At 64.3% G+C, this 115343-nt stretch carries 93 protein-coding genes and 1 pseudogene (2 of these 94 running past the window's edge); 48 read left to right on the top strand and 46 right to left on the bottom strand.

Going from position 1 to position 115343, the window contains the following annotated elements; translation table 11 throughout:
- The 5 genes in view from N551_RS0133335 to N551_RS0133315 are tightly spaced (at most 58 nt apart) and all read right to left on the bottom strand, a layout consistent with a single transcriptional unit that may run on beyond the window.
- A protein-coding gene (locus N551_RS0133335) for a glyoxylate/hydroxypyruvate reductase A (protein ID WP_027570604.1) crosses the window boundary here: on the bottom strand, window positions 1-495 show its 5' portion. The gene continues 432 nt to the left of window position 1, outside the view; 495 of the gene's 927 nt are visible here — the first part of the coding sequence; its start codon is at window positions 493-495; the stop codon falls past the left edge of the window.
- A gap of 12 nt (window positions 496-507) precedes the next feature.
- Window positions 508-1836 (bottom strand): FAD-binding oxidoreductase, encoded by a 1329-nt coding sequence (locus N551_RS0133330; protein ID WP_027570603.1) that lies wholly within the window; start codon window positions 1834-1836, stop codon window positions 508-510.
- 58 nt (window positions 1837-1894) lie between these two features.
- Complete coding sequence (locus N551_RS0133325; RefSeq protein WP_027570602.1) at window positions 1895-2770, bottom strand: ABC transporter permease; 876 nt, start codon at window positions 2768-2770, stop codon at window positions 1895-1897.
- 2 nt (window positions 2771-2772) lie between these two features.
- Window positions 2773-3723: an ABC transporter permease gene (locus tag N551_RS0133320; RefSeq protein WP_027570601.1), complete on the bottom strand. Its 951-nt coding sequence runs from the start codon at window positions 3721-3723 to the stop codon at window positions 2773-2775.
- A 27-nt stretch (window positions 3724-3750) separates the two neighbouring features.
- Entirely contained in the window at window positions 3751-5442 is a 1692-nt protein-coding gene (locus N551_RS0133315; protein ID WP_027570600.1) for a peptide ABC transporter substrate-binding protein, read from the bottom strand.
- A gap of 219 nt (window positions 5443-5661) precedes the next feature.
- Between N551_RS0133315 and N551_RS0133310 the strand changes: the two genes are divergently transcribed.
- The 5 genes from N551_RS0133310 to N551_RS0133290 all read left to right on the top strand — a co-directional run bounded on the left by N551_RS0133310 (window position 5662) and on the right by N551_RS0133290 (window position 11246).
- A complete protein-coding gene (locus N551_RS0133310; protein WP_027570599.1) occupies window positions 5662-6294 on the top strand; it encodes a cupin domain-containing protein in 633 nt (210 codons plus the stop codon).
- A 139-nt stretch (window positions 6295-6433) separates the two neighbouring features.
- Window positions 6434-8275 carry an ATP-binding protein gene (locus N551_RS0133305; RefSeq protein ID WP_027570598.1) on the top strand — a complete coding sequence of 614 codons (1842 nt, stop codon included), beginning with the start codon at window positions 6434-6436 and terminating at the stop codon, window positions 8273-8275.
- A 77-nt stretch (window positions 8276-8352) separates the two neighbouring features.
- Complete coding sequence (locus N551_RS0133300; protein ID WP_027570597.1) at window positions 8353-8802, top strand: cupin domain-containing protein; 450 nt, start codon at window positions 8353-8355, stop codon at window positions 8800-8802.
- Between the two features lie 41 nt (window positions 8803-8843).
- Window positions 8844-9917: a hypothetical protein gene (locus tag N551_RS0133295; RefSeq protein WP_027570596.1), complete on the top strand. Its 1074-nt coding sequence runs from the start codon at window positions 8844-8846 to the stop codon at window positions 9915-9917.
- 153 nt (window positions 9918-10070) lie between these two features.
- Window positions 10071-11246 carry a YncE family protein gene (locus tag N551_RS0133290; RefSeq protein WP_027570595.1) on the top strand — a complete coding sequence of 392 codons (1176 nt, stop codon included), beginning with the start codon at window positions 10071-10073 and terminating at the stop codon, window positions 11244-11246.
- A 36-nt stretch (window positions 11247-11282) separates the two neighbouring features.
- On the opposite strand, the gene N551_RS0133285 is transcribed toward N551_RS0133290, so the two are convergent.
- Window positions 11283-12101, bottom strand: coding sequence for an ABC transporter substrate-binding protein (locus N551_RS0133285; protein ID WP_027570594.1), 819 nt, complete (start codon window positions 12099-12101; stop codon window positions 11283-11285).
- A 255-nt stretch (window positions 12102-12356) separates the two neighbouring features.
- Here N551_RS0133285 and N551_RS0133280 point away from each other — a divergent pair, with 255 nt between their 5' ends.
- Both N551_RS0133280 and N551_RS0133275 read left to right on the top strand, forming a co-directional pair.
- Window positions 12357-13550: an efflux RND transporter periplasmic adaptor subunit gene (locus tag N551_RS0133280; RefSeq protein WP_027570593.1), complete on the top strand. Its 1194-nt coding sequence runs from the start codon at window positions 12357-12359 to the stop codon at window positions 13548-13550.
- 24 nt (window positions 13551-13574) lie between these two features.
- A complete protein-coding gene (locus tag N551_RS0133275) occupies window positions 13575-16733 on the top strand; it encodes an efflux RND transporter permease subunit (RefSeq protein ID WP_027570592.1) in 3159 nt (1052 codons plus the stop codon).
- Here N551_RS0133275 and N551_RS0133270 read toward each other — a convergent pair.
- Both N551_RS0133270 and N551_RS0133265 read right to left on the bottom strand, forming a co-directional pair.
- Window positions 16730-18997, bottom strand: a complete 2268-nt coding sequence (locus tag N551_RS0133270) for a cation:proton antiporter (RefSeq protein ID WP_035963396.1) — start codon at window positions 18995-18997, stop codon at window positions 16730-16732. The two genes, N551_RS0133275 and N551_RS0133270, sit on opposite strands and share 4 nt — an antisense overlap.
- A gap of 430 nt (window positions 18998-19427) precedes the next feature.
- Window positions 19428-20600, bottom strand: coding sequence for an MFS transporter (locus tag N551_RS0133265; RefSeq protein WP_027570590.1), 1173 nt, complete (start codon window positions 20598-20600; stop codon window positions 19428-19430).
- A gap of 59 nt (window positions 20601-20659) precedes the next feature.
- Here N551_RS0133265 and N551_RS0133260 point away from each other — a divergent pair, with 59 nt between their 5' ends.
- Window positions 20660-21511: a helix-turn-helix transcriptional regulator gene (locus tag N551_RS0133260; RefSeq protein WP_027570589.1), complete on the top strand. Its 852-nt coding sequence runs from the start codon at window positions 20660-20662 to the stop codon at window positions 21509-21511.
- A 181-nt stretch (window positions 21512-21692) separates the two neighbouring features.
- Window positions 21693-23045, top strand: a complete 1353-nt coding sequence (locus N551_RS0133255) for a malonyl-CoA decarboxylase (RefSeq protein WP_027570588.1) — start codon at window positions 21693-21695, stop codon at window positions 23043-23045.
- 169 nt (window positions 23046-23214) lie between these two features.
- Here the strand turns inward: N551_RS0133255 and tarD are convergent, their stop codons facing one another.
- From tarD to N551_RS0133230, 5 genes are all read right to left on the bottom strand, one after another.
- Window positions 23215-24384: a D(-)-tartrate dehydratase gene (gene tarD / locus N551_RS0133250; RefSeq protein WP_027570587.1), complete on the bottom strand. Its 1170-nt coding sequence runs from the start codon at window positions 24382-24384 to the stop codon at window positions 23215-23217.
- 147 nt (window positions 24385-24531) lie between these two features.
- Entirely contained in the window at window positions 24532-24789 is a 258-nt protein-coding gene (locus N551_RS0133245) for a DUF3297 family protein (RefSeq protein WP_007613756.1), read from the bottom strand.
- Window positions 24786-25262 (bottom strand): glutathione peroxidase, encoded by a 477-nt coding sequence (locus tag N551_RS0133240; protein WP_027519751.1) that lies wholly within the window; start codon window positions 25260-25262, stop codon window positions 24786-24788. The genes N551_RS0133245 and N551_RS0133240 overlap by 4 nt, the downstream gene beginning before the upstream one ends.
- 2 nt (window positions 25263-25264) lie before the next feature.
- A complete protein-coding gene (locus N551_RS0133235) occupies window positions 25265-26665 on the bottom strand; it encodes an amidase family protein (RefSeq protein WP_027570586.1) in 1401 nt (466 codons plus the stop codon).
- A 207-nt stretch (window positions 26666-26872) separates the two neighbouring features.
- Window positions 26873-27130 (bottom strand): hypothetical protein, encoded by a 258-nt coding sequence (locus tag N551_RS0133230; protein ID WP_007613759.1) that lies wholly within the window; start codon window positions 27128-27130, stop codon window positions 26873-26875.
- Between the two features lie 249 nt (window positions 27131-27379).
- Here N551_RS0133230 and pqqA point away from each other — a divergent pair, with 249 nt between their 5' ends.
- The 10 genes from pqqA (at window position 27380) to N551_RS0133180 (ending at window position 37386) form a co-directional block, all read left to right on the top strand.
- A complete protein-coding gene (pqqA, locus tag N551_RS36480; protein ID WP_007595659.1) occupies window positions 27380-27460 on the top strand; it encodes a pyrroloquinoline quinone precursor peptide PqqA in 81 nt (26 codons plus the stop codon).
- 118 nt (window positions 27461-27578) lie between these two features.
- Entirely contained in the window at window positions 27579-28508 is a 930-nt protein-coding gene (gene pqqB, locus N551_RS0133220; protein WP_027570585.1) for a pyrroloquinoline quinone biosynthesis protein PqqB, read from the top strand.
- Between the two features lie 20 nt (window positions 28509-28528).
- Entirely contained in the window at window positions 28529-29296 is a 768-nt protein-coding gene (gene pqqC / locus N551_RS0133215; protein ID WP_249800176.1) for a pyrroloquinoline-quinone synthase PqqC, read from the top strand.
- A 10-nt stretch (window positions 29297-29306) separates the two neighbouring features.
- Window positions 29307-29618 carry a pyrroloquinoline quinone biosynthesis peptide chaperone PqqD gene (gene pqqD / locus N551_RS0133210; RefSeq protein WP_007613770.1) on the top strand — a complete coding sequence of 104 codons (312 nt, stop codon included), beginning with the start codon at window positions 29307-29309 and terminating at the stop codon, window positions 29616-29618.
- Complete coding sequence (gene pqqE, locus N551_RS0133205) at window positions 29615-30814, top strand: pyrroloquinoline quinone biosynthesis protein PqqE (RefSeq protein WP_027570583.1); 1200 nt, start codon at window positions 29615-29617, stop codon at window positions 30812-30814. The genes pqqD and pqqE overlap by 4 nt, the downstream gene beginning before the upstream one ends.
- Window positions 30804-31790 (top strand): prolyl aminopeptidase, encoded by a 987-nt coding sequence (gene pip / locus N551_RS0133200; protein WP_027570582.1) that lies wholly within the window; start codon window positions 30804-30806, stop codon window positions 31788-31790. Before pqqE ends, pip begins: the two co-directional genes overlap by 11 nt.
- A 15-nt stretch (window positions 31791-31805) precedes the next feature.
- Window positions 31806-32483, top strand: a complete 678-nt coding sequence (locus N551_RS0133195) for a DUF4286 family protein (RefSeq protein ID WP_027570581.1) — start codon at window positions 31806-31808, stop codon at window positions 32481-32483.
- A gap of 234 nt (window positions 32484-32717) precedes the next feature.
- The gene (locus N551_RS0133190) at window positions 32718-34517 is read left to right on the top strand and encodes an FAD-dependent oxidoreductase (protein ID WP_027570580.1); all 1800 of its coding nucleotides are present in this window, start codon (window positions 32718-32720) and stop codon (window positions 34515-34517) included.
- On the top strand, window positions 34487-36334 hold the full coding sequence (locus N551_RS0133185; RefSeq protein WP_027570579.1) for a 2-oxoacid:acceptor oxidoreductase subunit alpha: 1848 nt from the start codon (window positions 34487-34489) through the stop codon (window positions 36332-36334). Before N551_RS0133190 ends, N551_RS0133185 begins: the two co-directional genes overlap by 31 nt.
- On the top strand, window positions 36331-37386 hold the full coding sequence (locus tag N551_RS0133180; protein ID WP_018454076.1) for a 2-oxoacid:ferredoxin oxidoreductase subunit beta: 1056 nt from the start codon (window positions 36331-36333) through the stop codon (window positions 37384-37386). The genes N551_RS0133185 and N551_RS0133180 overlap by 4 nt, the downstream gene beginning before the upstream one ends.
- 4 nt (window positions 37387-37390) lie before the next feature.
- On the opposite strand, the gene N551_RS0133175 is transcribed toward N551_RS0133180, so the two are convergent.
- Together N551_RS0133175 and N551_RS0133170 are read right to left on the bottom strand one after the other, a co-directional pair.
- Window positions 37391-37834 (bottom strand): DUF4399 domain-containing protein, encoded by a 444-nt coding sequence (locus tag N551_RS0133175; protein WP_027570578.1) that lies wholly within the window; start codon window positions 37832-37834, stop codon window positions 37391-37393.
- A gap of 17 nt (window positions 37835-37851) precedes the next feature.
- The gene (locus N551_RS0133170) at window positions 37852-39414 is read right to left on the bottom strand and encodes an SUMF1/EgtB/PvdO family nonheme iron enzyme (RefSeq protein ID WP_027570577.1); all 1563 of its coding nucleotides are present in this window, start codon (window positions 39412-39414) and stop codon (window positions 37852-37854) included.
- A 300-nt stretch (window positions 39415-39714) separates the two neighbouring features.
- Here N551_RS0133170 and N551_RS36475 point away from each other — a divergent pair.
- The 6 genes and pseudogenes from N551_RS36475 to N551_RS0133140 all read left to right on the top strand — a co-directional run bounded on the left by N551_RS36475 (window position 39715) and on the right by N551_RS0133140 (window position 42497).
- Window positions 39715-40337, top strand: a pseudogene (locus tag N551_RS36475) (hypothetical protein).
- 31 nt (window positions 40338-40368) lie between these two features.
- Complete coding sequence (locus tag N551_RS0133160; protein WP_027570576.1) at window positions 40369-40818, top strand: DsrE family protein; 450 nt, start codon at window positions 40369-40371, stop codon at window positions 40816-40818.
- 215 nt (window positions 40819-41033) lie between these two features.
- Window positions 41034-41360 carry a helix-turn-helix transcriptional regulator gene (locus tag N551_RS0133155; RefSeq protein ID WP_027570575.1) on the top strand — a complete coding sequence of 109 codons (327 nt, stop codon included), beginning with the start codon at window positions 41034-41036 and terminating at the stop codon, window positions 41358-41360.
- A complete protein-coding gene (locus tag N551_RS0133150) occupies window positions 41357-41788 on the top strand; it encodes an SRPBCC domain-containing protein (RefSeq protein ID WP_027570574.1) in 432 nt (143 codons plus the stop codon). Before N551_RS0133155 ends, N551_RS0133150 begins: the two co-directional genes overlap by 4 nt.
- A 44-nt stretch (window positions 41789-41832) precedes the next feature.
- Entirely contained in the window at window positions 41833-42051 is a 219-nt protein-coding gene (locus tag N551_RS0133145) for a hypothetical protein (RefSeq protein WP_027570573.1), read from the top strand.
- Window positions 42052-42053: 2 nt separating this feature from the next.
- Window positions 42054-42497 carry a DUF1801 domain-containing protein gene (locus N551_RS0133140; RefSeq protein WP_027570572.1) on the top strand — a complete coding sequence of 148 codons (444 nt, stop codon included), beginning with the start codon at window positions 42054-42056 and terminating at the stop codon, window positions 42495-42497.
- 215 nt (window positions 42498-42712) lie between these two features.
- Here N551_RS0133140 and N551_RS0133135 read toward each other — a convergent pair whose 3' ends face one another.
- From N551_RS0133135 to N551_RS0133120, 4 genes are all read right to left on the bottom strand, one after another.
- Window positions 42713-44248 (bottom strand): SpoVR family protein, encoded by a 1536-nt coding sequence (locus tag N551_RS0133135; protein WP_027570571.1) that lies wholly within the window; start codon window positions 44246-44248, stop codon window positions 42713-42715.
- Window positions 44245-45522 (bottom strand): YeaH/YhbH family protein, encoded by a 1278-nt coding sequence (locus tag N551_RS0133130; RefSeq protein WP_027570570.1) that lies wholly within the window; start codon window positions 45520-45522, stop codon window positions 44245-44247. The genes N551_RS0133135 and N551_RS0133130 overlap by 4 nt, the downstream gene beginning before the upstream one ends.
- Before the next feature lie 19 nt (window positions 45523-45541).
- Window positions 45542-47485, bottom strand: coding sequence for a PrkA family serine protein kinase (locus tag N551_RS0133125; protein WP_007595704.1), 1944 nt, complete (start codon window positions 47483-47485; stop codon window positions 45542-45544).
- Between the two features lie 299 nt (window positions 47486-47784).
- Complete coding sequence (locus tag N551_RS0133120) at window positions 47785-48447, bottom strand: hypothetical protein (RefSeq protein WP_027570569.1); 663 nt, start codon at window positions 48445-48447, stop codon at window positions 47785-47787.
- A 307-nt stretch (window positions 48448-48754) separates the two neighbouring features.
- Here N551_RS0133120 and N551_RS0133115 point away from each other — a divergent pair, with 307 nt between their 5' ends.
- From N551_RS0133115 to N551_RS0133090, 6 genes are read left to right on the top strand one after another with little or no spacing between them, the layout of a single operon-like run.
- Window positions 48755-51604, top strand: coding sequence for a bifunctional transaldolase/phosoglucose isomerase (locus tag N551_RS0133115; protein WP_027570568.1), 2850 nt, complete (start codon window positions 48755-48757; stop codon window positions 51602-51604).
- A gap of 13 nt (window positions 51605-51617) precedes the next feature.
- On the top strand, window positions 51618-52616 hold the full coding sequence (gene gnd, locus N551_RS0133110) for a phosphogluconate dehydrogenase (NAD(+)-dependent, decarboxylating) (protein ID WP_027570567.1): 999 nt from the start codon (window positions 51618-51620) through the stop codon (window positions 52614-52616).
- Between the two features lie 43 nt (window positions 52617-52659).
- Window positions 52660-54171, top strand: a complete 1512-nt coding sequence (gene zwf, locus N551_RS0133105; RefSeq protein WP_027570566.1) for a glucose-6-phosphate dehydrogenase — start codon at window positions 52660-52662, stop codon at window positions 54169-54171.
- Entirely contained in the window at window positions 54168-54917 is a 750-nt protein-coding gene (gene pgl / locus N551_RS0133100; RefSeq protein WP_027570565.1) for a 6-phosphogluconolactonase, read from the top strand. The genes zwf and pgl overlap by 4 nt, the downstream gene beginning before the upstream one ends.
- Window positions 54904-55434, top strand: coding sequence for a gluconokinase (locus N551_RS0133095; protein WP_007595717.1), 531 nt, complete (start codon window positions 54904-54906; stop codon window positions 55432-55434). Before pgl ends, N551_RS0133095 begins: the two co-directional genes overlap by 14 nt.
- 34 nt (window positions 55435-55468) lie before the next feature.
- Entirely contained in the window at window positions 55469-56281 is an 813-nt protein-coding gene (locus N551_RS0133090) for a Cof-type HAD-IIB family hydrolase (RefSeq protein WP_027570564.1), read from the top strand.
- 4 nt (window positions 56282-56285) lie between these two features.
- Here the strand turns inward: N551_RS0133090 and N551_RS0133085 are convergent, their stop codons facing one another.
- Window positions 56286-58085, bottom strand: coding sequence for a glycoside hydrolase family 15 protein (locus N551_RS0133085; RefSeq protein WP_027570563.1), 1800 nt, complete (start codon window positions 58083-58085; stop codon window positions 56286-56288).
- Between the two features lie 42 nt (window positions 58086-58127).
- Entirely contained in the window at window positions 58128-60089 is a 1962-nt protein-coding gene (malQ, locus tag N551_RS0133080) for a 4-alpha-glucanotransferase (protein ID WP_027570562.1), read from the bottom strand.
- Window positions 60090-60293: 204 nt separating this feature from the next.
- Between malQ and N551_RS0133075 the strand changes: the two genes are divergently transcribed.
- The 6 genes from N551_RS0133075 to treY are packed head-to-tail and all read left to right on the top strand — an operon-like array spanning window position 60294 to window position 74293.
- The gene (locus N551_RS0133075; RefSeq protein ID WP_027570561.1) at window positions 60294-62240 is read left to right on the top strand and encodes a maltotransferase domain-containing protein; all 1947 of its coding nucleotides are present in this window, start codon (window positions 60294-60296) and stop codon (window positions 62238-62240) included.
- A gap of 11 nt (window positions 62241-62251) precedes the next feature.
- A complete protein-coding gene (treS, locus tag N551_RS0133070) occupies window positions 62252-65545 on the top strand; it encodes a maltose alpha-D-glucosyltransferase (protein ID WP_027570560.1) in 3294 nt (1097 codons plus the stop codon).
- Window positions 65538-67676 carry a 1,4-alpha-glucan branching protein GlgB gene (glgB, locus tag N551_RS0133065; RefSeq protein WP_027570559.1) on the top strand — a complete coding sequence of 713 codons (2139 nt, stop codon included), beginning with the start codon at window positions 65538-65540 and terminating at the stop codon, window positions 67674-67676. Before treS ends, glgB begins: the two co-directional genes overlap by 8 nt.
- 2 nt (window positions 67677-67678) lie before the next feature.
- Window positions 67679-69757, top strand: coding sequence for a glycogen debranching protein GlgX (gene glgX / locus N551_RS0133060; RefSeq protein WP_027570558.1), 2079 nt, complete (start codon window positions 67679-67681; stop codon window positions 69755-69757).
- Window positions 69754-71505, top strand: coding sequence for a malto-oligosyltrehalose trehalohydrolase (treZ, locus tag N551_RS0133055; RefSeq protein WP_027570557.1), 1752 nt, complete (start codon window positions 69754-69756; stop codon window positions 71503-71505). Before glgX ends, treZ begins: the two co-directional genes overlap by 4 nt.
- A gap of 1 nt (window position 71506) precedes the next feature.
- Window positions 71507-74293, top strand: coding sequence for a malto-oligosyltrehalose synthase (gene treY / locus N551_RS0133050; RefSeq protein WP_027570556.1), 2787 nt, complete (start codon window positions 71507-71509; stop codon window positions 74291-74293).
- A 3-nt stretch (window positions 74294-74296) separates the two neighbouring features.
- On the opposite strand, the gene N551_RS0133045 is transcribed toward treY, so the two are convergent.
- On the bottom strand, window positions 74297-74614 hold the full coding sequence (locus tag N551_RS0133045) for a polyhydroxyalkanoic acid system family protein (RefSeq protein ID WP_027570555.1): 318 nt from the start codon (window positions 74612-74614) through the stop codon (window positions 74297-74299).
- Between the two features lie 184 nt (window positions 74615-74798).
- Between N551_RS0133045 and N551_RS37600 the strand changes: the two genes are divergently transcribed.
- The gene (locus N551_RS37600; protein WP_007595743.1) at window positions 74799-74963 is read left to right on the top strand and encodes a DUF3309 family protein; all 165 of its coding nucleotides are present in this window, start codon (window positions 74799-74801) and stop codon (window positions 74961-74963) included.
- Between the two features lie 126 nt (window positions 74964-75089).
- Here the strand turns inward: N551_RS37600 and ligD are convergent, their stop codons facing one another.
- Window positions 75090-77780: a DNA ligase D gene (gene ligD, locus N551_RS0133035; RefSeq protein ID WP_027570554.1), complete on the bottom strand. Its 2691-nt coding sequence runs from the start codon at window positions 77778-77780 to the stop codon at window positions 75090-75092.
- A gap of 118 nt (window positions 77781-77898) precedes the next feature.
- Here ligD and N551_RS0133030 point away from each other — a divergent pair, with 118 nt between their 5' ends.
- Window positions 77899-78783: a Ku protein gene (locus N551_RS0133030; protein WP_027570553.1), complete on the top strand. Its 885-nt coding sequence runs from the start codon at window positions 77899-77901 to the stop codon at window positions 78781-78783.
- Between the two features lie 218 nt (window positions 78784-79001).
- On the opposite strand, the gene N551_RS0133025 is transcribed toward N551_RS0133030, so the two are convergent.
- The 6 genes from N551_RS0133025 to N551_RS36465 all read right to left on the bottom strand — a co-directional run bounded on the left by N551_RS0133025 (window position 79002) and on the right by N551_RS36465 (window position 87166).
- The gene (locus tag N551_RS0133025; RefSeq protein ID WP_027570552.1) at window positions 79002-79691 is read right to left on the bottom strand and encodes a response regulator; all 690 of its coding nucleotides are present in this window, start codon (window positions 79689-79691) and stop codon (window positions 79002-79004) included.
- Window positions 79688-82411 carry a sensor histidine kinase KdpD gene (locus N551_RS0133020; protein WP_027570551.1) on the bottom strand — a complete coding sequence of 908 codons (2724 nt, stop codon included), beginning with the start codon at window positions 82409-82411 and terminating at the stop codon, window positions 79688-79690. Before N551_RS0133020 ends, N551_RS0133025 begins: the two co-directional genes overlap by 4 nt.
- Before the next feature lie 37 nt (window positions 82412-82448).
- Entirely contained in the window at window positions 82449-83051 is a 603-nt protein-coding gene (locus N551_RS0133015; RefSeq protein WP_027570550.1) for a K(+)-transporting ATPase subunit C, read from the bottom strand.
- A gap of 110 nt (window positions 83052-83161) precedes the next feature.
- The gene (kdpB, locus tag N551_RS0133010) at window positions 83162-85276 is read right to left on the bottom strand and encodes a potassium-transporting ATPase subunit KdpB (RefSeq protein WP_027570549.1); all 2115 of its coding nucleotides are present in this window, start codon (window positions 85274-85276) and stop codon (window positions 83162-83164) included.
- A gap of 65 nt (window positions 85277-85341) precedes the next feature.
- Window positions 85342-87045, bottom strand: coding sequence for a potassium-transporting ATPase subunit KdpA (kdpA, locus tag N551_RS0133005; RefSeq protein ID WP_027570548.1), 1704 nt, complete (start codon window positions 87043-87045; stop codon window positions 85342-85344).
- Window positions 87046-87076: 31 nt separating this feature from the next.
- Window positions 87077-87166, bottom strand: a complete 90-nt coding sequence (locus tag N551_RS36465) for a K(+)-transporting ATPase subunit F (protein WP_007595755.1) — start codon at window positions 87164-87166, stop codon at window positions 87077-87079.
- 493 nt (window positions 87167-87659) lie between these two features.
- Between N551_RS36465 and N551_RS0132990 the strand changes: the two genes are divergently transcribed.
- The 3 genes from N551_RS0132990 to N551_RS0132980 all read left to right on the top strand — a co-directional run bounded on the left by N551_RS0132990 (window position 87660) and on the right by N551_RS0132980 (window position 90597).
- On the top strand, window positions 87660-88127 hold the full coding sequence (locus tag N551_RS0132990) for a hypothetical protein (RefSeq protein WP_027570547.1): 468 nt from the start codon (window positions 87660-87662) through the stop codon (window positions 88125-88127).
- A 214-nt stretch (window positions 88128-88341) separates the two neighbouring features.
- Window positions 88342-88977, top strand: coding sequence for a uracil phosphoribosyltransferase (gene upp / locus N551_RS0132985; RefSeq protein WP_027570546.1), 636 nt, complete (start codon window positions 88342-88344; stop codon window positions 88975-88977).
- 33 nt (window positions 88978-89010) lie between these two features.
- Window positions 89011-90597, top strand: coding sequence for an AMP-binding protein (locus N551_RS0132980; RefSeq protein ID WP_027570545.1), 1587 nt, complete (start codon window positions 89011-89013; stop codon window positions 90595-90597).
- A 55-nt stretch (window positions 90598-90652) separates the two neighbouring features.
- Here N551_RS0132980 and N551_RS0132975 read toward each other — a convergent pair whose 3' ends face one another.
- The gene (locus tag N551_RS0132975; protein WP_027570544.1) at window positions 90653-91819 is read right to left on the bottom strand and encodes an acyl-CoA dehydrogenase family protein; all 1167 of its coding nucleotides are present in this window, start codon (window positions 91817-91819) and stop codon (window positions 90653-90655) included.
- 227 nt (window positions 91820-92046) lie between these two features.
- Here N551_RS0132975 and N551_RS0132970 point away from each other — a divergent pair, with 227 nt between their 5' ends.
- Both N551_RS0132970 and N551_RS0132965 read left to right on the top strand, forming a co-directional pair.
- Complete coding sequence (locus N551_RS0132970) at window positions 92047-92499, top strand: MaoC family dehydratase (protein WP_007595761.1); 453 nt, start codon at window positions 92047-92049, stop codon at window positions 92497-92499.
- Window positions 92499-93350 carry a CoA ester lyase gene (locus N551_RS0132965; protein ID WP_027570543.1) on the top strand — a complete coding sequence of 284 codons (852 nt, stop codon included), beginning with the start codon at window positions 92499-92501 and terminating at the stop codon, window positions 93348-93350. Before N551_RS0132970 ends, N551_RS0132965 begins: the two co-directional genes overlap by 1 nt.
- A 189-nt stretch (window positions 93351-93539) precedes the next feature.
- On the opposite strand, the gene N551_RS0132960 is transcribed toward N551_RS0132965, so the two are convergent.
- On the bottom strand, window positions 93540-94337 hold the full coding sequence (locus N551_RS0132960; RefSeq protein ID WP_027570542.1) for a fumarylacetoacetate hydrolase family protein: 798 nt from the start codon (window positions 94335-94337) through the stop codon (window positions 93540-93542).
- A 202-nt stretch (window positions 94338-94539) separates the two neighbouring features.
- Between N551_RS0132960 and N551_RS0132955 the strand changes: the two genes are divergently transcribed.
- On the top strand, window positions 94540-95439 hold the full coding sequence (locus tag N551_RS0132955; protein WP_027570541.1) for a LysR substrate-binding domain-containing protein: 900 nt from the start codon (window positions 94540-94542) through the stop codon (window positions 95437-95439).
- 3 nt (window positions 95440-95442) lie between these two features.
- On the opposite strand, the gene N551_RS0132950 is transcribed toward N551_RS0132955, so the two are convergent.
- From N551_RS0132950 to N551_RS0132910, 9 genes are all read right to left on the bottom strand, one after another.
- Window positions 95443-96930 carry an amidase gene (locus N551_RS0132950; protein ID WP_027570540.1) on the bottom strand — a complete coding sequence of 496 codons (1488 nt, stop codon included), beginning with the start codon at window positions 96928-96930 and terminating at the stop codon, window positions 95443-95445.
- Window positions 96931-96946: 16 nt separating this feature from the next.
- Entirely contained in the window at window positions 96947-97744 is a 798-nt protein-coding gene (locus N551_RS0132945; protein ID WP_027570539.1) for a xanthine dehydrogenase family protein subunit M, read from the bottom strand.
- Window positions 97745-97755: 11 nt separating this feature from the next.
- The gene (locus tag N551_RS0132940; RefSeq protein WP_027570538.1) at window positions 97756-100143 is read right to left on the bottom strand and encodes a xanthine dehydrogenase family protein molybdopterin-binding subunit; all 2388 of its coding nucleotides are present in this window, start codon (window positions 100141-100143) and stop codon (window positions 97756-97758) included.
- 2 nt (window positions 100144-100145) lie between these two features.
- Window positions 100146-100637 (bottom strand): (2Fe-2S)-binding protein, encoded by a 492-nt coding sequence (locus N551_RS0132935; protein ID WP_027570537.1) that lies wholly within the window; start codon window positions 100635-100637, stop codon window positions 100146-100148.
- Window positions 100638-100657: 20 nt separating this feature from the next.
- Window positions 100658-101764 carry an ABC transporter ATP-binding protein gene (locus N551_RS0132930; RefSeq protein ID WP_027570536.1) on the bottom strand — a complete coding sequence of 369 codons (1107 nt, stop codon included), beginning with the start codon at window positions 101762-101764 and terminating at the stop codon, window positions 100658-100660.
- Window positions 101765-101772: 8 nt separating this feature from the next.
- On the bottom strand, window positions 101773-102693 hold the full coding sequence (locus tag N551_RS0132925; RefSeq protein WP_027570535.1) for an ABC transporter permease: 921 nt from the start codon (window positions 102691-102693) through the stop codon (window positions 101773-101775).
- On the bottom strand, window positions 102690-103607 hold the full coding sequence (locus N551_RS0132920; RefSeq protein WP_027570534.1) for an ABC transporter permease: 918 nt from the start codon (window positions 103605-103607) through the stop codon (window positions 102690-102692). Before N551_RS0132920 ends, N551_RS0132925 begins: the two co-directional genes overlap by 4 nt.
- Window positions 103608-103662: 55 nt before the next feature.
- Window positions 103663-105012: a PotD/PotF family extracellular solute-binding protein gene (locus N551_RS0132915; RefSeq protein ID WP_027570533.1), complete on the bottom strand. Its 1350-nt coding sequence runs from the start codon at window positions 105010-105012 to the stop codon at window positions 103663-103665.
- Between the two features lie 264 nt (window positions 105013-105276).
- A complete protein-coding gene (locus N551_RS0132910; protein ID WP_027570532.1) occupies window positions 105277-106578 on the bottom strand; it encodes an MFS transporter in 1302 nt (433 codons plus the stop codon).
- 347 nt (window positions 106579-106925) lie between these two features.
- On the opposite strand from N551_RS0132910, the gene N551_RS0132905 reads away from it, so the two are divergent.
- From N551_RS0132905 to N551_RS0132895, 3 genes are read left to right on the top strand one after another with little or no spacing between them, the layout of a single operon-like run.
- Window positions 106926-108140: an ABC transporter substrate-binding protein gene (locus tag N551_RS0132905; RefSeq protein ID WP_027570531.1), complete on the top strand. Its 1215-nt coding sequence runs from the start codon at window positions 106926-106928 to the stop codon at window positions 108138-108140.
- 7 nt (window positions 108141-108147) lie between these two features.
- On the top strand, window positions 108148-109881 hold the full coding sequence (locus N551_RS0132900) for an FAD-dependent oxidoreductase (protein ID WP_027570530.1): 1734 nt from the start codon (window positions 108148-108150) through the stop codon (window positions 109879-109881).
- A 17-nt stretch (window positions 109882-109898) separates the two neighbouring features.
- Window positions 109899-110693, top strand: a complete 795-nt coding sequence (locus N551_RS0132895) for an IclR family transcriptional regulator (RefSeq protein WP_027570529.1) — start codon at window positions 109899-109901, stop codon at window positions 110691-110693.
- Between the two features lie 144 nt (window positions 110694-110837).
- On the opposite strand, the gene N551_RS0132890 is transcribed toward N551_RS0132895, so the two are convergent.
- From N551_RS0132890 to N551_RS0132865, 6 genes are all read right to left on the bottom strand, one after another.
- Window positions 110838-111617 (bottom strand): SDR family NAD(P)-dependent oxidoreductase, encoded by a 780-nt coding sequence (locus N551_RS0132890; RefSeq protein ID WP_027570528.1) that lies wholly within the window; start codon window positions 111615-111617, stop codon window positions 110838-110840.
- A 57-nt stretch (window positions 111618-111674) separates the two neighbouring features.
- On the bottom strand, window positions 111675-112259 hold the full coding sequence (locus N551_RS0132885) for a thiamine pyrophosphate-dependent enzyme (protein ID WP_197031223.1): 585 nt from the start codon (window positions 112257-112259) through the stop codon (window positions 111675-111677).
- 5 nt (window positions 112260-112264) lie between these two features.
- A complete protein-coding gene (locus N551_RS0132880) occupies window positions 112265-112804 on the bottom strand; it encodes a thiamine pyrophosphate-binding protein (protein ID WP_027570526.1) in 540 nt (179 codons plus the stop codon).
- A 161-nt stretch (window positions 112805-112965) separates the two neighbouring features.
- Window positions 112966-113709: an aspartate/glutamate racemase family protein gene (locus N551_RS0132875; RefSeq protein WP_027570525.1), complete on the bottom strand. Its 744-nt coding sequence runs from the start codon at window positions 113707-113709 to the stop codon at window positions 112966-112968.
- 9 nt (window positions 113710-113718) lie between these two features.
- Window positions 113719-114984, bottom strand: a complete 1266-nt coding sequence (locus N551_RS0132870) for an FAD-binding oxidoreductase (protein ID WP_027570524.1) — start codon at window positions 114982-114984, stop codon at window positions 113719-113721.
- A 3-nt stretch (window positions 114985-114987) separates the two neighbouring features.
- Window positions 114988-115343, bottom strand: partial view of a thiamine pyrophosphate-binding protein gene (locus N551_RS0132865; RefSeq protein ID WP_027570523.1) — the 3' portion only. The gene runs 1306 nt beyond the window's last position; only the last 356 of its 1662 coding nucleotides appear in the window; its start codon lies beyond the right edge, outside the window; its stop codon occupies window positions 114988-114990.

Here is a 115343-nt window from a genome sequence, read left to right as displayed (position 1 = left end):
GAGTGAGCGGTTCCAGCCGAGAAGCGGAAAGCCGAACGCCGTGAGGCGTTCGAGCACGGCCTGGCCGAGCAGGCCAAGACCCATCACGCCGACGCGACGACGTTTGGCCGGCGTGATCCGGATCTCGCGCCAGACCTGCGCCTTCTGCTGGGCGATGAAGTGCAGGAGATCACGATGCAGGGCGAGCACCGCCATGGCGACGTATTCCACCATAGTCTCGGCGATGCCCGGCTCCAGCATACGCACCAGCGGAATGTGCGGCGGAACTTTTGACGCGTCGAACTGGTCGACGCCCGCACCGACCGAGAAGACCAGCTCGAGATTGGGGAAAGTCGTCGCGATGTCTTCCGGCGGCACCCACGCCACGAGATAGCGCACGTCGGCGGGATCGCCGATGTCGGGCCAGAGCCGGAATGGCACTTCGGGCGCGCGCTCGGCGAAGAAGCCCGCCCACTCCGCGCCGCGAACCATGTTGGCCTTGTAGAGAAGCGTCATGCCGCCAAACCCTCAGAACGGGCTGACCGGCGCGAGCCGGCGGCCGTCGATCAGGCGCCTGTGGCTGTAGGCCGCGGGATCGACCAGCGGCGTCGCGCCCGTCACGATGTCGGCGGCGAGCTTGCCGGCCGCTGGACCGATGCCAAAGCCGTGGCCGGAGAAGCCGGTGGCCAGGAAGAAGCCGGGCATGGCGTCGACCGACGAGATGACCGGAATGGTATCCGGCGTGCAGTCGATCGTCCCGCCCCAGGCTTCCGCGATCTCGATGTCCTTCAATTCAGGGTTCGACTTGATCAGCGAAGCCAGCGCTGCATTGACCAGCGACATGTCAGGCGCGGGATCGCGCACGCGCTCGGTCTCGAATGGCGACGGCTTGTCCAAGCTCCAGCTCGTGCCGCGCATGAGCTGGTCGAAGAAGGATTTGCCAAACGACAGTTTCAACCCGTTCTTGCGATGCAGATAGGTGGGCCAGAAGGTTCGCGCGTAGCGGAACAGGTCGGGTGACAGTTCGACCGTGCCGCGATTGCGCAGCGCCAGCGTAAAGCCGCCGTCGAGGCGGCGGCGGATGCAATAGAAGTCGGTGCCGAGCGCGCCGGAGGTGATCTCCGGCCCCGGCGTGGTCCGGCATGCGGTGGCGTTGACGAGACCGATCGGCAGCTCGATGCCGTGGCGTCGGCAGAACAGCGACGACCAGGCGCCGCCCGACAGCAGCACCGATTGCGTGCGAATGGTACCATTCTCGGTGACGACGGCGCTCACCCGTCCGCCTTGCGTCTCCAACCCACGCGCGGCGCAGCCCTGGTGAATGGTGACGCCGTGTTTTCGCGCGGCGGTCGCAAGCGCGGGCACAGCCATCGACGGCTCGGCGCGCCCGTCGCTCGGCGTGTGCAGGCCGCCGACCCATGTCTCGGAACTGCCGGGCAGACGCTCGGCGACCTCGGCCGGCGTCAGGACGGTCGAGTGCACCTGCATCTCGCGCGCCGTTGCGGCCCATCGCTCCCAACTCGCGAGCTCATCCTTGCTCTTGGTCAGGAACAGCACGCCGGTGCGGCGGAAGCCGGCATCGACGCCGGCATCGTTCTGCATGTCCTCCCACAGGCGCAGCGCCTCGCGGGCCAGCGGGATCTCCTCACGCGCGCGACCCTGCTGGCGGCACCAGCCCCAATTGCGGCTCGACTGCTCGCCGCCGACATGGCCCTTCTCGATCAGGGCGACGGAGAGGCCCTTCTTCGCGAGATGATAGGCCGCGGAAACGCCGATGACGCCGCCGCCGATGACGACGACATCCACCTGCGCCGGCAGGCGTTCGTCACTGTTTATACGGGTGAGCGGCGGGGACATAGGACACTCCAGATATTCAGTTCGATCGAGACAGCTCGGCTCGTCGCCAGTTTGCAGATCATGGGATGTTCATCCGCGGGTCGAGCGCGTCGCGCAAGCCGTCGCCGAGGAAGTTGAAGCTCGTCACCGCCAGCGTGATGGCAAGGCCCGGCGCAATCGCGAGCCAGGGCGCGCTGGTGAGATAGATCTGTGCGTTGTTGAGCATGTTGCCGAGGCTCGCGGCCGGCGGCTGGATGCCGTAACCGAGATAGCTGAGATAGGATTCCAGCAGAATTGCCTTGGCGACGTTCAGCGTCGCCGCCACCACGATCGGCGCAATCGCATTCGGTACGAGCTCGCGGAACATGATCCGCAGGTTCGACGAGCCGAACGCGAGTGCAGCAACCGCAAACTCGCGTTCCCGCAGCGAGCGCACCTGGGCCTCGACGACGCGGGCCACCCACATCCAGGCGGTTGCCGCGATCAGCACCGTGGTGGTGACGAAGCCGGGCTCGATGAGCGCCGCGAGCGCAAGCAGCAGGAAGATGGTCGGAAAGCACAGCATCGCATCGACGAGCCGCATCAGCACCGCGCCGACCACGCCGCCATAGAAGCCGGCGAAGGCGCCGACTACGATGCCAACCGCCATCGCGATCACCATCGCGACGAAGCCGATCGACAGCGAGACACGCGCGCCCATCATCAGCCGCGCCAGCACGTCGCGGCCGAGCTCGTCGGTGCCGAGGATGTGCGCGCCCGACAGCGGCGGTGCGAACCGCTTCATGATGTCGATATAGGTGTCGTCGAACGGCAGGAGGTACGGGCCGAATGCCGAACCGAGAACAAGGACGAGAATGATCACCGCGCCTGCAAGCGCAAGCCGGTGCCGACGAAATCGCCGCCACGCGGCCTGGCCCGGCGCAATTTGATCGGTGGAGAGGGCGGCAGTCGTCATCCCTAGCCCACCCGGATGCGCGGATCGACGACGGCATAGAGGATGTCAGCGAGCAGCGATCCGATCAGCACCATGACCGCCGAGAACATCAGGATGCCCATCACCACGGGATAGTCGCGATAGCCGATAGAATCGAGGAACAGCCGGCCCATGCCGGGCCAGGTGAACACGGTCTCGGCGACCAGCGCACCACCGAGCAGCGTCGGAAACTGAAGGCCGCCCACCGTGATCATCGGCAGCAGCGCGTTCCGCAAGGCGTGAACGGTAAGGATTCGCCATTCCGGCATGCCCTTGGCGCGCGCGGTGCGAATGTAGTCCTGGTTGATGACTTCGAGCATCGAGGAGCGCATGAAGCGGCCCCACATCGCGGTCTCGACCAGCGCCAGCACCAGCGCCGGCGCGATGAGATGATGAAGCAGATCGAGCGGCGAGCCATCGCCGACGGTCTGCCGGTTGCCCGCCGGCAGCCAGCCGAGCTTCACCGAGAACACATAGATGGTGACGAGGCCGAACCAGAAGGTCGGGATCGACAATGCGATCATGGCGCCGACGGTCGCCAGCGAATCGAACAGCGAATAGCGGCGCAGCGCACCGAGCACACCGATCCAGCAGCCGAGCAGGACCGCGATGATGGTCGCAGTCGCCATCAGTTCCAGAGTGGCGCCAAGATGCGACGAGATCACCGCCAGCACCGGCTCGCCGTCGCGATACGAGCGGCCCCAATCGCCCCTCAGCATCCGGCCGAACCAGTCGAGATACTGGATCGGCAGCGAACGATCGAGGCCAAGCTGCCTGGTGACGCGATCGAGATCCTCCTGGGTCATCTGCGCGGACGCCGCGAATTGCGAGAGCGGGCCGCCCGGCGCCAGATGCAGGATGGCGAAGCCGATCGCGGACACGATCACCAGCAACATGATCGCCTGCGCCAGGCGATTGGCGACGTAACGGGCCATCTCAGGCGATCTCGCGCACCTGAACCATCAGGCCCAATACCATTCGCGGATGTTCCAGCAGTTGATCGACATGTTGATGTTGGGGCGGAAACCCTGGAGTCCTTCCTTCACGCCTTCGGCAATGAAGCCCTGGAACAGCGGCAGGATCGCGAGGTCGTCGCGGATGAGCTTCTGCAGATTGCCATAGGTCGTCTTGCGCTGCGCCAGATCGAACTGCTTGGCACCTTCTGCGAGAAGTCGATCCGCCTCCGGGTTGCGATACTGATAGGTGTTGTAGCCGCGGCCACCCTTGGCAGGAATAGCGCCGGAGCCGAAGCGGGGCGTCACGTCGGGGTCGCTGCCGAGCATGAAATTCACCCCCACGATCACCGAGTTGAATTTCGATTGCTGCCAGAAGTCGCCCCAGATCACCGCGGCCGGCATGTTGTTGACGCGCATCGCGGCACCGATTGCGCGCCAGTCCTGGATCAGCAACTGCTGGGTCTGCTCACGCACCGCATTGCCCGAGGTCGTTGAATTGGTGAATTCGAGCTTGACGCCGCCTTTCTCGCGCACCCCGCCGGCGCCGCGAACCCAACCGGCGGCATCGAGCAGCGTGTTGGCCTTGGCCGGATCGTATTTGTGCTGCGGCAGTCCCTGCTGGAACGACCAGGCCTGTTGCGGCACGAAGCTTTCGGTCTGCGTCGGCAAGCCGTAGTTCAGCGCGTCGATAATCGCCTGCTTGTTGATCGCGAGATACAGCGCCTCGCGCACGGTGCGGTCCGCCAACGCGCCGAACTCCAGATTGGGCGCGATGTGCTCCACCGACGACGTCGAGGAGACGAAGATCTTGCGCCCCTTCAGCGTCTTCGCCTCCTGCACGAAGTTTGGCAGAATGCCTTGCAGGCCGGTGTAGTCGACCTGGCCGGTGCGGAACTGGGTGTAGAGGACGGTGAGATCGGGAATGTATTTGAACACCACGCGTTCGACGTACGGCCCCTTGCCGTGATAGCCGGTGTGAGCATTCAACTGAATGTGGTCGCCCGGCACGCGCTCGCCCCAGCGGAACGGTCCGGTGCCGACAGGCGCGTTGTGGAACGGCGAGGCGTTCGGATCGGTCACCTTCTCCAGGATGTGCTTGGGCACGATAAAGGTCAGCGATCCCAGGATCGACATGTAGGGCGAATAGGGAGCTTCCATGCGCCAGTGAATCTCGTCGGGCGCCACGACCTTGATGTCCTTCACGAGGCTATGGCCGACGCGGCTGCGCGCGCGGAAATCGGGATTGTTGATCAGCTCGAGCGAGAACTTGACGTCGTCGGCCGTGAACGGCGTGCCGTCGTGCCATTTCACGTCGCTGCGGAGCTTGATCTTCCAGGTCAGGCCGTCGGCCGACAGGCCGCCATTCTCAAGGGTCGGGACTTCGCGGGCGAGATCGGGAACGAACTTGCCGTCGGGATCGATGAACCAGAGCGGCGAGAACACCTGCCACCAGATGCCCTGATCGACTTCGATGCCCGGCATCAGGGGATGAAAGACCGTCGGCTCCTGCGACAGCGCCGCGATCACCTGCCCGCGCGGCTTGTCCGGCGGATTGGTCGGGCGTTCGGTCTGCGCGAATGCGTTGCCTGAAAGCGTCCATCCCGCCGCGGCGCCCGCGCCGAGCTGGAATATCTGACGGCGGTTCGGATTGCCGAGATGCAGTGCCCCAACGCCGAACTTCCCGGTGTCGTACGCCATGACCACTCTCCGTTGTCGCACGCGGCACCGTCTCCCGCGCCCCGAGATCCCCGGCAAAGGGACAGGAGTGGGCTTTAGTGCTTCTAAATTTTTCTATCAAAAGTTCATCACGACTAAATACAGCTGTCAATCGCATTGCTAGGATGCGCGACCTTTTCACTTCGACTGAAGCTCCAGACCGTCGTTGTCCGGGGCTGAGATGATGCACGGGAGAGCGACATGGATGGTCGCGGCGAGATCAGCGATCCGAAGGATGCTCCGGCGACCGAGGCCGACGATGCCGTCGACCAGCGCCTGGGCGAGACCGTGCGGCTGCTGCGGCAGCGTGCGGGCCTTTCGATCCAGGACGTTGCTAACAAGACCGGCCTCTCCAACGGCATGATCAGCCAGCTCGAACGCGCGCGTGCCATGCCGTCGATACGGACGTTGCGCCTGCTCAGCATCGCGCTCGACGTTCCCATCTCCTATTTCTTCGAGACCACCGATCCCGCCGATGTGCAGCGCTACATCGTGCGCAAGAACAGCCGGCGTCTGCTGCGGCTCACCGCCAGCGGTGTCGTCAAGGAGGCCTTGACGCCGGCAGACAAAGGCCAGCTCGAACTCTACGAGCTCACGCTCAATCCCGGCGCCTCGTCCGGCACTGATTTCCTACAGCACACCGGCGAGAAGGCGGGCTATATCCTCTCGGGAAGCCTGCGGCTGTGGCTCGACAACCAGGCCCATCTGCTCGAGGCCGGCGACAGCTTTCGCTTTCCGAGCATCGTTCCGCACATGTTCGACAACCCGACCCAGCAGACGGCCCGCGTGATCTGGGTGACCACGCTGCGCCAGACCGATTCGCCGGCAGGTTGAAGCGCCGCCGACCCGGCACCACCGCAAATTGCCCCTCGACGCCGCCGCGCGGAATCTGTAGCTCACATCTGTAGCTGACGTGGAGCCGGACATTGACAGGGCGCCACGGGGGCCGCGACTGACGCGTTGGTGTGAGACCATGAAACTCAGGGGGCTTCTGACACTCGCGATGGCCGCGCAGGTCATCGTGACCGCGGCGGCTCTCCTCGTCTCCTATGCCGCGACCGGAACCGGGTTCGGCATTGCCCAGATCGTCGCCCTGCTCGCAAGCGGCGCCATTGCGGTCCTGCTCGCTCGTCTGTGCACGCGCGCGATCGAAACCGCGCAGGAAAAACGCGCCGCCGCGCTACTGGCCGAGCAGGCGCAGGCCAGCGCGCAGATGACGCAAGCCGTCATCAAGACCGCGCTCGACGCCTTCATTCAGACCGACCAGAGCGGCACCGTGCTGGAATGGAGTCTTCAGGCCGAGGCCCTGACTGGATGGACGCGCAAGGAGGCGCTCGGCACCGACGTCGTCAACCTCCTCATCGCCGAGCCGCTGCGCGACGGCTTCAGGCAACGCATGATGCGGCTGCTGCCGGAATTGTCGGATACGCCGATCGGCATCCGGTTCGAAGCGACCCTGCTGCACCGGGACGGCGACGAGATCCTGATCGAGGCCTCCAGCACGGCGCTCCGCATCGGGGGGCGCACCCTCATCAACAATTTCGTCAAGGACGTCACCCAGAAGCGCGCCGCCGCGGAGCAGCTGATCCAGGCCCAGAAGATGGAGGCGATCGGCCAGCTCACCGGCGGCATCGCGCACGAATTCAACAACATGCTCACCGTGATCACGGGCACGATCGAGATCCTCGCCGACGCCGTGAAGGACAATCCGCCGCTTGCGACCATCACCAAGCTGATCAGCGACGCCGCCGACCGCGGCGCCGCGCTGACGTCGAGCCTGTTGTCCTTTGCCCGCAAGCAGGCGCTCAAGCCGGCCGAGAGCGATGTCAACGAACTGCTCGAAGAGCTCGCAAAGCTGCTTCGGGCAACGTTCGACAAGAAGATCGAGATCGTGACCCGGCTCGACGGCAACATCTGGCTCGCCCTCGTCGATCGCGGCCAATTGAGCTCGGCACTTCTCAACCTCGCGATCAACGCCCGCGACGCGATGCTGGACAGCGGCAGACTGACGTTGACGACGCGCAACGTCGTGTTCGGCGTCCGCGAGGCCGTGGCGGTCGGGGCCGGCTATGCCGGCGACTATGTCGAGATCGAGATAGCCGACACCGGCACCGGCATTCCGCCGGCCATTCTCGAGCGGATCTTCGATCCCTTCTTCTCGACCAAGGACGTCGGCAAGGGCACGGGGCTTGGGCTCAGCATGGTGTTCGGATTCATCAAGCAGTCCGGCGGCGGCATCAAGGTCGCTTCCGAAGAAGGACGCGGCACGATTTTCACGATCTACCTGCCGAAGGCGGAGGCGAGCACGCTTCGCCCGACCGGCTATGACGAGCGCAAGGTCGTGGGCGGGACGGAAACCATCCTTTGTGTCGAGGACGACCGCGACGTCCGCCAGTACGTTACGGTCCAGCTCGAAAGCCTCGGCTACAAGGTCATCCCGGCCGCCAATGCGGCCGAGGCACTCGCCATCGCGGCCGAAGGCACGCCCTTCGACCTGCTCTTCACCGACATCGTGATGGCCGGCAGCTTGAATGGACGAGAGCTCGCCGACGAGATGGTGGCAGCGCGCCCCTCGCTGCGGGTGCTGTTCACGTCGGGCTATGCCTACGACGCTCCGCATGCGCAGGGACGCGCCACCAAGGGCGCGCCGCTTCTGACAAAGCCCTATCGGAAGGCCGAACTCGCGCGCATGCTGCGCCGCTCTCTCGACACCGCCGTCGACGCGGTTGGCGATCCGATCCCGACGCCCTATTCGGTGCAGGCCGATCTCGAAGGCTTTCTGCGCAGGCAGGCCGCTGAACGCGACAGGCGTTAGGGCGCGTCTTGCGCATGGACAGCGCATGGCTGCTGCGCAACACTCCGTGTCAGTTACAATCCCATTGGAGGCGAGCCATGACGTCACTCGAAAAAGGCATCACCGCGAACGGTACGGGCTATGGCGGCAAGACCTGGAACATCCTCGGCCAGGTCTACTTCCCCAAGGCCGTCACCGAGTCCACTTTCGCGTTCGAGACCAACAGCGATCCCGGCCAGTTCGTGCCGGTGCACATCCATCCGACCCAGGACGAATTCATCCTGGTGCAGGAAGGCACGCTCGACCTCAAGCTCGACGGCAAATGGGTCAAGGCCCACGCCGGCGACCTCGTGCGCCTGCCGCGCGGCATCCCGCACGGCTATTTCAACAAATCCGACAAACCGGCCCGTGCGTTGTTCTGGGTCTCGCCGATGCAGAAGCTGGAGGCGTTGTTCAATCAGCTCCATGACCTGACCGACCCGGCCGAGGTCGTGCGCATCTCGGCGCTGCACGAGGTCGACTTCCTGCCGCCCGAAGCCAACGACTAGGCTACGATCCCCCGACCGACGAATCGTTGGGGGAACCGGCCATGCCTGCACGACGTCAACTCCTCGCAATCATCGCGGCGCTTGGGCTGCTCCTTACGACGCTGGTCCCGTGCCGGGCGCAAACGCTCACTGCCAGGCAATCGGAGGCGGTTGCGAACTACGACCGTGCGCTCGGCGACTTCAAGGCGATTCTGGCCGAGCGGCGCCGCCAGATCGACGCCAAGCAGCCGCTGCCGAATCTGCCGGGCCAGGCGCTGTATCTGGCACGCGTCGCCGTGATCAGTGCTTACAAGGATCTTACCGACGCCATGCCGTCGCGGATCGGCAGGCCCAACAAGTTCGAGATACCTCCGGCCTATTTCGATGCCGACATCGAGTCGCTGGTCGACGAATACTCAAAACTGTTCGAGATCATGGAAGCGCCGCCGGCCGGGGCGCAGAACTCGGCGACGCCGTTCAAGGACGTAGTCGATCTCGCGGGCGCGATCGCGCGCGCCAAGGGGCTTGCGCCTGACCACGCCGAAGCCGCGGGCCGGATCAGCCTCGGGCTGTTCTTCGCCGAGACCAACGGCAAGCAGAACGTCCGCAACGGGCGCTCGAACACCTATATGGGCAGCTTCCAGACCGGCCCATCCGAGGACCGCAACGGCCGCAGGAAATGGGAGACCATCAAGGCCGAGATCGCGGCCGCCGATCCCGGGTTAAGCGCGCGCGACGACAAGGAGGAGGCGCGCGCCCGCGGCACCGATCATCGCTTCAATCATTGGACCAACGTGCGCGACGGCCTGATGAACGCGCATGCGGATGTTTTCCGGGAGATCCCGGGAATCGTGAAGACGCTGCCCGACCCGATCGACCAGATGAAGCTGTTCGAGCTGATCCAGATCGTTCCTACGCCGACGCGGTCGGCGCTCAAGTCCGGCGATCTCCTGAACTACAGGGTGTTCAGTCCGACGATCATGAAGCACCTGCGCAACAACAGCATCTTCGCATTTGGACAGGCCGACCGGGCGCGCACCTCGGCAAGCTTCCGGGAAATCCTTGGCGCGATGTGGCTGTTCAAGCGAAAGTTCGAGAAGGCGATGGCGAAATATGCGGAGATCAAGCCGCGTTGAGGGGCGTCGCCGCGTGGCACGCGGGTGAGAGCTAGCTCCCGCCTTGTAGCCGTCCGTCGGCGTCTTCAAAGGCAAACGGTCGCCGCCTGGTCATTGCGTCCTGCGTCCGGTGCATTTAGCTTCTCCGGACAAGAACAAATCTCGGGGGGACACATGACAGCCGCTCTTCGCAAGCGCACGCACCGTGCCGCATGGGCCTTGATCTCAACATCGCTGGCCGGCCTGGCCAATTTCGCCGCGCATGCCGAGATCGTCGTCACGGCCAATGACGGCAAGATGGTGCTCGAGAACGGCAGCGCCGTGATGCGCAAGCAGCCGCTGCCCGACACGGTGAGCGTCATCGACTTCACCGACGGTGCCTTGAAACTTCTCGGCGAGGTGCCCGCCCCGGCCAGCGTCGTCGGCCCGCCTCCGAGCGTGGCCATTGCGCCGGATGGCGCGTTCGCCCTCGTCACCGGCGCGATGAAGCTCGATCCTGCGGATCCGGCCAAGACGGTGCCCGACGACAAGCTCTCGGTCATCGACCTGAAATCCGTACCCCCCAAAGTGCTGGCGACCTTGCAAGCAGGCGCCGGCGCTGCCGGCGTTTCGATCAACCGCGCGGGCACGCTGGCACTGGTCGCGAACCGCAGCGAAGGCACAGTCTCGGTCTTCACGATCAGCGGCGGCACGCTGGCGCCGGCCGGCAAGATCCAGCTCGGCGACGCCAAATCAGGACCCAGCCACGCCGTCTTTTCCCATGACGGCGCGACCGCGCTGGTCACGCGCGACGGAGACAGCAAGATCTCGCTTCTGACTGTGGACGGGAGCAAGGTCGAGTACGCCAAGCGCGATCTCTCCGCGGGCATCCGCCCCTACGACATCGACCTCACCGGCAGCGCCGCCGCCATCGTCGGCAATGTCGGCGCCAGCAGCGGCGACAACGACACGATCAGCCTGATCGACATGACGGCGAAACCGGTCCGCGTCGTCACGACGGTGAGCGTCGGCCAGACGCCGGAAGCCGTGAAGATGTCCCCGGACGGCAGCCATGTGGCCGTGACCGTCATGAACGGCTCGAACAAGCCGCCGGCCTCGCCGTTCTTCAACGATTTCGGCCTGCTCAAGGTCTACAAGATTTCGGGCACTGACCTTACGCCGGTGACGGAAGCCAAGATCGGCCATTGGTGCCAGGGCATGGTGTGGTCCAAGGACTCCAAATATGTCGTGGCCCAGTGCATGGTCGAAAACGAGCTGATCGCCTTCTCGTTCGACGGCAAGGCGCTGAACAAGACATCCACGCTCAAGATGCAAGTGAGCCCTGCGGGCATCCGCACCGCGGAGCCGTAGGGCCGGAGCGCGGCGCAGCCATCCTGCGCCGCCGTCTTATTCAGTGCGGATCGGCGTGTCCTTCAGGCCGTTGTTGTCATAGGCCTTGCGCAAGGTGCCGTTCGTCACCGCCTCGTTCATGAACTTGCTCACGTACGCCAAAGCCTGGCTGCGGCCGAGCGGGACAGCGACGGCCGTGACGGTCTTCTTGAAGGTCTCTTCGAGCACGCGCGTGCCCGGAATCTTCTGCGCCATCTTGTTGAGCTGGTCGCGCGAAAGCGCGAAGGCGTCGATCTCGCCGCTGCTGAGGAGGCCGAAGATCTCGTCGTAGGTCTGATAGCCCGTGACCTTCGCGTTCTTCAGATGCGCGACCGCGCCGCGCATCGTGGTCGTGGCGTTGACGGCCGCGACCTTGATGCCGGACTGGTCGAGCGTGGCAAAACTGGTGATGTTCGAACCGGCCTTAACGATGTAGGTGGCGTCCGCGACCTCGTAGATCGGGCCGAACATCATCCTGGTCTCGCGCTCGGGATCCTTGGGGAGCCAGGTAACGTCCCAAGCACCTTTTTCAAGAGTGCCTTTCGATGCCGCATCGGTGATCTGGCCGGAATTCTGGTGCACGACATATTCGACGGGGACGCCGAGCTGGGCGGCCATTTCCCTGCCGAGATCGACGGGCACGCCGGAATAACCGGCTTCGGTCTTGGTAGACCAGAATGCACCGCCCGCCGGACTGATTGCGATCGCGACCCGCAGCTTGCCGGTCGGTGCGATCTCGTCCTTCAGACCATCGGCTAGCGCGGGCATGGCAACGGCCGCGGCGAGAGCGAGGCCGGCAAGGACCGACTTAAGGACCGACTGGAGAGACGTGGGCATGTCATGATCTCCCGACCTTTTCTTCCTTTATTCTTCTCTTGTTCGTTCCGAACGCTTCGCGCGTCGTCGCTCGGCCTTTGAGATAATTGTGGTCGATCGTGCGCGCGATGAAAAGCGGTTTGTCATGACAAACCCCGTCAAAGGCCACACCGCCACTTGCAGTTCAAGGCCGCTGACTGCCATGGCTATGGTGTTCCATGGCCGGGTGTTTGTTGGTAGCCTGCCGCACCGAAAGATAGCAACCGGGGCCACCGAATGACGCGCGCGAATCTCGCATCACCAGCACAGCGCATTGGGGCCGGGAGGCATGTCGGGCCGGCAGTGGCCGCCGTCGCGGCCGTTGCCATCCTCGCCGGCTGTGAGGACAAGAATACGTTCGTCGCCCCGCCGCCGCCTAAGGTGGACGTCGCCGCGCCGGTGCAGCGCCCGGTGACGCGGTATGTCGAGGCCACCGGCAACACCGCGCCGGTCAAGAATGTCGATCTCGTCGCGCGCGTGCAAGGATTCCTTCAATCGATCGATTACCAGGACGGCGCGTTCGTCAAGCAAGGCACCCAGCTGTTCACGATCGAGCCTGAGACCTACAAGCTCAAGCTCGATCAGGCGCAGGCGGCCGAGGCCGGCGCGCAGGCCTCGCTCCGGCAGGCGGAAGCCGACTTCAAGCGGCAGGCCGAACTGGTGCAGCGCCAGGCGGTCTCGCAGGCGACCCTGGACACTTCGACCTCGAACCGCGACAACGCACAGGCCAACCTCCAGCAGGCCCAGGCCAACACCCGCCTCGCCGAAGTCAACGACGGCTACACCAAGGTGAGCGCACCATTCGACGGCGTCGTCAGCGCGCATATGGTCTCGATCGGCGAACTCGTCGGGGTCTCCTCCCCGACTCAACTCGCCTCCATCGTCGCGATGGATCCGATCTATGTGAACTTCACAGTCAACGAGCAGGACGTGCTGCGCATCCGTGCCGAGGCCGCTCGCCGCGGGCTCACCGCCGCCGACATGAAGCAATTTCCGATTCAAGTCGGCCTGCAGACCGAGGCCGGCTATCCGCATGAGGGCAAGCTCGACTATGTCGCCCCGACCCTCACCCAATCGACCGGCACGCTCGCGGTGCGCGGTCTCGTGCCCAACGACAAGCGGGTGCTGCTGCCCGGCTATTTCGTCCGCGTTCGCGTGCCCTTCACCCAGGAGAAGGACGCCCTGCTCGTGCCCGACACCGCGCTCGGCAGCGACCAGGGCGGCCGCTATCTCCTCGTCGTCAACGGCGACAACGTTGTCGAGCAGCGCAAGGTGCAGATCGGTCCCGTCGACAACGGCTTGCGCGTGATCGAAAGCGGCTTGAAGCCGGATGATCGCGTGGTGATCGCAGGGCTCTTGCGCGTGATTCCGGGCCAGAAGATCGACCCGCAGGTGACGAAGATCGAGCAACCGCAGGCGTCTGCCAAGTAAGATCCGCAAGTAGGAGCGCCGGCCATGATCTCAAAGTTCTTCATCGAGCGGCCGGTCCTCTCGAACGTCATCGCACTGCTGATGATCCTGATCGGCGGCGTCGCGCTGTTCAACCTCGCGATCGCGCAATATCCCGACGTGGTGCCGCCGACGGTACAGGTCACGACCCGCTATCCCGGCGCCAGCGCCAAGACCGTGATCGACACGGTTGCCTTGCCGATCGAACAACAGGTCAACGGCGTCGAGGACATGCTCTACATGCAGTCCTACAGCGGCTCCGACGGCACCTATACGCTGACCGTGACCTTCAAGATCGGCACCGACCTCAACTTCGCGCAGGTGCTGGTGCAGAACCGCGTCTCCAGCGCGCTGTCGCAACTGCCCCAGTCGGTGCAGAACCAGGGCGTCACCGTGCAGAAGCGGTCGACGTCCATCCTGCTGTTCGTGACGCTGACCTCGCCCGACAAGACGTTCGATAGCCTTTATTTGAGCAACTACGCCACCATCAACCTCCGCGACGAACTCTCGCGCCTGCCCGGCGTCGGCAACGTCACCGTGTTCGGTGCCGGTCAGTATTCGATGCGGGTGTGGCTCGATCCGAACAAGCTGCAGGTCCGTGGTCTGGTCCCGCAGGACGTCATCCAGGCGATCCAGCAGCAGAGCCAGCAGGTCTCCGCGGGCCAAGTCGGCGCACCGCCGACACCACCGGGACAGGCGTTCCAGTATACACTCAACGTCAACGGCAGGCTCGACGACACCACCGAGTTCGAGAACATCATCGTCAAATCGGGCACCAGCGGCGACGTCACGCGGGTGCGCGACGTCGGTTGGGTCGAATTGGGCGCGCAGACCTACAGCCAGATATTCTCCCTGAACAAGCAGCCGGCCACCGGCATCGGCGTGTTCCAGTCGCCAGGCGCCAATGCACTCCAGGTCGAGCAGGCCGTCGAGAAGAAGATGGCGGAGCTTGCAAAGGCCTTCCCGCAGGGCATGAAGTACGACACGCCGTTCGACACCACCAAATTCGTGCAGGCCTCGGTGCACGAGGTCTACATGACGCTGATCGAGGCCGGCCTGCTGGTGCTGGTCGTCATCCTGGTTTTCCTGCAGGACTGGCGCGCGATGCTGGTGCCGGCGACCACGGTGCCGGTGACCATCATCGGCGCCTTCGCCGCCATGGCGGCGCTCGGCTTCACCATCAACATGTCGACTTTGTTCGCGATCGTGCTCGCGATCGGCATCGTCGTCGACGACGCCATCGTCGTGGTCGAAGGCGCGGCTCACAACATCGAGCAGGGCATGAACGGCCACGACGCCGCGATCAAGGCGATGGACCAGCTGTTCGCGCCGATCGTCGGCATCACGCTCGTGCTGATCTCGGTGTTCCTGCCGGCCTCGTTCCTCGCCGGGCTCACCGGCCGCATCTATTCGCAATTCGCACTGGTGATCGCCGCGACCGCGCTTCTGTCCGCCATCAACGCGGCGACGCTGAAGCCGACGCAATGCGCACTGTGGCTGCGGCCGACGGTGCCGCCGGAGCAGCGCAACTTCTTCTATCGCGGCTTCAACGCGGTCTACAACCGCGTCGAGCGCGGCTACATCCGGCTGATCGGCGTGCTGTGCAGGAACAGCACGATCTCGGTCGCATTCGCGCTGGTGCTGATCGGGATCGGCGGCTATGGCCTGTCCCGGGTGCCGACCGGATTCCTGCCGATCGAGGACCAGGGCTACCTGATCGCCGCCGTGCAACTGCCCGACGGCGCCGCATTGGAGCGGACCCAGAAGGTGCTCGACAGAGCGAGCGAGCTCATCAAGGACACGCCGGGAGTCCAGCAGGTCATCACCATCGCCGGCATCTCCGCGCTCGACAACAGCGCCAGCCTTGCCAATGCCGGCGTCGCCTACATCATCCTGAAGGACTGGGGCGCGCGCAAAGGACCGGGCGAAGATCTGCGCTCGCTGGTCTACGGGCTGAACGACAAGCTCGCGGTCATCATGGAGGCGCGCACGCTGGTGCTGCCGCCGCCGCCGATCCAGGGCATCGGCAACGCCGCCGGTTTCTCGATGCAGGTCGAGCTGCGCGACGGCAACAGCGATTTCGCCAAGCTCCAGGCCATCACGGGCGCGATGGTCAGCAATGGCCAGAGCCAGAGCGCGCTCCAGCGCGTGCAATCCTCGTTCCGCTCGTCGGTGCCGCAGTTCAACGTCGAGATCGACCGCATCAAGACCCAGACCCTGCACGTCACGACCGACCAGGTGTTCGCCGCGCTGTCGACCTACCTCGGCTCGTCCTATGTCAACCAGTTCAACAAGTTCGGCCGCGTGTTCCAGGTCTACACCCAAGCCGATCCCGCCTTCCGCGTCACCGAGCGCGACATCGCCAACATGATGGTGCGCAACTCGAACGGCGACATGATCCCGATCGGCACCGTCGCCACGATCACGCCGGCCACCGGCCCCTCGCTGATCAGCCTTTACAATCTCTATCCGTCGTCGACCGTGATCGGCCTGCCCGCGCAAGGCTACTCCTCGGGCCAGTCGCTGAAGCTGATGGAGGAAATCGCGGACAAGACGCTGCCGCCGGGCACCGGCTTCGAATGGACCGCGATGTCCTATCAAGAGAAGGCCGTCTCCAACCAGATCTACTGGGTGTTCGGGCTCGCCATGCTGCTGGTCTATCTCGTGCTCGCCGGCCAGTACGAGAGCTGGTACGCACCGATCTCGGTGATCCTGGCGGTGCCGCTGTCGTTGCTCGGACCGATGCTGATCCTCAATGCCCTGAAGATCGACAACAATCTCTATTGCCAGATCGGCCTGATCCTCTTGATCGCGCTGTCGGCCAAGAACGCCATCCTGATCGTCGAGGTCGGGCTCGAGCTGCACGGCCGCGACGGCAAGCCGGTGCTGGAATCCGCGATTGAAGCCGCGCGCGCCCGCTTCCGCCCGATCCTGATGACGTCGTTCGCCTTCATCCTCGGCGTGGTGCCGCTGGTGATCGCGACCGGCGCCGGCGCCAGCGCGCGGAAGTCGATCGGCATCACCGTGTTCTCGGGCATGCTGGCCTCGACCTGCCTCGCGGTGCTGTTCGTGCCGGCGTTCTTCGTGGTGGTGCAGCGCTTCGAGAACTGGCGTGCGTCGAAGAAAACCCCGAAGGCGGTGGCGGTGGCCGAGGTGAAGTCCTAGGCCTTCTCCGCAGGGACCTGCCGCGCCTCACCGCTCGAGACCAGCAGCACCGAGACCTTCGCCTGCCTGAGGACGGCGTCGGCGACGCCGCCGAAGGAGAGGTGGTCGGCCTGGATGCGATCGACGCCCATCACCACGAGATCGACGTCGGTGGTCTCGATCTCGCGCAGGATCGCCGCTTCCGGCGCCCGGTTCGCGCGCAAGGTCGTGGTGATGTCGACCTCGTAGCGGGCGGCGAGATCGCTGGCGTCCTTCAGGATGCCGGCCTCGTGGCTCAGACCAGGAGAGGCGCCGCGTTGCGCGCCCTTGTCGCGCGTGGTCGCGACATAGATCACCCGGAGCGAGCCTGATCCCGCCTGCGCCAGCGCGACCGCGACCTCGGCGCCGCGCTTGGAGACGCCGCTGCCGGAGACCGGAACGAGGATGTTGAGCGCCTCGGGCGTCGGCTGCTTCAGGTGCTTGCCCTTGGCCGCCACGATCGCGAGCGGTCCTTCGAACTTCGCTGCAATGCCCTCGATCCTCCGATCGAAGCGATCCTTCGCGGCAGCAACCTTGTCGACGCCGATGACCAGGAGATCGAAGCCCTTGCGCGCTTCGTCGGCAATGGACTCGCCGAGCTCCGCACGCCTTGCCCGGGTGACGACGTCGACGCTGCCGGCATCGCCATCGCCATGGGCCGATACCGCCTCAGCGGCTTTCTTCACCACGGTTTCGGGGCTTTCCTCTTCGTCGCGACCCTTCTCCTGATCCTTGGCGCGCTTGCCGATGTGCAGCACGGTGATCGGCAGGCCGCGCATGCCGGCGATCAGGCCGGCGATGTGGGCGGCGAAGGTGGCGTTGACGCTTTCGTCCACTGCGAGCAACGGACGTTCGAGGTTGGCGACGAAGCCGCGCCTCTCGAACTCTTCGCGTTCCAGGCGCTCTTGCTCCTCCTTGTTCATCGGCAGCTTTGCTAGCGCCGCGCGCAGCATCGGCGGCATGGCCATCGTGGTCACGATCGCCATGGTGACAATCATCGTGAAAAGATTCTGGCTGAGCACGCCGATCGAAAGACCGATGGTGGCGATGATCACTTCGGTCGAGCCGCGCGCGTTCATCCCGCTTGCGAGCGCCAGCGACTCCCGCGTGTTCAGCCCGCCCACGGTTCCGCCGACGAAGGCGCCACCGAACTTGCCGACGCTGGCGATCACGACCAGCAGTCCCGTGAGCATCAGCAGATGGGGGTCGCGGAGCACCGTGAGGTCGGCGCTCAAGCCGGCCAGACCGAAGAACACCGGCATGAAGAAGCTCGAGATCAACCCGCGCAGGCGCTCGTCGATCTGCCGCGTCAGGATCGGGGACTCCCCGACCAGAATGCCGGCGACGAAGGCACCGAGCACGGTGTGGACGCCGATCAGATGGGTGATCAGCGCCATGGCGCACATCAGCAGCAGGATCACCGTGATGACCGGGGCGGTGCTGACGAGATTATCGTTGGCCCATCGAATGAGCTGGAACACGAGGCGGCGACCGATGGTGAAGCTGATGGCGAGGAAGGCCAGCGTGCCCAGCACGGCTTTCGCCACCGAGGCGATATCCAGCGTGCCGTGCGAGGCCAGACTGAATATGACGGCGATGATGATCCAGCCGATGGTGTCGTCGATGACGGCGGTGGCGACGATGATCTGGCCGACATTGCGGCGCATGAAGTTCATCTCGCGCACGACCACGGCGACGATCTTCACCGAGGAGATCGACAATGCCGTGCCCATGAACAGCGACGCAACCAGGCGGGCTTGCGGATTCGGCAACAGCGCGTCCGGCAGGAATTCACCGAGCGCGAAGCCGCAGGCGAAGGGCACGAGGATGCCCGCGATCGAGATCGCGATCGCGGCCTTGCCCACCTTCCTGACCAGCTTGAGGTCGGTCTCCATGCCGGTCAGCAGCAGCAGAAGCAGGATGCCGAACTGCGCGATGCCGTCGATCATCGCTTTCTGCTCGGGCGTTTTGGGGAAGATCGCGTGCTGTGCGTCAGGCCAGACCCAACCGAACAGCGACGGCCCCAGCAGGATGCCGGCGAGCAATTCGCCGATCACCGAGGGCTGGCCGAGGCGCTGCATGATCTCGCCGAGACCGCGGCCGACCGCGATCAACAGCACGATCTGGGCCACCAGCAGGAATTCGGACGGACCGGCCGATTTGCCGCCCTCGGCACTGGCCGCAACGGTGGTGAGGACGAGAGCCGCGGCGACAAGGCCGACCGGTCGGAGCAGGCTCCACTGCATGCAGGAATTTTCCCCCTTCATCTGCCCCGGCGAGGTGCCGGGATGACGGGGATAGAACCCGCGGTGGGCGCAGCGGGTTCCTGTCGCTTGCAGGGGGGTTGGGGGGCAACACAAAAAAACGCTAAAACAACCCCATGCACAGTAGAGATGAGGTTGAAAAGGCTGGAGAAAATTTTGTGTGCGCCGAAATCATATTTCGTATTTGCCGAAAACCGCTTGCTCCGTCGGGCAAAACACTGGCATGATGGCATGATCGAATGGCATGCGTGACTTGCCCCGACTCCCCGTCATTGCGAGCGAAGCGACTTGTCCGCCGAAGCTTTTAGCGAAGGCGGAAGCAATCCAGACTGCCGCCGCGGAAAGATTCTGGATTGCTTCGCTGCGCTCGCAATGACGACGTGGAGGCAGCCGCGCGCCTCACGCCGATCCCTCACACCGCCTGCGGTGTCCTGATCTCGCGCGGGAGAATGATCGCGGCTGCGATCGCGAGCAGGCAGAGGGCGGCGAAGGCATGCAGCATGGTGACGAAGCCGCCCTGCTCGTAGAGCCAGGCGACCAGGCCGACGGAGGCGCCGGCGGCGGTGAAGCCGATGAAATAGCGCACGGCATAGGCGCGCGAGCGCCATTCCTCGCTGGTGTATTTGCCGACCATGGCGTCGTTGACCGTGACCTGCCCGAACGCACCCATGACGATGCCGATCGAGACCAGGATCAGCGGCAAATTGGACAGGTTCGCGGCCAGATACAAAAACGGCGCCAGCGTGAAGGACAGCGGCAGCGCCACCGTCTTCAGCGAATAGCGATCGAGCAGCCGGCCGATCGTGTATTGCGTCATCGCGCCGAACACATAGACGCAGGCCGCGATGACGCCAAGCAGCGCCGGGCTTTTGGTGAGATCGGCAAGCCGCTCCGCGAACAGCTTTGGCAGCGCCACAGTGACGGCATTGAACGTGGTGGAGATCGCTATCACCACGATCAGCAGCGACAGGATCACGCGCCACATGTCCTGCTTGGCCACGCGCGCCTGCGCTGCCGCCTGCTTCGAGCCCTTGCGGTCCTCGTGCACGACCATCATCGCAAACGCGATGCCGATCAGGATGGTGACGATGCCGGGGACGATGAAGGCGAAGCGCCAGCCGAGATATTGGCCGATCACGCCGGTGACCAGCGCCGACGATGCGACGCCGAGATTGCCCCAGACGCCGTTGATGCCCATCTCGCGGCCGAGCCTGTCAGCGTAGGACACGATCATGGCGGTGCCGACGGGATGATAGATCGAGGCAAAAATGCCGATCGCGAACAGCGCCGCGCCGAGCTGCGCCGGGGTCTGCACGAAGCCGACCGAGATCATGGAGGCGCCGATGCCGACGAAGAAGATCAGCATCATGTGGCGGCGGCTCCAGCGGTCCCCAAGCCAGCCGGTGAGCAGCGACCCAGCGCCAAAGGCGACGAAGCCCGGCGTCGCATAAGGCAAGAGCTCCGAATAGGCCATGCCGAGCGCCGGTCCCATGATGATCACTGCGGCGGCGAAAATCAGCATCGCGTAATGATCGATGAAATGGCCCGCGTTGACGAAACTGATCACCCGGCTGGGGCTGTTCATGGGAATCCTCTCCTGCTCCGAAATGAGTTATATGTCTTGGGCATGACGGGATGCTGCCAATGACTGTCGTCGAGACGCCAATCCTCCGGGCGGTCCGGAGCAATCATCGCTCGCCCGCGGGCGTGCATTTGGTCGCGCGCGACTACCCCAAGGGCATGCGGATCGATCCGCATTTGCACCGCGAGGCGCAGCTGATCTATGCCGCCAGGGGCACCATGCAGGTGACGACGCCCGGGGGACGCTGGCTGGTGCCGCCGGACCGCGCGGTGTGGGTGCCGGCCGGGCTCCAGCACGCCATCGATCTGCTGGCCGACATCGAGATGCGGACGCTCTATTTCGACCTCGCCTGGCTGAAGCGCGAGCAGCGCCATGAGGGACTAACTAGGGAATTCGTGGTGCGGGTGTCGCCGCTGCTGAACCAGGCGATCCTCGCGCTGTTCGATGCGCGCAATACCGAGGAGCGGACCGATCTGCTGGTTCGGCTGGTGATGCTGGAACTGGTCCAGGCCGAGGATTCCGCGACCTTCGTGCCGCTGCCACACGAGCCGCGCTGCCGGCGCGCGGCCATGATCGTGCTCGACGATCCCACCGGCCTGCACGACATCGACGCGCTGGCGCGCGAGGTCGGAACCTCCGCGCGCACGCTGTCGCGGCTGTTTTCGACAGAGACGCAGCTGAGCTTCAAGAGCTGGTGCCAGCGCGCAAGAATTGCGGCGGCGATCCAGCGGCTGTCCACCGATGCCAATGTGTCGGTGAAGCAGCTCGCGACCCAGCTCGGCTATGCCAGCGTGCCTGCGTTTTCCGCGGCGTTCCGTCAGGTGACGGGGCGGACCCCGACGGAGTTTGCTACACACTCGGTGTCATCGCCCGGCTTGACCGGGCGATCCAGTACTCCGGGACGGCGCGGCTAGAACCGAAAAGCTGCGGCATTACTGGATGTCCCGGTCAAGCCGGGGCATGACAACTTTCTTTGGGTTTTCGAAACGCACGCCCCCGCTAAACTTGCCAAACTCCCCCGCTTGATTGTGATCGGCTTCCGCCCAAATCCCGTGTAAGATTCCCGCACCGCACAAACCCGACACGAAAGCCCCGATGGCCAACGCCTTCTTCTCCGACTTGCTCACCACCATCTCCGAGCGCGGCCGCACGCTGCTTCGCCGCGGGGATTCTGCCGACACCAAGCCAGACGCCGACGGGCTCATCGAGCTCTGCGGCGCGCTGCTGTCGGGCCGGGGCGAAGCGTCGGGCACGGCGATGGCGCGTGAGGTGCTCGACATCTACCAGGAGCTGGATGCGGCGGGACGTCGCGCTTTCTTCGAAGCCCTGGTGCGCGATTTCGGCCCGGATCGGGAACGCCTGTCCAAGGCGATCGAGACATGGCGTGCCAAGCCGGCCGACGAGGATGCCAGCGCGCTTCATTTCGCCTCCGAGCCGCGCCGGCAGGAGCTGATCCGCCGCCTCAACCGCGCGCCCGGTGGCACCGGCGATCTCGTCAAGATGCGCGCCGACCTGCTCGACATGAGGAACGGGCACACCGATCTCGCCGCACTCGATCGCGACGTTTCGCATCTTCTCTCGTCATGGTTCAACAGGGGGTTTCTCGTGCTGCGCAGGATCGACTGGTCGACCCCGGCCAACATCCTCGAAAAGATCATCCGTTACGAGGCCGTGCACGAGATCAGCGACTGGGACGATCTGCGCCGCCGCATCGATCCGGTCGACCGCCGCTGCTACGCCTTCTTCCATCCCGCAATGGTGGACGAGCCCCTGATCTTCGTCGAGGTGGCGCTGACGGAGACGATCCCCGGGGCGATCGCGCCGCTGCTCGCCGTCGATCGCCCCTCCGTCCCGATCGAGCGCGCCCGCACCGCCGTGTTCTACTCGATCTCCAACACCCAGCGCGGTCTCGGCGGCATCTCGTTCGGCAGCTTCCTGATCAAGCAGGTGGTGGAGGAGCTGCGCCGCGAATTGCCCAAGCTCGACAATTTCGTGACGCTGTCGCCGGTACCGGGCTTCATGCCATGGGTGAAGCAGGACAAGGATTTGCCGCTGTCGGATGAGGACCGCGAAGTGCTGAAGCGCCTCGACGATCCCAAATGGTTCGAGAACCCCGAGACGACCACGCTGCTGCGTGGCGTGATCGAACCGCTCGCGGCGCACTACTTCCTCAAGGCGCGCACGCCGAAAGGCAAGCTGATCGACTCCGTCGCCCGCTTCCATCTCGGCAACGGCGCCCGCCTCGAGCGCATCAACTGGTTAGGCGATCTCTCGCCCAAGGGCGTGCGCGAGTCCGCCGGCGTGATGGTCAACTACCTCTACCGCCTCGACGACATCGAGAAGAACCACGAAGCCTACGCCAATGACGGCGAGGTCGTGGCCTCGAGCGCGGTGAAGAAGCTCTTGAAGGGCGAAGGACGGCGGCTGCTGGATATGCGGCTGTCGTAGCGATGCTGTCGTCCCGGCGAAGGCCGGGACCCATAACCACCAAAGACAGTTTGATGAAGACCCGGAGTTGCCAACTCCCTCCATAACCTCTCCCTGGGGTTATGGGTCCCGGGCTTCGCCGGGACGACACCGAATAATTAGCGCGGCCGTCGCCCCTAACATGCGCCTCCTACTCCGCCAGCGCCTTCATTTCCTTGTAGAGATCCGATTTGCCCTCGAAGCCGATGCCCGGCAGGTCGGGCATGGTGATGTGGCCGTTCTCGACGCGGACGCCGTCGGGGAAGCCGCCATAGGGCTGGAACAGGTCGGGATAGCTCTCATTGCCGCCGAGGCCCAAGCCGGCTGCGATGTTGAGCGACATCTGGTGGCCGCCGTGCGGGATGCAGCGGCTCGGCGACCAGCCATACGTTTTCAGCACCTCCAGCGTGCGCTGGTATTCGCACAGGCCGTAGGACAACGCGCAGTCGAATTGCAGCCAGTCGCGGTCGGGGCGCATGCCGCCGTAGCGTATCAAATTGCGGGCGTCCTGGTGGCTGAACAGGTTTTCGCCCGTTGCCATCGGTCCCGGATAGAATTCGGCGAGGGCTGCCTGCAGCGCGTAGTCGAGGGGATCGCCGACTTCCTCGTACCAGAACAGGGGATAATCCCGCAGCATCTTGGCATAGGCGATCCCGGTCTCGAGATCGAAGCGGCCGTTGGCGTCCACGGCGAGCTGCGCGTCCTTGCCGATCTCCTTCAGCACCGCCTCGATGCGGGCGCGGTCGTCCTCGATATCGGCGCCGCCGATCTTCATCTTCACGACGTTGTAGCCGCGATCGAGATAGCCGCGCATCTCGCCGCGCAGCATCGAGAGGTCCTTGCCCGGATAGTAATAGCCGCCGGCGGCGTAGACGAACACGCGTGGATTGGCTTTGACGCCATGACGCTCGGCGAGCAGGCGGAACAGCGGTTGGCCCGCGATCTTCGCCACCGCATCCCACACCGCCATGTCGATGGTGCCGACCGCGACGGAGCGCTCGCCATGGCCGCCCGGCTTCTCGTTGGTCATCATCGCGCCCCAGACCTTGTCGGGATCGAGATTGTCGCCGGCCGCGTTCAGCAGCGATTTCGAGTCGGCCTCCAGGATGCGCGCGGCAAAACGCTCGCGGATCAGGCCGCCCTGCCCGTACCGGCCGTTGGAGTTGAAGCCGTAGCCGACGACGCGCTTGCCGTCGCGGACGACGTCGGTGACGACGGCAACCAGGCTCGTCGTCATCTTGGTGAAATCGATATAGGCGTTGCGGATCGGCGAAGAGATCGGTTTCGTGATCTCGCGGACGTCGACGATGCGGACGGACATGGGGTTGGCCTTTCACTTTCGTCATTGCGAGGAGCTCTTGCGACGAAGCAATCCAGACTGCCTTCGCGGAAAGATCCTGGATTGCTTCGCTACGCTCGCAATGACAAGGAGAGAGCGCGCTCGATGACGGGTGGAGAGCGCGCGCTCCTACTTCTTATCCCTGAAATACGGCTCGACCGGGCCGTGCACCTTGATGGTCAGCGGGTTGCCGTGGCGGTCCTTGGCGTTGCCTGCGGTGACGCGAACCCAGCCTTCGCTGATGCAGTATTCCTCGACATTGGTCTTCTCGACACCCTTGAAGCGGATGCCGACGTCGCGCGCCAGGATGTCCGCATTGTAAAAGGGGCTGTTCGGATCGACCGAGAGGCGGTCCGGAAATTCGTCGCTCATGATTGTCTCGCTCATAACAGGGTCTCGATTTGCTGCCGCAATCCTTCGGGCCGCGCGGTCGGCGCATAGCGCGAAACCACCTTGCCGGCGCGATCCACCAGGAATTTGGTGAAATTCCATTTGATGGAGGCGCCGAGCAGGCCGGATTGCTGGCGTTTCAGGTACTCATACAACGGATGCGCATTGCTGCCGTTGACGTCGATCTTCTCGAACAGGGGAAAGGTGACGTCGTAATTGGTCGAGCAGAACGCCTGGATCTCGCTCGCCGGTCCAGGCTCCTGCGCACCGAACTGGTTACAGGGAAAGCCGAGCACCGAGAAGCCGCGCGGATTGAGATCGCGATGCAGATCCTCCAGCCCGCGATATTGCGGCGTGAAGCCGCATTTGCTCGCGGTGTTGACGATCAGCAGCACCTGCCCCTCGAAGCTGCGCATGGGCACTTCTTCGCCGAGAAGCGAGTTGGCCTTGAAGTCGTAGATCACCGACATCGCTAACCCACGGGATCGATCGGCGACGGCGGCACGCCGCCCGCCTCGATCGCTTCGCCGGCAAGGAGACAGAGATCCTCGCGATAGCGGCCGGACACGATGTGCACGCCAACGGGCGCCTTGCCGACGAGGCCGGTGGAGACCACGAGGCCCGGCAGGCCCATGAAGGGAATGGCGATCTGCGGCAGCTGTGCTTCCCAGACGCGTTTGAAGGCGTCGTCGTCCTTGCGGTCGAGATGATCGGGAAACGGCAATTCGCCGGAGACCGGCGTCAGCAGCACGGCATAGGTCTCGAAGAACAACATCCAGTCGCGGGTCAGCGTGGCGCGGCGGGTCAAAGCCTTGGCGTAATTTGCCTGGTCCATCGGCGTAAGCCTGGCGCGATTGCCGCGCAGGCACGCCAGAGCGCCCGGATCGCCCTCACGCTCGGCCATCTCGAGCTGCGCCTCGTAGCCGTCGCCCAGCCAGAGCTTGATCTGCCACTCGACGGCCTCGCGCATCGGCGGGGTGTTCTCGATTGTGTCGACGGTCCAGCCGGCACGCTCGAGCCGCTTGCCGGCGTCGATGACGGCGGCCTTCACCTCGGGCGCGGTGGCCAGGCCGTCCGGATTGAGACACAGCGCGGCGCGCTTGGGCCGCGCAGGGCCTTCCAGCGGCACCGGCACAAACCAGGGATCGCGGATGTCGCGGGCGGACATGGCCGCGAGCGAAATCCTGATGTCGTTGACGGTGCGGGCCAGCGGTCCCGACACCGCCATGATCTGCGGCCCGATCGGGCGCTCCGACAGGGCCGGATTGAAGGCCGGGATGCGGCCGAGCGTCGGGCGCAAGCCATGCACGCCGCAGGCATAGGCGGGATAGCGGATCGAGCCGGCGATATCGGTGCCGTGGGCGATGTGGCCGATGCCGGCCGCGACCGCGGAACCGGCGCCGCCGGACGAGCCGCCCGGCGTCAGCGAGGCGTCGCGGGGATTCTTGGTGTCGCCGTGGACCAGATTGGTGGTGAACCAGCGATAGGAGAAGGCCGGGCAATTGGTGCGCCCAAGGAGAATGGCGCCGGCTTTGCGGAAATTGGCAACCACCGGATTGTCCTCGCGCGCGATCAGGTCGCGCTGGAGCTTGAGGCCATTGGTGGTGGCAAAGCCCGCCTGGTCGACATTGGCTTTGATGGTGACGGGCACGCCGGCCAGCACACCGGGGTCCTCACCCCGCGCAATGGCGGCATCGACGGCGTCGGCCTGCTTGAGCACGTCCTCCGGGCGGTGGTCGATCACGGCGTTGAGGCTGGGATTGACGGCGTCGAGCCGGGCCAAGCCGGCCTGCGCGGCCTCCCTGGCGGAGACCTTTTTGGTTTTGACGAGGTTGGCGAGGTCGGCCGCCGACAGGCGCCAGAGATCTTGCATGGCTTGCTCCGTTTAACCGGCGTCTTTTAGCCCCGGGAACGCGGCAAAGCCATGCGGATTTCGCAGGGGCGAAGGGCGGGGGATGCCGGGTGAGGCTCATTCTCCGTCATTGCGAGCGAAGCGAAGCAATCCAGACTGCCTCCGCGGAAGCAGTCTGGATTGCTTCGTCGCAAGGGCTCGTCGCAATGACGGGGAGAGGGTCGGGGGCTAGTGCCGCGTCGCGGACTGGTCCGGGATGTCCAGCAATGCCTCGGTGAAGGGGAATTCGAGCACGATCTCGCCTTCGCGGTCGGTGACCTCGATGACGGCCTCAAGTAGGGCCGGCTGGGTGCCTTCCGATCTCAGCACCTCCAGAATCATCTGGCGGGCAACCTCCCAGGCGCGATCGGGATTGCGCAAATCCTCTCCCTCAGGATCCACGATCAGTTCGTCGCCGATACGGGTGTTGAAGAAATATCTGGGCATCACGAAGTTCCAGTTGGGTCGCCTGTACCGGATTGAAAGCTGCACTGCACTCACAACTGCTTTATCAGGACAGGGTTCGCGACCGAATGCGCCAAGCGCAGGGCTGCATCACCAGAAAGTACCGTTCCCCGGGCTTTTCTCGCGGCGCAATATGCTCTTGTTCGGGAAAATTTCACTGGCGAACTTTTGTGCTCGCAGTAACTTAGCCCCGGGCGGATACGTCCGAAATCTCGAAAATGGAGAGCCGAAATGGCCTGGAAAGCCCCGAAGATCGTCGAAGTGCCCTGTGGCATGGAAATCAACATGTATGTGAGCGCCACCCGCAAGTAAGCGGTTGGTGAATTCGCGTTCTGCGCAGGTGGATCTTTCGGTCACGATGCATGTCCGGAAGACGGGATTTGTGTTTGCGTGAGGTCCACCTCGCGACATTGCTTCCAGGAGACGGATCATGCTTCGCGTCGTCGTCCTGGGCGCCGCAGCCGGCGGCGGAGTGCCGCAATGGAATTGCGGCTGCGAGGGCTGCCGGACGGCCCGTGAAAACGGCCAAGAGCTGCAACGGACCCAAGCCTCGGTCGCCTTCAGTGGCGACGGCGAGCATTGGTTCTTGATCAACGCCTCCCCCGACCTCCGCCAGCAACTGAATGCCACGCCACAGCTGCATCCGAAGGCAGGCGCGCTGCGCCATACGCCGATCGCAGGCGTGATCCTGACCAACAGTGAAGTGGACGCGGTGGCAGGCCTGCTGTCGATGCGCGAGGGCTCGCCCTTCACGGTCTATGCGCATGAGAAGGTGCTGGCGATCCTGAAGGCCAACAGCATCTTCAACGTGCTGAACGAGAAGAACGTGCAGCGCCAGCCAGTCGACACCAACGAGCCGTTCGAGCCGCGGCTGCCGGACGGGGCGCGCTCAGGCATCGAGGTGCTGCCCTTCGCGGTCTCGGGCAAATCGGCCTGGTACCTGGAAGGCAAGGCGCATCCGGGCGGCGACGCCGGCGAGGGCGATACGCTGGGGCTGAAGATCACCGATAAATCGACCGGCAAATGCTTCTACTTCATCGCCGCCTGCGCCGAGGTCACCGACGCGCTCAAGGCCGAGATCGACGGCGCCGCGCTGGTGTTCTTCGACGGCACGGTGTGGCAGGACGACGAGATGATCAAGGCCGGGCTTAGCCACAAGACCGGCAAGAGCATGGGCCATGTCGCGATGTCCGGCGACCACGGCGCCATCGCGCGGCTCGCCGACCTCACTCTCGACAGGAAAATATTTCTGCATATCAATAACTCGAACCCGGCGCTGCTGCCCGCTTCCCCCGAGCGCAAGGCCGCTGAAGCGGCGGGCTGGCAGATACCCGCTGACGGAACGGAGATCGTGCTGTGAATGCCGCCTCACTGAGTGGAATGACCGCGCTCTCGGTCGGCAAGGACATCAGGCTCACTAGCGCCGAGGAGCTGGAGGCGGCGCTGCGCCATATCGGTGCGACGCGCTATCACAGCCTGCATCCGTTCCATAAGATGCTGCACGGCGGCAAGCTGAACAAGGGCCAGGTCCAGGCCTGGGCGCTGAACCGCTACTATTACCAGAGCACCATCCCGATCAAGGACGCGGTGGTGATCTCGCGCTTCCGCGACCGCGCCACGCGCGTGGAATGGCGCCACCGCATCGAGGATCATGACGGCGATATCGGCTCCGAAGGCGGTATCGAGCGCTGGCTGAAGCTGACCGACGGCCTCGGGCTGGACACAGCTTACGTGGAATCGACCGAAGGCATCCTGCCCGCGACGCGCTTTGCGGTGGAAGCCTATGTGCACTATTGCCGCGAGAAGTCGCCGCTGGAGGCAATCGCCTCCTCGCTCACCGAATTGTTCGCGCCGAACCTGCACGAAGAACGCATCTCCGGAATGCTGGAGCACTACGACTTCGTCAATCCTGATATCATGAGCTACTTCAAGCGCCGGCTGGCGCAGGCGCCGCGCGACGCCGGCTTTGCGCTCGACTATGTCAAGGCGCATGCCACCACGCCCGAGCAACGCGCGTCCGTCTGCAACGCGCTGATCTTCAAGACCAACGTGTTATGGGTGCAGCTCGACGCGCTCCAGCACGCCTATGTCGAAGGCCACATTCCGCCGGGCGCGTTCGTGCCCCAAGAACACCAAAAAGCGAGCTGAGGAACAAGCGATGGCCGGGCCGCGTCACATCAGCGTCAGCGAGACCAGCCGGCCGGTGCTGCCGCGGCACGCCAAGCTGAAATATGACGAGACGCGAAAGGTCTGGGTGATCCTGGCGCCCGAACGCGTGCTGGCGCCGGACGAGATCGCGGTCGAGGTCTTGCAGCTCTGCGACGGCGAGCGCAATGTCGGCGAAATGTCCGACCAGCTCGCGGCAAAATACGCCGCGCCGCGCGAGGCGATCCTGGCCGACGTCATTGTCATGCTGCAGGATCTCGCCGACAAGGGCTTTCTCACGGAGGCCCGGGAGAAGACGTCATGAGCGATGTGCTCGGCAATCCCACCATCCCGCCCGACGCCAGCGACAGCCTCGCGGTGCTGGAGAAGAGCCGCTCGACGGCAGAGACGTTCGGCATTCCGCTCGCCGTGCTGCTCGAAATCACCCATCGCTGCCCGCTGCAATGCCCCTATTGCTCCAACCCGGTCGAGCTCGACCGCTCGGGCAAGGAGCTGACCACCGAGGAATGGAAGAAGGTATTGAGCGAGCTCGCCGAGATCGGCGTGCTCCAGGTGCATTTCTCCGGCGGCGAGCCGACCGCGCGCAAGGACCTGGTCGAGCTGGTCAAGCATGCCAGCGATGTCGGCCTCTACACCAACCTCATCACCTCGGCGGTGCTGCTGTCGCGCGAGCGGCTGAGCGAGCTTGCCGATGCCGGGCTCTGCCACGTCCAGATCAGCTTCCAGGGCGTTGAAGAAGCCCTCGCCGATCGCGTCGGCGGCTACAAAAACGGGCACCGCAAGAAGCTCGAAGTGGCAAAATGGACGCGCGAGCTCGATTTGCCGCTCACCGTGAATGCGGTGATGCACCGGCAGAACCTGCACCAGTTGCCTGATATCATCCAGATGTCGGTCGACCTCGACGCCGACCGGCTCGAGGTCGCCAACGTCCAATATTACGGCTGGGCGCTGAAGAACCGCGCCGCCTTGATGCCGACGGTGGCGCAGCTCGACGAGTGCACCCGCATCGTCGAAGAAGCGCGCGAGCGGCTGAAGGGCCGGCTGACGATCGACTATGTGGTGCCCGATTATTACGCGCTGCGGCCGAAGAAGTGCATGGGCGGCTGGGGCCGGCAGTTCTTCAACATTTCGCCGGCCGGCAAGGTGCTGCCCTGCCACGCCGCCGAGAGCATCACCGGGCTCGACTTCGAATCGGTGCGCTCCAACCATTCGATCGCCTGGATCTGGCAGAACTCGGAGGCCTTCAACCGCTATCGCGGCACCGGCTGGATGAAGGAGCCGTGCAAGAGTTGCGAATTCCGCGAGGTCGATTTCGGCGGCTGCCGCTGCCAGGCCTTTGCGCTGACCGGTGATGCCGCCAACACCGATCCTGCCTGTGCGCTGTCGCCGCTGCACGAGACCATCTTCAAGCAGGCCGAGCGCGAGGCCGAGGGCGAAACCAACCGCTTCGTCTATCGCAATTTCGCCGGCGGCACTCTGGAATCCGGGAATGATGCCTGACGCCGACGCGGCCAGCTCAGTCAAGCGCGCCGATCCCTTTGCGCCGCTGACCTCCGAAATGCTCGACGTCGGCGACGGCCACGAGCTCTATGTCGAGAGCGTCGGCCGCACCGACGGAATCCCCGCGGTCTATCTGCATGGCGGCCCCGGCAGCGGCTGCCAACCCGACCATCGCCGCCTCTTTGATCCCGACCGTTTCCATGCCGTGCTGTTCGACCAGCGCGGCTGCGGCCGCAGCCGGCCGAAGGGATCGCGCGCACACAACACCACGCAGCATCTGATCGCGGACATGGAACAGATCCGCGAGAAATTCGGGGTCGCGCGCTGGATGGTGGTCGGCGGCTCCTGGGGCGCGACGCTGGCGCTGGCTTATGCGCAGGCCCATCCTACGCGCGTCTCCGGGATTGCGCTCCGCGCGACGTTTCTCGGCACGCGTGCTGAAGTCGAGATCGCCTTCACCTCGCGCCTGTCGCAATTCTACCCCGCCCTCTACGAGGATTTCCTCAGCGTGCTGCCGGTCGAGGAACGCGCGCGGCCAGTGGAGGCCTATTATCGCCGCATCCTCGATCCCGATCCGGCCGTGCATGGCCCCGCATCGCGCGCCTGGCACGACACCGAGCGCGCCCTGTCGGAGCACAAGGCGGCAAAGACTCGCCTGGACCTGGCGTCGCTGAACGTGTGGCGCACATTGCCGGCGACGCCGTTCATGGAGGCGCATTATTTCGTCCAGGACAGCTTCATGACGGAGAACCAGTTGTTGCGGAACGCCGGCAAGCTCGACGGCATCCCCGGCATCATCGTCCAGGGCCGCTACGATCTGTTGTGCCCTCCCGAGACATCGCAGGCGCTCGCGAAAGCGTGGCCGGGTTCCGAGATTCGCGTCGTGGAAGAAGCCGGACATTCGCTCTATGATGCCGGCGTGCGGGACGCGGTCATGAAGTCGATCGCGGATATCGCTTCGAAGATTTCGCGATAGCGGGACAACAAGAAAATGCCACTCGCCGGGAAGGGCATGCTGCTGACGTCGATGAACATCGATGCGGCCGCCGAAGCCGATTTCAATCGCTGGTACGATCGCGAGCATCTGGAAGAGCGCGTTGCGATCGAGGGTTTTCTGGAGGCGCGGCGCTATGTCGCGCACGCCGCCAATCCCAAATACCTCTCGCTGTATTCGACCGCGACACTCGACGTGCTCGACAGTCCCGCCTACCGGGCGCGGCTCGCCAACCAGACTGAATGGTCGCGGCGGAGCATGGCGCATTTCAAGGACATGCTGCGCGTGGTCGCCCGCATCACGATCAGCAATGGTACCGGACGCAGCGCGGCGCTCGGCCTCGTGCGGCTGCGGCCGACGCCGGACAATGCAGCCGCGTGGCGTGACGCACTGCAAGAACGGCTGGCGCCGGACAAGCACGACGGTATCATCTCGATGCATCTGCTCGAGAGCGAGCCGGAATTGTCGGGCGCAACGGCGGATGTTCCGGCAGTACGCAATGAAGGCGCGCGCGACTGGTTCGTGCTGATCGACGGCACGCATGTCGGCGCGGTCTCGGCCGTGATCGCTGCGCGCTTCACCGGCCCTGCCGCCTCGCCATTCCCGCTTCCCGTGTCGGTCGGCACCTACAGCCTGATGTGGGACCTCGCCAAGAGCGACATCGCGCGCAACTAAGCCGTCGCACGCATTGCAACATGTTGCACCGCCACATACTGCGCGCGGCCGTTAATGCTGTGTGCGCGTGGCGCCCATGAAAGAGGGGAAGCGCGAAATTTGCCGTTGTACTTCGGAACGGTTCTAATAAGCTAACCCAATGACGTCATTCAGAAACCAGATCGCCGCGCGTTAGCGTTCGCCAAGCTCAAGAAAAGGCCGCCGGGTCTTTGAGCCTGCGCGGACAGGGTAGGAATGAAACCGACCGATATTGCGGCCCCCGACTACTTTCACAAAGTGGTCGATTGCCAATGGGCCTGTCCTGCGCACACCCCCGTTCCCGAATACATCCGACTGATCGCCCAAGGCCGCTACAGCGACGCCTATATGATCAATTGGAAATCGAACGTGTTTCCCGGAATTCTGGGACGCACCTGCGATCGCCCATGCGAGCCGGCGTGCCGCCGCGGACGTGTCGAGGAGACGCCGGTCGCGATCTGCCGCCTGAAGCGCGTCGCCGCCGACTTCAAGGACGACATCACGCAACGCCTGCCGCGGCCCGCGGCCAAGAACGGCAAGCGCGTTGCCTTCGTCGGCGGCGGTCCCGCTTCGCTGACGGTGGCGCGCGATCTCGCGCCGCTCGGCTATCATTGCACCGTGTTCGACGCCGATCCCCAAGCCGGCGGCATGATGCGCTCGCAGATCCCGAAATTCCGCCTGCCCGACTCGGTCATCGACGAGGAGACCGGCTACATCCTGGGTCTCGGGGTCGACTTCAAGGGCGGCCACCGCATCGAGAGCATGAAGGCGCTGCTCGCGGAGAAGTACGACGCGATCTTCGTCGGCTCCGGCGCACCGCGCGGCCGCGAGCTCGACATTCCCGGACGCAAGGAAGCCGCCGCCAACGTCCATATCGGCATCGATTGGCTGTCCTCGGTCTCGTTCGGCCATACCGACAAGATCGGCAAGCGCGTCATCGTGCTCGGCGGCGGCAACACCGCGATGGATTGCTGCCGCACCGCGCGCCGCCTCGGCGGCGAAGAGGTGAAGGTCGTCGTGCGCTCCGGCTTCGAGGAAATGAAGGCCTCGCCCTGGGAAAAGGAAGACGCGCTCCACGAGGACATCCCGATCCTCAACTTCCTCGTGCCCACGGCTTTCGTCCACGATAACGGCAAGCTCACCGGTATCACCTTCCAGAAGGTGAAGGCCGAATACGACGCCAAGGGCCGCCGCAATCTCGTGCCCTCGGGCGAGCCGGACCAGACCATCGAATGCGACGACGTGCTGGTCGCGGTCGGCCAGGAGAACGCTTTCCCCTGGATTGAGCAGGATTGCGGCATCGAGTTCGACAAATGGCACATGCCCAAGGTCGATCCGAAGACGTTCGTATCCACCAATCCAAAAGTGTTCTTCGGCGGCGACGCCGCGTTCGGGCCGAAGAACATCATCTGGGCGGTGGCGCAGGGCCATGACGCCGCGCTGTCGATCCACAAAATGCTCTCGGGCGAGGACGTCACCGAGCGGCCATTGCCGGAGGTGCACGTCTCCTCGCAGAAGATGGGCATCCACGAATGGAGCTATGACAACGACATCTCCAACGACAAGCGCTACAAGGTGCCGCATCGCGACAAGGTGATCGCGCTGAAGGACATCCGCACCGAGGTCGAACTCGGCTACGACGTCAAGCTCGCGCTCGGCGAAGCCCATCGCTGCCTGAACTGCGACGTCCAGACCGTGTTCTCGACATCGCTCTGCATCGAGTGCGATGCCTGCGTCGACATCTGTCCGATGGATTGCATCACCTTCACGGAAAATGGCGAGGAAACCGATCTGCGCCAGCGCCTGAAGGCGCCGTCACTGCATCCCGACCAGGACCTCTACGTGTCCTCTGATCTCAAGACCGGGCGCGTGATGGTGAAGGACGAGGACGTCTGCCTGCATTGCGGGCTGTGCGCCGAGCGTTGTCCCACCGGCGCCTGGGACATGCAGAAATATTTGATCGAAATGACTCAAGCGGGTTCGACATGTCCGACAAAAAGCCGATCAGCAGCGTAAACGACTTCGTCGTCCGCTTCGCCAACGTCAACGGATCGGGCTCGGCCAGCGCCAACGAGATGTTCGCGCGCGCGATCCTGCGCCATGGCGTTCCGGTCAGCCCGCGCAACATTTTCCCCTCCAACATCCAGGGCCTGCCGACCTGGTACGAGGTGCGGGTGACCGAAGATGGCCATCTCGGCGCCCGCGGCGGCGTCGACATGATGGTCGCCATGAACCCGCAGACCTGGGACAAGGACGTGGCTGGCATCGAGCCCGGCGGCTATCTGTTCTATGATTCCACCAAGCCGATGCCGTCGACGAAATTCCGCGACGACATCACCGTGATCGGCGTTCCCTTGACTGCGATCACCAACTCGACCTACACCGATCCGCGCCAGCGCCAGCTGTTCAAGAACATCATCTATCTCGGGGCACTCTCGGCGCTGCTCGACATGGATCCGAAGCTGATCGAGCAGCTCATCGGCGAACAGTACAAGGGCAAGGAGAAGCTCTTGTCCTCCAACGTCCACGCGCTGCATCTCGGCCGCGACTGGGCGCTGCAAAACCTGAAATGCCCGACCGGGCTGCGGGTGAAGAAGTCCGACAAGGTCGGCGACCGCATCTTCATCGAGGGCAACAGCGCGGCCGCGCTCGGCGCCGTCTATGGCGGCGCCACGGTATGCGCCTGGTATCCGATCACGCCATCCTCGTCGGTAGCGGAGGCTTTCACCGCCCACTGCAAGAAGTACCGGCACGATCCCGAGACCGGCAAGGCCAAATACGCCATCGTGCAGGGCGAGGACGAGCTCGCTTCGATCGGCATCGTGATCGGCGCCTCCTGGAACGGCGCCCGCGCCTTCACCGCGACCTCAGGCCCCGGCATCTCGTTGATGACCGAGTTCATTGGACTTTCGTACTTCGCCGAAATCCCGGCCGTGATCATGAACATCCAGCGCGCCGGTCCCTCGACCGGCATGCCGACCCGCACCCAGCAATGCGACATCATCGCCTGCGCCTATGCTTCGCATGGCGACACCAAGCATGTGCTGCTGTTCCCCGAAGATCCCGCTGAAGCGTTCGAGTTCGCGGCCGCGGCCTTCGATCTCGCCGAGCGGCTCCAAACCACCATCTTCCTGATGCTGGACCTCGACATCGGCATGAACCACCGGCTCTGCCGTCCGCTGAAGTGGGACGATTCCAAGCAATATGACCGCGGCAAGGTGATGACGGCGGAGATGCTGGACGAAGGCCGCGACTTCGGCCGCTATCTCGACGTCGACGGCGACGGCATCCCCTACCGCACCTATCCCGGCACGCATCCGACCAAGGGGTCCTATTTCACCCGCGGCACGTCGCGTGACCGCTATGCGCGTTACTCCGAGGAAGGCTCGGTCTACGCCGACAACATGCAGCGGCTCATGCGCAAGTTCGAGTCCGCGCAGGACATGGTGCCGCGGCCGCTCCAGGCCAATGCGGAACGGCCGACCAAATACGGCGTGATCTATTTCGGCTCAACCTCGCCGGCGATGGACGAGGCGATCGGGCTGCTGGAAACGCGCGGGCACCAGCTCGACCGCCTGCGCATCCGAGCCTTCCCGTTTCACTCCAGCGTGGCGAGCTTCCTCGCCGAGCACGATTTCGTCTACGTCGTCGAGCAGAATCGCGACAGCCAGCTGCGCCAGTTGATCGTCAACGAGAACGGCATCGACCCGGTGCGGCTGGTGCCGATCGTGCATTACGACGGCTCACCGATCACCGCCCGCTTCATCGCAAAAGCCATTGGCGACCACCAGGATCACCTCAAGGTGACCCCGCTCCGCAAGGCCGTGTCATGACCTACATTGCAAAGCCGAAATTCCACCATCCCGGGCTGAAGAAGAACGAGCTCGGCTACACCCATCGCGACTACGAAGGCAAGATCTCGACGCTGTGCGCCGGCTGCGGCCATGATTCGATCACGGCCTCGATCATCGAGGCCTGCTATGAGCTCTCGATCGAGCCGCACCGGGTGGCAAAAATCTCGGGCATCGGCTGCTCGTCCAAGACGCCCGACTATTTCCTCGGCAATTCGCACGGCTTCAACTCCGTGCACGGCCGCATGCCGTCGGTCCTGACCGGAGCCAACCTCGCCAATCGCGATTTGATCTATCTCGGCGTCTCCGGCGACGGCGATTCCGCCTCGATCGGCTTCGGCCAGTTCGCGCATTCGATCCGGCGCGGCGTCAACATGACCTATATCGTCGAGAACAACGGGGTCTACGGCCTGACCAAGGGCCAGTTCTCGGCGACCGCCGACCGCGGCTCGAAGAGCAAAAAGGGCGTCACCAACACCGACAACGCCATCGACCTCGTCGCGATCGCGCTGCAGTTGGGCGCGACTTTCGTCGCGCGCTCGTTCTCCGGCGACAAGACCCAGCTCGTGCCGCTGATCGCGGCCGCGATCCGCCACAAGGGCGCTTCGTTCATCGACGTCATCAGCCCCTGCATCGCCTTCAACAACCACGCCGGCTCGACCAAGAGCTTCGACTATGTCCGCGAGCACAATGACGCGGTGAACCGGCTCGACGTGCTGGTTGGCCGCGATCCGATCGCGGTGGATTACGCACCAGGCACGGTGCAGATGGTCGAGCAGCATGACGGCAGCAGGATCGCGCTGCGCAAGATCGACGCCGACTACGATCCGCATGACCGGCTCGGCGCCCAGACCTTTCTGCAAAAGCACGCCGCCAAGGGACAGATCGTCACCGGCCTGCTCTACGTCGACCCTGATGCGGAAGATCTGCACGAGCATCTCAACACGGTCGAGACGCCGCTCAACACGCTGGAAGCGGACACGCTCTGCCCGGGCTCGGCGGCGCTGGACAAGTTCAACGCCAGCCTGCGGTGATCGCCTATCGCGCCGCGGCCGGCTGCCGGACGCGTATGGCGATTTTCTCCGACACGATGGGCGGCTCGAACGGATAGTGCCTGGCATCGCCCAGCACGAGCTGAAGCGTGTGCGTTCCGGGCGGAAGCTCGAGCAGCGTTTCGGTCTGCCCTGCCCCGAAATGCAGATGCGACTTGTCCTGCAGGATCGGCTCCTTGGGATCGATGGGATCGTTGACGTCGATCAGCAGATGATGGTGGCCGGCGTTCTGATACTCGTCGCCGGCATGGGTCACTCCCATGTTGCGCAAGCCGAACCGGACCCAGAATCCGCCGCGGACCTTCTGCCCGTCATGCGGGGTGATGAAATAGAGCTTTGCGTCCTTGGGCGCTGCCTTGCCTTGCGAGAAGGCTACCGCCGGGAGCAATGCAAGCGCCGCCGCCAGCGCGACGCAACGAAATATCTGCATCAAACCAACTCCACCACTTAGGGACTGAGCGCCACGCGGAATCCGTGCGTGGGATAACGAACATTGGTGTCGTAGCCGTCGCGGTTGGACGGCCGCACATATCTCGAATCGTTCTTCCAGGAGCCCGAGCGCAGGACATGAGCGCTGCAGTCCCCGCTGCTCCATGCCGAGCCGTCGCCGGGCGCGCCCTGATAGGTCTTGTGCCAGCAGTCCTCGACCCACTGATCGACGCCCCCGCCCATGTCGTGGAGCCCGAACGGATTCGGCCTGAAGCTGCCGACCTTCGCGGGCTGCTCGGCCGCGAGATCACCGCAATCCTTGCAGCCGGCCATGCCCGGCTGCAGCTTGTCGCCCCACCAATATTTGGTCTGCGTTCCGCCCCGCGCGGCATATTCCCATTCGGCTTCGCTCGGAAGCCGATAAGTCTTCTTCGTCGCCTGAGCGAGATAGGCCGCATATTGCTGCGCGTCGGTCCAGCTCACATTGCTGACAGGCGCATCGTCCTTGCCGATCGCCGTGAAGCCGCACGCCTTTGCAGCGGCGCACTCGTTCCATTCCTGCACGGTCACCGGATATTTTCCGATCGAGAACGGCTTGACCGTCACCTGATGGACAGGACGCTCGGTCGGGTCGTCGTTGCTTCCCATCGCAAAGCTGCCGCCGCGAATGGCGACCATCTCGGGTTCGCGGACGGGAATTGGCGATTGACTTGCCGATTGACTCGTCGATTGAATTGGCGCCGGAGCGGGCGATGGAGATGACGAAGCCGCGGAGGGAGACGGCTGCGGCGTCTGCGGCGCCGCTTCGCGCGGCGGAGGCTGCGGGCTCGGCGGTGCGGCCGGAGAAGTGGCAGGAGAAACGGTAGTGACGGCGGCCTGCTCGCCCACCCTGCCCGGCGTCTGAGCCAGCAGATACCACAGCACGCCGGCGGCCATCACCGACAGCGTGATTCCCAGGAGAAAGATCAGAGCATTCTCGCGCCGCCCGCGCGTCCTGCCGACCGCGTCTGCATCCGGCAGCACTTTATAGACGCGCACGGGATCGGTGATGTTCTTGACTTTGCGGTCCCCGAGCGACTCGTAACCGCACACGACCTTGTGCTTTATCTGCTCGTAGATCGCGCCGGAGATAAAGACCTGGCCTGGCTCTGCGATGCCCTCGATGCGCGTCGCGATGTTGACGCCATCGCCGTAGACGTCATCAGGCTCCACGATGACGTCACCGAGATTGACGCCGATCCGGTACTCGATCCGGGTCTCCTTCGGAAGCGAGGCGTTGCGGCCGATGAGATTTTGCTGGATGACGATGCTGCATCGCACGGCCTCGACCGGACTGTCGAAGATCGCGATGAAGCCATCGCCCGTCGTCTTCACCAGACTTCCGTGGTGCTCGACGATGCTGGGCTGGATGAGATCCCGCTCGATCCGCTTGACGCGGACGTGCGTGCCCTCCTCGTCGGCCTGCATCAGGCGGCTGTAGGAAGCGATGTCACCGACAATGATGGCCGCGAGACGACGAGGCACAGGGCCGTGTGTGGGCGGCTCGTCATTCCCGGATCTGAAGTTGCGAATTTCGCCCATTGCGGGGGGACTCCACAAACTACAAGGCAGACCCCAGCCTACGACTGCGAGAGGCGATCGTCTGTGAAGGCTATCACATCGATGAAATCGGGCAACGTCGGAGCAATCGTCGGCGTCGAGTTCCGAAAGGCGAAGGCGTCAGCTCGAATGAACCTTCGTGACCCCACCGAAGACTAACGCCCGGCGTGGAACTTCACCTCGCTCCGTCCTGCGAAGATCACGTCAGATTGCGAACGTTGAACGCGTCGTACCTGGGCGGCGTCTACAGCGTACAGCTCAGTTGCTGCACGCGAGGCCATCATGAAGTTTTTTCTCGTTGCTGCCGTCTTCCTCGCCGCGTTTGCCGGCGCGGCCCACGCCGAGGAGGCCGACGATCTCCGTGAGGCCAGCAAGGCCGAAGTCGAGACCTTCAACGCGCGCATGTATGTCGGTGCACCCGGCAACAGGGCCTATGCCTGCTTCGTGCGGCGCTACGATGCCGAGCATCTGCCGCACCATCCGAAGCAGAAGGTCGCCTCGATGAAGAGCTGCTGATCTCGGCGGAATTGGACACGGAGGACAAGCAGCTCCACAACTCCTTCCGCCTCGGATTCAGATATCGTCACCGCTCCGGCGATTTCGACTCCAGCGGCTCCTGTCATCACGCCGTGTTTACCAAGGACGGCACCGAGATCCGCCTCGGTTGCGGCGTCGACTGCGAGGGCGGCGGCATCGGCGTCGCGCTCTCGAAGGACGACAAATCGGCGATCGTGCGGCTGGCGCGGGTCAGGGTCTGGCAGAACAACAAGCCGGATGAGGATGCCGAGCAATCGCTGGTCGCCGGGGCCGATGACGGGATTTTCCGCCTAGATCGAACGGACAACAAGGAATGCGCCTCGCTCGTGACCGACCGCAAGGAACTCGCCGCGCTCCGCCACAAATGATATGTGTCCGGCGCAATCGAGGGAGATCGTCATGAACCGCCGGAACATGTTGTGGAGCGCCATCTCAGGCCTGGGCGCGGCGCTTGGCGCCTCCAGCGCGAAGGCCGCGACCGAAGCCGGCACGGGCAACAAGCTGAAGGTGGTCTATCATTTGAGCGATGCCGAGAAGGTCAATTTCGTGCTGGGCAACATCCAGAACCACATCGACGGCGTGGGCGGCCCCGAGCATGTGACGATCGCGCTGGTGATCCACGGACCGGCGCTGAAGGCGTTTCACTGGGCGCAGGCCAACCCTGACATCAGCAAGCGCGTCGGCGATTTCTCCAAGGATGGCGTCGAGCTTGCCGCCTGCGGCAACACGATGAAGGCGCAGAACGTCACGCTCACGGATCTCTTGCCGGGCTTCGTCAGCGCGGAGAAGGGCGGCGTGGTCCGTTTGGCCGAGCTCCAGTCGCACGGCTATCTTTATCTGCGGCCGTAGGGCGCGGGAGGCGCCGCTACATTGTCCGTCATTGCGAGCGCAGCGAAACAATCCAGTCCCTCCACTGAGGCAGACTGGATTGATTCGTCGCAAGGGCTCCTCGCAATGACGGCGGAGCGGGTTGCGCGAGCGAGGACCACACGCTCGCAACGCGCTTGACTTACCCATAACCCTGGGGTTATGAATACACCCATAACTTACAGGTTATGGATTATATGCCCGTCGCCGCCCACGATCTTCTGTTCAGAACGCTCGCCGACCCCACCCGTCGGGCGATCTTCGAGCGACTGTGCCGCGAGGGCGAACAGACGGTCGGGGCCCTGACGGCACTGTCGGGCGTGTCCCAGCCGGCGGTCTCGAAACATCTCGGTGCGCTGAAGCAGGCCGGCCTCGTGCGCGACCGGCATCAAGGGCGGCAGACCCATTACAGCGCCCAGCCCGGCGCGCTCAATCCGCTGATCGACTGGACCAGCCAGATGGCCGGGTTCTGGCAGAACCGGCTCGACGCGCTCGACGATCTCCTGAAGAGGATGGACCAATGAACGAATCCGCGGCCGAAACCCGATCTGTCGTCGTCGAGCGCGAATTTGCCTTTCCGGCAGAGCGGATCTGGCGCGCGCTGACGCAGCCACATCTGATCGAGGAATGGCTGATGAAGAACGACTTCAAGCCGAGCGTGGGCCACCGCTTCAATCTTCGCGGCGAGTGGGGCGGCGTGCTGGACTGCGAGGTCCTCACCATCGAGCCGCAGAAGACGCTCGCCTACACCTGGAATTTCTCGCATGACGACGCGGCGTTCGATCTCAAGAGCGTCGTGACCTTCACGCTGACCCCGACCGGCGCAGGCACGCATCTGCGCGTCGAGCAAGCGGGCTTCAGCCCAACGCAGAAGCAGGCTTTCGGCGGCGCGCACGCCGGCTGGAAGCAGTTTTTCGCCAAGCTGGACGAGCTGCTGGCGCGGGCGGATTAGCTCGGCCGCCGGCCTTCATTCGATCATCTCAAGAGGAGGTTTCATTGACCGGAAATATGTGGATTCGGCAGATCCATCGCTGGCTGTCGATCGCTTTCACGCTTGCCGTCATCGCCAACATCGTCGCCCTGACGCTGCAAGTCCAGGCGACGTGGATCGGCTTGCTCGCCTTCGTCCCATTGATCCCATTGCTTGCGACCGGGCTCTATATGTTCGCGCTGCCATATCTCGGCCGCCGCCGCGGCGCCCGACAAGAGGCGTGAACATGAAAAAGGCCGTGACCGCGAAAAACAGCAGCACGACGAAGACGGATGGCGCCTCGCCATCCAGGCTGATCGACGGCAGGATCAAGGAGCTCGGCGACTGGCGCGGCGAGATGCTCGGGCGGATCCGCGGCCTGATCAAGGACGCCGACCCTGATGTCGTCGAGGAATGGAAATGGCGCGGCGTTCCCGTGTGGGAGCACGACGGCATCATCTGCACCGGCGAGACCTACAAGGCCGTGGTGAAGATGACGTTTGCCAAGGGCGCGGCGCTGGAGGATCCCGCGGGCCTGTTCAACTCGAGCCTCGACGGCAACGTGCGCCGCGCGATCGATATTCGCGAAGGCGAAAAGATCAACGAGAGGGCGTTGAAGGCGCTGATCCGCGCGGCGGTGGAGCTGAATGCGTCGAAAGCCAGGAAGAAGCCGGCGAAACGTTCCGCATAGAACCGTTGTTGTGGAGCCACGAACGCTTTCCTTCTCCCCTTGTGGGAGAAGGTGGCGCGAAGCGCCGGATGAGGGGTCTCTATCGACACGGGAAGTGTGGAGAGATACCCCTCACCCCAGTGAGCTTGTGTCTCCCGGCATCGCCGCCCTCTCCCACAAGGGGCGAGGGCACATCAACGCGCATCTCGCCGTATTGCTCCGCATAATCAGCAGCGTCAGGCCACCGCCGAGATCGGGCGCGGGCTTACGACATATTCGCGCAGCACCTTGTCGTTGGCGTCGACCTCGATCAGCGCGACGTCGTAGGTCCAGAGATCGGCCAGATGCTGGAGCACGCGCTTGGCGTCGGTCTCGTTGAGCTGCGCGCCCTTGATGACATGGTGATGCAGGATCAGCCGCCGGTCGCCGGAGAGATCGACGTCGACCACCTCGATATTGGCGTCGATGTAGCCGACATCGTGTTGCCGTGCCAGCTCGCGCCGGACGCGGCGGAAGCCGCGCTCGTCGTGAATGGCGTCGACCCGGATGCCGGCGCGTTCCTCGGGATCGTCATGCAGGTGGAACATGCGAAGGTGGCGCATCAGCTTCGGGCTCAGGAACTGGGCGATAAAACTCTCGTCGCGGTAGTTGGCCCAGACGTCGCGCAGCACGCCCATCACGTCGTTCTTTCCGGCGATGTCCGGGAACCACTCGCGGTCCTCGTCTTCCGGCCGGGTGACGATGCGCTCGATGTCCTGCATCATGGCGAAGCCGAGCGCATAGGGGTTGAAGCCGGAAAAGCGCTGGTCGTCGAATTCGGGCTGGAACACGACGTTGGTGTGCGACTGCAGGAATTCGAGGAAATTGCCGTCGCTGATGCGGCCCTGCTGATGCAGCTTGGTCATGATGCGATAGTGGACGTAGGTCGCCGTCCCCTCGTTCATCACCTTGGTCTGGCTCTGCGGATAGAAATATTGCGCGATGTGGCGGACGATGCGCAACAGCTCGCGCTGCCAGGGCGCCAGCCGCGGCGCGCTCTTCTCGAGGAAATACAGCAGGTTCTCCTGCGGCAGGCCGAGCAGCTTGCGGCGGCGTTCGATGCTGAGCGCGGACCGGGTCTTGCTCTTTCCCGCCGGCACGGTGCGCCAGAGGTCGTTGAAGACCTCCTCCTCGTGCTGGCGGCGGCGCCCTGCCCGCTTCTCTTCGGCGCGGAGATCGAGCTTCTTCTTGCCGGGATAGCGGTCGATCCCATGCGACATCAGCGCATGTGCGGCGTCCAGCGTGCGCTCGACTTCGGTGCGGCCGTAGCGATCCTCGCAGCTCATCACATACTTCTTGGCGAAATCCAGATAGTCCAGGATGCCGTCGGCGTCGGTCCACTGCTTGAACAGATAGTTGTTCTTGAAGAAGTGGTTGTGGCCGAAGGCGGCGTGCGCGATCACCAGGGTCTGCATCGTCGCCGTGTTCTCCTCCATCAGATAGGAGATGCAGGGCGAGGAGTTGATCACGATCTCATAAGCGAGCCCCATCAGGCCCTTGCGGTATGAGGCCTCGTGATAGGCGAACTGCTTTCCGAATGACCAGTGCTTGTAGAACAGCGGCATGCCGACCGACGAATAGGCGTCCAGCATCTGCTCGGCGGTGATCACCTCGATCTGGTTCGGATAGACGTCGAGCCCGAGATCTTTCGTCGCCACCACCTCGCAGGCATCCGTGATGCGCTGCAAGGTGTGAAAATCCCAATCGGCGCCTTCGAACAAGCGTTCCGTCATGGAGCGGCTTTCTCCTGGGCAGTGTCGCGGCGCTGAAACAGGTCGTGGAACACCGGAAAAATCTCGCTGCGCTCGCTGACCTTGCGCATCGAGAGCGGTGCGCCGCTGTTGCGCAGGCGCTCGTAGAGGGTCCAGAGCGAGGAGTCGGACAGATCGAAGGCGCTGCCGCCGGACTCGCCGACCTCGAGATAGGCGAAGAACTGGCAGACCGGCAGGATCTTGTCAGTCAGCAGCATGCCCGCGAGCTCGCCGTCGGAATAGGAATTGTCGCCGTCGGAGGCTTGCGCGGCGTAGATATTCCAGTCCGACGGGCTGAAGCGTTCGCGCACGATCTCGTGCATGGCCTGCAGCGCGCTGGAGACCAGCGTACCGCCGGAAGCCGGGCCGTAGAAGAAGGTCTGCTCGTCCACCTCCTCGGCGCGATCGGTGTGGCGGATGAAGACGATGTCGACATGCTTGTAGCGACGCTTCAGGAAGACGTAGAGCAGCATGTAGAAGCGCTTGGCGAGATCCTTCATGTGCTCGGACATCGAGCCCGACACGTCCATCAGGCAGAACATCACGGCCTGAGCAACGGGCTTGGGCACCGTCTCGAAGCGGCGATAGCGGATGTCGAGCGGATCGATGAAGGGAATGCGCTTGGACTTCGCCTTCAGTTTTTCGAGCTGGGCCATCAGCACCAGACGCTCGTCCTCATCCGCGCAAGCGGCGATGGCGGCTTCCAGCTCTTCGATCTCCTCCTTGCTGGGACGCTTGAGCGCGATACGGCGCGCCATTGCGCGCCGAACCGTCCGGCTCACCGAGATGTTGGATGGCGAGCCCGACGTGGTGTAGCCGGCGCGCTGGATGCCCTCGCTCTCGGTCTGCGCGATCTTGCGCTTGGCCAGATCGGGAAGTTCGAGATCATCGAGGAAGAGATCGACGAATTCGTCGCGGCTGAGCACAAAGCGGAAGGCGTCCTCGCTGTCGCCTTCGCCCGGACCGGAGTCCTTGGCGCTGCCCTGGCCGGAGCGCTGGAGATAGTCGCCCTCGATGAACTTCTTGTTGCCCGGCAACACCATGTCGCGCGTTCCGCCGTCGCGGCGGAAACGCGGCTCGTGCATGCCGTCGAGCGGGATCGTGACCTCGCCACCCTCCAGGACGTCCTTGATGTCGCGTTCCTGCGAGGTCTTCTTGACGGCGCCCTGCACCAGGGATTTGGCCCGACGCAAGAACCGCTGCCGGTTCTCGAGACTCTTGCCGCCTGGATTCAGGCGCCTGTCAATAATGTGAATCGGCACTTTACCATCCGCCTCAACCGGCCTGCTTCACGCGCATGTACCATTCGACGAGCCGGCGAACCTGACGCTCGGTGTAGCCGCGCTCCACCATGCGTGCGACGAACTCGCCGTGCTTCTTCTCCGTCTCGCCGTCCTTCTTCGACCCGAAGGAGATGACCGGAAGCAGGTCCTCGACCTGGGAGAATATCCGCTTTTCGATCACATCGCGAATCTTCTCGTAGGAGATCCAGGTCGGATTCTTGCCACCGTTCTGGGCGCGCGACCGTAACGAGAATTTGACCACCTCGTTGCGGAAATCCTTCGGGTTGGCGATGCCCGCCGGCTTCTCGATCTTGGTCAGCTCCTGGTTCAAGAGTTCGCGATCAAGCAGCTGGCCGGTGTCGGCGTCCTTGAAATCCTGGTCCTCGATCCAGGCATCGGCGTAATCGACATAGCGGTCGAACAGGTTCTGGCCGTAATCCGAGTAGGATTCGAGATAAGCCTTCTGGATCTCGTTTCCGATGAACTCGGCATAACGCGGTGCAAGGTCCGCCTTGATGAATTCGAGGTAGCGCTTCTCGACTTCCTCGGGCAGCTGCTCGCGCTTGATCGATTGCTCCAGCGCGTACATCAGATGCACGGCGTCGGCGGCGACTTCCTGCGGATCGTGGTTGAAGGTCGCAGCCAGGATCTTGAAGGCAAAGCGGGTGGAGACACCGTCCATGCCCTCGTCGACGCCGGCGGCATCGCGATATTCCTGGACGCTGCGCGCCTTCGGATCGGTCTCCTTCAGGCTCTCGCCGTCGTAAACCCTCATCTTGGCGTAGGTCGTGGAATTTTCGTGCTTCCGCAGCCGAGACATCACCGAGAACCGCGCCAGCGTCTCCAGCGTCGCGGGCGCGCAAGGCGCGGCCGCGAGCTCGGAGCCCTGGATCAGCTTCTCGTAGATCTTCTGCTCTTCCGTGATCCGCAGGCAATAAGGCACCTTGATCACGCAGATGCGGTCGATGAAGGCCTCGTTGTTCTTGTTGGCCTTGAAGCTCGACCACTCGGCTTCATTGGAGTGCGCGAGGATGACGCCGGTGAACGGAATAGCGCCGATGTTCTCGGTGCCGATGTAGTTGCCTTCCTGCGTCGCGGTGAGCAGCGGGTGCAGCATCTTGATCGGCGCCTTGAACATCTCGACGAACTCGAGCACGCCCTGGTTGGCGCGGTTGAGGCCGCCGGAATAGCTATAGGCGTCGGGATCGTTCTGCGCGTAGGTTTCGAGCTTGCGGATGTCGACCTTGCCGACCAGCGAGGAGATGTCCTGGTTGTTCTCGTCACCCGGCTCGGTCTTGGCGATGCCGATCTGGCGCAGCCGCGACGGCTGGATCTTTGCGACCCGAAACTGGGAAATGTCGCCGCCAAAGGCTTCCAGCCGCTTGTAGCACCACGGGCTCATCAGGCCGGTGAGACGGCGGCGCGGAATGCCGTATTTCTCTTCCAGCATCGGGCCGAGCTGATCCGGATCGAACAGGCTGAGCGGGCTTTCGAACACGGGCGAGAGCTCGTCGCCGGCCTTGAGCACGTAGATCGGGTGCACTTCCATCAGCGACTTGAGCCGCTCGGCGAGCGAGGACTTGCCGCCGCCGACCGGACCGAGCAGATACAGGATCTGCTTGCGCTCTTCGAGGCCCTGCGCCGCGTGACGGAAGAAACCGACGATGCGCTCGATGGTTTCTTCCATGCCGTAGAAGCCGGCGAATGCCGGATAGGTGCGGATCGTGCGGTTCAAAAAAATACGGCCAAGGCGTGGGTCCTTGGCCGTGTCAATCGTCTGGGGCTCACCGATCGCTGCTAGCAGTCGTTCGGCCGCGTTCGCGTATTTCATGGGATCGCTTCGACACGATTCCAGATATTCCGCCATCGACATGTCGTGTTGGCTTCTCGCCTCGAACGACTTAGCGAAAGCGTTGAATAGAGAATCGTTGTACATGATCCCTCTCCGCGTGAGTTCCGCTACACAATTGAACGAAAGCAGCGACCGGACCGTTCCTTAGCGCCACTCTCGAATCAGCGTGAGCACATGACGATCATTCGACACCCGGGCGCCTTCTCGGCGCAACGCACAACGTAGGCACAGGGTGAGTTACGAACAGGCACCTGCCTGATATTTGAGCGAATCTTTGTCTATATTGGCTCATTTCCAGAAAATGTCACTCGCTCGCAACATCCGGGCGTTACCGGGGATGCGTTCATCCGGCGCCCCATCATAGCGATCTGCGAACGGCGATCTTATGACGCTTGTACGGCGAAGCCTTGGGTGCCGCGTTCATCTTCCTGCTGCAATGCGGTGCGTGGGCCGCCGGCGGCGTGACAGTCGCGGCAAGCGCGCAGCAGTGTATCAAAATCGGTCGCCAGACCCTCCGACTGGATGACGATGCGGTCGTTCTGCCGATCGTCCTGCGCACAACGGGCCAAGCCGCGGATGGTGCAGAGCTGCCGCTGCAAGGCCGGCGTCGGCGTCAGCACGATCACCTTGCGCCCGCGGCGTTCTTCAGCCGAAATCTCCGCGATCGAGTCCCACAGCAAAAATTCATTGCCGATGCGGAGATCGCGGATGCCATAGGGGGTGACGATCACCACCGATCCCCGTTCGGCGGGGAGCATCCAGATCAGCCGACCGGTCATCAGGGCGAACACTACCACGCCAGCAGAGCCGACCGTCGTGTCGTAATCGCCAAAAGCATCCCACCAGCCCAACGCGAGTGTCGCGCTGAGCAGCGTCATGGCGAAGCCTGCTACGACCAGCAGCCGCGTTTGGGTCGTACATGGACCGATTTCGAGATCGTGGGACGCATCGACGCTTCCGGTCGACGTGACCGATTGGGGACTATCTGTGACGGCGAGCGCCGGACGGTCATGATGTGCTTGCATGCTTTCCCCCAGCATGGCCATTCGCGACCGAGCCACGATGCATCAGGCGGACCGGAATCCGCTGATGAGTACTCCGCGCAGCCACGAGCGACGAGCCGAGGCAGCTGACGTTACGCAACGAGGCCAGGCCGATTTCTCACGGCCAACGACCTTTTACGCAACTCGGCTCCCTCTACGCGGATCGCCATGATCGCGACGGAGTTACACTGGAGGATATGACGCCCATACCCTTGATTGGTTCCCTCAAGGAAGCATGTAAGCTAGAGGATAGCGCGTCAGGACCGGCGCGGAAACCCCTCGCCCGCAGGCTTGGAGATAAATTAGCATCATGAATCCCGTCAAAGAACTGGAAAAGCACGGACAAGCCGTCTGGCTGGACTTCCTGGCCCGCGGCTTCATCGCCAAGGGCGACCTGAAGCGGCTGATCGACACCGACGGCGTCAAGGGCGTCACCTCCAACCCCTCGATCTTCGAGAAAGCGATCGGCAGCTCGGACGAGTACGACGCGCCGATCGGCAAGGCATTGAAGCGCGGCGATCGGTCGGTCGCCGACCTGTTCGAGGCCGTCGCGGTCGAGGACATCCAGAACGCCGCCGACGTGCTGCGCCCGGTCTACGACCGCCTCAAGGGCGGCGACGGCTATGTCAGCCTGGAAGTCTCGCCCTATCTGGCGATGGACACCGGTGAAACGGTCACCGAGGCACGGCGGCTCTGGAAGGACGTCAACCGCAAGAACCTGATGGTGAAGGTGCCGGCGACGCCGGACGGCCTGCCGGCGATCGAACAGCTCATCGGCGACGGAATCAGCATCAACATCACGCTGCTGTTCTCGAGGGACGTCTATCTGCAAGTCGCCGAGGCCTATCTCGCCGGTCTGGAGCAATACGTCGCAGGTGGCGGCGACCCCTCCCACGTGGCGAGCGTCGCGAGCTTCTTCGTCAGTCGCATCGACTCGGTGGTCGACAAGCAGCTCGACGAGAAGATCGCCCGCGCCAACGATCCGAGCGAGAAGGAACGGCTCGCCGCGCTGAAGGGCAAGGTCGCGATCGCCAATGCGAAGGTCGCCTACCAAGATTACAAGCGCCTGTTCTCGGGGCCGCGCTGGGAGAAGCTCGCGGCCAAGGGCGCCAAACCGCAGCGCATGCTGTGGGCCTCGACCGGTACCAAGAACAAGGACTATAGCGACGTCCTCTATGTCGAGGAATTGATCGGTCCCGACACCATCAACACCGTGCCGCCGGCGACACTGGATGCGTTCCGCGACCACGGCACGCCGCGCGACAGCCTGGAAGAGAATGTCGACGACGCCAGGCGCGTGCTGGAAGAGCTGGAGCGCTCCGGCGTCTCGCTCGATGCCATCACCGAGGAGCTCGTCAGGGACGGCGTCAGGCAGTTCGCCGACGCCGCCGACAAGCTCTATGGCGCGGTCGCCCACAAGCGCGCCACCGTGCTCGGGCCCGCGATCGACCGCCAGCTTCTCTCGCTCGGCGACGGTCTCGGCAAGGCCGTGGCCAAGAGCACCGAGGAATGGCGCGCATCCGCCAAGATCCGCCGGCTTTGGCAGCGCGACAAGTCGGTCTGGACCGGCACCGACGAGGATAAATGGCTCGGCTGGCTCGACAGCGCCGCCAAGGCCGACGTGGCCGACTATGAGGATTATGCCGGCCGTGTGAAAGGCCAGAAATTCTCCGACGCCGTCGTGCTCGGCATGGGCGGATCAAGCCTCGGGCCGGAGGTGCTGGCCGAGACCTTCGGCAAGAAGCCCGGGTTCCCGAAGCTGCACGTGCTGGATTCCACCGACCCGGCACAGGTGCGGGCGATGGAGGCCAGGATCGACATCGCCAACACTGTGTTCATCGTCTCCAGCAAATCCGGCGGCACCACCGAACCGAATGCGATGAAGGATTATTTCCACGAGCGCGTCGCGCAGACGGTCGGGCCGAAGGTCAAGACCGGCCATCGCTTCATTGCGGTCACCGATCCCGGGTCGTCGCTGGAGAAGGCGGCGAAGACGCTGAACTACGCGCGCATCTTCCACGGCGAGCCCTCCATCGGAGGACGCTACTCGGTGCTCTCGCCGTTCGGGCTGGTGCCGGCGGCAACCGCGGGCATCGATATCAAGACCTTCGTCAAGCACGCGCTTGCGATGGCCCGCTCCTGCGGACCGGACGTGCCGCCAAGTGAGAACCCCGGCGTGCAGCTCGGTCTTGCCATGGGCCATGCAGCGCTCGAAGGTCGCGACAAGGTGACGATCCTGTCGTCGAAGAAGATCGCCGATTTCGGCGCCTGGGCCGAGCAGCTCATCGCGGAATCGACCGGCAAGGACGGCAAGGGCCTGATCCCGATCGATGGCGAGCCGCTGGGCGAGCCCGCGGTCTATGGCAATGACCGGCTCTTCATCGACATCCGTATCGAGGGTGAGGCGGACCCCGCCCATGACTCGCAGCTTGCTGCGATCGAAGCGGCCGGCCATCCCGTCGTGCGTATCGTGATGAAGTCGATCGACCATCTCGGCCAGGAGTTCTTCCGCTTCGAGATTGCAACGGCGGTCGCGGGCAGCATCCTTGGCATCAACCCGTTCGACCAGCCGGACGTGGAAGCGGCCAAGATCAAGACCCGAGAGCTCACCGCCTCGTTCGAAAAGACCGGCACGCTGCCGGCCGAACGGCCGGTTGTCAGCACCAATGAGGCCGATCTCTACACCGACGAGACCAATGCCGCGGCCCTGCGGGCCGCCGGCGCCAACGGCGACCTCACCTCATGGCTGAAGGCGCATCTGTCCCGCTCCAAACATGGCGACTATGTCGCCCTGCTCGGCTACATCGCCCGCGACAAGACGACGATCGACGCACTCCAGACCATGCGGCTCGAAGTGCGCGAGAAGCGACATGTCGCAACCTGCGCCGAGTTCGGCCCGCGTTTCCTGCACTCCACCGGGCAGGCCTACAAGGGCGGGCCCGACAGCGGCGTGTTCCTCCAGATCACCGCCGACGATGCCAGGGACTTGCCGGTGCCGGGCCAGAAGGCCAGCTTCGGCGTCATCAAGGCCGCGCAGGCGCGCGGCGACTTCGACGTGCTTACCGAGCGCGGCCGGCGCGCGCTGCGGGTCCACCTGAAGGGCGGGCTCAAGAAGGGTCTCGCGGCGCTCAATGCGGCGCTCAATGACGCACTGAACTAAGGGAATTTCTCAAATGCAACTCGGCATGATCGGCCTCGGCCGGATGGGCGGCAACATCGTTCGCCGCCTGATGCGCCAGGGACATTCGACCGTGGTCTACGACAAGGACGCCAAGGCCGTCGCGGGCCTTGCCGCAGACGGCGCGACAGGCTCGGCGACGCTCGAAGAGTTCATTGCGAAACTGGAGCGGCCGCGCACGGCCTGGGTGATGCTGCCGGCCGGGCACATCACCGAGACCACGATCGATACCATCGCGGGCGTGATGCAGGAAGGCGACGTGATCATCGACGGCGGCAACACGTTTTGGCAGGACGACGTCCGCCGCGGCAAGGCGCTGAAGGAGCGCGGCATCCACTATGTCGACGTCGGCACCTCCGGGGGCGTCTGGGGCCTCGACCGCGGCTATTGCATGATGATCGGCGGCGAGAAACAGGTGGTCGATCGGCTCGATCCGATCTTCGCCGCGCTCGCGCCCGGCGCCGGCGACATTCCACGCACGGAGGGACGTGAGGGGCGCGATCCCCGCATCGAGCAGGGCTACATCCATGCCGGTCCGGTTGGCGCCGGGCATTTCGTCAAGATGATCCACAACGGGATCGAATACGGCTTGATGCAGGCCTATGCCGAAGGTTTTGATATCCTCAAGAACGCCAACATCGAGGCCTTGCCGGCGGATCATCGTTACGATTTCGATCTCGCCGACATCGCCGAAGTGTGGCGGCGCGGCAGCGTGATCCCGTCCTGGCTGCTCGACCTTACCTCGACCGCGCTCGCGGATAGCCCTGCGCTGGCGGAGTATTCCGGTTTCGTCGAGGATTCCGGCGAAGGACGCTGGACCGTGAATGCCGCCATCGACGAGGCCGTGCCGGCCGAAGTCCTGACCGCGGCGCTGTTCGCACGTTTCCGTTCCCGCAAGGAACACACCTTCGCCGAGAAAATACTCTCAGCGATGCGAGCCGGCTTCGGCGGCCACAAGGAGCCGAAGCAGTCGGCTGCTTCGAAGCCCAAATAGCTCGAAGCGGAAGTAAAACGTAACAAGCGAAGGCCAATAGTTCGTGACAAAAGACCCGCAGCCAAAGCGCAAGCCGGAAAATTGCGCCTTCGTCATCTTTGGCGTGACCGGAGACCTCACCCATCGACTGGTGATGCCCTCGCTGTACAATCTGGCGGCCGAGAAAATGCTGCCGGAGAAATTCTGCGTCGTCGGCGTGGCCCGCAAGGGCCAGTCGGACGACGAATTGCGCGTGAGCCTGATGAAAGGCCTGCGCGAGTTCGCGACGCGCCCCGTGGACGACGTCGTCGCCCGGCAGCTCCTGCAATGCGTCACCTTCGTGGAGGCCGACGCAAAGGACCCGCCGTCATTCGATCGCCTGCGCGCGCATCTCGATCAGCTGGAATGTTCGGAAGGTACCGGTGGCAACCGGCTGTTCTACCTTGCGACCCCGCCGGCCGCATTCGCGCCGACCGCGCGCGAGCTCGGCCGCACCGGCATGATGAAGGAGAACGGCGCGTGGCGGCGGCTGGTGATCGAAAAGCCGTTCGGCACCGATCTTGCGTCGGCGCGCGCGCTGAACACCGAACTCCTGAAGATCATGGACGAGCACCAGATCTACCGGATCGATCACTATCTCGGCAAGGAGACGGTGCAGAACATCCTGGTGCTGCGCTTTGCCAACGGCATGTTCGAGCCGATCTGGAATCGCAACCATATCGACCACATCCAGATCACGGTGGAGGAAAAGCTCGGCGTCGGCCATCGCGGCGGCTTTTACGACGCCACCGGCGCGCTGCGCGACATGGTGCCGAACCATCTGTTTCAGCTGATGTCGCTGGTCGCGATGGAGCCGCCGGCGCGTTTCGACGCCCATTCGGTGCGCTCCGAGAAGGCCGAGATTCTGACCTCGATTCAGCGCCCGAGCGAAGAGGAAGCGCTGAAGAGCTCGGTGCGCGCCCAATATCTCTCGGGGCGAATCGGCGACGATGAGATCCCGGACTATCGCAAGACCGAGGACGTCAAACCCGGCAGCACCACCGAGACCTATGTCGCGCTGAAGCTGATGATCGACAATTGGCGCTGGGCCGGCGTGCCGTTCTATTTGCGCACCGGCAAGGCGCTCGGCCACAAGCGCACCGAGGTCGCGATCAAGTTCAAGCAGGCACCGTTGTCGATGTTCTCAGGCACCGCTGTCGATCGCCTCTCCCAGAACTTCCTCACGATCGGCATCGCGCCGACCGAGACCATCGAGCTCCAGTTCAACGCCAAGATCCCGGGGCCGAGCGTCACCATCGACGGCGTCGAGATGAAGTTCCGCTATGGCGACTATTTCCGGGCCGATCCCTCGACCGGCTACGAGACGCTGATCTACGACTGCATGATCGGCGACAACATCCTGTTCCAGCGCGCCGACGGCATCGAGGCCGGATGGCAGGCGGTGCAGCCGTTCCTGGACGCCTGGAAGAACGCGGGCAGCAACGGCATCGAGACCTATCAAGCCGGCAGCGACGGCCCCGCCTGCGCCGATGAATTGCTCCGCCGCGACGGCCGAAGCTGGCGGAAGTTTTCGTGACGGCTGCGGGACAGCCGAAGCTGATCGTCGAGGCCGACGCCGAGGCTCTCGCGCGGGCCGCGGCCGAGCGGGTGATGGCGCGAATCGCGGCCAATCCCGGGCGCATCGCGATCTGCCTGACCGGCGGCTCCAGCCCGAAGAAGCTCTACCAGCTTTTGGGCAGCGAGGTCTGGCGCGAAAAAATCCCGTGGGAGCGCGTGCACTGGTTCATCGGTGACGAGCGCTTCGTTCCCGAAAGCGATCCCCTCAACAACATGGCGGTCGCGCGCGCGACCTTTCTCGATCGCAACGCGCCCTCCGGCCATGTTCACCCGATCCCGACGACGGCTGACACCCCCGATCAGAGCGCCGAGGCCTATGCGCGCGAGCTGCAGGCTTTCTACGGGGCGGAAAGCCTGGACCCGGCACGGCCGATGTTCGACATGGTCTTGATGGGCGCAGGTCCCGACGGCCACACTGCTTCCCTGTTCCCGGGCTATCCTGCGATCGAGGAGACCGAGCGCTGGGTGGTCGGCGTCCCCAAGGCCAATGTTGCCCCCTTCGTGCCGCGGGTCTCGCTCACCCTGCCCGCGCTGGCGTCCTGCCGCGAAATGCTGTTCGAGATAGCGGGGCACGACAAGCAGCCGATCTTGACGCGCCTGCTCAATGGCGAGACTCTGCCGGCCGTACGCGCGCGCTCGAATGGCGAGACCGTCTGGCTGGTCGACCAGGCCGCGCTTCCGGGGGGAATTCGTGACGGGCGTTGAAGCACCTTGTGCATTGATCGTGATGGGCGTGTCGGGCTCGGGCAAGAGCACGGTTGCAAAAGCGTTGGGCGAGCGCCTCGGCTGGCGATTCGAGGACGGAGACAGCTTTCATCCCGCCAGCAATGTCGAGAAGATGCGGGCCGGCCATCCCCTCACCGACGAGGATCGCTGGCCCTGGCTCAACGCCATCGCCGACGAGATCGCGCGGGTCTGTGACAAGGGCGAGCACGTGATCATCGCCTGCTCGGCGCTAAAGCATACTTATCGGGATGTGCTGCTGCGCGGACGCGACGACGTCCGCTTCGTCTTCCTAAGGGGCACGAAGGAGCTGATCGCCGCCCGCCTCGCGCAACGCAAGGGGCACTTCATGCCGCCCGGCCTGCTGACGAGCCAATTCAACACGCTGGAGCCGCCGGAGGCTGGCGAGCACGTGATCACCGTCTCGATCGACGAATCCGTGGAAGCGATCGTGGACGGCGCGGTGCGGCAGTTGAAACTGGGCGGCGCGAAACGCTGAGACCAAACACCCAAGAAACACCCAAGGGACCGTCATGACAAAAATCTCGCTCGTCGTCTCCGACGTCGACGGTACGCTGCTGACCAAGGACAAGACGCTGACCGACCGCGCGAGGTCAGCGGTGCAGCGTCTGCACCAGGCCGGCATCGGTTTCACGATTACGTCGAGCCGCCCCGCGATCGGCATGCGCTTCCTGATCGAGCCGCTGGCGCTCTGGCTGCCGGTCGGCCCGTTCAACGGCTCCTCGATCGTCGACCCCGAGATGAATCCGGTCGAGCAGCATCTCATCCCCGCCGGCGCGGCCGAGCGAAGCTTGCAAATTCTCCGGGACTTCGGCGCCGACATCTGGCTGTTCACCACCGACAAATGGCTGATCGACAGGCCTGATGGCCAATACGTCGCTCACGAGCAGCATACGATCCGCTCCGATCCGACCATCGTCACGGATTTCTCGCCGTATCTCGCCAGCGCCTGCAAGATCGTCGGCGCCAGCGCCGATGCGGCGGGCCTCGAGCGTTGCGAGAAGGCGATGCAGAAGGCGCTCGGCAGCGAGGCGACGGCAGTGCGTTCGCAAACCTACTACCTCGACATCACCCCGCCCGGCTTCGACAAGGGCACATTCGTGCAAGCCATGGCCAAGCGCCTCGGCATTTCAACCGACGCGGTCGCCACCATCGGCGACATGCAGAACGATCTCGCCATGTTCCGCGTCAGCGGCACCTCGATCGCCATGGGCAACGCCACCGACAACGTCAAGGACCAGGCGACCCACGTCACCGCGACCAACGAGCAGGACGGTTTTGCGGAGGCGATGGAGATGATCTTGAAGCGGAACGGGGTCGCCTAGGTCACTACTTCGACCGCTGCATCGCGGGCTTCTCGCTGCCCTGCCTTGCCGCCGACAGATTATGCGCGGTGTTGACCAGCGCGATATGCGTCAGCGCCTGCGGGAAATTGCCGGTCTGACGCTTGGCGCCTGAATCATATTCCTCGGCCAGCAGCCCGACATCATTCGCGATACCGACCACGCGATCGAACAGGATCTGCGCCTTGTCGAGATCGCCCGCCAGCACATGGGCATCGGCCAGCCACAGGCTGCAGGCGAGGAAGGCGCCTTCGAGCGGCGGTTGCCCCGCAGGCAGCTCGCGGGGATCGTGCCGCAGCACGAAGCCATCGCGCAGCATGTGGTTTTCGACCGCCGCGAGGGTGCCGCGAATGCGCGGATCCGACGCTTCCAGGAAGCCGACGGCCGGCAGCAGCAGCACGCTGGCATCGAGCAGCTTCGAGCCGTAGGACTCCACGAAGGCATTCTCCTCCGCGTCGAAGCCCCTGTTGCAGACGTCGCGATGAATGGCGTCGCGCAAGGTGCGCCAGTGCAGCAGGGGCGCCTTGAAGCCGAAGGTCTCGGCGCTCTTGATGCCGCGGTCGAAGGCGACCCAGGTCATCACCTTGGAGAAGACGTAGTGCTTCGGCTCTCCGCGCCGCTCCCAGATGCCGTGATCGGGCTGGTCCCAGACTTCGGCGAGATGCTTGAGCACGGCGCATTCCAGCGCCCAGCTCTCGTCATCGAGCTTGAGCTTGGCCATCCGCGATTGGTGGAAGGCGTCGATCAGTTCGCCGTAGACGTCGAGCTGGAGCTGCGCATGCGCGGCATTGCCGACGCGCACCGGCTGCGCGCCCTCGTAGCCGTCGAGCCAGGTCGCCTCCCATTCCAGCAGCCGCCGCTGGCCCCAGATGCCGTACATAATCTGCATGTTCGACGGTGAGCCTGCCGCCGCACGCAACAGCCAATTGTGCCAGGCCGAGGCTTCCTCGGTATAACCCGAATTCATCAGCGCCAGCAGCGTGAAGGTGGCATCACGCAGCCAGCAGAAGCGGTAGTCCCAATTCCTGGCGCCGCCGAGCTTCTCCGGCAACGAGGTGGTCGGCGCCGCGACGATGCCGCCGGTCGGACCGAAGGTCAGCGCCTTGAGCGTGATCAGCGAGCGCACGATCAGGTCGCGATAGTCGCCATCGCGATTACAGTGGCTGCACCAGTCCTGCCAGAATTTTTCCGTCTCCTGAAGCGCGAGCTCCGGGTCGATCGGCGGGGGTGGCTCGAGATGTGAGGGGCCGTAGGTCAGCACGAACGGCACGGTCTCGCCGGCCTTCACCTCGAAATCGGATACCGTGGTCAGATCCTCGCCGCGGGTCTTCGCCGGCGTCCGCAGCACGGTCATGTCCTGCCCGGCGACCGCCAGCAGGGAATGGTCGATCCGCCGCACCCACGGGATGTCGACGCCGAAGCCGAAGCGGATGACGAGCTCCATCCGCATCTTGACCGTGCCGCTGACTCCGCGGACCAGCCGCACGACGTCGGAGGCCTTGCCGCGCGGCGGCATGAAGTCGATCAGCGCGACGGTGCCGCTCTTCGTCTCGAAGCGCGTTTCGAGGATGAGGGTGTCGCCGAGATAGCGGCGCGACGTCGCGGTGACGTCCTCGCCCGGCGCGATCAGCCAGCGGCCGTTCTTGTGCGTGCCGAGGAGCGCGGCAAAGCAGGCGTCGGAATCGAAGGCCGGCCAGCACAGCCAGTCGATCGAGCCATTGCGGCCGACCAGCGCCGCGGTCTCGCAGTCGCCGATCAGCGCATAGTCCTCGATTTTCTGAGACAATGTCGTGCGAGCCTCGAAAACGACGTCCGGAGACCCCGGCGATCAACGCCCGCCGGGCAACGAGCGTTCCCGCGTCGCGGCCTTCAAAGCCGCGAGATCGACTTTCGAGGCGATCTTGTCGAGCGTCACGGGCAGGCGCTGGCGCCAGTTCGGATGCTCGTCGATCGTACCGGGAATGTTGGGCTGGTCGATCACGCCGAGCAGATCCTCCAGCGACACCGCAAGCAGCCGCGAGGGCGTGCGCGACAGGAAGGCGAGCACCGAATAGACATCATTGGCACGGATGCCGTTGGCACGCAGGATCTCGTCGAGCAGGCCGAGCGCATCCCAGCGGGCCTGATCGTTCTCGCCGGGATCGAGCCCGAGCGAGCGCTTCATCTTGAGATCGCTGAATGAGCGCCAGCCGGCATAGGTCGACAAATCATGGGTGTTCAGCGTCACCAGCGCGTTGGGCCGGTAGTGATCGACGGGCCGGAAGTGACCGGCATCGTCGCGCTCGAACATCATGACGAGGTACGACCAGATGCCGAAATCCTGCATGGTCTCGCGAAAACCTTCCGGGACCGTGCCGAGGTCCTCGCCGATGACGATGCACTTATGGGCCGCGCTCTCGCGCGCCACGGTCGCCAGCAGCGCCTCGAACGGCATCTGCACATAGGCGCCATTGTCGGGCTTGAAGCCGCGCGGCACCAGATACAGCCGCTTCAGGCCCAGCACGTGATCGAGACGGATGGCACCGGAATGGCGCATCGAAGCCGCGAGCATATCGGCGAACGGCACGAACGACTGCGCCTCCAGGCCGCCGGCGTTGAACCCGGCAAGGCCCCAATCCTGGCCGATGGTGTTGAGCACGTCCGGCGGCGCGCCGACCGCGAGATGACGGGAAATCGCCCCCTGCTCATTCCAGGCATCGAAGCCGTTCGACTGCACGCCGACAGCAACGTCGAGATAGAGCCCGACCCGCATGCCAAGCTGGCCGGCCAGCTCCTTGGCGGCATGCAATTGGCTATCGGCGGTCCATTGCACGAATTCGACGAACTCGACCTCGTGCTTGTCTGAGCCATTGCGCAGCTCGGCGCATTTTGTCTCGTCCGGCTTTTGCCATTCAATCGGCCATTCCCACCACGGCGCCGCGAAGCGATGACGGAGCACCTCAAAGCAGGCAAAACGGGACAACAGCGGCGCGCGAGCCGCGCGGAAGGCGTCGAACTGGTTGCGGCGGACGCCGCTCGCGGTTTTCACGAAGCTGTCGAAGGCGGCACGCAAGGCCAGCCATTTCAAGGCCGCCATGTCCGAATAGGGCACACGATCGCCGTCGCGGAGCCGCGCAGCGGTCGCGGCGGCGTCGGGGACGAGGTCGGGGGAAAATTCCGGGATCGCCTCGACGTCGATATAGAGCGGATTAAGAAACAGCCGGCTGTTCGGCGAATAGGGGCTGCAATCGGCCGGATGGTCGTCGAACAGCACATGCAGGGGATTGAGCCCGACGCCGTCGGCTCCCAACTGCTTGGCGAGCCGGACGAGACCGGCGAGGTCGGTGAAATCACCGATGCCCCAATTGCGCTCCGAGCGGACGCTGTAGAGCTGCACGGCAAGCAGCCAGCCGCGGTCGAAATCGCCGCCAAAGGCCCGCTCCGGCGCCACGATCATCGGCACCTCTTCCGTCACGCCTTCGGCATCGGTCAGCGTCAGGCGGTGATAGCCGAGCGGCAGGCCGGCGGGCCAGGCAATCACGGGCTCGCGCGTCTCACCTTGCGCGATCAAACTGCCGTTGCCGGTCATCTTCCATTTGAGCGGCGGCGCACCGATCGTCACCAATTCGGTGCGCGGCTGTCCCAAGGCGCGCACCACCACGGGGCCGCTGACGAAGCGGTAAACCCGCTTCTCAGGCAGGGCATCGAGGATGGATTTGAGGGCCACGGGATCGGTGACCCGCAGCTTTCCGAGGGCATCGACGAATTCGGATTGAACGCCCTTGATCCGGGCTTGAGCTAAAAGATCCATTCGGCACGCAGCTTGCAAGCCATTCTCTGGCCGGGGGAATTGATTTTAACGAGGTCACGGAAGAGGTTAGTCTGGGTTAACTCGCAAACCGCGCCTGCCGTTCCCCAGGGAACCAATGACACACAAGCGGCTTTCTATATAGGTATCAAGCGTAGGTTCCCGGCAAGGGAAACGGGCTCCTGCTTTCTTGTCAATGGCATCACCGTGAACAAGACAATTCAAACTGTCGAGAGTGCCGCAGCCGGCAGCACTTTCCTCATCGAAGACGTCTATCCCCTGATCGACGGCGGGCGCTTCGCCGTGAAGCGGATCGCGCGCGAACCGGTCGAGGTCTGGGCCGACATCTACCGCGACGGCGACGCCGTGATCGGCGCAGCGCTGATCTGGCGACAAGAGCAGGACCGCGAATGGCAGAGCGAGCCGATGATCCCTCACGGCAATGACCGCTGGTCCGGCGCGTTCACACCCGTCGAGCCCGGCAAATATGTCTATGCGATCGAGGCATGGACCGACGAGTTCGCCACCTGGTCGCACGCGATCACGCGCAAGCAGCGCTCCGGTGCCGACGTCACCCTCGATGCGATCGAGGGCGCCGGCCTTCTGACCAAGGCGCATGGCGCGCAGCAGGACGCCGCCGCCGTCATCGTCAGGCAATGCGAGGACTATCTTCAGACCGGCGACGTTGCCCCGCTGCTGGCAACCGAACTCGGCGCAGCCATGGCCGAGAGCCAGTCGCGGCCTGATCTGACGCGCTCGGCGCTATTCCCGCTGTTCGTCGACCGCGACAAGGCACGCTTCGGCGCCTGGTATCAGATGATGCCGCGCAGCCAGAGCGTGGTGCCAGGACAGCATGGCACGCTCCGCGACTGCATCGCGCGCGTGCCCGACATCGCCGCGATGGGCTTTGACGTGCTCTACTTCACGCCGATTCATCCCATTGGCCGTACCCGGCGCAAGGGCCGCAACAACACGCCGGTGGCGGGCGACGGCGATCCCGGCTCGCCTTATGCGATCGGCGCCATCGAGGGCGGGCACGATGCGCTGCACCCCGAACTCGGCACGATCGAGGATTTTCGCGCGCTGGTCGCGACCTGCCTGGAATACGGCCTCGAGCTCGCGCTCGACTTCGCCGTGCAATGCTCGCCGGACCACCCGTGGCTGACGCAACATCCGGAATGGTTCAAATGGCGCCCGGACCGCTCGGTGCGGACGGCTGAGGGCCCCTATTCCGACATCGTCATCCCCGATTTCACGTCCGTCGACCGGGCTGGACTGTGGAACGCATTTCGCGACGCCATGCTTTTCTGGATCGACCACGGCGTCACCATCTTCGCCATCGACAATCACGACACCGCGCCGCTCGCCTTCTGGGAATGGCTCATCCGTGACATCCGCCGCCGGCATCCCGAGGTAATCCTGTTCTCCAAGACGTATGCCCGCCCGAAGCTGATGAAGGGCCTCGCCAAGCTCGGCTTTGCACAATCCTTCAGCTATTTCCCCTGGCGAACGGCGAAGTGGGAGCTGGAGCAATATCTCGGCGAGCTGACGCGCTATCCCGAACGTGACTTCTATCGGCCCAACCTGTTCGTGAACACGCCCGATCTTTTGCCCTATCATCTCCAGGGCGGGGAGACATGGGCGTTCAGATCGCGCGTCGCGCTCGCCGCGACGTTGTCCGGCAATTACGGCGTCTACAGCGGGTTCGAGTTGCTGGAGCACGACGCGATCCCCGGCCGCGAGGAGTATCTCGACTCCGAGAAATACCAGATCAAGCAGCGCGACTGGGACAAGCCCGGCAACATCAAGGCCTATATCACGGAGCTCAATCGCATCCGCAACGAGAATGCTGCGCTTCAGCAGGCGGCGAACCTGCGCTTCCTCGGCATCGAAGACGACGAGACGATCGCCTTCGTCAAGGAAGCGACCGACCCGGCCAACATCGTCGTGGCCGTGGTTGCGCTCTCGCGCCACGTACGCGAATTCTGGTTGCCGCTCGGCGACATCACGGTTGACGCCGGCGGGCAGCGACACCACGTGTCGGCACTCGAAAACCTCCTCACCGGCGAACAGGCCCGCATCGAATGGGGCGGGATCAGGTTGCGTATCGATCCCGACCGCGATCCGGCGCTGCTGTTCCGCTGCCTGGCGTAAGGGCGCACGCCATGAACGTATTGTCTTCCGTCGACACCAAGAAAGCCGAGGCTGCCGAGATCGTGGATGAACTCTGGTACAAGGACGCCATCATCTATCAGCTTCACGTCAAGGCGTTTGCTGACAGCAATCATGACGGCATCGGCGATTTCGCAGGGCTGACCGAGAAGCTGCCTTATCTCCAGGAGCTCGGCGTCACCGCGCTGTGGCTGCTGCCGTTCTATCCTTCGCCCGGCCGTGACGACGGCTACGACATCGCCGACTACGGCGCGGTCAATCCCGATTTCGGGACGATGAAGGATTTCAAGCGCTTCATCCAGGAAGCGCAGAAACGCGGGCTGCGCGTCATCACCGAGCTCGTCGTCAACCACACCTCGGACCAGCACAATTGGTTCAAGCGCGCGCGCCGCAGCCCTCCGGGCTCGAGCGCCCGCAACTGGTATGTCTGGAGCGACACCGACCAGAAATACCAGGGCACCCGCATCATCTTCACCGACACCGAGAAGTCGAACTGGACCTGGGATCACGAGGCCGGCGCGTTCTACTGGCACCGCTTCTTCTCGCACCAGCCAGATCTCAATTTCGACAATCCGCGCGTCGTCAGCGCCCTGATCCAGGTGATGAAGCGCTGGCTGGACGCCGGCGTCGACGGCTTCCGTCTGGACGCCATTCCCTATCTCTGCGAGCGCGAAGGTACCTCGAACGAGAACCTCCCCGAGACGCATGCCATCATCAAGCGGCTGCGCCACGAGCTGGATTCCTACTCCAAGGGCAAGCTGCTGCTGGCCGAAGCCAATCAATGGCCGGAGGACGTGCAGGAATATTTCGGCCGGGGCGACGAGTGCCACATGGCCTACCACTTCCCGCTGATGCCGCGCATCTACATGGCGATCGCGCAGGAGGATCGCTTCCCGATCACCGACATCCTGCGCCAGACCCCGGACATTCCGGCGAGCTGCCAATGGGCGCTGTTCCTGCGCAACCATGACGAGCTGACGCTGGAGATGGTGACCGACGTCGAGCGCGACTATCTATGGACCACCTACGCCAACGATCCGCGCGCCCGCATCAATGTCGGCATCCGCCGCCGCCTCGCGCCGCTGATGGACAATGACCGGCGCAAGATCGAGCTGATGAACTCGCTGCTGCTGTCCTTCCCCGGCACGCCGATCATCTATTACGGCGACGAGATCGGGATGGGCGACAACATCTATCTCGGCGACCGCAACGGCGTGCGCACGCCGATGCAGTGGAGCCCGGACCGCAATGGCGGCTTCTCGCGCTGTGACCCAGCCCGCCTCTACGCGCCGCTGATCATGGATCCGGTCTACGGCTACGAATCGGTGAACGTGGAGGCACAGTCGCGCAGCCTATCCTCGCTGCTCAGCGCGACCAAGCGCCTGATCTCGGTGCGTAAATCGACGCTCGCCTTCGGCCGCGGCACCATGACCTTCATCCGCCCGGCCAACCGGGCCGTGCTGGCCTATGTCCGGCAGTACCGCGACGAGGTGATCCTCTGCGTCGCCAATCTGTCGCGCGCGGCCCAGGCGACCGAGCTCGATCTGTCGCCCTGGAAAGACCGCATCCCGCAGGAGATGCTCGGCCGCACGCGCTTTCCGGCGATCGGCGAACTGCCCTACATGGTCACGCTGGGGCCCTATGGCTTCTACTGGTTCCAGCTCACCGAGCGCGACAAGTCCGAGCCGGTGACGCCGCGCGCAGTTCCGGAATTCGAGACGCTGGTGGTGCCGGTGAACTCGACCTGGGTGTCGCTGGCGCGCGAGCGCGGCGTGTTCGAGCACGAGGTGCTGCCGGGATTTCTGTCGCGCACGCGCTGGTATCCAGAGCACAATCCCAAGCAGATCAAGCCGACGCTGACCTCGGCGGTGCCGTTCTGCGACATCGGCGACAACAGGCCCTGGATCGCGTTCTTCGAGGTGGCGCAAGGTGACGTCACCACGCGCTACGTGCTGCCGATGCAGATTGAATGGGTGCGCTTCGACCGCGAACGCTTCAATCCGAGGGCACTCGCCGCCGTCCGTCAGGGCGCCCGCGAAGGGACGCTGCTGGATGTGGCAACGGAGCAGATCTTCATCGGGCTGTTCCTGCGCAACCTGTCGCAGAACCTGGTGGTGGAAGAAAACAATCTGCGGCTGGAGTTCAAGGCGACCAGCCGGTTTGCCGAGTACACCATCAAGGAGCCCGAACGCATCCGCGCGATCGAGCAGTCGAACAGCACCGCGCTGGTCGACAACCAGTATGTCGCCAAGATCTATCGCCAGCTCGAAGCCGGCATCAATCCCGAGATCGAGATCGGCTCCTACCTCACCGAAATCGCCCGCTTTGCCAACACGCCGGCACTGCTCGGCAGCGTCGAGCTGGTCGAAGACGACCGTCGCAGCGCAGTCGGCGTGCTGCACGCCTATGTCGAGAACCAGGGCGACGGCTGGGGCGTCACCGCGGGCTATCTCGACCGCTATATCGACGAGCAGCGGGTGCTGCCACCGGGCGAGATGCCCCGCGAGACCCAGGAGCAGGCGCCCTATCTGCACTTCATTACGCAGATCGGCCGGCGGCTCGCCGAGTTGCATGTGGCTCTGGCCGCCGCAAAGCCAGGCGATCTCGCGCCGGAGCCGATTGGCTCCGCACAAATCAAGCGCTGGTCATCGGAGCTCAAGGCACGGGCCGAGCGGGTTTTCGAGCGGCTGGCCGCCAGCACCAACGGCCTGCGGGAGGCAGATCGGCCGCTGATCAATCAGCTCGCCGCGGACCGCGCGTCCCTGTCCGGTCGGCTCGACGCGCTTTTACCTTCCGAGATCGGCGGGTTGAACATCCGTCATCATGGCGACTTCCGCCTCGGGCAAACTCTGATCGTGAAGGACGATATCTTCATCATCGACTTCGACGGAGATCCGCGTTTGCCGCTGGCCGACAAGCGGCGCAAGCTGCCTGCGGCGCGCGACGTTGCCGGCCTGATCCGCTCGATTGATCTTTCGGTTAACGCGGCGCTCCACCGCGCGCTCACCGGTGCTTCCGACGAACAGGGCCGGCTTACGGCTGCGCTGGACGAATGGCGCGAGCGCACCACCGCGACGTTCCTCACCGCCTACCGCGAAGCCATGACCGATCGACGGCTCTGGCCGGAAGATCCGCAATCCGCGGCAGGCCTGTTAAGGTTTTTCCTGCTTGATCAAACGTTTGAGGAAGTAGAGTACGAGCTGTCCCACCGGCCTGAGGGGCTCCATGTGCCGCTGTCCGGACTGCTTCGCATTCTGTCCACTATCGAGAGCGAAGCCCATGCCTAAACTCCCTGCCGAGGCCTATGCGATCATCGAGGGTCGCCACTCCGATCCGTTCCACTATCTCGGGCTGCATCCCGAGGGCGACAAGAGCGTGGTGCGCGCGTTTCTTCCTGATGCCTCCAACGTCGAGGCGGTGGGCGAGCACGGCGAGGTGGCGAAGCTAGATCGCGTTCATGATTCCGGCCTGTTCATCGGGGCTCTGCCGAACGGCGCGAAGCACTACCAGCTTCGCGCGAAGTTCGGCGACAACGTTATCGAATTCGAGGACACCTATCGCTTTCCACCGATCCTGACCGATTTCGACCTCTATCTGCTCGGCGAAGGCACCCACCAGCGCCTTTACGACAAGCTCGGCGCGCATCCGATGCGGCTCGAAGGCATCGATGGCATCGGCTTCGTGGTGCTGGCGCCCAACGCCCGGCGCGTCTCCGTGGTCGGCGACTTCAACTTCTGGGACGGGCGGCGCCATCCGATGCGGGTGCGCGGCGCTGGCTATTGGGAATTGTTCATCCCGCACGCCAAGGCCGGCGACCACTACAAGTTCGAAATTATCGGACCGCATGGCCATCTGCTCCCGCTGAAGTCCGATCCGATGGCCTTTGCAAGCGAGGTGCGGCCGAAGACCGCCTCCATCGTGTTCGACGAGGCGCATCTGCCCCGGCCGCGACCGGCGCCCGACGGCATCAACGCATTGTCTGCGCCGATGTCGATCTACGAGGTCCATCTCGGCTCATGGCGGCGCAAGAACGGCGATGAATGGCTGACCTATCGCGAGCTGGCCGAGCAGCTGCCGGCCTACGCCCGCGACATGGGCTTCACCCATCTCGAATTCCTGCCGGTCAGCGAGCATCCTTTCGACGGCTCATGGGGCTATCAGCCGACTGGCCTGTATGCGCCGACCAGCCGCTTCGGCACGCCGGAGGATTTTGCCGCGCTGGTCGATGCCTGCCACCGCGAGGGCGTCGGCGTGCTGCTCGACTGGGTGCCCGGCCACTTCCCGGACGATCCGCACGGGCTCGGCAGCTTTGACGGCACAGCGCTGTACGAGCACGCCAACCCGCTCCAGGGCCGGCATCTCGATTGGGGCACGCTGATCTACAATTACGGCCGCACCGAAGTGACGAACTTCCTGGTGTCGAACGCGCTGTTCTGGCTCGAGCGCTACGCGATCGACGGACTGCGCGTCGATGCGGTCGCGTCCATGCTCTACCTCGACTACAGCCGTCCGCCCGGCGCGTGGATTCCGAACCAGCATGGCGGCCGGGAGAACATCGAGGCGATCGCGTTCCTGCGCCGCTTCAACACCGAACTGTTCGCGCGTTTCCCGCAGGCGACCACGGCCGCCGAGGAGTCCACCGCCTGGCCCCAGGTCTCGCGTCCGGTCGAATTCGGCGGGCTCGGCTTCGGCTATAAGTGGAACATGGGCTGGATGCACGACACGCTGAACTACATCAGCAAGGACCCGATCCACCGCAAGCATCATCACGGCGACATCCTGTTCGGCCTGCACTACGCCTTCTCGGAGAACTTCGTGCTGCCGCTGTCGCATGACGAGGTCGTGCACGGCAAGCGCTCGATCCTGGGGCGCATGCCCGGCGACGAATGGCAGCGCTTCGCGAATTTGCGTGCCTATTACAGCTTCATGTTCGGCCATCCCGGCAAGAAGCTGCTGTTCATGGGCGCCGAGATCGCGCAAAGCCGCGAATGGAATCACGACCAGTCGCTCGACTGGCACTTGCTCGAGTACAAGCTCCATTCAGGCATCCAGGCGCTGATCCGCGATCTCAACCGGCTCTATCGCGCGGTGCCCGCGCTGCACCAGATGGACTGCGAGCAGGCCGGCTTCGAATGGCTGATCACCGACGATGCCAACCGCAACGTGTTTGCATGGCTGCGCAAGGGATTTGACGAGCACGCCCGGTGCATGGTGATCGTCAACTTCTCACCCAACGTCTATCGCAACTACCGGGTTCGTGCGCCGCTCGGCGGCAAGTGGAAGGAAGTGTTCAACTCGGACTCCGCCCATTACGGCGGCAGCAATGTCGGCAACATCGGCGAAGTCCACGCCGTCAATGGTGAGCTCCGCCTCACCATTCCGCCGCTCGCCGCGATCTTCCTCGTTCCGGAAAGCTGACGATGCGCCTGACTGCTGGATCGCCTGCACGCCTCGGCGCAAGCTGGGACGGACGCGGTACCAATTTCGCGCTGTTCTCCGCCAACGCGCAGAAGGTCGAGCTGTGCCTCTTCGACATGCAGGGCCGCCGCGAGCTCGAGCGCGTCGAGCTGCCGGAGCGCACCGAGGATGTCTGGCACGGCTATCTCAATGACGTCTCGCCCGGCCAGCTCTACGGCTACCGCGTGCATGGCCCCTACGAGCCCGAGCACGGCCACCGCTTCAACGCCAACAAGCTGCTGCTCGACCCCTATGCCAAGCGGCTTTCCGGGCGGCTGGTCTGGAGCGACGCGCATTTCGCCTATCGCACCGGAAGCCCGCGCGAGGACCTGTCGTTCGACCGGCGCGACAACGCGCGCGGCATGCCGAAGGCCGTCGTCGTCGACGAGACCTTCAACTGGGGCCGCCGCGAGATCCGGCCCAACATTCCCTGGGAAGACACCATCATCTACGAGGCCCACGTCAAGGGACTGACACAGAAGCGCGACGACGTGCCGCCGAATTTGCGCGGCACCTATGGCGGCCTGTCCTCGCCGGCGATGATCGAGCACCTGAAGAAGCTCGGCGTCACCACCGTGGAGCTTCTGCCGGTGCACAGCTTCGTCGACGACCGCATCCTGGTGGAGAAGAAGCTCGTCAATTACTGGGGCTACAACACCTTGTCCTTCTTTGCGCCCGAGCAGCGCTACGCCCAGGACAACGCCCTCGATTCCTTCCGCACCACCGTCGCGCGCCTGCACGATGCCGGTATCGAGGTGATGCTCGACGTCGTCTACAACCACACCGCCGAGGGCAATCACCTCGGTCCGACGCTGTGCTATCGCGGCATCGACAACGCCTCCTATTACTGGCTGAACCGCGAGAACCCGCGCTACTACGACGACTTCACCGGCTGCGGCTCGTCGGTGAACCTCACCCACCCGCGCGTGCTGCAGATGGTGATGGATTCCCTGCGCTACTGGGTCGAGGTCTGCCACGTCGACGGCTTCCGTTTCGACCTCGCCACCACGCTGGCGCGCGGGCCGAACGGTTATGATCGCGGCAGCTCGTTCCTGACCGCGATCCGCCAGGACCCGGTGCTGGCGAGCGTCAAGCTCGTCGCCGAACCCTGGGACCTCGGCCTCGGCGGCTACCAGGTCGGCGCATTTCCCTCGCAATGGTCGGAGTGGAACGACCGCTACCGCAGCGCCATGCGCCGCTACTGGAGCGGCGAAGGCAGCCTGATCGGCGACATCTCCAGCCGCATGACGGCGTCCTCCGACCTGTTCAACCACGACGGACGGCGGCCGCGCGCCAGCGTCAACCACATCACCGTGCATGACGGTTTCACCCTCGCCGATCTCTTCAGCTACAACGAGAAGCACAACGAGGCCAATGGCGAGGACAATCGCGACGGCTCCAACGACAACCACAGCAACAATTGCGGTGTCGAGGGCCCGACCGACGATCCCCAAATCGTCAGCTTGCGCCGGCAGCTTCGCAAGAACGTGCTGGCCTGCCTCATGCTGGCGCAGGGCATTCCGCTGATCCTCGCCGGCGACGAGGTCGGGAATTCGCAATCAGGCAACAACAACGCCTATTGCCAGGACAACGAGGTTGGCTGGGTCGGCTGGGACAATCTCGGCAACGACGGCGACGACATGGTCGATTTCGTCGCCGAGCTCGCCGATATCCGCCGTCGGTTCTCGCAGCTTCGCAGCCATCGCTGGCTCGACGGCCGCCCCAAGGACGGCATCTCCTACGGCGCGCTGTGGCTGACGCCGGCCGGCGACGAAATGACGGAAAGCGACTGGAAATTCCCGGAAGGGCGGTTCCTCTCCTATGTGATGGGGCCTATGGAACCCGGCAGCGCCGCGATCTTTATCGTACTCAACGCAGCCCCCGAAGAGATCGCATTCAAATTGCCAAAAATGACCGAATACAAGAGTTGGCAGCAAATCCTGAACACGACCGACGCCAAGCTGAACACGGTCGACTTCCAGCCCGGAAGCGACAGCAAGGCGCCGCCGCGCTCCGTGCTCGCTTTCGCGGGGGCGCTATGAGGCCATCCTTCGGGGCGAGGCCGACGAAGGACGGCGTGTCGTTCCGGCTGTGGGCGCCTGCGGCGCGCCGTGTCGATCTGCTGCTCGACAGACGACACGCGATGCAGCGCCGGCAGGATGGCTGGTATGTCGCCGAGATTGCCAATCTGCCCGTCGGCAGCACCTACAAATTCAGGATCGACGACGAGATCGACGTGCCCGATCCGGCGTCTGCATTCCAGCCCGACGACGTGTTCGGCCCGAGCGAGGTGATCGATCACGACGCCTTTGCCTGGCGCGCATCCGATTGGCGCGGCCGTCCCTGGGAGGAGACGGTGCTGATCGAGACGCATGTCGGCACCTTCACTGCGGAAGGCACCTATCGCGCCATGATCGACAAGCTCGATCATCTCGTCGCGACCGGCATCACCGTGGTCGAGCTGATGCCGCTGGCCGACTTCGCGGGTCGCCGCGGCTGGGGTTATGATGGCGTGCTGTGGTACGCGCCCGACAGCGCCTATGGTCCTCCCGATGATTTGAAGAGGCTGATCGACGAAGCCCATCTGCGCGGGCTGATGATGTTCCTCGACGTCGTCTATAATCATTTCGGGCCCGAGGGAAATTACCTCGGCCGCTACGCGCCGACCTTCTTCACCGACGCGCATACGCCGTGGGGCAGTGCGATCGATTATCGCGTGCCGCAGGTTCGCGCTTTTGCCGTCGAGAACGCGCTGTCGTGGCTCAGCGACTATCGCTTCGACGGCCTGAGGCTGGATGCCGCCAACCACATCATGGCGATCCCCGGCGAGCAATCGATGCTGCAGGACCTCAGCGTCGCCGCGGGCGAGCTTGCCAAGGCGACGGGGCGGCACATCCATCTTGTGCTGGAGAACGGCGACAACCGCGCGAGCCTGCTAGACGCGGCGCAGGAGCCACCGAACGGCAAATATCGCGCCCAGTGGAACGACGACTACCACCACGTCTGGCACGTGATGCTGACGGGAGAGCTCGCCGGCTATTACGCGGACTATCAAACGCCGCGGCTCGATCTCGCACGCGCGCTCGCCTCCGGCTTCGTCTATCAGGGCGAGATCTCGGAATTCTGGGGCAAGCAGCCGCGCGGCGAGAAAAGCGACGAGCTGCCGCCGGCAACCTTCGTCAACTTCCTGCAAAACCACGACCAGATCGGCAACCGGCCGCTCGGCGACCGGCTCGGAAGCCTGGCATCGCCCAAGCAGATCGAAGCAGCACTCGCGGTGACCCTGCTCGCGCCGATGGTGCCGATGCTGTTTCAGGGCGAGGAGTGGGGCTCCACCGTGCCCTTCCCGTTCTTCTGCGACTTCCAGGGCGGACTGGCTGATGCCGTCCGCAAGGGGCGCAAGCAGGAGTATGCCTGGGCCTATGAGACGTATGGCGACGAGGTGCCCGACCCGCTCGATCCGGCAACGCTGCAATCGGCCGTGCTCGACTGGACCGGCCACACGCCGGAGCAGGATGCACGTCTCGCGCTGGTGCGGGAGCTGCTCGCACTCCGTCACAAAGAGATCGCGCCACGACTGAAAGGTGCGCGCTTCGGTGATGCCGCCGTAGCCGATAGCGGCCTGCTCACCGCACATTGGCACATGGGAGGTGGCGCGACGTTGCGCCTCGTCGCCAATCTCGCCGACAAGGACGCCGCATATTCCGGCGGTGTGGGGACCCTGATCTGGGGCGGCGCGACCGGCGACCGGCTTGCGCCCTGGTCGGTGGTCTGGCGCCTCGGAGTTTGACATGCCTTCAGCCGTTCCTCTCGCAACCTACCGGCTTCAGCTCACCGCGGATTTCGACTTCGACAAGGCCGCCGCGGTGGTGCCCTATCTGAAGGCGCTGGGAATCACGCATCTCTACACCTCGCCGGTGATGAAGGCCCGCAAGGGTTCGACGCACGGCTATGACACCGTCGACCACAGCCAGTTCAATCCGGAGCTCGGCGGCGAGGCCGGCTTCGCCCGGCTGAGCGAAGCGCTGACGCGACACGACCTCGGCCTCATCATCGATTTCGTACCGAACCATGTCGGCGTCCACTTTGCCGACAATCCCTGGTGGCTGGACGTGCTGGAATGGGGCCAGGCCTCGCCGCACGCCGTCTCCTTCGATATCGACTGGGATCAACTGGCTTTCCGCGCCCGTGGCGGCGTGCTGCTGCCGATCCTCGGAGCGTCCTATGGCGAAGCGCTCGAGAGTGGCGATATCGAGCTGCGCTACGATGCCAATGAAGGTAGTTTCTCCGCTTGGTATTTCGAGCATCGATTGCCGATCGCGCCGGAGCGTTATGGCGAGATGCTGCGGATGATCGTGAAGGAAGCCGACGCCGCCGAGACCGAGGCCGGCAAGCGCATGCTGTCGCTCGCGGCGCGCTACACGGGACTGCGCCGTCCCAACCGCAAGGAAGCGCCCGGCTTCAAGGCGGAGCTCAGGGAGATCGCAGGCAGCGCCGACATCATCGCGCGCGGCCTCGGCGCGTATCGCGCCGCCAAGGACCGCCCCGCGCAGACGCTGGCGCTGCATCATTTGCTGGAGCGCCAGCACTACAAGCTCGGGCACTGGCGGCTTGCCTCCAGCGACATCAACTATCGCCGCTTCTTCGACGTCAACGGGCTCGCCGGCATGCGCGTCGAGGATCCCGGCACGTTCGCCGCCACGCACCGGCTGGTGAAGCAACTCATTGCCGAAGGCAAACTGCAAGGCATCCGGCTTGATCATATCGACGGGCTGCGCGATCCCGCGCAATATTGCCAGCGGCTGCGCCGGCTGGTGCGCGACGCGCAGGGCACCACAAGGCCGTTCTATACGGTGATCGAGAAGATCCTGTGCGAGCACGAGCGCCTGCCGCATTTCGCCGGCGTCCAGGGCACCACCGGCTATGAGTGGATGAATGCCATCACTCACGTTCTGGTCGACGCCAAGGGGCTGGAGGCCCTCGACGAGATCTGGCGGCAGATCAGCAACCGGCCGCCACGGCTGGCGCCTTACGTCAAGGACGCCAAAAGGCGCGTGCTGGAGACGCTGCTGACCAGCGAATTCACCGTTCTGACGCGCCTGCTTGCGCGCATCGCCAACGGGCACTATTCGACCCGCGACTTTTCCGCCGACAGCCTGCGGCAGGCGCTCGAGCTCTATGTGCTGCATTTCCCGGTGTACCGCACCTACCTGACGACAGGCGCGCCGACGGCGAACGATCGCAAGCTGATCGACGACACCATCGAGCAAGCGCGCCGGGAATGGTTCGCCGCAGACGAAGGCATTTTCGACTTCCTGCGCGATGCTCTCACTATGGATCTGCTCAAGCCCGGCCGTCCTCCGCACAGTGCCCCGAGGGTGCGCCGCTTTGCGCTGAAGGTGCAGCAATTCACCGGCCCGATGATGGCGAAGTCGCTGGAGGACACTGCCTTCTATCAATTCCACCGGCTGCTCGCCCTCAACGAAGTCGGCGGCGATCCCGCGAGCAAGGGCCTCACCATTCCCGCTTTCCACGACACCATGCAGGCCCGCGCCAGGGAATGGCCGCAAGGGATGACGGCGACCGCCACGCACGACACCAAACGTGGCGAGGACGCCCGGGCGCGGATCGCTGCCTTAAGTGAAATTCCCGGCGAATGGACCAGCGCGGTCGCGCGCTGGAAAGTCCTGAACGCACCGCACCTCGCGCTCGACGGCAATCTGCGCGCTCCGTCGGCCACGTTCGAATACATGCTCTACCAGACCCTGCTCGGCGCCTGGCCGCTTGTGGAGACGGCAGATGCCGATTTCGTCGCGCGTATCCAGGCCTATGCGCTCAAGGCCGCGCGCGAGGGCAAGGAGGAGACGAGTTGGCTCAACCCGCACGAGGCCTATGAGAACGGCGTCAAGAGCTTCATCGCGAAGATCCTCGATCCCGCGCTGTCAGGCGAATTCCTCGAGGCGCTGCAAACCTTGGCTCGCCGCGTCGCGCTGCTCGGCGCGCTGAATGCGCTGAGCCAGCTCACGCTCAAGGCGACTCTGCCGGGCGTGCCCGACTTCTACCAAGGCACCGAATTCTGGGACCTCTCGCTGGTCGATCCCGATAACCGCCGCCCGGTGGATTTTTCCGCGCGACACGCGGCGCTGGGCACGCTGGACAATCCGGACTGGAATCACCTGATCAAGAGCTGGCCGGACGGCCAGCTCAAGCTGGCCTGGACGCGGCACCTGCTCAAGCTGCGCAGCGAGCTGCCCGACGTCTTCGCGCGAGGTGACTACCAGCCGCTTCAGGTGCGGGGCGCACATGCCGACCATGTCGTGGCCTTTGCCCGCCGCCACGGCCGCGCCGCGGCAATCGTCGCGGTCGGGCGCCACTTCGCACCTTTCACGCAAGCCGGACGCGAATGGCCGGCGCTCGATGGGGCCGACGCCACCATCGACGTCACGGGCTACAACGTGCCGGGTTTAGCCGGCAACGATCTGCCGCTCGCGCAGGCGCTTCGCGGTTTTCCCGCTTCTGTGATCCCGGCGCGCCCCGCGGGTGCGGCGAAGCCGGTGCGGCAGCGCGCCCGCGCTTGAACGCTAACTTTTCGCGTCTTTGCCCAACAGCAGCTGGCCACGCTTGCGGATCGTGGCCTGCGCCATCTCAGCAAAGCGCTGCAATAGCCAGGGCAGCACGACCTGCACCTTGACATGATCGTCGGCGACGTCGACCTGCCCCGTTGCGATCTGCCCGAGCGCGCGGATGCGAAAATTCATGCTGTCGCCGTTCCAGCGCTCCTCCTCGACCTGCATCACGGGAATGCTCGCCGCAGCACGGCCGAGCCCAGTCTTGAGCCGGCGCACCGCCTCCTCGCGGCCGAGGCGGTGGGGAATGGAGACGACAAGCGGTGCTGACATGGCTCTGCCCGATTAGTGATTGAACTCACATAGTCATGCCCGCCGGTACCACAAAGGTTCCATGCAAGTTGCGCGTGCACCCGGTGTTTCACTGGCGGAACTTTAGAACCTGCGGCAAGTTGCCCTCGCACCACGGGACAGGTTGCAAACGACCCTTCAACGAAGGGCTGGAGGAGATTTCCGCATGTCTATCGGTACGATCATTCTGATCATTTTGGTCATCGCGCTGCTCGGCGGCTTCAGCGGCATCGGCGGCGGCCCGTTCTACGGCACCGGCTATTACGGCGGCGGCGGCCTCGGGCTCGTCATCGTGATCTTGCTGATCCTGTTGCTGCTGGGACGGATCTAGCGACTGAGCGAATATCTAGTAGGGTGGGCAAAGGCGCAACGCGCCGTGCCCACCTTTTTGCTCGGCCGAGAGAGGATGGTGGGCACGCTTCGCTTTGCCCACCCTACTTCTTCGCTAACCCACCCTTTAGGTCTTTTTCGCCGCGAGCTTCTTGATCGCGGCCTTGATCGACGCGGCGGCATCGTCATAACCATCCCACGCCTTCGACCGCGGCAGCAGCCCCGGCACGCTGCGCAGCGTGTAGCGCTTCGGATCGAGATCGGTCTTCACCTGCGCCCAGGTGAGCGGCATCGACACGGTGGCGCCGGCGCGCGCACGCGGCGACAGAGGGGCCACCGCCGTCGACATGCGGTCGTTGCGCAAATAGTCCAGGAAGATCTTTCCCTCTCGCAACTTCTTCGACATGTTGAGCAGGTAGCGCTCGGGAGCGTCGTCCGCCATCCACTGGCAGACGCCTTGTGCGAAGGCCTTGGCCTCCTTCCAGCTCACCTGGTCGCGCGCGCCATGACGCAAGGGCACCACGACGTGCAGGCCCTTGCCGCCGGTGGTCTTGCAGAAGCTTTCCATGCCGATGTCGGTCAGCCGCTGCCGCATCTCCTTGGCGGCCTCAACGACCTCGGCGAAGACGACGTCGGGTGCCGGGTCGAGATCGAACACCAGCCGGCCCGGGATATCGTAGGCGTAGGGCGCGCAATTCCAGGGATGCAACTCGACCCCACCAATCTGCGCTACGGCCGCGAGTCCCTCGACCCGATCGATCTGCAGGTAAGGCTTGCGGTCGCCGGAGACCCGCGCGAGCTCCAGAAGGTTTGACGTGCCCTGCATGGCGTGGCGCTGGAAGAAGCATTCGCCCTTAATGCCGTCAGGGGCGCGGATCAGCGAGCACGGCCGGCCCTTGAGGTGCACGATCATCCATTCGCCGACGGCTTCGAGATAGCGCGCGAGATCCAGCTTGGTGACGGGATCGCCATTGCCGTCGTCCGGCCAGAGCTCCTTGTCCGGCTTGGAAATGACGACTCCCATCACTTCGGCACTGCCGCCGGCCTGGGCCGTTCGTGCGCCAGTCTTCGCTTGCGCGCGCGGCTTGGCGCGCCGCTTCGTCGAGGGCTCGGCAAGCTCGGTATCCACCGGTGTCTCGGCCTCGACCTCCACCGCCGGCTTGTCCTGCCGCAGACCCTTGAAGGCGGCTTGGCGGATATTGCCGTCGGCGGTGAAGCCGGCGAACTCGATCTCCGCCACGAGCTCCGGCTTCAGCCAGTGCACCTCGCGCGCTTTCTTCGGTGCATTCTTGCCGCCGAACGGGCTTTGCTTCGCCTCCATGGCCTTCAGGGACGGCATGATGCGCTTGACCTTGTCGGCGCCGAAGCCGGTGCCGACCATGCCGACGAAGGCGAGATGATCGCCACGGTGCACGCCCGCCATCAGCGAGCGGAATTTGCCGTTGGTGGTCTTGTAACCGCCGATCACGACCTCATGGCCGGCGCGGCATTTGGCCTTGGTCCAGCTTTCCGTCCGCCCCGAACGATAAGGCGCGTCGAGCTTCTTCGACACCACGCCCTCAAGCTCGAGCTTGCAGGCCGATTGCAGCACGGCGTCGCCGCCGCTTTCGAAATGCTCGACATAGCGAATCTGGCTCGATTTCTTCTTACGTGCCTCCAGCAGCTCCTTCAGGCGGTCCTTGCGCTCCCCGAGCGGTAGCCGCCGCAAATCGAGGCCTTCGACGAACAGGAGGTCGAAGGCGAAGAAGATGAGCTCGTCGGTCTTGCCGTCCGACAGCGCGGCCTGGAGCGACGAAAAATTGGGTGCGCCGTTGTGATCGAGCGCGACGATCTCGCCGTCGACCATCATATCCGGCAACGCGCCCGCTTCCCTCGCGATGCTTGCGAATTTTTCGGTCCAGTCGAGGCCTTTGCGCGTCTTCAACGTCGCCTTGCCGCCCTCGACCCGCAGCTGCACGCGGTAGCCGTCGAACTTGATCTCGTGGCACCAGCCGTCGCCACCCGGCGGGCGCTCGACCGAGGTGCAGAGCTGCGGCGCGACGAAGTCCGGCATCTCCGCCGCCTTCTTCGCGGTCGTGGCGGTCGTGGCTTTCTTCTTTGCCGTTTTGCCGGTTTTCAACGCCGCGCGGGGCGCCGGCTTGACCGTGCGCTCTTTCGCCTCGTCCGCCCGGTTGGACTGCCAGACCGCGTCGGCCTTGGCCTTGGTGCCCTTCGCCAGCATGAACGGTTTTGGCGCGCGCCCCTTGCCTCCGGCGATCTGCTCCATCGCACGGCCGGAGGCGACCGATTTGTCCTCCTCGAGAATGTCGTTGTCTGCGCCCTCGCGAACATGTTCGTCGCGATGCTTGATCAAGAGCCAATTGGTCCGTTTGCCGCCGGTGCGGTCGTTGCGCATGCGCACCAGGACCCAGCTGCCGTGCAGCTTCTCGCCATGCAGGGTGAACTTCAGATCGCCCTTCTTGAAACCGCGTTCGGGATCTTCGGATTCCCAAGTGCCGCGGTCCCACAGCATGACCGTGCCGCCGCCGTACTGGCCCTCCGGAATCGTGCCCTCGAAATCACCATAGTCGAGCGGGTGGTCTTCGACCTCGACGGCCAGCCGCTTGTCGTGCGGATCGAGCGAGGGCCCTTTCGTCACCGCCCAGGACTTGAAGACGCCGTCGAACTCAAGCCGCAGATCGTAGTGCAGCCGCGTGGCGTCGTGCTTCTGGATCACGAAGCGCCGCTGCTTCGATGGCGCCACCGCGGTTTTGCCCGACGGCTCCGGCGTCTTCTCGAAATCACGTTTCTGTCGATATTTGGAGAGCTTTTGCAGCACGACTGGTCCCGGATTCTCTTTCGGCGTGGAAGCCTATCACGGCCCGCATCCCACCCGGAACCAAAACCCCGCGGGACGGTTGGGGTTCCAAAATGACTCGCAGACGCTGGAGAACGGAATGGCACCGCGCGCCTATTGGAAGGGAACGTTGAAGCTCTCGCTGGTCAGTTGCCCCGTCGTGCTTTATCCGGCGACCACCGCGGCCGAGAAGACGCGGTTTCACATGATCAACCGCGAGACCGGCAACCGGTTGAAGCAGCAGATGATCGACGCTGAGACCGGCGACGTCGTCGAGAGCGACCAGAAGGGACGCGGCTACGAGCTGCGTAAGGGCAAATATGTCGAGATCGAGCCGGAGGAGCTCGAAGCGGTCCAGATCGAGAGCAACCACACCATCGACATCGAGAGTTTCGTGCCGAGCGACGAGATCGACCAGCGCTATCTCAACCATCCCTACTATATCGCGCCCGACGGCAAGGCCGCGGTCGATGCTTTCGCCGTGATCCGCGACGCCATGAAGGACCAGGATCGCGTCGCGCTCGCCAAGATCGTACTCACCAATCGCGAGCACATCATCGCGATCGAGCCGCTCGGCAAGGGCCTGCTCGGCACCACGCTGCGCTTCCCCTACGAACTGCGCGATGAGGACCAGTTCTTCGACGACATCAAGAGCCCGAAGATCACCAAGGACATGGTTGAGCTCGCCGGCCATATCCTCCAGACCAAGGCCTCCCATTTCGATCCCAGCAAGTTCAAGGACGACTACGAGAACGCGCTGAAGGCGCTGGTGAAGCGCAAGGCCAGCGGCAAAAAGATCGAGTTGCCAGAGCCCCAGGAGCGGCCGAGCAATGTCGTCAGCCTGATGGATGCGCTGAAGCAGAGCTTGAAGGGACGCGGCGGGAAGAAGACGGCGGCGAAGTCTCATGCGCGCCGGGCATCGGGGCGACAGCGGGCCGCGAAGAAGACGCACCGATCGACGGCGCGGCAGAGGAAGGCGGGTTGACTTAATCCGTCATTGCGAGCGCAGCGAAGCAATCCAGTATCTTTCCGCGGGGGCAGTCTGGATTGCTTCGCTGCGCTCGCAATGACGATGCTGATGCAGGCTTGCGCCGACCGTCATGCCCGGGCTTGTCCAGGGCATCCACGTTCTCGGTCCCCTGGGTCAAGACGTGGATGGCCGGGACAAGCCCGGTCATGACGGATCGTTGCACGTGGGCAGCCCTAATCCCCTGCCCTTAACCGGTACCCGATCCCCGTCTCCGTCAGCACATATTGCGGCCGCTCCGGATCGGCTTCGATCTTCTGCCGGAGCTGGCGGACATAGACGCGCAGATATTGGGCATCCGTCAGTTCGTCCCAGAGCTCCCTCAGCAGGAAGCGGTGAGTGAGCACCTTGCCGGCGTGCTGCACCAGCACACGCAGGAGCTCATATTCCTTCGGCGACAGTTTGACATCGCGCTCTCCGACCCTGACGATCCGGCGCACCAGATCGACCGAGAGATCGCCGGCACGAAACACCGGCCGTTCGCCCTGAATCTGAAGCTGGTGCCGCAGCGCGGCGCGCAGGCGCGCCAGCAGCTCGTCCATGCCGAACGGCTTTGTCAGGTAATCGTCGGCCCCGAGATCGAGCGCCTCCACCTTGCCGGCCTCATCGCCACGGCTCGACAACACCACGATCGGCACAGCTTCATTGCGGGCGCGGATGGTACGTAACAGCTCATGGCCCTGGATATCGGGCAGGCCGAGATCGAGGATGATCAGCGCGGGATCCTCGCTGAGCTTCTCCAGCGCGGTCTTGCCGTTCGACGCCTCCAGGATCTCATAGCCTTGCGTCGAGAGCCCCATCCGCAGCAATTTGCGGATCGGCGGCTCGTCGTCGATCACCAGCACTTTGATCGGAGCAGCGCTCATGCGGCGGTATCCAATGCGTGGGTCCGGGCCGGAATGGGCAGACGAATCGTCAGAACCGCCCCGCTCCGGTCGCTGCGATTCGCAGCCGAGATCGTGCCATGCATCGCCTCGACAAAGCCGCGGGAGATGGCGAGCCCGAGCCCGGTACCGGGCCGGACATGGTCACCCTTCTGCGCGCGATAAAACTTGTCGAACACACTCTCGAGCTCCTCGGACGGAATGCCGTCGCCCTCGTCGGCAATCTGGAGCACCACATGATCGCTGTCGCGCCGGCTGCGGATCGAGACCGTGGCGTGGGGCGGCGAATATTTGGCGGCGTTGTCGAGCAGGTTGAACAGCACCTGCTCGAACAGCACCGCATCGAGCTGGAGCATGGGAAGATCTGCGGCCAACTCCAGCTCCACCTTGTGGGCGGTGAGGATCTTGGCTGCACGCCGGAGCGCACTGCCGACGATCTCTCCGAGATCGTGCAACGCAGCGTTGGGCACGATGGCGCCGGATTCGAGCTTGGTCATGTCGAGCAGATTGGCAATGAAGCGGTTGAGCCGTTCGGATTCGTCGATGACCGTCGCCAGTAGGTCGCGCTTCTCGGTGTCGGAGAGCGCGCTGGCGAGATCGCGCATAGTCGAGGCCGCACCCAGAACGGATGCGAGCGGCGTCTTCAGGTCGTGTGAAATCGAGGTCAGCAAAGCGGAACGCAGCCGCTCGGATTCGACGGAGCGCTTGACGCGATCGACGTCCTCGACCAGCAGCACGCGCTCGATCGCCAGCGCGCCCTGATCGACCAGCGCGTCGAGCAGCCGGCGCTGATCCGGTGTCAGCAGCGGGCCGGTGCGATCGTCATCGATGCCGATGACTCCGATCGGCCCGCGCCCGGTGCGCATCGGCAGGAACAGCCGCTTTGCGCCGGGCAGCGTGTCCGAGCCGCGGCCTGCAGGGCGGTCGTTGCTCCAGGCCCAGTTGGCGGCGGCAAGGTCGGCCTGATCGAGATCGTCCTCGGGGGGATAGCCCGACTTCACCGTGAGCAGACCTTCGTCCGGCAATAGCAGCACCACGCGGACTTTCAGCATCAGCGCGATCTGGTAGGCGGTCGCCCACAGCACGTCGTCGAGCGTACCGGTGCCGGCGAGCTTGCGGCTGAAAGCATAGAGCTGCTCCGTGGTCCGGATGCGGCCGATCGCAGCATCAGCCTGGGTGCGGACCCGCCCCGCCACGTTCGACACCACGAACGCTATCAGCATGAAGAAAAAGAACGCCGCGACATTGGTCGGATCGGTGATGGTGAAGGTATAGACCGGCGGCAGAAAGAAGAAATTGTAGGCGAGCGACGCCGCGACGCTCGCAAGCAGCGACGGCCATAATCCGTAGCGCACGGCAACCGTCACCACGGCGGTCAGAAACATCAGGTCGACGTTCTCAATGCCGAAATAAGGCTTGATGGCCACGGCGGCAGCGAGGCCAAGCGCGGTGATCCCGAGTGCCTTCAGATAGGGCCGCGCATCGAACGGGTCCGATCGCGTTGCGGTCAGCACCGCCGTCTTAGGCGCCGGCTCGCTCGTGAGCTCGTCGCCAGGAATGACATGCACGCTGATATTGCCGGCGCGGCGCACCAGATCGTGCACGACGGAGCCGCGCGTCATCTCGAACCAGAGCGAGCGCGTGGACTTTCCTATCACGATCTGGGTGACGTTGTTGCCCTGCGCGAAATTGACCACGTCGTCGGCGAGGCGGCGGCCGACGCCCGGGATCGTCAGCGCCTCGCCGCCGAGCGATTCCGCGAGCCGCAGCGTATCGGCCAGCCGGTCGCGCTCCTCATCGGACATTTGCAGGGACCGCCGCGTCTCGATCGACACCGCGATAAACGGCGCGTGCAGCCGGTCGGCCAGCCGCTTGGTGTAACGCACGAGGCTGGCCGCGCGCGGATCTTCGCTGATGCAGACGAGGATGCGCTCGCCTGCGGCCCAGGGACCGGCGATCGCGTTCGCCTGCATGTGGGTGAGCAGCTGCTCGTCGACCCGTTCGGCCGTGCGCCGCAGCGCGAGTTCGCGCAGCGCAGTCAGGTTACCCGGCGAGAAATAATGCTCCAGCGCCCGCTCGGCCTGCCTGGGGACATAGACCTTGCCTTCCTTCAGGCGCTGGATCAGGTCGTCGGGCGTGAGGTCGATCAGCTCGATGGCGTCCGCGCGATCGAACACCGAATCCGGCACGGTCTCCCGCACCCGCACATGGGTGATCTGCGCGACAACGTCGTTCAGGCTCTCGATGTGCTGGATATTGACGGCGGTGTAGACGTCGATGCCGTGGGACAGCAGCTCCTCGACATCGAGATAGCGTTTCGGATGACGGCAAAGAGGAGCATTGGTGTGGGCGAGCTCGTCGACCAGCGCGATTTTCGGCCGGCGCGCGATCACGGCGTCGAGGTCCATTTCCTCGACAATCTGGCCGCGGTAGTCGAGCTTCTTGCGCGGGATCACTTCCAGCCCGCGCACCAGCGCCTCGGTCTCGGCGCGGCCATGGGTCTCGACGAAGCCGACCACGACGTCGATGCCGGCCTTGCGCTTGGCGTGGGCGCTTTGCAGCATCTCGTAGGTCTTGCCGACGCCGGGAGCGGCGCCGACGAAGATTTTCAGCTTGCCGCTCACGCCCTCCTCCCGGCGCGCGGCCTCCAGCAGCGCCTCGGGCGAAGGACGTTGTTCGGGATCGCGGCGCTCTCGGACCATCAGATCAATATAATCATCCGCGCGGACCTAGCCTAGACTACTTCGTGGCACGATCGAGCGCGAGATTCAGAGTCAGCACGTTGATCCGGGGCTCGCCGATCAGGCCGAGCAGGCAGCCCTGGGTGTTGGAAGCCACCAGTTGCTTGACCTGATCCTCCGGCACGTTTCGCGCCTTCGCGACGCGCGGCACCTGGAATTGCGCCGCTTCCGGCGAGATATCCGGATCGAGGCCACTGGCTGAGGTCGTCACGAGGTCGACCGGCACGGCGGCATTCGGATTCTCGCCCCTGAGCTTGTCCACGTCTTCCTTCAGCCGGTCGGCCAGCGCCTTGCTGGTCGGGCCGAGATTTGAGCCACCCGAATTCGCGGCGTTGTAGGGCGCCGGTACCGTCTTGGTCGAATCGTTCGGATCCGGCGCCACCGTCGCCGAGGGACGGCCGTGGAAATATTTGTCGTCCTTGAACTCCTGCCCGATCAGGGCGGAGCCGACCACCTTGCCGTCCTTCTCGATCAAGCTGCCCTGCGCCTGCGCGGGGAAGATCGCACCGGCAATAGCGGTCATCGCGAGCGGGTAGGCCAGGCCGGTGATGGCGGTGAGCACCAGCAGCAGGACGATGGCGGGGCGGATTTCTCTGAGCATGCGTTTCTCCTATTTCTTTCGTCGTGGCGAGGAGCGAAGCGACGAAGCAATCCAGTCTCTCAGCCGCGGCAAGAATTCTGGATTGCTTCGCTTCGCTCGCAATGACGGGGTTAAGCCAGGTGCAAGGCAACGACGACGAGGTCGATCGCCTTGATGCCGATGAAGGGAATGACGATACCGCCGAGGCCGTAGATCAGCAGGTTGCGCCGGAGCAGTGCGCCGGCCCCGACCGCGCGATAGGCGACGCCCTTCAGCGCCAGCGGGATCAGTGCGATGATAACAAGTGCGTTGAAGATGATCGCCGACAGGATGGCGCTCTGCGGGCTCGACAGGTTCATGACATTGAGCACGTTGAGCTGGGGGTAGAACGCCAGGAACATCGCCGGGATGATCGCGAAATACTTCGCGACGTCGTTGGCGATCGAGAACGTGGTCAGCGCGCCGCGCGTCATCAAGAGCTGCTTGCCGATCTCGACCACCTCGATCAGCTTGGTCGGGTTGGAATCGAGATCGACCATGTTGCCGGCCTCGCGGGCCGCCTGCGTGCCGGTGTTCATGGCGACACCGACGTCTGCCTGTGCGAGCGCCGGCGCGTCGTTGGTGCCGTCGCCGCACATCGCCACCAGCTTACCTTTGGCCTGCTCGTCGCGGATCAGCTTGAGCTTGTCCTCGGGAGTTGCCTGCGCCAGGAAGTCGTCGACGCCGGCCTCCGCTGCAATCGCGGCGGCCGTCATGGGATTGTCGCCGGTGATCATGACGGTGCGGATGCCCATGCGCCGCAGCTCGGCAAAGCGCTCGCGGATGCCGCCCTTGACGATGTCCTTGAGCTGGATGACGCCGAGCAGCCTACCGTCCCTGGCGACCGCCAGCGGCGTGCCGCCGGCCTTCGATATCTCGTCGGCAATGGTCTGGATCTCGCGACCGATGTCCGAGAGCCCGGCGAGCTGGATGGAACGAGCCGTGTTGCCAGAGGCAACCACCAGCGGTGCACCGCCACCGACATAGTTGAGCATCGCATCGACCGCGCCCTTGCGCACCGACGAGCCGCCGGCGTCGACACCGCTCATGCGGGTCTGCGCCGTGAAGGGGATGAAGGTGGCTCCCAACTCGGCCATCTCGCGGCCACGGATGCCGTATTTTTCCTTGGCCAGCACCACGATCGAACGGCCCTCCGGGGTCTCGTCGGCGAGCGATGCGAGCTGGGCCGCGTCCGCGAGCTCCTGCTCGGTGACGCCACGCACCGGGCGGAAGGAGGTCGCTTGGCGGTTGCCGAGCGTGATCGTTCCGGTCTTGTCGAGCAGCAGCGTGTCGACGTCTCCGGCGGCCTCGACCGCACGGCCGGACATCGCCAGCACGTTGAAGCGGACCAGACGGTCCATGCCGGCGATGCCGATCGCCGACAGCAGCGCGCCAATCGTGGTCGGGATCAGCGTCACGAATAGCGCGACCATCACAACCACCGAAATCGAGCCGCCGGCATAGGCCGCGTAACTCGGGATGGTGACGGTGGCGAACACGAAGATGATGGTGAGGCCGGCCAGCAGGATGTTGAGCGCGATCTCGTTCGGGGTCTTCGCCCGTTCCGCGCCCTCGACCAGCTTGATCATGCGGTCGATGAAGGTCGAGCCCTGCGCTGCCGTGATCCGCACGCGGATCCAGTCGGACAGCACCTGTGTGCCGCCGGTCACCGCCGAACGGTCGCCGCCAGATTCGCGGATCACGGGTGCGGACTCGCCGGTGATGGCGGCCTCGTTGACGGACGCAACGCCCTCGATCACCTCGCCATCGGAGGGAATGGTATCGCCGGCCTCGACCAGCACGATGTCGCCGACCTTGAGGCTGGTGCCCGGCACGAGATTGAAGGCCAGGCCGGCGCCGGTCAGCAGCTTTGCCTGGCTCTCGGTGCGGGTCTTGCGCAGCGATTCCGCTTGCGCCTTGCCGCGGCCTTCGGCCACCGCTTCGGCGAAGTTGGCAAACAGCACCGTGAACCAGAGCCAAACGATGATTTGGAAGGTGAAGCCGAGATTCTCGCCGCCCGTGACGAGGTCGCGCAGGAAGATCACCGTGGTGAGCGCGGCCACGATCTCGACCACGAACATCACCGGATTCTTGATCATCAAGCGCGGATCGAGCTTGATGAAGGACGCGCGGATCGCAGGCACGACGATCTTGGGATCGAGCATCGCCGAGACGGACGCGCGTTTTTGCAGTTTTATGGTATCCATGGATTTCACTCCGAACAATCAGAAGGCGGTCGATCAGAACACTCGCTGTTCAGAACACTTGTTGTTCAAAACACTTGGCCGGCGTTCATCGCGAGATGCTCGACGATGGGGCCGAGGGCGAGGGCCGGGAAGAAGGTGAGGCCGCCGATGATCAGGATCACGCCGACGACGAGGCCGACGAACAGCCCGCCCGTGGTCGGGAGGGTGCCCGCGGACGGCGGAATCGATTTCTTGGCGGCCAACGAACCCGCGATCGCCATCGCCGGAATGATCATGAAGAAGCGGCCGACGAACATCGCGCTTGCGAGCGTGAGATTGTAGAAGAAGGTGTTGCCGGTGAGGCCCGCGAAGGCCGAGCCGTTGTTGCCGGTCGCCGAGGTGAAGGCATAGAGCACCTCGGTGAAGCCATGCGGCCCGGCATTCGCCATCGAGGCGACCGCCGCCGGATAGACCACGCCGACCGCGGTCCATCCCAGATACATCAGCGGCAGCACCAGGATCGCGAGCATCGCCATTTTCACTTCGCGCGCCTCGATCTTCTTGCCGACATACTCCGGCGTGCGGCCGACCATCAGGCCGGCCACGAAGATCGCGAGCACGACGAACAGCAGCATGCCATAGAGGCCGGCGCCGACGCCGCCGACGATGATTTCGCCGAGCTGCATATTGATCAGGGGAATCATGCCGCCGAGCGCCGTGAAGCTGTCATGCATGGCGTTGATCGCGCCGCAGGAGGCGGCCGTCGTGATCACGGCGAACAGGGAGGACGCGACGATGCCGAAGCGAACCTCCTTGCCTTCCATGTTGCCGCCGGTCAAGCCGAGCGCGTGCAGGGTCGAAGTACCGTTGGCCTCCGCCCAATAGGTGATGGCGACACCGGCGACGAACAGCACGCCCATCACGGACAGGATCGCCCAGCCCTGGCGCTGGCTGCCGACCATGCGGCCGAACACGTTGGTCAGCGCCGCACCCAGCACGAAGATCGATAGCATCTGAATGAAGTTGGACAGCGCGGTTGGATTTTCGAACGGATGCGCCGCATTGGCGTTGAAGAAGCCGCCGCCATTGGTGCCGAGCATCTTGATCGCGACCTGGGAGGCGACCGGGCCGACCGCAATGGTTTGCTTGGCACCCTCGAGCGTGGTGGCCTCGACATAGTCACCGAGCGTCTGCGGTATGCCTTGCGAGACCAGGAACAGCGTATAGACGATACAGATTGGCAACAGCACATAGAGCGTGCAGCGGGTGACGTCGACCCAGAAATTTCCGACGGTGCGTGCCGACGCACGCGAGAAGCCGCGGATCAGGGCGACCGCGAGTGCGATACCGGTCGCCGCCGACAGGAAGTTCTGGTGCGTCAAGCCGAGCATCTGCACGAGATAGGAGATCGTGCTCTCGCCGCCGTAGTTCTGCCAGTTGGTGTTGGTGATGAAGGAGATCGCCGTATTGAAGGAGAGATCCGCGGCGACCGCGCCTTGGCCGGCAGGATTGAACGGCAGTACGGCCTGCAACCGCATCACGCCGTAGATGATGAGGAAGCCGCCGACGTGGAACAACAGCATGGCGACCGTATAGTTCAGCCAATGCTGCTCGCGCTTCTCGTCGACGCCGGAGAACCAGTAGATGCCGGCCTCGATGGGACGCAGCACCGGCGAGAGGAAGGTCCGCTCGCCGTTGAACACGCGCGTCATGTACCAGCCGAGCGGTTTTGTGAGCGCGACGATAATGACGCAAAAGAGAATGATCTGGAGCCAACCGATTACAGTCATGACATCAACCCTTCAGGCTTCGTGAGCACGGTCAGAACCGCTCGGGCCGCAGCAGCGCGTAAGTGAGGTAGAACAGGAGGCCGAGCGAAACGACGCCGGCGAGCGAATAATCGAAGATCATGGTCCGCTCCCTCACAGCCGTTCGCAGGCATAGGTGTAGCCAATCGCAAGGGCGAAAAAGGCGAAGCCCAGCGCCAGCATCAGAATGTCCATCATGGAGATACTCCTCGTTGCGCCCTTGATTTCGGTGCAACCGTTTCTCGGGAGATCCGGTCGGCGCGTGAAAGGAAATTCCAGTGCATTTCCACGGCGCCCACCGGGACCTTTTGACCGGGCTGAAGTGCCACCGCGGGCATAGGTTTTCGAGACGAGGGCCGTGGCGAAGTTATAGGAATCTCATAAAAGGCCGGGGCTGACGGCGTGGTCGGACAACGCTCGCGAGGCACATGACATCGTCGTACCGGCGAAGGCGGAGAATGGCGCGCCACCGCCCCCATCCCGCACTTTTGAAATCCCTATATCTCCCGCCCCGCCCCCATCTCGTTTTCAAATGCCGTTTTGGCCATCTTGGAGAGGCCGGCCGACTGACCGACGCCAATTCCAGGAGGCCTGACATGACCGCCGCCCTCCGGCACTACGATCCGCCCTCACTCAGCGAGCGCCTGCGCCACGCGCACACGATGACGCGACCGCTGATGCTCGAGATCATCGATCACGCCTGCCGGCACTTCCCTTCGCTCGGGCAGAGCGAGCGCACTGCGCGGGTCACGCGCCTGATCGAAGCAGAAGCCTGGGCCGATGCCGCGCTGGCACTGATGGAGCTGGAGCTGCCGCTGTGGCAAGTCCGCCGCATCGCCTACGACGAGGGTGAATGGCACTGCGCTCTCTCGCGCGAGCGCGAGTTGCCGGACTGGCTCGACGCCGCGGTCGAGGCGCGCCACGCCGATCTCGCGCTCGCGCTGCTGTCGGCTTTCATAGAGGTCGAGGCATTGGCCCTGGAAGTTTCGCGTCCGAGCGTTCCCACTATTCGTCCCGCGCCTGACCCGCTCTACGAGCCGGTCGGCTGCGAAAATTTCGGCTAGTGGGCGCAGTCCTGACGCTCGTCATCACACTCGTGGCGCGCGGGCTCGGAGCATAAGCCGTCACGCCCATCGACCGCGAATTGACCATGGCTGCCTACGGGGCGAGCAACCGGCTCCGCAGCGCGGTCGCGACGCCCGGCTGAAGGCACGTCTCCCGCACCAAAAACACTCGGCCGATCTGGCGCAGTTTCCCGGAACCGTGTAGATCGGTTTCATGAGCACCAGCAACGTCAACGTCGTCGCCCATCCCCTGGTCCAGCACAAGCTCTCCCTGATGCGGGAGAAGGACCGCTCGACCAAGAGCTTTCGCGAGATCCTGAACGAGATCGGGATGCTGCTCGGCTACGAGGTGACGCGCGACCTGCCGCTGGAGCTGGTCGAGATCGAGACGCCGATTGCGCCGATGCGGGCGCCCAAGATCGCCGGCAAGAAGCTCACGCTGGCGCCGATCCTGCGCGCCGGCGTCGGCTTCCTCGACGGCATGCTGGCGCTAATGCCGTCGGCGCGCATCGCCCATATCGGGCTCTACCGCGATCCTGAGACATTGCAGGCCGTGGAATATTACTTCAAGGCGCCGCAGGACCTCTCGGACCGCACCGTGATCCTGATGGATCCGATGCTGGCGACCGGCAACTCGGCTTGCGCCGGCGCCTCGCTGCTGAAGGCGCGCGGCGCCCGCGACATCCGCTTCGTCTGCCTTCTGGCCGCGCCTGAAGGGATCGCGCAGTTCCAGAGCGAGCATCCGGACGTGCCGGTCTGGACCGCCGCGATCGACGAGCGGCTCAACGACCACGGCTACATCGTGCCGGGGCTGGGCGACGCCGGCGACCGGATGTTCGGCACCAAGTAGACAGGTTCGCGCGGTCGGGTTAGTCCGGTTGCCATGAGCGCCAATGTATTTTCGCTGCAATCGCTGATCCGGCCCGAGACGACCGCCGATCCGGCCTTCGTGTTCGACGGCACGCCGGTCTCGCGCGCAGAATTCTCGGAAAAGATCGAGCAGACCGCCGCCTGGCTTGCCGCGCGCGGTATCGGCAAGGGCGACGTCGTCGCGGTCTGGCTGGTCAACCGGATCGAATGGATCGCGCTGCTGTTCGCCGCCGCCTGGCTCGGGGCAATCGTTGCCGCCGTCAATACGCGCTACCGCAGCGCGGAGGTCGCGCATCTCCTGAAGCTGTCCGGCGCCAGGCTGATGGTGATCGAAGCCGCGTTTCGCTCGATCGACTTTGCCGCTATTCTCGCCGACGTCGCCAAGGACGAGGTGCCTACGCTGCGAGAGATCGCGGTGGTCGGCGCGGATGAGATTCCCGCCCAATGGCCATGCGTGCGCTTCGACGCCTTCGACGAGCCCTATCCGCCGGCCCCGCCGGCTCAGGATGATTTCGATCTGCCGGTTCTGCTCTACACGACATCAGGCACGACCAAAGGACCAAAACTCGTCGCGCATTCGCAGCGAACGCTGGCCACGCACGCCGCCTCCGTCGCCGAGGCGCTAAAACTCTCGCCCCAGCGCCATGCGCTGCTGGCCATGCTGCCGTTCTGCGGCACCTTCGGCATGACGAGCCTGCTCGGCTTCGTCGCAGCGGGCGCGACCGTCCATGCGCTCGACGCCTTCGAGGCCGCGCCGGCGCTGAAGATTCTCCGCGAGTGCGGGATCACGCATGCCTTTGGCTCGGACGAGATGTTCCGCCGCATCCTCGCCGTCACCGACGCGCCGCATCCGTTTCCGCATCTCGAAGTCTGCGGCTTTGCCGCGTTCCAGCCCGGCTGGCGCGAGCTTGCCGCGGAGGCCGAGGCGCGCGGCATGCCGTTGCACGGCCTCTACGGTTCGAGCGAGGTGCAGGCGCTGTTCTCGATCGCACGCTCGAGTGATGGCTTCGCCGATCGCATCGAGGGCGGCGGCTGGCCAATGTCCCCGGAGGCCAAGGTCCGTGTGCGCGACACCGAGACCGGCGAACTCGCGGCTCGCGGCGTCTCCGGTGAGATCGAGATCCATGCGCCGTCCCGCTTCCTCGGCTACTACAACAATCCCGACGCGACGCGCGACGCCATCATCGCGGACGGCTTCTTCCGCACCGGCGATATCGGCCGGCTGCGCGGCGACGGCTCCTTCGTCTACGAAACCCGCGCGGGCGACGCCATGCGGCTCGGCGGGTTTCTTGTCGCCCCCGGCGAGATCGAGGACGAGCTCAAATCGTGCGCTGGCGTGGCCGACGCCCAGGTCGTCGCGGTCGATCTGAAGGGAAACGCACGCTGCGTTGCCTTCGTGATTGCCACCCAGGACCCCCACCACGAGCCGCCGCGGCAGGACGCGTTGATCACGCACCTGCGCGAGCGGCTCGCCGGCTACAAGGTCCCGGCGCGGATCTATGTCGTGGAGGCCTTCCCCGTCACCGACAGCGCCAACGGCGTCAAGATCCAGCGCGCCCGGCTTCGTGCCATGGCGATGGACCGGATCGCCGCGGAATAAGCACGGCCACTGGGATAGCACGCGAATTCGTCTCGGCTAAAAGGTCGCGCATCAGCTAGTACGACTTGGCCAGTCCCAGCACCTTTTCCGCAATGAAGCTGAGCGCAAGCTGCGGGCTGACCGGCGCGATGCGCGGGATCAGCACCTCGCGCAAGTAACGCTCGACGTGGAATTCCTTGGCGTAACCGAAGCCACCATGGGTCATCACCGCCTGCTCGCAGGCATGATATCCGGCCTCACCCGCAATGTATTTCGCGGCATTGGCGGCGCCGCCACAAGGCATGCCCTTGTCGTATTGCCAGGCCGCCGACATCACCATCAACCAGGCCGCCTCGAGCTCGACCCAGTTGACGGCCAGCGGATGCTGAATGCCCTGGTTCTTGCCGATGGGCCGGTTGAACACCACGCGGGTCTTGGCGTATTCGGTCGCGCGCGACAACGCGAGCTTGCCGAGGCCGACGGCTTCCGCTGCGATCAGGATGCGCTCCGGGTTCATGCCTTCGAGGATATACTGGAAGCCTTTGCCTTCTTCGCCGATCCGGTCTTCCATCGGGATCTCGAAATCCTCGAAGAACAGCTCGTTGGAATCGACGACCTTGCGGCCCATCTTCTCGATCTCGTGGACCTTGATTCTGTTACGATCGAAGTCCGTATAGAACAGGCTCAGCCCATGCGTCGGTGAGCGCACGTCCTCCAGCGGCGTGGTGCGCGCCAAAAGCAAAATCTTGTGCGCGACCTGCGCGGTCGAGATCCACACCTTCTGGCCGTTGACGATGTAGCGGTCGTTCTTGGCCACCGCGCGGGTCTTGAGCTGGGTGGTGTTGAGGCCGGTGTTGGGCTCGGTCACGGCAAAGCACGCCTTTTCGCGGCCCTCGACCATCGGCGGCAGCATGCGCTTGCGCTGTTCCTCGGTGCCGAACACGACCACGGGATTGAGACCGAACACGTTGATGTGCACCGCGGATGCGCCCGACATGCCGGCGCCGGATTCCGCGATGGCGCGCATCATGATCGCGGCTTCGGTGATGCCGAGCCCGGAACCGCCGTAGGCCTCCGGCACGCAGATGCCGAGCCAGCCGGCGTCGGCGAGCGACTTGTGGAAGTCGTGCGGGAAGCCGCCGTCGTGGTCCTTCTTCAGCCAATAGGCATCGGGAAAGCCTTCGCAGATCTTCGCGATGGCGTCGCGAATAGCCTTCTGCTGATCGGTGAGCGCGAAATCCATGATGGTCTCCTTGCTGGGAGCCGCGCCCGCGCCATCTCCCCTCTTCGCGTTTCCCACGCGAAGGCCGCGGCCGATTGCTGTGCCCGGACGTGCCCTCGCTTGCGTTCTTTAGCTCGAAAAACCGGGTACAGATACGTGAATTTGCCTGCCAACTGTGTGTACCATGCATGGGATCATGCGGCGCGACGGTGTGAGCGCGCTGTTATTTCGCAGGGAGGAAGACCGCGATGGCCGGGCTTTATTTCGAGGAGTTTTCCGTGGGCCAGGAGTTCAGGCATCCCCTGACGCGGACCGTCACGGAGATGGACAACACCATGTTCAGCCTGCTGACGCTCAATCCGCAGCCGCTGCACATCGACGCGCATTTTTCGGCCCAGACCGAGTTCGGCCAGCGCATTTTCAACAGCCTTTACACCCTCGGCATCATGATCGGCATGACGGTCTATGATACGACCATGGGCACCACCGTTGCCAATCTCGGCATGACCGACGTCACTTTTCCGAAACCGGTCTTCCATGGCGACACTTTGCGGGCGACGACCAAGGTGCTTTCGTTGCGGGAATCCAAATCGCGCCCCAAAGCGGGCATCGTCGAGTTCGAGCACCACGCTCTCAACCAGAACGACGAGATCGTCGGAAAATGCCGCCGCATGGCGATGATGCACAAGAGGCCGGTCTGATGCGTTCGATGCTATTCGTGCCGGGCGACTCCCCGCGCAAATTCGAGAAGGCGAGCGAAGGCAACGCCGACGCGCTGATCATCGATCTCGAAGATTCCGTCGTCGCCGACAAGAAGCCGGAGGCGCGCGGGTTGACGCTGGCGATGCTGAAAGGCTCTCGTGGCCCGCACCAGCTCTATGTCCGCGTCAACGCGCTCGACACCGGCATGACGCTCGCTGACCTTGCCGCGGTGATTCCAGGCAAGCCTGACGGCATCGTGCTGCCGAAATCGCAGGGCGGCGACGACGTGCGGCAGGTCGCGACCTGGCTCGAAGCTTTGGAAGCTGCGGCTGGCATCGCCATCGGCTCGACACGCATCGTCTGCGTCGCGACCGAAACCGCAGGATCGATCTTCGGGCTCGGCAGCTACAAGGGCTGCTCTCCTCGCCTCGCGGGCCTGATGTGGGGCGCGGAAGATCTCTCGGCCTCGCTCGGCGCTACTGAAAAGGCGTCAGGCGGCGTGTTCCATAGCCCTTATCGGCTGGCGCGCGATCTCTGCCTGATGGCGGCGGCCGCGGCCGAAGTCGCGCCGATCGACACCGTCTATACCGACATCGACAATCTGGCGGGGCTCGAACAGGAAACGCGCGCGGCGCGGCGTGACGGTTTTTCGGCGAAAGCGCTGATCCATCCCAAGCACGTCGACGTGGTCAACGCGGCGTTCGAGCCGACCGAGGCCGAGCGCAATTGGGCGGAGAAGGTAATCGCGGCGTTCGCGAGCAATCCGAACTCCGGCACGCTGCGCCTCGACGGCCAGATGATCGACAAGCCGCATCTTCGCGCTGCGAAGAAGATCCTCGGCCGGAGCTAGAGCAGGACGCCGCGCTGCGACAGATGGGATACAAGCCACTCTCAGCGTCGTCGTGGCCGGGCTTGTCCCGGCCATCCACGGGCTTGCACGCAAGCGGCACCCAAAAACGTGGATGCCCGGGACAAGCCCGGGCATGACGAAGCGAAAACGTCCCGCCCCTCACTTTCCGCAGGCGGGGAGAGGGGAGCGCTAGACGATCTTGATCGACATGTCCGGCAAGCCGTCGAGCTTGCACAACAGCACGTCGCCCTTCACGACCGGGCCGACATTCTCCGGCGTGCCGGAATAGATGATGTCGCCGGCCTTCAGCTCGAAGGCTTCCGACAGTTTTGCGATCTGCTCGGCCACGCTCCAGATCATCTTGCTGAGATCCGAGCTCTGCTTCACCGTCCCGTTGATCGCCAGCGAAATAGCGCCCTTGTCGAAATGGCCGGTCTTGCTGGCCGGGTGGATCGGGCCGATCACCGCGGCGTGGTCAAAGCTCTTGCCGATCTCCCACGGCTTCTTCTCCGCGGCCATCCCGTTCTGGAGATCGCGCCGGGTCATGTCGAGGCCGAGCGCGTAGCCATAGACATGGTCGAGCGCCTTCTCGGCCGGAATGTTGGAGCCGCCGGACTTCAGCGCGGCGACCAGCTCGACTTCGTGGTGATAGTTCTTGGTCAGCGACGGATAGGGATGGTCGGCGACCTCGCCCACAGCGACGTTCTGGATTGCGTCGGTCGGCTTCTGGAAGAAGAACGGCGGCTCGCGGTTCGGGTCCGAGCCGCGCTCGATCGCGTGCGCCGCATAGTTGCGCCCGATGCAGTAGATGCGGCGGACCTGGAACACCTGGGTTTCGCCGACGATCGGAATGGTGACCATCGGCACCGGAAAGGTCGGCTTCGGCACGGCCTGCGCAGCAGCCGGCGCAACTTCCGCGATTGACGCAGCACTTGCCGCCGCGGCAATTGCAAGCAGCTCTCGTCGCGTTGCTGATCTCTCTTTCATGTTTTGTGCTCCCTTTTTGTGTTCGTTGGGCGCATCATGCGCGCCGGACCGCCTGATAATCAATATTCAGTATGCCAGCAATGCTGGACCGGCACGTCGTTTAATTGATGAGAACAGGCCGTCTGCGACCGAGCCTTCCCACCCTGGCTCCCATTCGCCCTAGCATGGAACTTGCATAAATTCTGGGCGACATGGATGCCGCATGAACCTCATCAGCCTCGATATCCGCATGCTCCGGTCGCTGATCTCCGTGGTCGAGACCGGCAGCATTACCGAGACCGCGCGGCGGCTGGGCCGCACCCAGCCGGCCATCACCCTGCAATTGCAGCGGCTGGAGGAGCTCACCGGCAAGCAATTGTTCGAGCATGCCGGGCGCCGGCTGACGCTGAGCGAGGACGGCACCACGGTTCTCACCTACGCCAAGTCCATCCTGCGGTTGCATGACGAATTGATTTCGCAATTGGCGTCACAGGAGATCGAGGGTCAGGTCGTACTCGGCACGCCGGACCTCTATGCCGCCTTCATGCTGCCGCAGATCCTCAGCGTGTTCCGAAAATCCTTCCCCCGCGTCCAGGTCGAGCTCAATTGCGCGCTCTCGACGCCGCTGGTGGGCCTGGTCAAGCGCGGCGATGTCGACATCGCGCTCGTGACCCGCATGAACGATTTTACGGGCGGCCAGGTGGTACGGCGCGAGCAACTGGTCTGGATGACCGGCGAGCAGTCCGCCGCGCACCAGGAACGGCCCATTCCGCTGGCGTTGCTGCCGCCCGGAAACATCTATCGCGACTACGCGATCGACACGCTGGAACGCGCGAATTTGCGCTGGCGCATCGCCTGCGTCAGCGAAAGCGTCGGCGGCCTTCAGGCGGCGGCCTTCGCCGGCATGGCCGTGACCGTACTCGGCCGCAGCGCCCTGGTGCCGGCGATGCGCGAGATCGGCCCGAACGAGGGCCTGCCGCCACTGCCGAAGATCGAGTTGCTGCTCTACAAGTCGAGCGGCGCAACCTCGAAGGCGGCGACCGCCTTGCACGACTATCTCGCGCACTATCTGCGCCTCGACGAAGAGCTCAGCGGCCGCGGCGACCCGATCGAGCTGACCTGAGCTTCATACCTTCGCGCGCGTGGGACTTTCGCGGAGCGCCAGTGACGGCCAGAAGTTTGCCCAGGGCTGCGCCGCCTCGAACGCAGCGGCGATGCGGAAGATCGTGGGCTCGTCGAGCCAAGGAGCGACGATCTGCAAGCCGATCGGCATTCCGTCGCGATCGAAGCCGCAGGGCAGCGTCGCCGCCGGAAGACCGGCGAGGTTGATCGGCCAGGTAAAGGGCGACCAGCCGAGATGCGGATCGACCTTGCCGCCGTCGATCGTGTCGACGCCGATGCGGCCGGCCTCGAACGCGGTCACCGCGACAGTCGGCGTCACCAGCGCATCGACGCGCTCGAAAAGCTTCAGGAAGCCGCTGCGAGCCTGACCGCGGCGATACCCCGCTTCGATATAGTCCGTGCCGCTGTAGCGTCGGCCTGCACTGATGACGTCAAGATAATCTGCTTCGGAGCTGGCGAGATCGGCCGTGGTCCTGGTCGCGACCGCGGCCGCCTGTTCGGTGAAGGCGATCGGCTTCAGCGTGTGTTCGAGGATGCCGGGATCGAGGCCGGGACCATCCATGGTGACCTGCGCGCCGCAGGCATCGACAATGGCCAGCGCCTTGCCGAACGCCGAGCGCACATCGGGGCTGACGGCGGCGTAGCCGAGATCGACGCTGGCGCCGATACGAATGCCGTTCAACGGCGCGGCCTTCGTGTCGAACCGCCGCGCCGCCACCGGCAGGCTCGCGGGATCGCGCAGATCGTAGCCGGCGATGATCTCCAGCGTCAGCGCAGCATCCGCGACCGTGCGCGTGATCGGCCCGGTATGCGCGAGCGACCCCCAAGACGGTGGCGAGAAGCCGGGCGAACGCGGCACCAGCCCAAACGTCGGCTTTAGGCCGAACACCCCGCAGAAGGACGAGGGCACCCGGATCGAGCCGACGCCATCGGTTCCGATCGCGATCGGACCGCAGCCGGCGGCAACACCCGCCGCCGCGCCGCCGCTCGATCCGCCACTGGTGCGACCGGGGTCCCAGGGATTGCGCGTGGTGCCGGTGACCGGGCTGTCCGCCGTCAACTTGTAACCGGACTCGCAGGTCGTGGTCTTGCAGGTGACGATGGCACCCGCCTCCTTCAGCGCCGAGACAACCGCCGCGTCGACATCGGGCACGAAGGCCTTGTTCATCGGCGAGCCGCCATAGGCCGGCACGCCCGCGACAAAGACGAGGTCCTTGATCGTGACGGGCACCCCCGCGAGCGGGCCCTTGGCTTCGCCCGCGCGCATCTCCCTGGTGAGACGATCGGCATCCGCCCTCGCCTGCTCGTACATCGGCGTCACCACCGCGTTGCAGGCCTCGTTCGTCGCCTCCAGCGCGGCGATGGTGTCGTCGACCACGTCGCGCGGGGTGAACGCCTTGCGCCGGTAGCCGGCCATGATCTCGGTTGCAGAAAGCGCACCAAGGCCAGTCGGCGCCGGCGGGAGGGCCGCTCGGCCGGAACCATTAGTCATCATCAACCCTAAAGAGCTAGCTGAGCGCCGCGTCGACGGCGCGCTTGGCCATGACCGTGACGAGATGCGCACGGTAGTCGGCTTCGGCATGGATGTCGGAGGTGAGACCCTCGGTATCGATCCTGATTGCCGCGATCGCGGACGGATCGAAACTTCGAGACAGCGCTTCTTCCATCGGGGGAACGCGGAATACGCCGGAGCCCGCTCCGGTCACGGCCACGCGAACGCCATCGGCGAATTTCGCCACGAACACGCCGACCAGCGCATAGCGCGACGCCGGCGCCTTGAACTTGGCGTAGCCTGCCTTGAGCGGCACCGGAAAGCGAATCGCCGTGATGATCTCGCCAGGTTCAAGCGCGGTCTCGAACAGGCCGCGGAAGAATCCGTCGGCCGCGATCTCGCGCGTGCTGGTGACGACGGTCGCGCCCAATCCGAGTACACCTGCGGGATAATCGGCCGCCGGATCGTTGTTCGCGACCGAGCCGCCGATAGTGCCGCGGATGCGGACGGCGGGATCGCCGATCATCGAGGCCAGCGCGGCGAGACCGGGGATCTTCGCCTGCACCAGCTTCGAGGCGGCCACGATGGCATGTGGCGTCATCGCACCGATGGTGATGGTGGCGCCGTCGTCGCTGATGCCCTTCAGATGTCCGAGCTTCGACAGATCGATCAAGGCTGGCGGACTGGCGAGCCGCTGCTTCAGCGTCGGGATCAGCGTCATGCCGCCGGCGACGAGCTTGCTGTCCTCGATCGAGGTCAGCAGTTTAGCAGCGTCGGGAATCCGGTCCGGTTGGTGATAGGCAAACGGCTTCATTGTCATCCTCCCTATTCCGCAGCGACCGGCAGCGATGCATTTTGCAGCAGGCGCCAGATCCGGTTCGGCGTCGCCGGCATGTCGACATGGGTGACGCCGAGATGCGACAGCGCATCGACCACCGCGTTGATGACCGCGGCCGGCGAACCGATGGTGCCGACCTCGCCGCAGCCCTTCACGCCCATCGGCGTATGCGTACACAGCGTCGAATGGGTCGCGATGTTCATCATCGGCATGTGGTCGGCGCGCGGCATGCAGTAGTCCATCAGCGAACCCGACAGCAGCTGGCCCGAGCCCTCGTCATAGACCGCGTTCTCGTACAGCGCCTGGCCGACGCCCTGCACGATGCCGCCATGCAACTGGCCCTCAACTATCATCGGGTTGATGACGGTGCCTACGTCGTCCACCGCGGTGTAATTGACCAGTGTCACCGTGCCGGTTTCCGGGTCGATCTCGACCTCGGCAATGTGGCAGCCGCCGGGATAGGTAAAGTTGACGGGATCATAATAAGCCTGCTCTTCCAGTCCCGGCTCCAGCACTTCGAGCGGATAGTCGTGCGGCACGTAGGCGGCGCCCGCGATCTCCTCGAACGTCTTCATGCGGTCGGTGCCTGCGACTGAGAATTTTCCGGCCTCGAACTGGATGTCCACTTCGGCCGCCTCAAGCAGATGCGCCGCGATCTTCTTGCCCTTCGCGACCACCTTGTCCGTCGCCTTCGACAGCGCCGCGCCGCCGACCACCAGCGAACGCGAGCCATAGGTGCCCATGCCGAACTGCACGCGATCGGTATCGCCGAACACGATGTCGACATTGTCAAACGCGACGCCGAGCTTTTCCGAGACGATCTGCGCGAACGTCGTCTCGTGGCCCTGGCCGTGATTGTGCGTGCCGATCATGACCGTGACCTGGCCGGTCGGATGCACCCGCACCGTGGCGCTCTCATAGAGCCCGCCGCGCGCTCCCAATCGTCCCGCGAAGCGCGACGGCGCGAGGCCGCAGGCCTCGACATAAGTCGAGTAGCCGAGCCCACGGAATTTGCCCGTGCGCGCCGACTCCGCCTTGCGGATGCCGAAGTTCTTGACGTCGGCCGCGACAAGAGCGCCGTCGAGACACCCCATCGGGTCGCCGGAATCGTACTGCACCAGCACCGGCGTCTGATACGGATAGGCCTCCTTCGGGATCATGTTGCGTCGGCGGATCTCGACCCGGTCGATCCCCATCTCGCTGGCTGCGACATCGACGATGCGCTCCAGCACGAAGGTCGCCTCGGGCCGGCCCGCGCCGCGATAGGCGTCGACGGGCACGGTGTTGGTGAAGACCACCTTCACGTTGCAGTAGATTGCCGGCGTGGTGTAGACGCCGCCGAGCAGCGGACCGTAGAGATTGGTCGGAATGTTCGGTCCGAAGGTCGAGAGATAGCCGCCCATATTGGCGAGCGTGTTGACGCGGAAGGCCAGAAACTTCCCGGTCTCGTCCAGTGCGAGTTCGGCCTCGGTGACGTGATCGCGGCCGTGGCGATCGGAGACGTAGCCTTCCGACCGGCTCGCCACCCATTTGATCGACCGCATCACGCGCTTGGCGGCCCAAGTGATCACGGCCTCCTCGCCATAGTGGAACTGCTTGACGCCAAAGCCGCCGCCGACATCGGGCGCGACCACGCGCAGCTTGTGCTGCGGAATGTTCAGCACCAGCGCGCCCATCAGGAAGCGCACGACGTGCGGAAACTGGCTGGTGGTCCACAGCGTGAAGCGATCCGTGCCGGGCTCATATTCGGCAATCGCTGCGCGCGGCTCCATCGGGTTGCCGATCAGCCTGTTGTTGACGAGGCTGAGCTTGGCGACATGCGCCGCTTTCCGGAACGCGGTCTCGACCGCGGCCTTGTCGCCGAGCTCCCAATCGCAACAGAGGTTGTTCGGCACGTCGTCGAACAATTGCGGCGCGCCGGGCCGCACGGCTTCGAGCACGCCGACCACCGAGGGCAGCACCTCGTAATCGACCGTGAGCAGCTCGGCTGCCGCGCTGGCCTGCGCCGGCGTCTCCGCGACGACAAAGGCCACCATGTCGCCGACAAAGCGCACCTTGCCCTGCGCCAGCATCGGGAACGGCGGCTCCTTCATCGGAACGCCCTTGGCGTCCGTGATACCCCAGCCGCAGGGCAGCGAGCCTAGCTTGTCCGCGGCGGCATCCTCGCCGGTCAGGACCGCGATGACGCCGGGCGATGCGAGCGCCGCACTCTTGTCGATGCCGCGCAGGATCGCGTGTCCATGCGGCGAGCGCACGAACACACCGGCCGTCATGCCGGGACGCTTGATGTCGGAGACGTAATTGCCGCGGCCGGTGAGGAAGCGCTGGTCCTCTTTCCGTTTGGGTGAAGCGCCGATCCCGATCACGTTGCCCATGGTCACTCTCCCCTGGCGGCGTTCATGGCGGCAGCGCCAGCCATGACCGAGACGACGATGTTCTGATAGCCGGTGCAACGGCAGATGTTGCCTTCAAGGCCGTGGCGGACGTCGGCTTCCGTGAGGTCCGGCTTTTCGGCCGCGAGCGCCACCGCCGTCATCAGCATGCCGGGCGTGCAAAAGCCGCATTGTAGACCGTGATGCTCGCGAAACGCTTCCTGCATCGGATGCATCTGGTTCGAACCGGGGGCGCCGTGAAGCCCTTCGATGGTGAGCAGCGTCGCACCGTCGAGCGCAGGCGCGAGCAGCGTGCAGCTCTTCACCGGCAGGCCGTCGAGATGCACCACGCAGGCGCCGCACTGGCTGGTGTCGCAGCCGATATGGGTACCGGTGAGGTTGAGCCGCTCGCGCAGCAGTTCGGCGACGAGCATCGCCGGTTCGACATCGACAGTGGTTGGCCGTCCGTTCAGTGTGAAGGATATCTGCACGATCATACTCCTGTGCGCGACGGTCTTTAGGAAAGTGGAAGCGCGCTGCCGGCGGCCCATGTGGCCATCACGACGTCGCCGACGGTGAACGGATCCGCGAAGAAGGTCTTTTCCGGCACATAGGCGACGAACGCGTCGTCCGGCACGGTGTCCAGCATGACCTTGACGAAATAGCCCTGGTATTCGATCGCGAGCACGCGACTCGGCAGCGACGTAGAGCAGCCCGGCGGCAGCTCCCTGCCCGGCCGGACCAGCGCGACATCGTCGCGGCGCACGGCGATATCCATCTTGTCACCGACGCTGACCGTAGACCGCGCCAGAAGCGGGACCTCGATGCCATCAGGCGCGGCCTGCGCGAGCGTAAAGGTCGAACCGTTGACCTTCTCGACTCGCCCCGACAGCACGTTCTGCCCGCCCATGAACTCGGCGACGTAACGATCATGCGGATGGGCATAGACGTCGCGAGCCGCGCCCGCCTGCTTGATCCTGCCCTGCTCCATCACCACCACCAGATCGGCGAGCGCGATCGCCTCGAGCTGGGTGTGGGTGACGTGGATGAAGGTGATGCCGAGCTCCTGCTGCATTCGCCTGAGCTCCTGGCGCATCTGCACGCGGAGCTGCTCGTCGAGGGCGGAGAGCGGTTCATCGAGCAAAAGTACCCTCGGTTCGGTGATCGCGGCGCGCGCCAGCGCCACACGCTGTTGCTGGCCGCCGGAGAGCTGCGCCGGCAGGCGATCGGCGAACTGCGTCAGCCGCACTTTCTCAATCATGGCATCCGCAGCGCGCAGACGATCGGCCTTCGACATGCCGCGTACGCGCAAGGCGAACGCGATATTGTCGCGCACTGTCAGGTGCGGGAACAGCGCGTAGGACTGAAACATCATCGCGGTGCGTCGCTGCACCGGCGCGAGCCCGACGACGTTCTGGCCGCCGATGACGATCTCGCCGGCGGTCGGGTCCTCGTGGCCGGCGATCATGCGCAGAATCGTGGTCTTTCCGCAGCCGGACGGACCGATGAAGCAGCAATAGGCGCCGTCGGCGATCTTGAGATTGACGCCGTCCACCACATTGGTAACGCCGTCAAAGCTCTTGCAGACGCCCGCCAGTTCGATATCGCCGCGATCGCTCTTCATTTCCCAGCTCAACCCTTTGTGCTGCTGCCGCGCTTCTTCTGGATCAGCACGATGCTGCCCAGGCTCGCGCCGATGACGATGAAGGACACGATCGTCGTCACCGTGCCGAGCGCGTAAAGCGAGGGCGACGTGACGTTCAGGGTCATGCTCCAGATCTCCAGCGGCAGCGTGTTCAGTGAGCCCGCGGTCTGGAGGCTGCGCGCGAACTCGTCGTAGGAGAGCGTGAAGCCGAACAGCGCGACCGCGACCAGGCCGGGCGCCAGCACCGGGATCATCACCAGCCGGATCGACTGCCAGCGGCTGGCGCCGAGGTCGTAGGCCGCCTCCTCCCAGACGTGGTTGAAGCGCGACATCACCGCGAACATCACGAGCACACCGAACGGCAGCGTCCAGGACAGTTGCGCGCCCAGCGCCGAGGTGTACCAGCTCGCATTGAGCCCGAGCGCCTGGAACAACAGACCGGTACCGAGGCCGAGCACGAGCCCCGGTGCGACCAGGCTGCCGATCATCATGTAGAACACGACGGTGTCGCCGCGAAAGCGTTTGCGAAAACCGAGCCCGGCGAGGAACGAGACCACCACCGTGATAACAGTGACAATGACGGCGAGCTTGATCGAGCGATCGAACGAGCCCTTGACGTCGCCGGTTCGCACCTGGGTGAAGAGATCGACGAACCAGTGCAGCGAAGTGCCCTTCATCGGGAACACGAGGCCGCCACGGATATCCTGGAACGACAGGACGTAGATACAGAACATCGGGCCGTACAGCGCGATCACATAGAACGCGAACAGTGTCGCCAGAACATAAAACGTCCACGGCCGGCCGCCCTTGCTCGGTGCAATCGCCTTGGTCGTCGCAGGCGCGAGCGTCTTTGACATGTCGGTTTTGGGCAAGTCCGTCTTGGACATGTCGGCGAGAACCGCGCTCATCGCGTGATCTCCTGCCTGATGTCGACGGTGCGCAGGATCAGCGAGACGATGGCGACCAGCACCAGCGTCAGCAGCACCGCGCTTGCGGCTGCGGTCGGATATTGCAATACACCGACGTCCTCGTAGAACGCGCTGACCACCGAGGCCGAGCCGCCGCCGGACATCACCTTGACCACGAAGAAATCGCCCATCACGATCGAGACGACGAAGATTGTGCCGAGGGCGATGCCGCTCTTGGACATCGGCACCACGATCAGGCGCATGATGTCGAAACGGCTGGCGCCTGCATCGATCGCGGCCTCGATCAGCTTCTTGTCGATCCGTGCCATGGAATTGAAGATCGGCACAATCATGAAAATGGTAAGCTGGTGGACATAGGCGATGACAACCGCGAGGTCCGAGAACAGCAGCACTTCCAGCGGCTGGCGGATCAGACCGAGCCCCAGCAGCGCCTGGTTGATCAGGCCTTCCTTGCCGAGCAGCGGAATCCAGGAAATCATCCGGATGATGTTCGAGGTCCAGAACGGCACCGTGCAGAGCAGGAACAGGCCAATCGCCAGCAGCTGATTGCGGACGTGGAAGACCAGGAAGTATGCGACGAAGAAGCCAATGATTAGCGTGAAGACCCAGGTCAGCACCGTGAACTTGATCGTCGCCAGGTACAGCTTCAGCGTCAGCGCCGAATGCAGTACCTCGACATAGCTTGCGAGCGTGAAGCCCGGCGTCAGCCCGCCGAAGCCGTCGGTGGCGAAAAAGCTCGCGGCCAGCACGACCAGGATCGGCGCCACGAAGAACGGCACGAGCACCAGCACGAGCGGCGACACGTAGAGCCAGCCAGCGAGATTTGCGCGTGGTGGAGTTTGGGCTGGACTAAGGCTTGGCTGCATGTCGGCAAACGCCTCGAACTCGGTCATTTGGCACCGGCGCATTGCCGCGCCGGCGCTTCGTTCACGTCAGGTGAAGCAGGTTTCAGGCCACCTTGAAGTCGTTCCAGCGCTTGTTCATGTAGGCAGCTTCGTCCATCAGCGTGTTCCAGCACGAGATGTTCTTGACGCGGTCGAGGAACGAGCCGCCGTCACGCTTGGTGCCGCTCTTCTCCATCGGCACGCCATAAGGGTCGTTGACCACCTCAGGCGCGGGCTGGCCCTCGTACCAGAATGCCCATTCGGCCGGCGTGAGGAATTTCTTCGCAGTCGAGGGGACCGGGCTGTAATAGCCGTAGCGCGCGACGAAGCCGCCCTGCCATCCCGACAGATACCAGTTGAGATATTCGTAGGCCGCGTCCAGCTTCTTGCCGGAGAGATGCTTCATCAGGCCCATGCCGTTGCACCAGCCGCGATAGCCTTCCTTGCCGTTCTTGATGTTGACCGGCGCGTAGACGCAGGGGATTTCCTTCACGCGCACCGCGGCAACCGCCGGCGACCACATCGACTGGATGACCACTTCGCCCGCCGCCATCAGCTGCAGCGACTGGTCGAAGGTGGTCCAGGTCGCGCGGAACTGGCCCTGCTTCTTGAGCTCGATCAGCTTGTTGCAGGTGAAGTCGATCTCCTCCTTGGTCATGTTGCCCTTGTTGCCGTACTTGATCAGTCCGGCGCTTTCGAAGCAGAGCGCGGCATCCATGATGCCGATCGCAGGCACGTCGAGGATCGCAGCCTTCCCCTTGAATTTCGGATCGATCAGATCCTTCCATTCTGTGACTTCATGGCCGACGAGGTCGGGGCGATAGCCGATGGAGTCGGCATTGTAGACCTGCGGCAGGAAGGTCGCCCATTCGGTCACGCCGTCGTTCAGATCGGTCGAATCGGGCTTGGCGATATACATGGCCTCGTAGGGCGAGATGCCCTGGCGCGGGATCTTGTGACCGTCGATCTCGCCCTTGGTGAAGATGGGCAGGATGTTGTCGAACTCCTTGACCTTCTTGACCTCGATGCCCTGGATCACGCCGCGCTTGGCGGCGAGCTTGGCCTGCCACCCCTCGAGATCGGCGATGTCGACCGTATTAGGCTGGCTTATGAAGCGGTTGATGGCGGCGGAGGTGTCGAGGTTCTGCATCGTCACCTTGAAGCCGAGATCCTTGGCCGCCTGGTCGCCGATCGCCTTCACCACCGAATAGGACACGCCGACATGGCGCAGCTCGATGTCCTTGATCTCCTGGGCCCAGATGGTCGGGAATCCGCGGATCGCGTCCGATCCTGCGGCCGCGCCGGCCACCGCCGCAGCGCCCTTCAACAGCGTGCGCCGGCTCAGCTTTTTCGCAGGCTTGTCGCTCGTCCCCGCCGGATTGGCAGTGGATGTCCCCTTGTCCCTGTCAAGCATGGCAACCCTCGTTGGCTACGATGAACGCTGCGCACCGGTCGCCATTGACCGGCTGCGGATGTGATCAATTGCGAGGGAGGCTATGGGCGGGATGTCGTGAAGTAAAATTGGAAGTAAAAATTCGCCGCATAAACGCGGCTAATGGTTCGCCCCGCTGCATCGGCTTTTGGCAGCGCGCATAAGAAGACGTCAGGACGTGCACACAAAAACGATAGCTTCGAACGTGCGGGCCCGCTGGCGCGGCAGACGTGATGAAGGCGATCCTCAGGACCTGAGCTGGTCCCGCGCCGTCTCTGGCGCCATCAGCGTCGCGATGATGGTGACGATCGACAGTGCAATGATGTAGACCGACACGGCCCAATAAGAACCGGCCCATGCCAGCAGTGCCGTCGCAATCAGCGGCGAGAAGCCGCCGCTCAGCGCGGCGGCAACGTTGGCTCCCAGCGATGCGCCGCTGTAGCGCACCTGGGTGCGGAACAGCTCCGGCATGAAGGCCGCCTTCGGCCCGAACAGCAACGCATGCGTCAGTGTCATCGTGACGACAAGCGCGAGCGTGATCAGCGCCGGGTCCCTGGTGTCGAGGAACCAGAACAACGGAAACGCCAGCGCCACCGAGAACACGCCGCCGGCGAGATACAGCGCTTTGCGGCCGAAGATGTCGGACAGCCAGCCGGCGAGGGGCAGCGTCGCGAGCTCGACGAGCGCGGCATAGACGACCGCATTGAGGATCACCTGCCGCGGCAGGCCGAGCTGCGTCGTGGCATAGACCACGGTGAAAACAGTGAGGAGATAAGCGAGCCCGACTTCGGACACCGTGATGCCGATCGCCAGCAGGAAGCTGCGCCAGTCGCGGCGCAGGACTTCCAGCGCCGGCTGCGCCAGAACCTCCTTGCGCTCGAGCACCTCCTTGAAGTGCGGCGTCTCCGCGAGTTTCAGCCGCACGATGAAGCCGACGCCGACGAGCAGGATGCTGATCAGAAACGGCACGCGCCAGCCCCAGCTCAGGAAGTCCGCCTCGGGCAGCTGCGTCATCAGACCAAAAATGCCGGTGGACGCGGCGACGCCGACGGGGAAGCCGATCTGCACCAGGCTGCCGTAAAAGCCGCGGCGGTTGCCGGCGTGCTCGGCCACCATGACCACGGCGCCGCTCCACTCGCCACCGAGTCCGATGCCCTGGACGAAGCGCAAAATGACGAGAAAGATCGGCGCCCAGACGCCGATCTGACTGTAGGTCGGCAGACAACCGATCAGGAACGTGCCCAGTCCCATCGCGATCATGGTCGCGACCAGCATCTTCTTGCGGCCGAGCCGGTCGCCATAATGCCCGATGATCGCACCGCCGATCGGCCGCGCGACGAAGCCGACGGCATAGGTCGAGAACGCCGCCAGTGTGCCGACGAAGGGATCGAAGCTTGGGAAGAACAGCTTGTTCAGCACCAGCGCCGCCGCCGTGCCGTAGATCAGGAAGTCATACCACTCGATCGCGGTGCCGAGCGCGCTCGCCCACACCACATGCGCCGTCGTCGATTTCTCCGCCGCACTGGAGACCCCCGATGCTGCCGTCATCGCCATGCCCCAAGATTCCAGATGGCATCATGGCTAAACGTTGTAGCGGTTGCAACTTGCGGGAGTGTTGGTCCTCCCCAGATCACGATGCGAGATTTCGCGCCACTGCCTCCTCGCCGTCGTCCCGGCGAAGGCCGGGACCCATAACCACAGGGGGAGTTTGGCGAAGACCCGTGCTCCGGTCCTGCGACCGCCCGGCATTAATAGATCACGCGGTGTGGGTCCCGACCTTCGCCGGGACGACGCAGATGTCTTTATTCGACATTGACAAACTTATTCACCATTATCTAACTTGCTGTCACAACAACCAGCCGCGCCAAGCGGCCCATAAACGAGAGGGAACGACGATGAGAGGGCTTTTGGCCTGCGCCATGCTCGCGGCCATGACTTCGGCTGCCATGACCACCGTTGCGAACGCGCAAGTCTCCGACGACGCCGTGCGGATCGGCGTGCTTACGGATCTGTCGAGCTGGGGCCGCGACAACAGCGGGCCGGGCTCCGTCGAGGCTGCGAAAATGGCGGTGGAGGAATTCGGGCCCACCGTGCTCGGCAAGCCGATCGAGATCATCAGCGCCGACCACCAGATGAAGACCGACGTCGGGGTGCAGATCGTGCGCGGCTGGTTCGACAACGGCAAGGTCGATGCCGTCGTCGACATCCCCAACTCCGGCATCGCGATCGCCGTCCACAACATGGTGCGCGAGCGCAACAAGATTGCGCTGCTCTCCGGCCCCGGCGCGAGTTCGTTGACCGACGAGCTTTGCAGCCCGAACACCGTGCACTTCACCTACGATACCTACGCGCTGTCGAAGGTGACGGCATCCGCCGTAATCAAGGAAGGCGGAAAGTCCTGGTACTTCATCACCGCCGACTACGCCTTCGGCCAGCAGCTCGAGAAGGACGCCACGCGCTTCATCAACGAGATGGGCGGCAAGGTCTTGGGCGGCGTGAAGCACCCGACCAACACGGCCGATTTCTCCTCCTTTGCACTCCAGGCGCAAAGCTCCAAATCGGACGTCGTCGCCTTCGCCAATGCGGGCCAGGACACCGACAATGCGATCAAGCAGTCGGGCGAGTTCGGCCTGGTCCAGGGCGGGCAGAAGCTGGTCGGCCTCCTGATGTTCGACACCGACGTGCACGCGATCGGGCTCAAATCAGCGCAGGGCACCTACATGACCACGGCGTCCTATTGGAACATGGACGAGGCAACCCGCGCCTGGTCGCGGAAATTCTACGAGCGCACCAAGGTGATGCCGACCATGATCCAGACCGGGGTCTACGGCTCGGTGCTGCATTATCTCAAGGCCATCAAGGCCGCCGGCACCGACGATCCCGCCAAGGCGATGGCCAAGATGCGCGAGCTGCCAATCGAGGATACATTCGTTCATGGCGGACGCTTGCGCGAGGACGGCCGCGTCATTCGCGACATGTATCTCGCCAAGGTGAAAACGCCAGAGCAGTCCAAGGAACCCTGGGATTACCTCGACATCATCAAGACGGTGAAGGGCGAGGACGCCTTCCGCCCGGTCTCCGAGTCCAAATGTCCGCTGCTCAAGAAGTGAGGCCTGCATGACCGGCAACGAGCGCAACGCAATTGAGACCTATGAGTGCGATGTGCTCGTGGCCGGATCGGGCGCCTCCGGGATGTCGGCCGCGATCACCGCGCGCTATCGCGGCCTCGACGTCCTGATCGTCGAGAAGGAGCCACGCTTCGGCGGCACCACCGCCCGCTCCGGCGGTTGGTTGTGGATTCCCGGCACCTCGCTGGCGCGCGCCTACGGCATCTCCGAGACGCCGGAGCAGGCTCGCACCTACCTGCGGCACGAAGCCGGCAACAATTACGACGCCGCACGTGTCGACGCATTCCTGAGCGCCGGGCCCGAGGCGGTCGATTTCTTCACCAGCAAGACCGCGCTCCGTTTCGACATGCCGCTGGTGTTCCCGGACTACCACGCCGAGGCGCCCGGCGGCACTCAGGGTGGTCGTTCGATGGTGGCACGCCCGTTCGACGGCCGCGAGCTCGGCGACCAGATCAAGACCCTCGGCTCGCCCCTGCCCGAGCTGACCGTATTCGGCATGATGCTCGGATCCGGCAAGGACATCGTCCATTTCATGCGCGCGACGAAGTCGCTGACCTCGGCGGTCTATGTCGCAAAGCGCCTGTCGCGGCATCTGATGGATGTGCTGCGCTATGGCCGTGGCATGACGCTGACCAACGGCAATGCGCTCGCCGGGCGACTGGCAAAATCCGCGCAGGATCTGAAGATTCCGATGTGGCTGTCCGCGCCGGTGCACGAGCTGACGGTCGAGAACGGCACTGTCACCGGCGCCATTGTCGTCCGCGAGGGACGCGACGTCCGCATTCGTGCCAGACAAGGCGTCGTGCTCGCCTGCGGCGGTTTCCCGCATGATGTCGAACGGCGCAAGAAGATGTTTCCACACGCGCCGACTGGGAACGAGCATTTTTCGCCGGGACCGACCGGCAACACCGGCGACGGCCTGCGGCTTGCGGAAAGCGCCGGCGGGCATGTCGAGGACCGGCTGCCGAACGCGGCAGCCTGGGTCCCGGTCTCGGTCACCAAGCGCAAGGACGGCTCAAACGGTGTGATGCCGCATTTCATCGACCGCGCCAAACCCGGCGTGATCGCGGTGATGCGTGACGGCAAGCGCTTTGCCAATGAGGGCAATTCCTATCACGACTTCGTCCAGGCCATGGTCAAGGCGGCGAAACCGGGCGAGGAGATCGCGGCGTACCTGGTTTGCGATCACCCGACCCTGCGCAAATACGGCCTCGGCTGCGTGCCGCCCTTCCCGATGCCGCTGGGTCATCACCTCAAGACCGGCTATCTCATGCGCGGCGAGACGCTGGAGTCGCTCGCGGCAAAGGCGGGCATCGACAGCATGGCGTTCGTCGAGACCGTCAAGCAGTTCAATGCGACCGCACCACAGGGGCACGACGCCGCCTTCGGCAAGGGCTCGAAGGCCTATAACCGCTACCAGGGCGATGCGCTGCACGGCCCGAACCCCTGCGTCGCGCCGATCGAGAACAGGCCGTTCTACGCCATCAAGATGGTGGTCGGCGATCTCGGCACCTATGCAGGCATCGTCACCGACGAGAACGGGCGGGCGCTCGATGCGGAAGGACGGGTCATTCCGGGGCTCTATGCCGCCGGCAACGACATGGCGAGCATCATGGGCGGCAATTATCCCGGCGCCGGCATCACGCTTGGGCCGGCGCTGACCTTCGGCTACATTGCCGGCCGTCATCTCGCCGACAGCGCCGCCAAGCGCAACGCGGCGTAAGCCACGTCAGGAGGCGCATGAAGAGAGAAAGCCGCGGCATCCAGTCGATCGAGGTCGGCGGCGAATTGCTCCGCGCCCTCGCCCGCAGCGGCGAGCCGATGATGCTGCGCGATCTCGCACGCGAGGCCGGCATGACGCCGGCCAAGGCGCATCCCTATCTCGCCAGCTTCTCCCGCATCGGCCTGATCGAGCAGGACGAGACCACCGGCCGTTACGAGATCGGCGCGCTGGCGCTGGAGCTCGGCCTGATCAGCCTGCGCCGCCTGTCCGGCGTACGCATCGCAGGACCGAAGATCGCGGCGCTCGCAAGTCAGATCGGGCATGCGGTCTCGCTCGCGGTCTGGGGGACGCACGGCCCGACCGTGGTGCAGCTCGAAGAACCCGGCCAGCCCGTTCACATCGTGATGCGCGCCGGCTCGGTGATGGCGCTGCTGGAGACGGCGACCGGCCGGGCCTTTGCGGCCTTCCTGCCGGAGAAGACGATCAACGCCGCACTCGAAAGCGGCCTCGATCGTCACGGCGTCGGCTACAATCCTAAGCGCGCCGTGAAAGGCGCGAAGCTCGCCGAGATGCTCACCGAGGTCCGCAAGCACGGCCTCGCCCGCGCGCTCGGCGACCCCCTGCCCGGCGTCAACGCATTCTCTGCGCCGGTGCTCGACCATTCCGGCCATGTCGCGCTGGTGATCACCGCGATGGGGCCGGAAGGCACTTTTGACGCGCGGTGGGACAGCCCGATCGCCCATGCTTTGCGCGATTGCGCGGGCGGCATTTCGAAACGGCTTGGTCACGGGATGACGGCTGCAGCGGAGTGAGCGGCAAACTGTTCGCCTCACAACGGCTGTCATGCCCCGCGAAGGCGGGGCATCCAGTACGCCGCAGCCCATCGCCTCCATCACTGCTGTCTCGGAGTACTGGATCGCCCGGTCAAGCCGGGCGATGACACGAATGGGTCCGCCCTACTTCTCCTTCACCGGCACCGTGTAATTCAGAATGAGCCGACCGCCGTCTGGGTAGATGGTCTGCCCAGTGATGTAGGAGGCATCGTCGCTCGCAAGAAACGCCACGACGGAGGCCACCTCGCCCGGCTCGCCGCCGCGGCCGGCCGGCGTGCGTGACATCACGGTCTTGCGGGCATCCTCCGAGGTGTAGATGGACGATGCCACCATGTCGGTCAAAATCGTTCCCGGCCCGACCGCGACAACGCGAATATTGTGCGGAGCGAGTGCGACGGCTGCGACCGAGGTGAGCTGCTTCATGCCGCCCTTGGACATGGCGTAGGTGGCAAGCGCCGGGATTGCCAGCAGTGCATTGACCGAGGACATGTTGATGATGACCCCGCCGCCGCCTTGCGCAATCATCTGCTTGGCCGCCGCCTGCACACCGAAGAATGCGCCCTTCAGGTTGATGCCAATGATCTCGTCGAATTCCTCTTCGGAGATCTCCAGGAGGTCCCGGTTACGAGCGACGCCGGCGTTGTTGACCATGATGTCGAGCCGGCCGAACTCCTTCACGGCCGTTGCGACCAGTTGGTCGACATCGGCACGCTTGGCGACGTTGCCGACGACGGTACGCAAGGCATCCGGTCGCGCGAGTTCGGCAGCCGTCGCGGCCAAGCCATCGGAATCGACATCCGAGATGACCACCTTGACGCCGTCGGCCAGGAATCTTTTCGCGCAAGCCTTGCCGATACCGCGCGCCGCGCCGGTGATGGCGGCGACCTTGCCGGTTAGTTTCATGGTCTCACTCCAGGATAGCTGCTTCGGGGCAGACTGTTGCAGGGTGAGAAACCCGGCTCAGGCCGCCGCGAAGCCGAGATGAGCACGGAACCGGCTCTTGATAAAGACAGCATCGCGCGAGGGCAGCGAGCGCGGCGGATTTTCGGCCAGAACCTTGATGACAAAAAGCCGCGGGCCATCGGCCGGCTCAGCGATCTGCCGCGTGAGGCGCTCCACCTCCTCAAGCGTCCGCACGGTCCCGGTCGCAACGAAGCCGCAGGCGGCGGCGATGACGGTCAGATCGACGCCGCGCCCGGTGTGGCTGGCCTGCATTCCGGTCTCGCCAAAATGCTGGTTGTCGATCACGACGATGTCGAGATTGCGCGGGCGCGCGACACCGATGGTGGCGATGCCGCCGAGGCCCATCAACTGCTCGCCATCCCCGGTCAAAGCGAGGACGCGCGTTCTCGGCTGGGCTTGCGCGAGACCAAGCCCGATCAGCGCGGCGCCGCCCATGGCGCCCCAGAGATAGAAATTGCCGTCATGGTCGCCGACCGAATGAAGGTCATAGGTCGGCGAGCCGAGGCCGGACACGACCAGCGTGTCCTTGCGATTTTTCAAGAGCGCGGCGACGGCGGCGCGGCGGTCGAGCTGGGCTTGCATTGAGATCACCACTTCTTCTTGCCGATCAGGCGCTGCCCGATCAGGACCGCAATCTGCTGATCGGAATCGTAGGCGAGCGCTGCGGCCGATTCCACGGTCTCGACCAGATCTTCCGCCGTCTCCGCGCGCATCACCTTCAGGCCGATCGCTTCCAGCGACGGCTGGGTCGCTCGGCTCATCGGCACCTGCCAGGGATTGAACTCGGCCCATTCGCCGCGCATCGTCACCAGCATCAGCAGTGGAAATCGTCCGATCGCCGACAGCGACAGCATGTTGATGCAATTGCCGACCCCGCTCGACTGCATCAAGAGCACGCTACGTTGGCCGCCGAGCCAGGCGCCCGCGGCGATGGCGACGCCCTCCTCTTCCGTCGTCAGCACGTTGGTGGTGACGTCGCGATCTGCCGAGAACAGGCGGATGAGCTGGCTGTGACCGGCATCGGGGACGTAGGACATCTGCCGCACGTCGGCGGCTTTCAGGATGCGGTAGAGCTCGGACGGCCAATCGTCTGCGCGCATGTCGGGATTGGATTGATGGCTGTGCACCGCGTGTCTCCGTGGATTTCGAGGGCACTCTAGCGATGTTCAGGCGCCAAAGCTCTGACCGTCTGGCGCGATCAGGTATCGAGGGATTGTATAGCTGCTGCCGTTCGCATGAGTTCAGCGAGAACGATGCGCATTGCTGCGCCATGGCAGCTTCTCGACCTTTAGCCAAACCGACGCGGGCGCAGTCCGGCATGAAACCAGGTGATCATGGAATAGATGTCATACACGGGCAATCCAACTTCGGCCTGCAAAGCTGCCGCATAAGGCGGCATGTTGGTGCATTCCAGCACGATGGCGCCGACATCCGGGTTCCTGGCGACCAGCTCCCTGCCGGCCTCGACCACGTCACGTTCGGCCTGCGCGATGTCCATGTCGTCCTTCTCGGCCTTGATCAAGACGCGGAAGAATTCCTTGCCGTGCTCGGTGCCGACCAGCGGCGTATCGAGAGGAACGCCGGCACCCGCGAGATGGGCCGGCGTCAAGGACGAACCGGACACCGTGACGACGCCGACGCGCTTGCCAGGCGGCAAGGTCGCCTGCACCCACGGCACCTGCATCAGTGACGAGGTCGCGACGGGAACGCCGACCGCGGCTGCGATCTCCTTCTGGAACAGTGAGAGGAAGCCGCAATTGGTGGTGATGGCTTCGGCTCCGAGCCGCACTAGATCCTTTGCCGCATCGATGAAGTCAGGCAGCAGACCGGCCGCACACTTCAGCACCACCTTCTCCGGCGAAGCCCCACCCACCACGCGATAGAGCACGGGGAAAGGCCAGGTGGTGCCGTTGCCCATATCGCCGGGAATGCGGGGAAAGCGCGCCTCCAGCATCAGGATGCCGAGCGGCGCCCCATAAATGGCTTTGCCGCCGCGGGCGATTCGGGGGGACGAGTTGGCTGGAGCGGTCATGATGCGATCTCAGAGAAAACGATCGGGCGAAAACGGTGCGAGCGGAATTTCCGGCGGCTTGCCGCTCAGAAGCTGGGCGACGAGACGGCCGGTGCGGGCCGAACCGACCAGGCCGATATGGCCGTGGCCGAAGGCATAGACGATGTCGCGCGATGCCCGCGCGTAGCCGATGCAGGGACGTCCGTCCGGCATGCTGGGCCGATGGCCAAACCAGGTCTTGATACGCGAAGCCGGAATATCCGTCGGCAGTTTCGGGAACATGCTGAAGAGGTTGTTGCGCAAAATCTCGGCGCGCTTCCAGTTGGGCTCGGCCTCGAGGCCTGCGATCTCGACCGTCCCGGCGGCGCGCAAACCCTTGTCGGTCCAGTTCACCACCATCTTCGCATCCGAGGCCATCAACGAGCTGCGCGGGCCCGTTTCCGGATTCTCGATCATGACGTGATAGCCGCGCTCGGTCTCCAGCGGCAGCGGATCGCCGACGGATGCGGTGAGCCGCTTCGAATGCGCACCGGCGGCAATCACCGCGGCATCGCACGCAATCTCGCCGGTCTCGGTCAGGACAGCCACGAGCTTGTTGTCAGATAGCTTCAGCCCGATTGCCTTGGCCCGCACGAGCTTGGCGCCGCTTGCCAGCGCATGCTGCGCGAGCGAGGCGACATAGGCTCCGGGGTCGCGGCAGCGACCGGCTTCCTCCACCACCACGCCGAAAGTGTAGCGCGGATGCAAATCGGGCTCGCGCTGACGCATCTCGTCGGCCGAAAGCTCCAGCCATTCGACACCGACGCGCTTGCGCAGGCGCCAGCCGAGATCGTTGTCGAAATTGCCGCGCGACGGGAAGACATGCATCACGCCATTACGCTCGATCAATTCAGGGACGCCCGCCTCCTCCGCGAGCTTCCTGTGCAGCAGCGGCGCGTCCTTCAGGAGATCGCGCAGCGCAAAGGCCGTCTTCTCGACCCGCGCCTCGGTCCAGCCCGAGAGCAGATATTTGATCAGCCAGGGCAGCGCCTTCGGCAGATAAGACCAGCGGATCGCGAGCGGTCCGAGCGGATCCATCAGATAACCTGGCACCTTCTTCCAGACGCCGGGCTCAGCCGGCGGGATCACCGAATGCGAGGAGAGCCAGCCGGCATTGCCGTAACTCGCCGCCTGTTCGCCACCGGGCTCGCCCGGATCGATCAATGTGACGCGATGTCCCTCGCGCAGCGCCTCGATGGCACTGATCACGCCGACCGCGCCGGCACCGATGATGGCGACGTGGCGGCCCCCCGACATCGCTTAAGCCTTCACCGCAGGGGCAAAGTCCTTGCCGACCGACATCGCCCGCGGATCGATGATGCAGTGGAGGATCGACGGCTTGCCCGAGGCGAGCGCACGCTCGAAGGCCGGCGCGAACTCTTCGGTGCGCTCGACGCGCTCGCCGTGGCCGCCGAACGCTTTTGCGTACATCGCGAAATCAGGGTTCTTGAGCTGGGTGCCGACCACGCGACCGGGATAGTCGCGCTCCTGGTGCATGCGGATGGTACCGTATTGCGCATTGTCGACGACGATGACGACGAGGGCTGCGTCGTACTGCACGGCAGTCGCGAATTCCTGCCCGTTCATCAAGAAGCAGCCGTCGCCGGCGAAAGCTA

It is taken from the genome of Bradyrhizobium sp. URHA0013, from assembly GCF_000518345.1.
Classification (GTDB): Bacteria; Pseudomonadota; Alphaproteobacteria; order Rhizobiales; family Xanthobacteraceae; genus Bradyrhizobium.
Note: the sequence above shows the minus strand (reverse complement) of the source record. Positions and strands in the feature narration are given on the sequence as shown.

Coding starts and splice junctions, on each gene's coding strand:
- N551_RS0133330 (WP_027570603.1), bottom strand. CDS start 1,836: ATGTCCCCGCCGCTCACCCGTATAAACAGTGACGAACGCCTGCCGGCG.
- N551_RS0133325 (WP_027570602.1), bottom strand. CDS start 2,770: ATGACGACTGCCGCCCTCTCCACCGATCAAATTGCGCCGGGCCAGGCC.
- N551_RS0133320 (WP_027570601.1), bottom strand. CDS start 3,723: ATGGCCCGTTACGTCGCCAATCGCCTGGCGCAGGCGATCATGTTGCTG.
- N551_RS0133315 (WP_027570600.1), bottom strand. CDS start 5,442: ATGGCGTACGACACCGGGAAGTTCGGCGTTGGGGCACTGCATCTCGGC.
- N551_RS0133310 (WP_027570599.1), top strand. CDS start 5,662: ATGGATGGTCGCGGCGAGATCAGCGATCCGAAGGATGCTCCGGCGACC.
- N551_RS0133305 (WP_027570598.1), top strand. CDS start 6,434: ATGAAACTCAGGGGGCTTCTGACACTCGCGATGGCCGCGCAGGTCATC.
- N551_RS0133300 (WP_027570597.1), top strand. CDS start 8,353: ATGACGTCACTCGAAAAAGGCATCACCGCGAACGGTACGGGCTATGGC.
- N551_RS0133295 (WP_027570596.1), top strand. CDS start 8,844: ATGCCTGCACGACGTCAACTCCTCGCAATCATCGCGGCGCTTGGGCTG.
- N551_RS0133290 (WP_027570595.1), top strand. CDS start 10,071: ATGACAGCCGCTCTTCGCAAGCGCACGCACCGTGCCGCATGGGCCTTG.
- N551_RS0133285 (WP_027570594.1), bottom strand. CDS start 12,101: ATGCCCACGTCTCTCCAGTCGGTCCTTAAGTCGGTCCTTGCCGGCCTC.
- N551_RS0133280 (WP_027570593.1), top strand. CDS start 12,357: ATGACGCGCGCGAATCTCGCATCACCAGCACAGCGCATTGGGGCCGGG.
- N551_RS0133275 (WP_027570592.1), top strand. CDS start 13,575: ATGATCTCAAAGTTCTTCATCGAGCGGCCGGTCCTCTCGAACGTCATC.
- N551_RS0133270 (WP_035963396.1), bottom strand. CDS start 18,997: ATGCAGTGGAGCCTGCTCCGACCGGTCGGCCTTGTCGCCGCGGCTCTC.
- N551_RS0133265 (WP_027570590.1), bottom strand. CDS start 20,600: ATGAACAGCCCCAGCCGGGTGATCAGTTTCGTCAACGCGGGCCATTTC.
- N551_RS0133260 (WP_027570589.1), top strand. CDS start 20,660: ATGACTGTCGTCGAGACGCCAATCCTCCGGGCGGTCCGGAGCAATCAT.
- N551_RS0133255 (WP_027570588.1), top strand. CDS start 21,693: ATGGCCAACGCCTTCTTCTCCGACTTGCTCACCACCATCTCCGAGCGC.
- tarD (WP_027570587.1), bottom strand. CDS start 24,384: ATGTCCGTCCGCATCGTCGACGTCCGCGAGATCACGAAACCGATCTCT.
- N551_RS0133245 (WP_007613756.1), bottom strand. CDS start 24,789: ATGAGCGAGACAATCATGAGCGACGAATTTCCGGACCGCCTCTCGGTC.
- N551_RS0133240 (WP_027519751.1), bottom strand. CDS start 25,262: ATGTCGGTGATCTACGACTTCAAGGCCAACTCGCTTCTCGGCGAAGAA.
- N551_RS0133235 (WP_027570586.1), bottom strand. CDS start 26,665: ATGCAAGATCTCTGGCGCCTGTCGGCGGCCGACCTCGCCAACCTCGTC.
- N551_RS0133230 (WP_007613759.1), bottom strand. CDS start 27,130: ATGCCCAGATATTTCTTCAACACCCGTATCGGCGACGAACTGATCGTG.
- pqqA (WP_007595659.1), top strand. CDS start 27,380: ATGGCCTGGAAAGCCCCGAAGATCGTCGAAGTGCCCTGTGGCATGGAA.
- pqqB (WP_027570585.1), top strand. CDS start 27,579: ATGCTTCGCGTCGTCGTCCTGGGCGCCGCAGCCGGCGGCGGAGTGCCG.
- pqqC (WP_249800176.1), top strand. CDS start 28,529: ATGACCGCGCTCTCGGTCGGCAAGGACATCAGGCTCACTAGCGCCGAG.
- pqqD (WP_007613770.1), top strand. CDS start 29,307: ATGGCCGGGCCGCGTCACATCAGCGTCAGCGAGACCAGCCGGCCGGTG.
- pqqE (WP_027570583.1), top strand. CDS start 29,615: ATGAGCGATGTGCTCGGCAATCCCACCATCCCGCCCGACGCCAGCGAC.
- pip (WP_027570582.1), top strand. CDS start 30,804: ATGATGCCTGACGCCGACGCGGCCAGCTCAGTCAAGCGCGCCGATCCC.
- N551_RS0133195 (WP_027570581.1), top strand. CDS start 31,806: ATGCCACTCGCCGGGAAGGGCATGCTGCTGACGTCGATGAACATCGAT.
- N551_RS0133190 (WP_027570580.1), top strand. CDS start 32,718: ATGAAACCGACCGATATTGCGGCCCCCGACTACTTTCACAAAGTGGTC.
- N551_RS0133185 (WP_027570579.1), top strand. CDS start 34,487: ATGTCCGACAAAAAGCCGATCAGCAGCGTAAACGACTTCGTCGTCCGC.
- N551_RS0133180 (WP_018454076.1), top strand. CDS start 36,331: ATGACCTACATTGCAAAGCCGAAATTCCACCATCCCGGGCTGAAGAAG.
- N551_RS0133175 (WP_027570578.1), bottom strand. CDS start 37,834: ATGCAGATATTTCGTTGCGTCGCGCTGGCGGCGGCGCTTGCATTGCTC.
- N551_RS0133170 (WP_027570577.1), bottom strand. CDS start 39,414: ATGGGCGAAATTCGCAACTTCAGATCCGGGAATGACGAGCCGCCCACA.
- N551_RS0133160 (WP_027570576.1), top strand. CDS start 40,369: ATGAACCGCCGGAACATGTTGTGGAGCGCCATCTCAGGCCTGGGCGCG.
- N551_RS0133155 (WP_027570575.1), top strand. CDS start 41,034: ATGCCCGTCGCCGCCCACGATCTTCTGTTCAGAACGCTCGCCGACCCC.
- N551_RS0133150 (WP_027570574.1), top strand. CDS start 41,357: ATGAACGAATCCGCGGCCGAAACCCGATCTGTCGTCGTCGAGCGCGAA.
- N551_RS0133140 (WP_027570572.1), top strand. CDS start 42,054: ATGAAAAAGGCCGTGACCGCGAAAAACAGCAGCACGACGAAGACGGAT.
- N551_RS0133135 (WP_027570571.1), bottom strand. CDS start 44,248: ATGACGGAACGCTTGTTCGAAGGCGCCGATTGGGATTTTCACACCTTG.
- N551_RS0133125 (WP_007595704.1), bottom strand. CDS start 47,485: ATGTACAACGATTCTCTATTCAACGCTTTCGCTAAGTCGTTCGAGGCG.
- N551_RS0133120 (WP_027570569.1), bottom strand. CDS start 48,447: ATGGCCATGCTGGGGGAAAGCATGCAAGCACATCATGACCGTCCGGCG.
- N551_RS0133115 (WP_027570568.1), top strand. CDS start 48,755: ATGAATCCCGTCAAAGAACTGGAAAAGCACGGACAAGCCGTCTGGCTG.
- gnd (WP_027570567.1), top strand. CDS start 51,618: ATGCAACTCGGCATGATCGGCCTCGGCCGGATGGGCGGCAACATCGTT.
- N551_RS0133090 (WP_027570564.1), top strand. CDS start 55,469: ATGACAAAAATCTCGCTCGTCGTCTCCGACGTCGACGGTACGCTGCTG.
- malQ (WP_027570562.1), bottom strand. CDS start 60,089: ATGGATCTTTTAGCTCAAGCCCGGATCAAGGGCGTTCAATCCGAATTC.
- treS (WP_027570560.1), top strand. CDS start 62,252: ATGAACGTATTGTCTTCCGTCGACACCAAGAAAGCCGAGGCTGCCGAG.
- glgB (WP_027570559.1), top strand. CDS start 65,538: ATGCCTAAACTCCCTGCCGAGGCCTATGCGATCATCGAGGGTCGCCAC.
- glgX (WP_027570558.1), top strand. CDS start 67,679: ATGCGCCTGACTGCTGGATCGCCTGCACGCCTCGGCGCAAGCTGGGAC.
- treZ (WP_027570557.1), top strand. CDS start 69,754: ATGAGGCCATCCTTCGGGGCGAGGCCGACGAAGGACGGCGTGTCGTTC.
- treY (WP_027570556.1), top strand. CDS start 71,507: ATGCCTTCAGCCGTTCCTCTCGCAACCTACCGGCTTCAGCTCACCGCG.
- N551_RS0133045 (WP_027570555.1), bottom strand. CDS start 74,614: ATGTCAGCACCGCTTGTCGTCTCCATTCCCCACCGCCTCGGCCGCGAG.
- N551_RS37600 (WP_007595743.1), top strand. CDS start 74,799: ATGTCTATCGGTACGATCATTCTGATCATTTTGGTCATCGCGCTGCTC.
- N551_RS0133030 (WP_027570553.1), top strand. CDS start 77,899: ATGGCACCGCGCGCCTATTGGAAGGGAACGTTGAAGCTCTCGCTGGTC.
- N551_RS0133025 (WP_027570552.1), bottom strand. CDS start 79,691: ATGAGCGCTGCTCCGATCAAAGTGCTGGTGATCGACGACGAGCCGCCG.
- N551_RS0133020 (WP_027570551.1), bottom strand. CDS start 82,411: ATGGTCCGAGAGCGCCGCGATCCCGAACAACGTCCTTCGCCCGAGGCG.
- N551_RS0133015 (WP_027570550.1), bottom strand. CDS start 83,051: ATGCTCAGAGAAATCCGCCCCGCCATCGTCCTGCTGCTGGTGCTCACC.
- kdpB (WP_027570549.1), bottom strand. CDS start 85,276: ATGGATACCATAAAACTGCAAAAACGCGCGTCCGTCTCGGCGATGCTC.
- kdpA (WP_027570548.1), bottom strand. CDS start 87,045: ATGACTGTAATCGGTTGGCTCCAGATCATTCTCTTTTGCGTCATTATC.
- N551_RS36465 (WP_007595755.1), bottom strand. CDS start 87,166: ATGATCTTCGATTATTCGCTCGCCGGCGTCGTTTCGCTCGGCCTCCTG.
- N551_RS0132990 (WP_027570547.1), top strand. CDS start 87,660: ATGACCGCCGCCCTCCGGCACTACGATCCGCCCTCACTCAGCGAGCGC.
- upp (WP_027570546.1), top strand. CDS start 88,342: ATGAGCACCAGCAACGTCAACGTCGTCGCCCATCCCCTGGTCCAGCAC.
- N551_RS0132980 (WP_027570545.1), top strand. CDS start 89,011: ATGAGCGCCAATGTATTTTCGCTGCAATCGCTGATCCGGCCCGAGACG.
- N551_RS0132975 (WP_027570544.1), bottom strand. CDS start 91,819: ATGGATTTCGCGCTCACCGATCAGCAGAAGGCTATTCGCGACGCCATC.
- N551_RS0132970 (WP_007595761.1), top strand. CDS start 92,047: ATGGCCGGGCTTTATTTCGAGGAGTTTTCCGTGGGCCAGGAGTTCAGG.
- N551_RS0132965 (WP_027570543.1), top strand. CDS start 92,499: ATGCGTTCGATGCTATTCGTGCCGGGCGACTCCCCGCGCAAATTCGAG.
- N551_RS0132960 (WP_027570542.1), bottom strand. CDS start 94,337: ATGAAAGAGAGATCAGCAACGCGACGAGAGCTGCTTGCAATTGCCGCG.
- N551_RS0132955 (WP_027570541.1), top strand. CDS start 94,540: ATGAACCTCATCAGCCTCGATATCCGCATGCTCCGGTCGCTGATCTCC.
- N551_RS0132950 (WP_027570540.1), bottom strand. CDS start 96,930: ATGACTAATGGTTCCGGCCGAGCGGCCCTCCCGCCGGCGCCGACTGGC.
- N551_RS0132945 (WP_027570539.1), bottom strand. CDS start 97,744: ATGAAGCCGTTTGCCTATCACCAACCGGACCGGATTCCCGACGCTGCT.
- N551_RS0132940 (WP_027570538.1), bottom strand. CDS start 100,143: ATGGGCAACGTGATCGGGATCGGCGCTTCACCCAAACGGAAAGAGGAC.
- N551_RS0132935 (WP_027570537.1), bottom strand. CDS start 100,637: ATGATCGTGCAGATATCCTTCACACTGAACGGACGGCCAACCACTGTC.
- N551_RS0132930 (WP_027570536.1), bottom strand. CDS start 101,764: ATGAAGAGCGATCGCGGCGATATCGAACTGGCGGGCGTCTGCAAGAGC.
- N551_RS0132925 (WP_027570535.1), bottom strand. CDS start 102,693: ATGAGCGCGGTTCTCGCCGACATGTCCAAGACGGACTTGCCCAAAACC.
- N551_RS0132920 (WP_027570534.1), bottom strand. CDS start 103,607: ATGACCGAGTTCGAGGCGTTTGCCGACATGCAGCCAAGCCTTAGTCCA.
- N551_RS0132915 (WP_027570533.1), bottom strand. CDS start 105,012: ATGCTTGACAGGGACAAGGGGACATCCACTGCCAATCCGGCGGGGACG.
- N551_RS0132910 (WP_027570532.1), bottom strand. CDS start 106,578: ATGACGGCAGCATCGGGGGTCTCCAGTGCGGCGGAGAAATCGACGACG.
- N551_RS0132905 (WP_027570531.1), top strand. CDS start 106,926: ATGAGAGGGCTTTTGGCCTGCGCCATGCTCGCGGCCATGACTTCGGCT.
- N551_RS0132900 (WP_027570530.1), top strand. CDS start 108,148: ATGACCGGCAACGAGCGCAACGCAATTGAGACCTATGAGTGCGATGTG.
- N551_RS0132895 (WP_027570529.1), top strand. CDS start 109,899: ATGAAGAGAGAAAGCCGCGGCATCCAGTCGATCGAGGTCGGCGGCGAA.
- N551_RS0132890 (WP_027570528.1), bottom strand. CDS start 111,617: ATGAAACTAACCGGCAAGGTCGCCGCCATCACCGGCGCGGCGCGCGGT.
- N551_RS0132885 (WP_197031223.1), bottom strand. CDS start 112,259: ATGCAAGCCCAGCTCGACCGCCGCGCCGCCGTCGCCGCGCTCTTGAAA.
- N551_RS0132875 (WP_027570525.1), bottom strand. CDS start 113,709: ATGACCGCTCCAGCCAACTCGTCCCCCCGAATCGCCCGCGGCGGCAAA.
- N551_RS0132870 (WP_027570524.1), bottom strand. CDS start 114,984: ATGTCGGGGGGCCGCCACGTCGCCATCATCGGTGCCGGCGCGGTCGGC.